This is a genomic window from Curvibacter microcysteis, from assembly GCF_028649455.1.
GTDB classification, from domain to species: Bacteria; Pseudomonadota; Gammaproteobacteria; order Burkholderiales; family Burkholderiaceae_C; genus Curvibacter; species Curvibacter microcysteis.
Genome location: NZ_JAQSIO010000004.1, coordinates 1 through 115,106 on the forward strand (window position 1 = coordinate 1; position 115,106 = coordinate 115,106).

Consider the following 115,106-nt stretch of genomic DNA (forward strand, 5'->3'; position numbering starts at 1 on the left):
CGCGGTGTCGGCATTGGTCTTGACGGTGCTGGTCAACTCCTCCATCGAGGCGGCCGTCTCTTCGAGGTTGCTGGCTTGGGACTCGGTGCGCTGGCTCAGGTCGGCGTTGCCGGTGGCGATTTCGGCCGAGCCCGTGGCGATGCTGTCGCTGCTGTGGCGAACCTGGCTGACCACGTCGACCAGGCGGTCGTTCATGTGCTGCAGGGCCAGCAGCAGCGCCGCGGCTTCGTCACGGCCTTCAATGTGGATGGTGGAGGTCAGGTCGCCTCCCGCCACGGTTTCAGCCACGTTGACGGCCTCCTGGATGGGCACCAGGATGGAACGGGTCAGCAGCACGGCAAACAGCAGCCCCAAGCCCATTGCCACCACCATCAGGCTGGAAGTCAGGGTCAGTGCCATGCGGTAGTCATGATCAGCTTGGGTGGTGGCCTGCAGGGCCCCTTTTTCATTCAACTCGATCAGCTTGGTGAGCGAAGCCAGCACCTGCGCAAACACCTGCCCTGTTTCGCCGGTGGCCAAGCTGCGGGCCTGGCGCTCCTCGGCAGCCCCCACCTCGGACAACTGGATTTGCCGGGCGTCCAAGGCAGAAAACTGGCTCCAGAGGGCCTTGGTGTCGTCCCACAGCTTGCGCTCCTCGGGGGAGGAGATCAGCTTTTCATAACTTTCAAACGCCTTGACCGTGCGGACCTTGAGCGCTTGCTCATGCAGGGCCGTCTGCTGCTTCTTGTTGTCTGGCAGCTCTTCGAGCACATGGCGCAAACCAATGCGGCGGACCTCGTTCATGGAGGCGCGCACCTCGCCCAAACTCTTGATGCTGGGCATCCAGTTGGAGCCCAACTCTTGGGCGTTGGCGTTGACGCGCTTGATTTCATAAAGCCCCACACCGCCGACCGTGCAAAGGAACAACAGCAGAAGGCCCAGGCACAAGCCCAAGCGGGCGCCAATTTTGAGTTGTCGAAGAAAGGACATGGGGGTTTTGACGTGGGTTGGGGAGAACACAAGAGACTCAGGGCTCAAGAGAGCCGGGGCCAGACAAGAACTTCAGCCCCCACAAAAAGCCCGGCCTCCCTAAGAAGACCTCGAGCCGGATCAACACACGAATTCAATCGTTTGATGGCCAAAGTGGCTTTTTTCTCGATTGTTTATTTTTGTAGATGATTGTGAAGATTCAGAAAAAATGACACAAGTGGAATCAACGGATTGACCTTTCGCAACCCGGGTCTTTTGAACCCCACCGACCACGAACTCGCCCCCATCAAGCTGGGCATCCCATGGGCCAAAGCATTGCGCAAGCCCATCGCCAAGCGGTGTCGCGCGGCTGCCACAGCCGGTGTGCGCGGCTGAGCTGTCCTAAAATCGGCACCCTGAGCCCAGGCAATGCCCTGCCATGGGTCTCTGGTCCTGGCCCTGACGCAGTTGCCTGGCACAGCCTCCAGGCCCTGCAGCAGGAGGTCTTCAGCGATGGACCTGCCACACCCCCTACTTTGAAAGCCCCCATGTTGCTGGACCCCTTGTTGATCATCGAATTGGCCTTGCTGGGCCTGGGCTCTGGGTTTTTAGCGGGTCTGCTGGGCATTGGTGGCGGCATGCTGATGGTGCCCTTCATCACCTTCATCCTGAGCAAGCAAGGGGTGGCGGCCGACCTGAGCGTGAAGATGGCCATTGCCACTTCGATGGCGACCATCATGTTCACCTCGATCTCCAGCGTGCGTGCCCACCACCGGCGTGGTGCCGTGCGCTGGGACCTGGTCAAAGGCCTGGCCCCCGGCATTGTGCTGGGTGGCGCGGTGGCCAGCCTGGGGGTGTTTGCGCTGCTCAAGGGCAGCTACCTGGCGATCTTTTTTGGTCTGTTTGTGGGCTTCTCGGCCACGCAAATGTTCCTCGACAAGAAGCCGGCTCCGACACGGCAAATGCCCGGGGCTGGAGGCCAACTGGCCGCAGGTGGCGTGATTGGTTTTCTGTCCGGTCTGGTGGGCGCGGGCGGTGGCTTCATCAGCGTGCCCTTCATGACCTGGTGCAACGTGGCCATCCACAACGCCGTGGCGACCTCGGCGGCACTCGGCTTTCCCATCGCCGTGGCCAATGTGGTCGGCTATGCCCTGGCGGGACAATCGGTGGCCGACCTGCCCTCCGCTTCGCTGGGCTACATCTGGTTGCCCGCGCTGGGCGTGATTGCTGCTTGCAGCGTGTTGACCGCGCCACTGGGAGCCAAAGCGGCCCACCAGTTGCCAGTGAAAAAACTCAAGCGGGTGTTTGCCTGCACGCTGTACCTGCTGGCCAGCTACATGCTCTGGAAGGGCTTGAGCAGCTGAGGCCCGGGCGAGCCATCGCCCTGGGCGGCCCAACCGGGTGCGGCGGACTCAGGCCGAGGGCTGCAGAAATGCAGCGAACTTGTCTGGCGACACGCCCGGCGAGCACAGAAAGCCTTGGTACTCATCGCAGCCCAGGCGCTGCAAGGTCGCGCGCTGGGACTCGGTTTCCACGCCTTCGGCAATCACCGACAGCTTGAGCGCACGCGCCATGCTGATCATGGCCACCACGATGGCCGTATCGCTCTCATCCTCGGGCAGGCCGCGCACAAAGGACTGATCAATCTTGAGCTTGTCGATGGGAAACTTCTTCAGGTAGGCCAGGCTGGAGTAGCCCGTGCCGAAGTCATCAATCGCCAAGCGGACCCCCAGGTTGGAGAGGGCTTGCAGGCGCTGCAAAACCTCGTCAGCGTCCTGCACCAGGATGGATTCTGTCAGCTCCAGCTCCAGCATGTCTGCGGGCAAACCAGCCTCGACCAGGGTCTGTGCCACCTTCTGTACAAAGTCAGGCTGGCGGAACTGCAGCGCCGACACGTTGACGGACACCAGCACGGGCGTGCCCGCCTGCTGCCAACAGACGGCTTGCCGCACCGCTTCACGCAGCACCCAGGCGCCGATGTGAACGATGAAGCCGGACTCCTCGGCCAGCGGGATGAACTGGCCTGGCGGCACCGGTCCCCGCTCCTCGTCAGTCCAACGGATCAAGGCCTCGGCGCCCACCAACTGCCCAGTCAACAAGTTGAGCTGGGGTTGGTAGTGCAGCCGGAACTTGCCTTGGTCCAGCGCCTGGCGCATGGCGGTCTCGAGCTTCATGCGCGAGAGCACGTCCACATTCATCTGGGGACGGTAAAACCGGAAGTGCCCGCGTCCCGTGGCCTTGACCTCGTACATGGCGGTGTCGGCCTGCTTGATCAGGTCATCCAAGGTGCTGCCGTCTTGCGGGTACATGGCCACGCCGATGCTGCAACCAATGCTGAAGTTCATGTCGTCCTGCAAGAAGGGACGGGTCAGCTCCTGCAGGATGCGCCCCACGACCAGCTCGGCGCCCTCGGCCTCAACACCATGCAGGTAGACCACAAATTCATCCCCGCCCAGGCGGCACAGGGTGTCCACATCCCGCAAACACGACCGAATGCGGCCCGCGACCTGCACCAGCACCCGGTCGCCAAACTGGTGGCCCAGGGAGTCATTGATGTTCTTGAAACGGTCCAGGTCCAGGAACAGGATGGCAAAGCTGGTGGATTGCCGGCGTGCCATTTGCAAGGCAAAGTCCACCCGCTGCGACAAAAGCAAGCGGTTGGGCAAACCCGTCAGCACGTCGCTGTAAGCCAGTTGCTCGATGCGGTGGCGAGCCGCCCGCTGCTCGGTGAGGTCACGGAAGAACCCGATGCTTTGGCGAACCTGATCCTGCTCATCTCTGAGCACCACCCAGGACAGCTGGACCGGACAGGTGCTGCCATCGTCACGACGCAGCCACACCTCGCCTTCCCAGAAGCCGTGGCGTCGCCAATGGGAACGGATGGTGTCCAACAACTGGTCGTTGTGCGGATCGCTGAACAAGGAACCCGCCACGCGCCCCAACAAGCGGGCAGCCGCCTGGTAGCTCAAGCGCTCACAGGCTGGGTTGACGGCCACCAGAAGCTCGTCGGCCGAGGCGATGAAGGCCGCATCCAGGCTGCACTCAAACACCTTGGCGGCCAGTTTCAGGCCCGCCTCCGCCGCCATTTGATCGGTCACGTCACGGAAGGAAAAGACCCGCCCCACTGGCCGGCCTCGGCTCAGTTGGGGAATGCTGACGCGCTCCAGGACCCGGCCGTTGCGCAATAACAAGGTGTCCGTGCCCTGCATTTCGGGCATGTTGGACAAGACCTCAAGCCGCGCCTCGTAAGCCGCACCATCGACCACGCTGTGCACCAGATGGGCGTGCAACATCGCGTCATCACGGCGGGTTTGCAGACTCTCGGGCAGCCCCCAAACTTGCACAAAACGGCGGTTGAAAGCGCGCACGTCGCCGCGCAGGCTGCAGACCAGAATGCCATCGGCGGTGGAGTCCAGCGTGGCGCGCAACTCGGCGACCAGTTGCTCGAGCTCATTGGCAGCCTGTTGCTCACGGCTGCGGTCCAGCAAGGCAACCAGGTAGGCCGGTCGGCCGTCGGCCAGCACAGCGGGGGTGACGCGCCGCTCCACGGACAGCACTTGGCCGTCGGGTCGGCGAATCAGACTTTGCGACCACAGCTCATCGCTGTGGCCGCTGGCCACTCCGGACCAGAACACCATGTCTTCGGGAGAAACGGCCCACTCAGTGACCTCGCGCCCCAACATCACTTCAGGGGCTATGTCACCCATCAAATGACGGGCTGCTGCGTTCAGTGCGCAGATGGTCAAGCCCTCCGCCTCCACCAGCCAGACTGCCTCCAGCAGCCCATCCAGAGATGGGACTGGGGGCATGGCCGTCACGGCGCGACCCCCGTCTCGACGGGCGCCTCCACAGCGCGCTCAAAAAAGTAACAGATGCGTTGCCGCGGCGAGAGGTAGTCCAGGGCTGCTTTGGGCAATTGGGCGGCTTTCAGACTGCGCTTGATGCCCAGGTCGGGCGTATGCTCCAGATCCAGGATCAAGGCCTCCGAGCGGGGCACTTGAGGGTCGTGCACCAAAATCCGGGGGCGCAGCGGCCGCGAAGAATTGACCGACACCACCAAGGCAAAGCGGTCATTGACCAGTTGCACCACCGAACCGGGTGGATACACCCCCATCATCCGAATGAAAGCGCCCAGCACCGCCGGGTCAAAACGCGCCTTCATCTGCGCAAAGATGACCGACAAGGCCTCGTGCGGCGTCAGGGCAATCGCCATGCGAGCGGGGTTGCAGAGGTTGTCGTAGCGGTTCACCAGGGACACGATCTTGCCGTAGGTCTCCAACCGATCCACTTTGTGGCGCATCGGGAAGCCACTGCCGTCGGCCATCTCATGGTGCTGGGCAATGCCTTTTTGCACCGACGCCGACAGGCCCATGCGCTGGGCAACTTGCACGCTTTGTTCGACGTGCTCCTGGTACATGCGGTATTCGGCGGTGGAGAACTGGTCATCAAAAGCCCGCACGCGCTCGGGCAATTCCTGCTTGCCCAGATCGTGCAGCATGGCCACCAGGCCCAATTCTTTGAGCTCTTGCTCGCCCAGGCCCAAGGACCGGCCCAGCAACAAGGAGATGATCATCACATTGATCGGGTGCGTGGCACTGCGATCGCCGGAGACTTCGGTCAGCAGCCGAATGACCGACTCACCGTTGTCCAACAGCTCGGCAACGCAACCGTTGACCAGGTCCTCGCTTTGTTCGCGGGCCTGGACGGGGCTGGTTCGCACCTGCTCGCCCACCTTGCGGTACTGGCGCGTCGCCTCAAAGAAGCGCCGCTCGCACAGCTCCAGGCTGCGTTCCTGTGAAGCGCGATCAGCCAGACGCTTGCGTCGGGCCAGCTCCAGAGGGCTCAGGGTGATGGTGGGAGGGACTGCAGGGTCCGGGGAAGCCGGTGGCACCACCGTGGTGTCTGCCACAGCCAGGTCTTCAACCTGCACATCGCTGCGTGATGGCACGTAGCGAATTTGGCTCAAGCCCAGCGAACGAACGGTCTGCAACTGCTCATCTGAGCTGATCTTGAAACTGCCCACCGGAAAGGGGTGGTCCATCCAGCCGAGCTCAAGCTGCACAAACATGCCTTTGCGCAGCTGGTGAATATCGATGAGCTTGGTTTGACTTGCTTCCATGGGAGAACCTGACCAAATCTACATGGTCAAATCTCATTATGGCGGTAATTAGCTACAACTTTTACGTATAGAGGATGCACGGCATGGGCATCCTTTAAAAAGCACGGCCCTCTCCGCCCACTTGGGTTCATCGGCACCAGTCGGCCACGCGCTGGGCCATGTCCATCCACAAAGCCCATGCCCCCATCGCGCACAGCAGGAGGCCCGAAGCTCGGGTGCCCCAGTCCTGGCGCCAGGCCTTCACATGCCGCTGCAGCCCACGCCAGGCCCAGGGCCCCAGCAACAAGGAGGCACTGCTGCCCAAGGCAAACAAGGCCATGACCCCCGCACCATCGACCACGCTGCCAGACAAACCAGCCACCAACAGCGCGGAGTAAAGCAGCCCACAGGGCAGCAAGGTCCAAAGCACACCTGTTGCAAAAACACCACTCTGGCGCGTTGCCAAGGGCCCCACCCGTTGCCAGACCGAACGCGCAGCGCCTTGAACCCAAAGCGGTTGCTGCGCATTCAAGAGCAGCATTCCGCCCCACACCAGCACCAGCACATGGAACAAGGTCCAGACCGGGCGCAAGACGGCGGTCTGCGCGCTGAGCCAAGCCAGGCTGTCGACCGCCATGGCCGCCGCTGCGCCAGCCAGTGAGTAACCCACCAAGCGCCCCAACTGAAAAAGCAACTCACGCCCCGTGGGCCAGACCTGCTGTGAAGCCTTGGGCAGATGGTCCACACGGGCTTCAGGGCTGGCTCCGGTGTCTGACACGATGGGAATGAAGGACTTGGCTGGCTTGGGGCTGGCACGCCCCAAAGCCGCACAGGCAGCGCCGCACATGGCCACGCAATGGGGGCCACCCGCCAAGCCCATCAACAAGCCTGTCCATGCCAATGTACTCACCCAGGTCTCCTAGCCAACGCGCATGCCCCAGAGCGCGGGGTCAAGCACCCGCCCGATCGGACCGAGGGGCGTTCGCGCCACCCGCCCCAGCCAGCGCCTGCAAAACAAGCACTGCAAGCCTCAGATGATGCGCGAAAAGCGGGCCCGGGTGCGGTCAGCTTGCAAATAGCGGTCGAACACCATGGCCACCGCACGAATGAAGTACCACCCATTGGCTGTGACTTCGATGCCGGTCTCGTCCAAGGTCAAAAGACCATCGCGGGCCAGGTCGGCCAACAGCGACATCTCATTGGCAAAGTAAGTGCGGAAGTCGATCAACCAAGCCAGGTCAATGGACTCATACACCACACGGCCCTGGCACATCAAGGCCATGATCACCGACCGGCGCACCAGGTCGTCGCGCGACAGCGCCAAGCCCCGCACCACCGGCAGACGCCCCTGATTGAGGTAGTCGTAGTAGTCGTCCAGCGTTTTGGCGTTCTGGCTGTAGGTGGAGCCCACGCGGCCAATGGCCGATACGCCCAAACCAATCAGATCGCAATCGGGCTGGGTGCTGTAGCCCTGGAAGTTGCGGTGCAAACGCCCTTGGCGCTTGGCCACTGCCAGCGAGTCGTTGGGCAAGGCGAAATGGTCCATGCCCACGTACACATAGCCCGCGCTGATGAAGGCCGACAGCGAGCGCGACAACATCGACACCTTGGCGGCGGCCCCCGGCAACTCGGCCGAGACAATGCGACGCTGAGGCTTGAAGCGCTCAGGCAGGTGCGCGTAGGCGTAAAGCGCGATGCGGTCGGGGCGCAATTGGGCCACTTGGGCCAAGGTCCGGTCGAAGGATTCGGGGGTTTGGCGCGGCAGGCCGTAGATCAGGTCCACATTGATGGACTCAAAGCCCAGGCGACGCGCCTCGGCCACCAGATCAAACACCTGCTCCGCAGGCTGCACACGGTGCACCGCTTTTTGCACGGCGGGGTCAAAGTCCTGCACACCAAAGCTCAAACGATTGAAGCCCAGTTGCGCCAGAAACGCCAGACGCTCCGAGGTGACCGTGCGCGGATCGACCTCAATCGAGTACTCCCCCCCTGGCGCCAAGGCAAAGTTGCGGCGCAAAATGCCCATGAGCTCACTCAGGCGCTCATCGGACAAGAAGGTGGGGCTGCCGCCGCCCAAGTGCAGCTGACTGACGGCTTGACCGGCCCCGATCTGCTGCACGTGCAGGTCGATTTCGCGGCTCAGATATCGCAGGTACTCGTCGGCGCGCTCAGGGTGCTTGGTGATGATCTTGTTGCAGGCACAGTAGTAGCAAAGCGATTCGCAGAAGGGAATGTGCACATACAAAGACAAAGGCAAGACCAAAGCCGCAGCGCCTCCGCCTCGGCGCTGGTTCAGGGCCTGACGGTAATCTGCTTCGGTGTAAGCCTCAACAAAGCGGTCGGCCGTAGGATACGAGGTGTAACGTGGTCCAGGCACATCAAATCGACGAAGCAGGTCTGGCGAAACGACATTCATCTGGCATTTTTCCTTCTAGTGCCTCCACTGTGCCTTGACCACAAAAACAGGGCTTGATCTGGATCAAGCTCCCAAGCGAACCCTCGCCTCACAATTTGAGACACATCAGGAGGCGCCATGTTTGACACAGCTGTAACGTCTGAAGCTGCAAAACCGCTAAGCTCTGACCTTGACTTTTCCACTCGGCGAATGAACCCACAAACTATCAAAGTTGCCTGCTCGAACTGCAATCTGCGCGAGCTGTGCATGCCCATGGGCCTCAAGCCCGAAGAACTCGAACGCATTGATGAGGTGGTGGCCGTGCGCCGCAAGGTCAAGCGTGGAGCGACCTTGTTCCGCAATGGTGAAAAATTCACCTCGCTCTACGCGATTCGCACAGGTTTCTTCAAGACCTGTGTTGCCACCGAAGACGGCCGCGACCAAGTCACGGGCTTCCAAATGGCCGGCGAAATCATCGGCTTGGACGGCATTGTTCAAGACCACCACACCTGCGATGCGGTCGCTCTGGAGGATGCGGAAGTGTGTGTCATGCCCTTCGATCGCATCGAAGAGCTGTCACGCGAAGTGACCGCCCTGCAGCACCATGTGCACAAAATCATGAGCCGTGAAATCGTGCGCGAACACGGTGTGATGCTGTTGCTGGGCAGCATGCGGGCCGAGGAGCGCTTGGCCGCCTTCTTGCTGAACCTGGTGCAGCGACTGCACGCACGCGGCTTCTCGCAGTCGGAGCTGGTGCTGCGCATGACGCGCGAGGAAATCGGCAGCTACCTGGGCCTGAAGCTGGAGACGGTGAGCCGGACCTTCTCGAAATTTGTCGACGAGAACATCGTCGAAGTGAAGCAGCGCCACGTGCGTATCCTCGACACCGACGCACTCAAGCGCATCGTGAACTCGCAGACCTGTCAGTGATCTGCTCAGTCAGGGCCTAGGACCTGCACTGCAGGCCCCGCAAAAAAGGGCAGTCGACGCCAAGTCGCTGCCCTTTGCTCATTCATGGGCCCCTCAGGCCTGGGTGTCTGAAGGACGGAAACCTGGCCCCTGCGCCATGCAAGGACCCCACCCCGCCGATGTGGCCAGCCAAAGACTCACTTGGGGCAGGCTTCAGGGCGGCCCGCCAGCGGCAGCGGGCATTGATTGACGTCCACAGGGGAGCGTGCAAGCACCGTGGTCAAGCCACTGGACACCATCGCGCAAAGCCAAAAGGCAAAGAAAGACAGGGTGTAGACGCCTTGACGCGACAAGCTCAAGGGGTGCCCCAGCCAGGTCAGATCGCTGGGATCGACCACGGCGAACACCAGCATTTCAAGCACACCGGCCACCAAAAAGGCGGGCCAAACAATCCACATGAGGCGTTGACTCAGCATGGCGTATCTCCTTGTTGTGTCAGCCCATCCTAGTCGCCCAGGGCAGGAAAGTTAAGCGTTCAACGCTTGGGTTCGGGAATGTCCTGAGCCGGGGTGGCGGCGTGGTTGCGCCCCTGCAAGGCAGGCAGCATGGCTTTGGGCGCCACATCGGGCAGGCTGCGGTTGATTTCGATGCCGCGCTTGTAATAGTCGTCGGCCACCACCGGGTCGGGCATGCGAATCGCCAGCCACAGGGTGACGAAGCCCGCCACCACGACCACCGCAGGGCCTGAGATGAGCAACCAGACATGGCCGAAACGCCACCAGGGGCGCGGGGACGTGGCCGCTTTCGCAGCCGGGTGTTGCGGGGTGTTCATTGTTCTATCCTTCAACGGGGAACCAGAAATACAGACTTCTCAGATACATGGGCCTGGCCTTGCAGGTCAGCCACACCAAAGTACACCGGATGAGAGCCTTCGGACGCAGATCCGTAAGCAATTTGCAGGCGCACCGGCACCCAACGCGATTCGGCCGGCCCCACATCGAACTGCTGCTCGGACACCACCTCCAAGCCCTCCAGCCCAGAGGCTGTGATGCGGTAGGACTGGGTCTTTTCGGTGGCGTTCATGACCTGCAGTCGGTAAACGTTCTCCAGCTTGCCACCGGCCACGATGCGCGACAAAGCGGCGCGGTCACGCACCACATCCACCTTGAGCGGGGTGCGCAACACCAGGCTGACCAGCATGCCCACGGTCAGCAACAGCAACACCGTGCCATACAGCAGGGTGCGCGGGCGGAACACGCGCTTGATGATTTCAGGGCGCCCCCACTTCTGGGTCACCGCGTTCTGGGTGGAATAACGAATCAAACCCCGGGGGTAGTTCATTTTGTCCATCACCGTGTCGCACACGTCGACACAGGCGCCGCAACCGATGCATTCGTACTGCAGTCCCTCTCGGATATCAATGCCGGTGGGGCACACCTGCACACACAGACTGCAATCCACACAGGACCCCAAGCCCAGTTGGGCGGGATCGGCCTTGCGTGAGCGCGAGCCACGCGGGTCGCCTCGCGCCTCGTCGTAGGTGACGATCAAGGTGTCCTTGTCGAACATGGCGCTTTGGAAACGCGCATAGGGGCACATGTACTTGCAGACCTGCTCACGCATGAAGCCGGCGTTGCCATAGGTGGCGAAACCATAGAACAAGACCCAGAACAGCTCCCAGCCACCCATGTGGGTTTGCAAAAAGGCCATGCCCAAGTCCCGAACCGGCGAGAAGTAGCCCACAAAGGTGAAGCCGGTCCAAACTGACAAGGTCAGCCACACAATGTGCTTGAAGCTGCGTTTGACCAGCTTTTCCAGCGACATGGGCGCCCCGTCCAAACGCAAACGCGCTTGCCGGTCGCCTTCTATGTGGTGTTCGATCCAGAGAAAAATCTCGGTGTAGACGGTTTGCGGACAGGCATAACCGCACCACAAACGCCCAGCCACCGCGGTGAACAAAAACAGCGCCAAAGCCGAAATGACCAGCAAGCCCGTCAGGTAGATGAAGTCCTGCGGGTAGAGCACCAGGCCAAAGATGTAGAAGCGCCGCGCCTCCAGGTCAAACAGCACGGCTTGACGCTGCCCCCACTCCAGCCAGGGCAGGCCATAAAAAATCAGTTGGGTGAAGATCACCAGCGCCCAGCGCCATTTGGAGAAAAAGCCGCTGACCGAACGGGGGTGGATCTTCTGCTGCGCTGCGTAGAGCGACACCATGTCCGGCTCATCGTCGGCCACAGGCACGATGGGAATGACTTTCCGGCTGTCAGTCGATGTGGGTTCCAAGCTGCTGTCCCCGCTGAATATCTGGCACTGCGAACACGATTGAAAAAGAAAAAGCCGTCCGGACGTCAATCAGCGCCCGGACGGATTCAGGCGCAAGCCTTACTGGGCACGCTTGGCGGGTGCCTGGTTGTTGGACAAGCCCCACACATAGGATGCCAGCACATGGATTTGTGCAGCCGTCAGCTTTTCAGCCTGGGCCGGCATCTGGTTGGTCTTGCCGTTGTTGATGATGTTGATGATCGCCGCCTCACCCCAACCATGCAGCCAGATGTCGTCGGTCAGGTTGGCCGAGCCCAAGGCCTGGTTGCCCTTGCCGTCCGCACCGTGGCAGGCAGCGCAAGCACCAAACTTGGCCTTGCCCAAGGAAGCGCGCAGCGAGTCGTGCGGGCTGCCCGACAGGCTCAGCACGTAGTTGGCGACGTTCTTCACATCGTCAGCCGTGCCCACCGCTGCGGCCATTGGAGGCATGTTGCCCATGCGGCCTGCCGTCAAGGTCTCAGTGATCTTCTCGGGCGTACCGCCATGCAGCCAATCGCCATCGGTCAGGTTCGGGAAGCCCTTGCTGCCGCGTGCGTCAGAGCCGTGGCATTGAGCGCAGTTGTTCATGAACAGGCGCTCACCAATGGCGGTGGCTTGCGGGTCCTTGGAGACCTCTTCCACCTTCATGCCCGTGAAACGCGCATAGAGGGGCTCGAGCTCTTGGTTGGCCTTGGCGATTTCCTTGTCGTACTCGCCGCTGGTCGACCAGCCCAGCTTGCCGGCAAAGTTGCCCAGGCCTGGGTAGAAGGCCAGGTAGCTCAGACCAAAAATCACCGTGATGATGAACAGCCCCACCCACCACAGGGGCAGTGGGTTGTTCATTTCGGTAAGGTCGCCGTCCCAGACGTGGCCCGTGGTGTTGTCGCTTGTGGCGACGACCTTCTTGCGGGACGCGATCCACAACAGCAGCAAGCAGGCAATGATGCCCCCGAGCGTGATGGCGGTGACGTATACCGACCAGAAGTTGCTTGTGAAGTCACTCATGGTGCTCTCTCGTTCTGTGTTCAGTCTTGTTCAAAAGGAAGCTGGGCAGCCTCCTGGAAACCAGCCGCATTGCGACGCGAGAATGCCCAAGCGATGATGCCGATGAAGGTCACAAAGCAGGCCAACGTCGCCACGACGCGAAGGGTGGTGATGTCCATGGCAGCTCCTTACTTGAGCGCACGGCCCAGGGATTGCAGGTAGGCGACCAGAGCGTCTTGCTCGGTCTTGCCCTTGACCTCATCAGCACCTTGAGCAATTTGCTCGTCGGTGTAAGGCACGCCCACAGTGCGCAGGGCCTTCATGCGAGGCGCCACCACGGAGGGATCCACCACCGCCTTGTCCAGCCAGGAATAGGCCGGCATGTTGGACTCGGGCACCACGTCACGCGGGTTGTTCAAGTGGATGCGATGCCATTCATCGCTGTACTTGCCACCTACACGGTGCAGGTCAGGACCGGTGCGCTTGCTGCCCCATTGGAAGGGGTGGTCGTACACGAACTCACCCGCCACCGAGTAATGGCCATAGCGCAGGGTTTCAGCGCGGAAGGGACGAATCATCTGCGAATGGCAGTTGTAGCAACCCTCGCGGATATAGACGTCGCGGCCCACCAATTGCAGCGCGGTGTAGGGCTGCACGCCCTTGACGGGCTCGGTGGTGGACTTTTGAAAGAACAGCGGCACGATTTCCACCATGCCACCCACCGCGATCACCAGCAAGATCAAAACGATCATCAGGAAGTTGCTGGTTTCAATCTTCTCGTGAGAGAAGGTGCTGGGCGTGTTGTTGTGTTGACTCATGGTTTCTCTCCTCAAGCGTGGGCCGTCACTGCGGGCACAGCCGTGTCCACCGAGCGACCCGAGATGGCCGTCATCCAGACGTTCCAGGCCATGACGATCATGCCGCCGAGGTACAGCAAGCCACCCGCCACACGGATCACATAGAACGGGAAGGTCGCCTTCACGCTTTCGACAAAGGTGTAGGTCAGGGTGCCGTCGGGGTTGATGGCACGCCACATCAGACCTTGCATCACACCGGCAATCCACATCGCAGCGATGTACAGCACGATGCCGATGGTGGCCGTCCAGAAGTGGACTTCAATGGCCTTGACCGAGTACATGGACTTCTGACCGAACAGGCGCGGCACCAGGTAGTACAGCGAACCCATGGAGATCAGACCCACCCAGCCCAGGGCGCCCGAGTGCACGTGGCCCACGGTCCAGTCGGTGTAATGGCTCAGGGCGTTGACGGTCTTGATGGACATCATCGGGCCCTCGAAGGTGCTCATGCCGTAGAAGGACAGGGACACGATCAGGAAACGCAGCACGGGGTCGTCACGCAGCTTGTGCCAGGCGCCCGACAGGGTCATGATGCCGTTGATCATGCCGCCCCAGCTGGGGGCCAGGAGGATCAGCGAGAAGACCATGCCCACGGACTGGGTCCAGTCCGGCAACGCGGTGTAGTGCAGGTGGTGAGGACCCGCCCACATGTAGGTGAAGATCAGCGCCCAGAAGTGGACGATGGACAGGCGGTATGAGTACACCGGACGGCCTGCCTGCTTGGGGATGAAGTAGTACATCATGCCCAGGAAGCCTGCGGTCAAGAAGAAGCCCACCGCGTTGTGGCCGTACCACCACTGCACCATGGCGTCCTGCACACCGGCGTAAGCCGAGTAGGACTTCATGAAGCCGGCCGGCACTTCAGCGCTGTTGACCAGGTGAAGAATTGCCACCGCCAGGATGAAGGCGCCGTAGAACCAGTTGGCCACATAGATGTGCTTGACCTTGCGCGTGCCGACCGTGCCAAAGAACACGATGGTATACGAGACCCAGACCAGGGTGATCAGGATGTCGATGGGCCATTCGAGCTCAGCGTATTCCTTGCCCGTGGTGTAACCCAGCGGCAGGCTGATCGCCGCTGCCAAAATCACCAGCTGCCAACCCCAGAAGGTGAAGGCCGCCAGGGGCGCTGCGAACAGCCGGGTCTGGCATGTGCGCTGCACCACGTAATAGCTGGTCGCGAACAGCGCACAGCCACCAAAGGCAAAGATCACGGCATTCGTGTGCAGCGGACGCAAGCGCCCGTAGCTGAGCCATGGAATGCCAAAGTTGAGTTCGGGCCAAGCCAGTTGGGACGCGATGACCACGCCGACCAACATACCGACCACCCCCCACACCACCGCCATGATTGAGAACTGCCTGACGACGGTGTCGTTGTACAGGGCAGCTTGTGTATTGGATGATTTCATCGATTACCTCTAAGTTGCTATCCGAGTGTCAGAGTGAAAGCGCACAGACGCATTGACGCACGTCAATCGTTCCTGAGAATGCGCTCGCCCTCTTGCTCCACCCCCTCAAATTGCCCGTGGTAAATGGACCACCACAAGCCCCCCAAAATCAACAACACGAGAGCGACCGAGAGGGGAATCAGCAGAAAAAGAATGTCCATCAGGTGCTCCGCAAAGACGGAAAAGCCAGCGACAGGCGGGCTGCATTGAGCACCACCCACAAAGAACTCATGGCCATGCCCAAACCAGCCAACCAAGCAGGCAACAGGCCCATGACGGCCAGCGGCACACACACCGCGTTGTAGGCCGCAGCCCAGCACAGGTTTTGCCGCACCACCGACAGGGTGCGGCGCGCCAGGGCGATGGTCTCGGGGATGCGCGTCAGCTGCCCCCCCATGACCACAAAATCAGAACGCGAGCGGGCCAGCGGCACCGCCTGGCCAAAGGCAAAGGAGACATGGGCGCCCGCCAGCACAGGCCCGTCATTGAGGCCATCCCCCACCATGGCTACCTGGTGCCCGGATTGCTGGGCCATGCGCAAGCGGTCCAACTTGTCGGCGGGGGTGCAGCCCCCCGACACCTGTTCGATGCCCAAGGCCGTCCCAACACGCTGCGCGGCGGCTTGGCGGTCTCCGGAAAGCAAGGCCACCGACACCCCCAGGTCCTTCAGCCCCTGAATCGCCGCCAAGGCATCAGCGCGCACGTCTTCTTGCAAATCGAAGCTGGCCAACCAGCCTTCGTCATCCGCCAGATGAACCTGGGCCGAGGCCTGCGACTGAGCCCCACCCGCCACATCCTCCGGCAGGTGACACCAGCGCGCCGACCCCAGACGCAAGCGGTGGACCTGGGCGTCAGGCCCCTGCCAGTCGCCCTCCAGCCCTTGGCCGGGGACTTCATGCACAGCGCGCAACCCGACCCCAGACGCTGTGGCTTGACGCTGCAAGGCACGCGACACCGGGTGCAAGGAGTGAGACGCCAGGGCGCTGGCCAGGGAGCGCGCACGATCAACATCGAATCCCTCACGAACGCGCCAGCCGGTCACTGCCATGCCGTCCTGGGTGAGCGTCCCGGTCTTGTCAAAGACCACCTGGTCCACCGCGGCCAAAGCCTCCAGGCCCTGCAGGTTGCGCACCAGCACACCGCGGCGCGCCAGCGCACCCGCCGCCGCCAACATGGCCGCAGGCGTGGCCAGCGACAAGGCACAAGGGCAGGTCACAATCAGCACCGCCACCGCCACCATCAGGGCCCGCCCCGGGTCCACGGACCACCAATAGGCAGCGGCCAAACCGGCTGCCACCAGAACCGACAGCAAAAAAGGACGCGCCCAGCGATCGGCCAAGACCGCCAGGCGCGGCTTGTCCATCGAGGCCCGCTCCATCAACGCGACGATCTCAGCAAAGCGGGTTGACGCGCCCAGTCGCTGCACCAGGACCAGCACGGGGGCGGTCAAGTTGTGGCTGCCGGCCGTGACCACGCTGCCCAGACCATGCCAAACTGGGCTGGATTCACCGGTCAGCAAGGCCTCATCGACCTGGGTCTGCCCCTCAATGACCTCGCCGTCCGCAGGGAAGCCCTCGCCCGGCAGCACCCGGACCACATCCCCCAAGACAAGACGACGCACCGCCACGCGCTCAAAGGAGCCGTCGGCCTGCCGCCGCTCGACGCTGTCGGGCATGCGGTTCATCAAGGCCTCCAGCGCGCCAGCCGTGCGGTCACGCAGGCGCAACTCAAACCAGCGCCCCGTCAGCAGGAAAAACACAAACATGGTCAACGAGTCGTAGTAGACCTCGTGACCCAAGATGCCCGCCGGGTCGAAGGTGGCGCCTGAGCTGACCACAAAAGTCACCGCCATGCCCAAGGCCACAGGCAGATCCATGCTGATGCGGCGCTGGCGCACGTCCCGCCAGGCGCTGGCGAAGAAGGGGCTGCAGGCAAAGATCATGACAGGCAGTGTCAAAACCCAGGAGGCCCAGCGCAGCAACTGCGCCATGTCCTCGGTCATGTCCCCCGGGGTGGAGACATAGGCCGGCCACGCGTACATCATGACCTGCATCATGCAAAAGCCTGCGACGCCCATGCGCCACAAAGCGCGGCGTTGCTCGCGCTGGCGCAGCTCGGCATGGAAGGCATCCCGTGCAGGCAACGCCTGGTAACCAGCCGCCTCCACGGCGCGGACCCAGGCCGACGGCAAGACATGGTCGGGGTGCCACACCACGCGGGCCCGCCGCGTGGCCGCGTTGACCTGGGCATCCGTGACGCCTGGCACCTCCAGCAAAGCCTGCTCGATGGTCAAGGCACAAGCGGCACAGTGCATGCCTTCCAGCACCACCTGCGATTCCCAAGGCCCAGCCCGCAAAGCCGAGTCGGCAGACACGGCATCCAGGGGGCCATCGGCTGACACGGGATGACCAAAAAAAGTCCACTCCTGCGGATCGTCCAGCAGGCTCAAACGCTCTGCGGCCTTGCTCACGGCGGGATCCGACGCAGCCGACGGCGCCAGCAAATCCGCATGACCGATGGACAAAGAAGGTGCAGGGTTCATGGTCGTGAGCCTAACCTTCATTCTGCGCTTGCTGCTTGATGCAGATCAAGGCTCTCAGGCCAGCGATCGCTAACCTGAAGGCTTAACAGTTCAAGGAGATCTTCATGTACAAACGCATTCTCGTGGCCACCGACGGTTCCAAGTTGTCGCAAAAGGCCGTTAAGTCTGGCATTGAACTGGCAAGTCTTGTTGGCGCCGAGTTGGTCGCGGTGAAGGTGGTCCCGCGTTACCCGCAAAGCTACTTTGAAGGCTCGGTCCCGTTGAGCGTGGACGAGGTGGGCCGCATTGAAAAAGAATGGTCCGACCACGGGCAGGCCGTGGTGGATGCAGTCAAGGCCGCCGCTGTCGAACAAGGTCTCAAAGCCAAGGCCGTGGTGGTCAAGTCTGACCTGATCGCCGAGGCGGTGCTGGCGGCCGCCAAGAAGCACAAATGCGACTTGATCATCATGGCCTCACACGGCCGCCGTGGCCTCAAGCGCCTGCTGCTGGGCAGCGAAACCCAGCAGGTGCTGACGCACTCCACCATCCCGGTCCTGGTGCTGCGCTAAGCCGGCCCGCCCTGCCACGCCGGCCCCTCATCAGGGGTAGCTGCCATGGCAGGTGGCGGGCAGGTAGCGCCTTTCCATCGTGGTCCCGCCTGCAATCGGCAGGCCGGCCCGTGAACCGCAGGCCCAACCATCCAGGGACTGCCCGCCACCGGTGGCACCAACAAAGGCTTTGTAGACCATGGCGTCGCTGCTGCCGGAGCTGACCACTGGGGTGAAGGTCAGCACATTGTTGGTCCCCAGCGACGACAAGGTGGCAGGGTTGGCCGTGACTTGAACCATCCCATTGCCATCCACACTGACCTTGGCGACGTACTTGGACAACTGATCAGTGCAAGCCTGCTTCAGCGCGTCCTCCACATTGGCGCTGGAGGCGGTCTGTATGACCTCGCTGACCGAGGTTCGACACGCTGTGGCGGCCATGATCACCTCGGACACCTTGGCCCGCACGGTGTAGTCGCGGTAGGCTGGCAGCGCGACTGCCGCCAGGATGCCGATGACGGCGACAACGATCATCAGTTCGATCAGGGTGAAGCCGCTTTGCGCGGTGCGTTTTGACATGGTGACCTCCTTTGAATTGACTTGAACAGGCCCGGCGGAACGACTCCCCCGGACAGCTCAAGCTAAAGGTGGCCACCGAAAAAAACCAGCAGGCTTTGTAAGCACGTCACGCCAACCGCCCAGCCACCCCAAAGGCCGATCAAGGGATGCAAGCGCAGCGATCACCTCAGGGCAGGCCTCCTCCACCCCATGTCTGTTCAGCGAACATTTCTGATCGAAACAACACTCAATCTATAACAGCGCTCAAGAGACGCGCACTTGCGACTGTTACGAACACCAGCGCCAGCCCCTCCGCCAACGCATTCAAAACGAACGAAATTGGGACGAAAAAAAACCTGCCGAAGCAGGTTTTTCGCCAGCGGGTCTGGGCGCCCAATGCCCGCCCCTGACGGGGCGGTACAGCACCCCAAGCCCTGAGGCCGGCCTCCCGATCAGTAGGTTTGATCCAGCTGGGTCAGGATGGCGGGGTTCTCCAGCGTGCTGGTGTCCTGGGTGATCGCCTCGCCCTTGGCCAAGCTGCGCAGCAGGCGGCGCATGATCTTGCCCGAACGGGTCTTGGGCAGGTTCTCGCCAAAGCGGATGTCCTTGGGCTTGGCGATCGGGCCGATCTCCTTGGCCACATGGTCACGCAGTTGCTTGGCAATCGCCTTGGCCTCGTCGCCTTCGGGGCGCGAGCGCTTGAGCACCACGAAGGCGCAGATGGCTTCGCCGGTGGTGTCGTCTGGACGGCCCACCACGGCCGCTTCAGCGACCAGTTCGGTGCAGCTGACCAGGGCCGACTCGATTTCCATCGTCCCCATGCGGTGACCCGAGACGTTGAGCACGTCGTCGATGCGACCGGTGATGGTGAAGTAACCCGTCTTCTCGTCGCGGATGGCGCCGTCGCCGGCCAGGTAGTACTTGCCCTGGAAGTCAGCCGGGTAGTAGCTCTTCACGAAACGGTCCGGATCGCCCCAGATGGTGCGGATCATCGACGGCCAAGGCTTCTTGACCACCAGGATGCCGCCCTGACCATTGGGCACGTCCTTGCCGGTCTCGTCGACGATGGCCGCCTGGATGCCCGGGAAGGGCAGCGTGCAGGAGCCCGGCACCATGGGCGTGACACCTGGCAGCGGGGTGATCATGTGACCGCCAGTTTCGGTTTGCCAGAAGGTGTCGACGATGGGGCAGCGGTTGCCGCCCACTTCACGGTAGTACCACTCCCAGGCGGCGGGGTTGATGGGTTCACCCACCGACCCCAGCAAGCGCAGGCTGCTGAGGTCATAGCTCTTGGGGTGCACGGCCGCATTGGCTTCAGCGGCCTTGATCAGCGAGCGGATGGCGGTGGGCGCGGTGTAGAAGATGCTGACCTTGTGGTCTTGGATCATCTTCCAGAAGCGGCCAGCGTCCGGGAAGGTGGGCACGCCCTCAAACACGATCTCGGTGCCGCCCAGGGCCAGCGGGCCGTAGGTGATGTAGCTGTGGCCGGTGACCCAGCCGATGTCGGCCGTGCACCAGAACACGTCATCGGCCTTCAGGTCGAAAGTCCACTTGGTGGTCAGCGCCGCATGCAGCAAGTAACCGCCGGTGGAATGCTGCACGCCCTTGGGCTTGCCAGTGGAGCCCGAGGTGTAAAGCAGGAACAGCGGGTGCTCAGCTTCCACCCACTCCGGCTCGCACACCGTGGGCTGGTGGGCGATGACGTCGCTCATCCACAGGTCACGGCCTGCGGTCATGGGCAGCTCGGCGCCGGTGCGCTTCACCACCAGCACATGCTGGACGGATTCGCAGCCGCCCAAGCTCAGGGCCTCGTCCACGATGGCCTTCAGCGGCAGGTGCTTGCCGCCACGCACTTGCTGGTCGGCGGTGATGATGGCCTTGGCGCCGGTGTCTTGCACGCGGTCGCGCACCGACTGGGCCGAGAAGCCACCGAACACCACCGAGTGGATGGCACCGATGCGGGCGCAAGCCTGCATGGCGGCCACGCCGTCGATGGACATGGAGATGTAGATGATGACGCGGTCGCCCTTGCCCACCCCGATGGACTTCAGCCCGTTGGCGATCTGGCAGGTCTTGGCCAGCAGCTCGCTGTAGCTGATCTTGGTGACTTCGCCGCCGTCGGCTTCAAAGATCAGGGCGGTCTTGTCGCCCAGGCCACGCTCGATGTTGCGATCCAGGCAGTTGTAGGACGCGTTCAAGGTGCCGTCGGCAAACCACTTGAAGAAGGGGGCATTGCTCTCGTCGAGCACCTGGGTGAAGGGCGTCTTCCAGGTGATCAACTCGCGGGCCAGCCGACCCCAGTAGCCTTGGTAGTCCGTGGCGGCTTCTTGGCACAGGGCGTCGTAAGCCGCCATGCCCGAGATGTGGGCGTTCTTGACGAAGGCGTCGCTGGGCAAGTACACGGCGGTTTCGCCGGCGTTCGGGGTGGCACTCATGTTTGTCTCCTGGTAGTAGGACGGGATATTTGCGCATAAATGTGGGGCTTGGCGCTTACATCGCTCTGACTGAAACACGTCAGTGGGCGGCCAGGTCCACCGACCAAGCCCTTGTGACGCCAACGGTCACAGAGCTTGCCTAGAATCCAGGGCTGTTTTTATACCTGATCACAACCCAGCCCCCACCATGACCGTCCCCCGCAATAAACAGCCTGCTGCCCTGCGCCCCTTGCCCGCGCTGATTTTTGCCAGCCGTTGGTTGCAGCTGCCGCTGTACCTGGGCCTGATCGCAGCCCAAGCCATTTATGTCTTCCACTTCTGGGTGGAGCTGGTGCACCTGGTGGAAGCGGCCTTCGGCAGCACCAGCGCCCTGGATGCCCTGATCACCAGCATTGGCTACAAATCGAATGTGGCCATCACCTCGCTGAACGAGACCATCATCATGCTGGTGGTGCTGGCGCTGATTGACGTGGTGATGATCTCCAACCTGCTGATCATGGTGATCGTGGGGGGCTACGAGACCTTTGTCAGCCGCATGAACCTAGAAGGCCACCCCGACCAGCCCGAGTGGCTCAGCCATGTGAATGCTTCGGTGCTCAAGGTCAAGCTCAGCACCGCCATCATCGGCATCAGCTCGATCCACCTGCTCAAGACCTTCATCAACGCCGACAACTACGCCGACCGGGTGCTGATCGCGCAAACCGCCATCCACATCACCTTCTTGCTGTCGGCCTTGGCCATCGCCCTGACCGACCGTCTGATGTCGCACGGCAGCGACGACAAGCATTGAACCACGGGCCGGCGGCCCTGCCGCCGGCGCCAGCAGCGTCGGGCTTCAGCCGCCGTGGGTCATCTCGGCAGGCACCACCCAGGCGTCAAACTGCTCGGCCGTGACAAAGCCCAGGGCCAAAGCAGCCTCCCGCAGGCTGCTGCCTTCCTGGTGCGCTTTCTTGGCGATCTGCGCCGATTTGTCATAGCCAATGTGGGGATTGAGCGCAGTCACCAGCATCAGGGAGCGCTCCAGCAAGTCCGCGATGCGGGCCCGGTTGGGCTCAATGCCCAGCACGCAATGCTGGCGAAAGCTCAGCATGCCGTCGCCGAGCAAACGCACGCTCTGCATGAAGTTGTAGGCCGCCATCGGCCGGAACACATTCAACTCAAAATTGCCGCTGGCCCCCCCCACGCCAATGGCCACGTCATTGCCCAGCACCTGGGCTGCTGCCATGGTCAGGGCCTCGCACTGCGTGGGGTTGACCTTGCCCGGCATGATGGACGAGCCCGGTTCGTTTTCGGGGATCGAGAGTTCGCCCAGGCCGCTGCGCGGCCCGCTGGCCAGCCAGCGCACGTCATTGGCGATCTTCATCAAGCTGACGGCCAGGGTTTTCAGCGCCCCGTGAGCCTGGACCAAACCATCCATGCTGGCCAAGGCCTCGAACTTGTTGGGCGCCGTCACCAGGGGCAGGCCAGTCAGCGCGGCCAACTCCTGCGCCACCGCTTCGGCATAGCCTGCGGGGGCGTTCAAGCCCGTGCCCACGGCCGTGCCGCCCAGGGCCAATTCGCTCACATGGGGCAAGGCCGCGCGCAGGTGGCGCTCGGCATGGGCCAGCTGCGCGGCGTAGCCTGAGAACTCCTGCCCCAGGGTCAGCGGCGTGGCGTCCTGCAAGTGGGTGCGGCCAATCTTCACGATGTCGGCAAAGGCATGGGCCTTGTCGCTCAGCGTGGCCTGCAGCGCCTGCAGCGCGGGCAGCAAGCGGTGCGTGATGGCGTCGAGGGCCGCCACATGCATGGCGCTGGGATAGACGTCATTGGAGGACTGGCTGCGGTTCACATCATCATTGGGGTGCACCAGGCGCCCCGCCCCGCGCGGCCCGCCCAGCAGCTCGCTGGCCCGGTTGGCAATCACCTCGTTGACGTTCATGTTGGTCTGGGTGCCCGAGCCGGTTTGCCACACCACCAGCGGAAACTCCGCCTCGTGCTGCCCGTCGATCACCTCGTCGGCGGCCGCAATGATGGCCATGGCACGCGGCGCCGGCAGCAAGCCCAGGCGGTGGTTGACATAGGCACTGGCGCGCTTGATCTGGGCCAGGGCCCGAATGATCTCGCGCGGCTGGCGCTCCCCTGAAATATCAAAGAACTGCAAGGAGCGCTGGGTCTGGGCCCCCCACAGCCGCTGGGCCGGCACCTCGATGGGACCAAAGCTGTCTTGTTCAGTGCGACTTGACATGGAGCGACCTTTGCTTGTTTCAACCTGTCAAAATAACGGGTGCCCGGGATTCGGGCAAGCCCTGACAGGCCAGCCTCCGGCTCGCCAACCCAGGACACCCTCGACCGGATCCAGCATTGTTCCTTCCAGCCCACGAAGCACCATGACCACCATCAAACAAAGCGACCTCATCGACTCCATCGCCGGGGCCCTGCAGTACATCAGCTACTACCACCCGACCGACTACATTGCCCACCTGGCGCGCGCTTATGAGCGTGAACAAAGCCCGGCGGCCAAGGACGCGATCGCTCAGATTCTGACCAACAGCAAGCTCAGCGCCACCGGTCAGCGTCCGATCTGCCAGGACACCGGCATCGTCAACGTGTTCCTGAAAGTGGGCATGGACGTGCGCTGGGAAGGTTTCACCGGCAGCCTGGACGACGCCATCAACGAAGGCGTGCGCCGTGGCTACAACCACCCTGACAACACGCTGCGCGCCTCGGTCGTGGCCGACCCGCAGTTCGCCCGCAAGAACACCAAGGACAACACCCCGGCCGTGATCTTCAGCGAGATCGTTCCCGGCAACACCGTTGAAGTGACCGTGGCCGCCAAGGGCGGCGGCAGCGAAAACAAGAGCAAGATGGTCATGCTCAACCCCGGCGACAGCGTGGTCGACTGGGTGCTCAAGACCGTGCCCACCATGGGCGCTGGCTGGTGCCCGCCGGGCATGCTGGGCATCGGCATTGGCGGTACCGCTGAAAAAGCCGTGCTGATGGCCAAGGAAAGCCTGATGGACGACCTCGACATGTACGAGCTGCAAGCCAAGGCCGCCAAGGGCGACGCACTGACCCAGACCGAAGAACTGCGCCTGGAACTGTTCGAGAAGGTCAACGCCCTGGGCATTGGCGCCCAAGGCCTGGGCGGCTTGACCACCGTGCTGGACGTCAAGATCAAGATGTACCCCACCCACGCGGCCAGCAAGCCCGTGGCCATGATCCCCAACTGCGCGGCCACCCGCCACGCCCACTTCGTCATGGACGGCTCGGGCCCGGTCTACCTGGACCCGCCGAGCCTGGACCTGTGGCCCAACGTGGACTGGACGCCCGACTACAACAAGAGCAAGAAGGTCAACCTCGACACGCTGACCCAGGCCGAAGTGGCCAGCTGGAAGCCGGGCGACACCTTGTTGCTCAACGGCAAGATGCTGACTGGCCGCGATGCCGCCCACAAGCGCATCCAGGACATGCTGGCCAAGGGTGAGAAGCTGCCCGTGGACTTCACCAACCGCGTGATCTACTACGTCGGCCCGGTGGACCCAGTCAAGGACGAGGCCGTGGGCCCTGCCGGCCCGACCACCGCCACCCGCATGGACGGCTTCACGGACATGATGCTGGCCCAGACCGGCCTGATCGCCATGGTGGGCAAGGCCGAGCGCGGTCCGGTCGCCATCGAAGCCATCAAGAAGCACAAGTCGGCTTACCTGATGGCCGTGGGCGGCGCCGCCTACCTGGTGTCCAAGGCCATCAAGGCCGCCAAGGTGGTGGGCTTTGCCGACCTGGGCATGGAAGCCATTTACGAATTTGACGTGGTCGACATGCCCGTGACCGTGGCCGTGGACGCCGGCGGCACCAGCGCCCACATCACCGGTCCGGCCGAATGGCAAAAGCGCATCGCCACCGGCGAATTCAAGGGCATCACCGTCGGCGCCGCCTGAATGAGCGCTCACTGAGCCTGCCCGCGCTGCCCCGTCGGCGCTGAGGCAGGGCTGCATCGGCCCCCGAGCTGCTTCGGCAGGTCGGGGGCTTTGCTTTTGGCGGGTGGCAAAATCGACGCTCGCCTGGGTTCCCGCTGCGCATGCCTCACCAAGATCCATCCCTCACCCTGAATCCCGCCCCTGCACCCGCCCTGCCCTCGCACCGAGCCGAAGCACCGATTGGTGTGTTCGACAGCGGCATTGGCGGCCTGAGCGTGTTGCGCGCGCTGCGCCAGGCCCTGCCGGGCGAAGACTTCATTTACCTGGCCGACAGCGGCTTTGCCCCCTATGGCGAGCGCAGCGACGCATTTGTGCGTGAACGCTCCGAACGCATCACCCGCGAGTTGGTGGCCCAGGGCGCCAAGGCGGTGGTGGTGGCCTGCAACACGGCCACCGCTGCGGCGATTGCGGCCCTGCGCCGCCAGTGGCCTGAGCTGCCCCTGGTGGGCCTGGAGCCGGCCTTGAAGCCTGCCGTGCAGGCCAGCCTCAGCGGTCAGGTGGCCGTTCTGGCCACGCAGGGCACGCTGCAAAGCCCCAAATTTGCCCAGTTGCTGGCACAGTGCCAGGCCCCCGGCCGCCACATCCATTGCCAACCCTGCGATGGCCTGGCCGATGCAATTGAACAAGGCGATGAAGCCCGCGTGGCGGACTTGTGCCAGCAGTACCTGGGGGCGCTGGACTTGGCGGCCCACTCAGGCAACGCCGCCATCGACACCGTGGTGTTGGGCTGCACCCACTACCCCTTGGTACTGGCTGAAATTCAAAAAGGATTGAAGCCCGGTGTCGCCGTGCTGGACACCGGAGCGCCAGTGGCCCGGCAGACGCGCCGCTTGCTGGAGGCGGCAGGTCTGTTGCGACACGCGCCGGAGAGCCCCGGCCGCGTGACGTGGCAAACCACGGGCCAGCCCAGCCAACTCAGCGCCGCTGTTCAGCGCTGGTGGCCCGGGGGCCAGGGCCTGCACGACCGCGGCCCGACCCTGGTGAGTCCCGGCGCAAGCCGGTGAACCCACCGTCACAGCAACACTCAGGCCTTCTTGGCCCAGGCGCTGCACCAGCCCTTGCCGGCGACTTGCTTGCCGGCGAACAGCGGGCAACCGCCGGCGGCGTCCGACGCCTTGCCTTGGTACAGCGCGCAGCCCGCGCAGTTTTGGCCGGCGGCGTACTTGGGGAACTTGGTCTTGTCGACCTTGCTGGCGTCAGCCTTGTAACCCAGCGCACCGGCTTGGGCATCGGACTCGGCGACCATCGGGCCGTTGGCCATGGCGCCAGCGCTGGCAAACACAACACCAGCGCCCACGCTCAGTTGGACAAAGAATTCACGGCGATTGGACATGGAAAAACCTCAGGTGGGGGAGAACTCGAATAGGTATGGCGCCAACCATTTCAGGCTGATGCGCAACCATTGTCCGGCGCCCCACCAGAACGCACCTTGAGGCAAAGCAAGGCCGACTCAATCAGTCCAGCAAACAGCCCTGGCGGGCACTGCGCCGACGCACACAGCCAAGCCCTTGGGGTCTGTGGCGGGCCCCATCGGTCGCGCGGTGCCGGTTCAGGGGCTCGCTGCTGGCGCCCACAACCGCTCGCCACCGGCCTCCAGATGAGTCAGGTACAGGCGCACATCCAGCTCGAGCCGGTGGTAATCGGGCTCCAGGTGCTCGCACAAACGGTAGAAGGCGCGGTCGTGATCGCGCTCTTTGAGGTGGGCCAGTTCGTGCACCACGATCATGCTCAGGAACGGGGGCGGCGCATCGCGGAACAGGGCGCCGATGCGGATCTCGTGCTGCGCTTTCAGGCGACCGCCTTGCACGCGCGACACCATGGTGTGCAGGCCCAGCGCATGGCGCACCACATGGATCTTGCTGTCAAACAGCACCCGATCCAGACGGGGCGTCTGCCGCATGTGCTCCTGGCGCAAAGCCTCCACATGGCGGTACAGCGCGCCATCGGTGCGCAGACCATGGGCCTGGGGGTATTTGTCCAGCAACCAGCTGGCCAGGCGTCCTGAGTCAAGCAGGCGCTGGGCTTGCTGCTGCAGTGTCTCCGGGTAAGCCGCCAGGTATTTGAGGGCCTTGGGCGGGCTGTTCGTCATGCCGAAGCTCCCCACGCCGGGAGCACGCAGGGCACGAGTGCCCCGCGCGGCACCCGAGGGCTCAATGCAGGTGGCGCGGCCGACGACCGCCACCGTGGCCCGAGCCCCCCGAACCGCGAGGCGGCCGGCCGATCTCCAGCGAGTTGACCAGGTCATCGAAACGCTGCGAGAACAGCTTGTCGATCTCGGCCACCACACCGCCCAGTTCGGAGCCGTCAAAGTGGCGCTCCATCATGTTGACCACGTCCTGCACGAGCAGGTCACGCTGCACCTGCATGATGGCCGCCGGGTTGGGGCCCACGAAGAGCATCACGAAGTCGTCGCGCGACTCGGCCCCCCGGTCTTCCTCTTCCTCATCGAACTCGGCGTCGTAGAAGGTGACCTCAATGGCCGCCCCCAGCTCGGAGAGTTCGTTGAGGTTCATGCACATCTCGTCGAGCACCTGGCGAAAATCCTCATCGCCGCGCACCGTCCAGCACATCTGAAGCAGGTGCTCTTTGGGCTCGAACTTGATGCCGGGCTCTTCTTCGTAGACGCTGGTGGCGCCATCTGCCAGGGAACGGGCGCCCGCGTAACGCCAAAGGGGTTTGAGCGCTTCTTGCAGCTGTTCAAACAGAACGTCGCTGCGCAGCACCACCTGTCCGTGGACATGGATTTCAAAAGGGGCGTTGTAACTTGACATGATCCGATGGTAATTGAGCCCCAGGGCCATCCGTTCAGCCCGCACCGCAGCGGCAGCCAGCTGACGGAATAACGGCGTCCTGGCCAGGCCGAAGCCCGACAGCAGCACGCCGTGGCCGCTTGTGAAGACCGCATTTTCGCATGTTCACCACGCAGCGCCGATCTGGCGTGCGAGCTAATCGCCTTCCCGCCAGTCAGGCCCCTCCCGCAAAGCCTGCCGAGACCACAGGTTCTTTGGGCTTGGTGCATCATGCGCAGCCCCGTGGGCGCTTTGTGTCCCCCTTCTTTCTTCCCATGCAACTCCCCCGTCGACGCCGCGCCGACTTTGCCCCTGCCGAAGCCTTTCAATACCCCGCCCACCTGAAGGCGGCGGTGGCGGACCTGCCGGCGGCGCCCGGGGTGTATGTCTTTCATGGGGACCAAGAGAACCTGCCGCTGTACATCGGCAAAAGTGTGAACCTGCGTCAGCGCGTCTTGTCCCACCTGCGCAACCCCGACGAAGACCGCCTGCTGCGGCAAACCCGGCGCATCAGCCACATCCGCACCGCGGGCGACATCGGGGCCCAGTTGCTGGAAGCGCAGATGATCAAGACCCAGCAGCCCCTGTTCAACCAAAAGCTGCGGCGCAACCGGCAACTGTGCGCCTGGCAACGCCAGGGGGATGGGCTGGTGCTGGTGTATTCCAAAGACCTGAACTTTGCGACCGCGCCCGAGTTGTACGGCCTGTACGCCAGCCGGCACGCCGCGATCGAGCGCCTGCGTGAAGTGGCCGACCAACACCGCCTGTGCTGTGGGCACCTGGGGCTGGAAAAGCTTCCGCCGGGCAAAGCCTGCTTTCGCGCCGCGCTGCGGCAATGCGCCGGGGTCTGCCGCGGCGACGAAAGCGTGGCCGAGCACGACGCGCGCCTGCTGTCAGCGCTGCGCCAGGTGCAAGTGCAGTGCTGGCCGCACCCGGGGGCGGTGGGCCTGGTCGAGCGCGATGGCGACTTCACGCAAATCCATGTGCTCAACCATTGGTGCTACCTGGGCAGCGTCGGCACGCTGGCCGAGGCCGCCGCCCTCAGCCACCAGGCCGTGGGCTTTGATGCCGACGGCTACCAGATCCTGGTGCGCCCGCTGATGGAAGGCCGGGCTGAGTTGTTGCCCCTGCTGTCCCCTGGCGCCGCGTCGGCCCCCAAGCCCCGCCGCCGCCCCCGAGCCAGCCTCTGAGCCCACGCACAGACGTGGTGATGTAGGCCAGGGGCCGATCCAAGCACGGCCCGACATGGCCGTCCAAAGGACCGATTTTTACGGTTTTTATACGGGCTCAGGCCGCAATTCAACCCGCTTTTTACGCCTGAAAACCTACGCTTCAAGCATCGTTTTTTGCGAAATGGAGCGTGAACATGGACATCGCTTGGCTCGCCCTGGCGGCCCTGCTGGCCGGCCTGATGGCCGCCCTGACCCGGGGGTTGCAGGCCCTGGAAACCCCCCACGGGGGCCAATCATGATGGCGGCTCAATGGCTCTACAGCCTGGGCGGCTTGATCGCTTGCGGCCTGCTCGCCTACCTGGTTTACGCGCTGATTCGCGCCGAGGAGTTCTGAATGCCCATGAGCTCTTCTGCCTGGGGCCTGCTGGCCCTGTTCCTGGTCTTGGTGCTGGCCCTGGCCTGGCCGTTGGGGACCTACCTGGCCGCCCTGTGCGCAGGTCGCCTGCCGCGCTGGATGCTGCAAACCGAGGCTGCCTGGTTCCGGCTCGCCGGAGCGGGCAGCGCCGCCCCCATGCGCTGGACCCAATACACCTACGCCCTGCTGGCGTTCAACCTCCTGGGGGTGTTGGCGGTGTACGCACTGCAACGCAGCCAGGCCTGGCTGCCGCTGAACCCCCAGGGTTTGGGCGCGGTCACTCCGGACTCGGCCTTCAACACGGCGGTGTCCTTTGTCACCAACACCAACTGGCAGGGCTATTCGGGCGAGTCCACGATGAGCTACCTGACCCAGATGCTGGCTCTGACGGTGCAAAACTTTGTCTCGGCGGCCACCGGCATCGCCGTGGTGTTCGCGCTGATCCGGGGCTTTGCCGCGCGCTCGGTGGCGTCGATTGGCAATTTTTGGCTGGACCTGACCCGCGCCACGGTCTGGCTGCTGCTGCCGCTGTCGCTGCTGCTGGCCCTGGCACTGGTCGGCCAAGGGGTGATCCAGAACTTCAGCCCCTACCAGACCGTGCCAACCGTGGAGCCACAAAGCTACACCCAGCCCCAACTGAATGCCGAAGGCCAGGCGGTGCTCGACGCCCAAGGCCAGCCGGTGCAAGAGTCGCTCAGCACGGCCACCCAGGTGCTGCCCATGGGCCCGGTGGCCTCGCAGGAGGCCATCAAGATGCTGGGCACCAATGGGGGCGGCTTTTTCAACGCCAACTCGGCCCACCCGTTTGAAAACCCGACGGCCTTGAGCAACCTGCTGCAAATGCTCGCCATCTTCCTGATCCCTGCGGCGCTGTGCTTTGCCTTCGGGCAAGCGGTGGGCGACCGCCGCCAAGGCTGGGCCGTGCTGGCCGCCATGACCGTGATGTTTGTCGCGGCGGTGCTGGTGATCACCCCAGCCGAGCAGGCCGGCAACCCGCAGCTCAGCGCCCTGGGAGCCGATCAGCTGGCCAGCGCCCAGCAAGCCGGCGGCAACATGGAGGGCAAGGAGACCCGCTTTGGCATCAACGCCAGCAGCTTGTTCACCGTGATCACCACCGCCGCCTCCTGCGGCGCGGTGAACACCATGCACGACTCGCTGACCCCGCTGGGCGGGCTGGTCCCCCTGGTCATGATGCAACTGGGTGAGGTGGTGTTTGGCGGCGTGGGCACAGGCTTGTACGGCATGCTGGTGTTTGCCGTGCTGGCGGTGTTCATCGCGGGCTTGATGATCGGTCGCACCCCCGAGTACCTGGGCAAGAAAATCGAAGCCTATGAGATGAAGATGGGCTCCATCGCCATCCTGGTCACCCCGCTGCTGGTGCTGGCGGGCACCGCGGTGGCGGTGCTGACCGAGGCCGGTCGGGCTGGGGTGGCCAACCCGGGCGCCCATGGCTTCAGCGAAATCCTGTATGCCTTCAGCTCGGCGGCCAACAACAACGGCAGCGCCTTCGCGGGCCTGTCGGCCAACACCCCGTTCTACAACCTGAGCCTGGGTTGGGTGATGTGGCTGGGCCGCTTTGGCGTGATCGTGCCCGTGCTGGCCCTGGCCGGCGCCCTGGCCCGCAAGCAGCGCCTGCCAGTCAGCGCCGGCACCCTGCCCACCCATGGCCCCCTGTTCGTCGTGCTCCTGATCGGCACCGTGCTGCTGGTGGGCTTGCTCAACTACGTCCCCGTGCTGGCCCTGGGCCCGGTGGTCGAGCATTTCATGCTCTTCCCCACGCATTGATCCAGCCCCCACAAGAAAGTCACCATCATGAGTCAATCCACTGGTTTTGCACTCTTCGACCCCACCCTGGTCAAGCCCGCCATCGGCCAGGCTTTCGCCAAACTCAACCCGCGCGTGCAATGGCGCAACCCGGTGATGTTTGTCGTGTATGTGGGCAGCATCTTCACCACACTGCTGGGCCTGCATGCGCTGCACGGCCATGGCGAGGCCCCGCCCCTGTTCATCTTCAGCGTGGCCGTGTGGCTGTGGTTCACCGTGCTGTTTGCCAACTTCGCGGAAGCCCTGGCCGAGGGCCGCAGCAAAGCCCAGGCGGCCTCCCTGCGCAGCATCCAAAAAGCGGGCTGGGCCAAGAAGCTGCAACAACCCCACCACGGCAGCCCCTGGTTGCCACAGGAGTCCTCCCGGCTGCGCCGGGGCGATGTGGTGCTGGTCGAGGCCGGTGACATGGTGCCCCTGGATGGCGAGGTCATCGAAGGGGTGGCCTCGGTGGACGAGTCCGCCATCACCGGCGAGTCGGCACCGGTGATCCGCGAGTCAGGGGGCGACTTCTCCGCCGTCACTGGCGGCACGCGGGTGCTGTCGGACTGGTTGGTGCTGCGCATCGGGGTCAATCCCGGCGAGAGCTTCATCGACCGCATGATCCGCATGGTCGAAGGCGCCAAGCGCCAGAAGACGCCCAATGAGATCGCGCTCAACATCCTGCTGGCCGCCCTGACCATCGTGTTCCTGGTGGTCACGGTCACCCTGCTGCCCTACTCGCTGTTCAGCGTCCAGGCCGCCCAAAGCGGCAGCCCCGTGACCATGACGGCCCTGGTGGCGCTGCTGGTGTGCCTGATCCCCACCACCATCGGTGGCCTGCTCAGCGCCATCGGCGTGGCCGGCATGAGCCGCATGATGCAAGCCAATGTGATTGCGACCTCAGGCCGCGCCGTGGAGGCCGCCGGTGATGTCGACGTGCTGATGCTCGACAAAACCGGCACCATCACCCACGGCAACCGCCAGGCCACCACCTTGCTGCCGGCCCATGGTCAGACCGAGGCGCAGCTCGCGCAGGTCGCCTGGCTGGCGTCCCAGGCCGATGAAACCCCCGAGGGCCGCAGCATCGTTGCCCTGGCGGGTCTGCGCCTGACCCCGGTGGCGCGCGAGCGCCTGGCCGACAGCATGGCCCAAGCCGTGACCGTCCCCTTCACCGCCCAGACCCGCATGAGTGGTGTGGACCTCAGCGAAGCCGGCCAGGTGCGGCGGCTGCGCAAGGGCGCCGTGGACGCGGTGCACCGCCATGTCGAGGCCTTGGGGGGGCACATGCCTGCCGAGCTGCTGCGCGCGGCCGACGATGTTGCACGCCGTGGCAGCACCCCCCTGGTGGTGGCCGACGGGCCCCTGGCCCTGGGCGTGGTGGAACTCAAGGACATCGTCAAAACAGGCATCAAGGAGCGTTTTGGCGCCCTGCGCCGCATGGGCATCAAGACCGTGATGATCACCGGCGACAACCCGCTGACGGCCGCCGCCATCGCCGCCGAAGCCGGGGTGGACGACTTTCTGGCCGAGGCCACGCCGGAGGCCAAGCTGGCCCTGATTCGCCAGTACCAGCAAGAAGGCCGGCTGGTGGCCATGACGGGCGACGGCACCAACGACGCGCCCGCCCTGGCCCAGGCCGACGTGGCCGTCGCCATGAACTCCGGCACCCAAGCGGCCAAGGAAGCCGCCAACATGGTGGACCTGGACTCCAACCCCACCAAGCTGCTGGAGGTGGTGGAAACCGGCAAAGCCTTGCTGATGACCCGGGGCTCGCTGACCACCTTCTCGATCGCCAATGACGTGGCCAAGTTCTTCGCCATCATCCCGGCCATCTTCGTGGTGACTTACCCGCAGCTGGAGGCGCTGAACATCATGGCGCTGGCCAGCCCCAGCTCGGCGATTTTGTCGGCCGTGATCTTCAACGCCCTGGTCATCGTGTTCCTGATTCCCCTGGCGCTCAAGGGCGTGCGCTACCGCGCGATTGGCGCCGCGGCCCTGCTGCGCCGCAACCTGCTGATTTACGGCCTGGGCGGGCTGATCGTGCCCTTTGCCGGCATCAAGCTGATTGACCTGCTGTTGGTGGCCCTGCACCTGGCCTGAGCCCGCCCCTGATTTGCACTGCACAAGGAACAATGTCATGTCCATCCCCCACCTCCCCCTCGTGCGCCCGGCGCTGGTGTTTTTTGTCGGTCTGAGCGTGATCACCGGCCTGCTCTACCCGCTGGCCGTCACCGGCCTGGGGCAAGCCCTGTTCCCAACACAGGCCCATGGCAGCCTGATCCAGCGCGAGGGGCAAACCGTCGGCTCACGCCTGATCGGCCAGAGCTTCTCAGACCCCGCTCACTTCTGGGGCCGCCCCTCGGCCACCGGTCCGATGGCCTACAACGCCGCGGCCTCCAGCGGTGCCAACCAAGGCCCACTGAACCCTGCCCTGAGCGATGCGGTGCAAGCCCGCATCGCCGCCCTGCGCGCCGCCGACCCCGGCCAAACCGCCCCCGTCCCGGTGGACCTGGTGACCGCCTCGGCCAGTGGCCTGGACCCACACATCAGCCCTGCTGCCGCCGCCTACCAACGGCCCCGCGTGGCCCGTCTGCGCCAGCTGGACCCGGCCCGCGTGCAACAGCTGATCGAACAACACACCGAGCGCCCCCTGGGTGGCCTGCTGGGGGAATCCCAAGTCAATGTGCTGACCCTGAACCTGGCCTTGGATGCCCTTCGCTGACCCCAGACAAGAGAGGAGGAGCCGATGGCCATGTGGACTGAATTGGGCCTGGCCCTGTGCGCGCTGGCTGTGCTGGCCCTGCCCCTGGCTTGGGCCTGGTTTCTGAGCGAGCGGGCACCATAATTCCCCACCGATCCGAAAGCCATCTTGTGCCGCCCCCCCACGACGGTCGACCCGACCCAGACCACCTGCTGAATCAGCTGCGCGACGATCAAGCGCGCGCCAAGCGGGGGCGACTGCGCCTGTACTTTGGCGCCAGCGCGGGCGTCGGCAAGACCTGCGCCATGCTCAGCGCGGCCCAGCGCGAACTCGCGGCCGGGCGGGAACTGCTGCTGGGCGTGATCGAGACCCACGGCCGCCCCGACACCGCCGCGCTGCAAGCCGGCCTGCCCCAGCTGCCGCTCAAGGCGCTGCCGTACCGGGGTCGCACGCTGCACGAGTTGGACCTGGACGCGGCCCTGGCACGCCAGCCTGAGGTGTTGCTGGTGGATGAACTGGCCCACAGCAATGTGGAAGGCAGCCGCCACCCCAAGCGCTGGCAGGACGTGGTCGAGTTGCTGGAGGCAGGCATCGAGGTCTGGACTGCGCTCAACGTCCAGCACCTCGAAAGCCTCAACGGCACGGTGGGCGCCATCACCGGGGTGCGGGTGCATGAAACCGTGCCCGACACCTTGCTGGACCGGGCCGATGAAATCATCCTGATCGACGTCAGCCCCGACGAGCTGCTGGCCCGCCTGAAGGCCGGCAAGGTCTACCGCCCCCAGCAAGCCGAGCGGGCGGCACAGCACTTTTTCCGCAAAGGCAACCTGGTGGCGCTGCGCGAAATCGCCCTGCGGCGCACCGCCGAACGGGTCGAGGACGATGTGCACCTGTACCGCGTGGCGCAGGCCCAGGGCCCGGCGCCGGTGTGGAACACCTCGGGCGCCCTGCTGGTCGGGGTGGGCGAGCATGAAGGCGCGGAGCACACCGTGCGCGCCGCCGCGCGCCTGGCCGGTCAACTCAATGCGCGCTGGCGGGTGGCCTACGTCGAGACTCCGCGCCTGCAACGCCTGCCCTCGAGCAAGCGCGACCGCATCCTGGCGGTGCTCCAACTGGCCGAGGAAATGGGCGCCGTCCCATCCGTCTTGACCGGTGACGACATCGCCACCGAACTGCTGCGCCTGGCCCGCCAGCACAACTGCGCCACCCTGGTACTGGGGCGGGCCCGCCCCAGCGCGGTGTTTTTTGGCCGCCGCTGGTGGCGGCCTCGGCTGGCCCAGCAGCTGGCTCACGCCGCGCCGGCGCTGGACTTGGTGGAAGTGGGCCAGCCGCCCGCCTCACGCCGCCTGCCCCCGGCCCTGGGCCCCACGTTGGAAGACGAAGCGCCGCACAGGCCACGCAAGCGTTGGCTGCGTTACGGCATCGCCACCGCCGTGTCGGTGCTGACCGCGGTGCTGGCCACGCCCTTGCTGGGCTGGTTCGACCTGGCCAACATCGTGATGCTGTTCCTGCTGGGGGTGGTGATCGTCGCGGTCAAGCTGGGGCGCGGCCCCGCAGCGCTGTCGGCCGTGCTGAACGTGGCCGCCTTCGACTACTTTTTTGTGCCGCCGCGCTTTTCGTTTGCGGTCAGCGATGTGCAGTACCTGCTGACCTTTGCCGTGATGCTGGCGGTGGGCCTGCTCACCGGACAACTGACGGCCGGCTTGCGGTTCCAGGCCCGCATCATGGCCGGGCGCGAACGCCGGGCGCGCTCGCTGTTCGAGCTGACCCGGGACCTGTCTTCGGCGCTGCAGAGCCAACAAGTGGCCGAGATGGGCGAAGCCGCGGTGCGCGCCAGCTTTGGTGGCGAAGTGCGAATCCTGCTCAGCGATGCCGAAGACCGCCTGCACGCCCCGGTCCCCACGCCACCGGACTTCGACCTCACCGTGGCCGACTGGGCCTTTCGCAACGGCCAAGCGGCGGGTCTGGCCACCCACACCCTGTCGGCCAACCCTTGGCACTACCTGCCGCTGAAGGCGCCCATGCGGGTGCGTGGCGTGCTGGCCCTGCGGCCGGCCCAGGCCCGCGGCTTGCTGATCCCGGAGCAGGTCCAGCAGCTCGACACCCTGGCGCGCCAGATCGCCATCGCTCAGGAGCGGGTTCACTACGTGGAGGTGGCCCAGCAGGCGGTGGTGCAAATGGAGTCGGAGAGCCTGCGCGCGGCGCTGCTGGCCGCCATTTCCCACGATGTGCGAACGCCGCTGACGGCCTTGATCGGGCTGGCCGACGCCTTGCGCAACACCCGCCCGGCACTGTCGCCAGAGCAAGACCGGCTGGCCCAGGCGATGACCGAAGAGGCCCGCCAACTGCACACCCTGGTCAGCAACCTGCTGGACATGGCGCGCCTGCAAAGCGGCGCGGTGAACCTGCGCAGCGACTGGCAGTCGGTGGAAGAGGTGGTGGGCGGCGCCATCCGCCAGGCCCGACCCGCCCTCGGGATGCGCCCCGTTCTGGTGCGGCTCGAGCCCGCATTGCCTCTGGTTGAGTTCGACGCGACCTTGATCGAGCGCGTGCTGGTGAACCTGCTGGAGAACGCCGCCAAGTATGGGCAACCCCCCATCGAGATCGACTCGGGCGTCACCGAAGCCGAATGGTGGCTCCGGGTGCGTGACCAGGGCCCAGGCTTGCCAGCCGCGCTGCGCGGGCGCGAGCACGAACTGTTTGACACCTTCACCCGAGGCGAGCGCGAGTCCGCCACGCCCGGCATGGGGCTGGGCCTGGCGATTGCGCGCGCGATTGTCGAAGCACACCGGGGGCAAATCAGCGCCCAGAACGTGCCCCCGCCCGCACAGGGTGCAGAATTCACCTTGCGTCTCCCGCGCCGCGCTCCACCCACCCTGGACCTGGGCGAATGAGGCCCGGCAATCCCCCTCAGCTTGCGCCCTGCCATGTCCGCCCCCGTTGCCATCCTCATTGAAGACGAACCCCAAATCCGCCGCTTTGTGCGCGTCGCCCTGGAAGCCGAGGGCTGGCTGGTCCATGAAGCCGAAGGCGTGAAACGGGGGTTGACCGAGGCCGGCACCCGCAAGCCCGACCTGATCGTGCTGGACCTGGGCTTGCCCGACGGTGATGGGCTGGACTTGATCCGCGATGTGCGCACCTGGAGCCAAGTGCCCATCGTGGTGCTGTCCGCGCGCAGCGATGAAGCCGACAAGATCGCCGCGCTGGACGCCGGGGCCGACGATTACCTGGGCAAGCCCTTCGGCGTGGGCGAACTGATGGCCCGGGTGCGAGCCAACCTGCGGCGTCCGCGCACCGCGGTGGCCGAGGGCGGCCCCAGCGGTGAAGGGCAAGACCCCGTGTTTCGCTTTGGCCCGGTGGAGGTCGACCGGGTGGCGCGCCTGGTGCGCCGCGAAGGGCAAAGAGTGCACCTGACGCCCATCGAATACCGCTTGCTGACCGTGCTGATCGGCCACGCCGGGCGCGTGCTGACGCACCGCCAACTGCTGCGCGAAGTCTGGGGTGCCAGCCATGCAGAGCAAAACCACTACCTGCGCATCTACATGGGCCACCTGCGTCAGAAGCTCGAACAGGACCCCGCCCAACCGCGCCACCTGCTCACCGAAACCGCCGTGGGCTACCGGCTTCAGGTCGAGGCCTGAAGGGCTGGCACGGCCCCGGAGCGCGCGCCACGCGCAGGTGGGAAGGCACAGGACTTGCGTTGAGGTCGCCCATGCCCGGCGGAATCAAATGAAATTTTTGATATAAATGCCAATATCGACACAGGCTGGGCGTTTTTAACTCCGCCCATCATCACCATGTTCCGACTCTCCCTGCCCGGTCTGGGCGCTGCTTTGTTGTTGGCCTGCAGCGCACTCTCTGTCCAAGCGCAAGGTGTGCTGGACCGCATCAAGTCGGGAGGGCACCTGGTGCTGGCCCACCGCGAATCTTCAATCCCCTTCTCTTACCTGGATGCCCAGGGGCGGCCGGTGGGCTACGCCATGGACCTGTGCCTGCGCCTGGCCGAGGTGATCCGCAAAAAGACCGGTGCGCGTGACATGGTGATTGACTACCTGCCGGTCAAAGCCAGCGACCGCCTGGCGGTCATCGAACAAGGTCGCGCCGATCTGGAGTGCGGCTCCACCACCAACAACGCCGAGCGTCGCGAGAAAGTGGCCTTCACGGTGCCCCACTTCATCACCGGTGCGCGCATGCTGGTGCGTGCCAACAGCCAGGTCACCCGCTTGGAGGAATTGGCAGGCAAAAACGTGGTGTCGACCCGGGGCACCACGCCGCTCAAGGTGATCGACCAACTCAACCGCCAGCATTTGGTGAACCTGAAAATCATCGAGGCCAACGACCACCAGCAGGCCTTGAAGCAAGTGGCAGAGGGCACGGCAGAGGCCTTTGTGATGGACGATGTGCTGTTGTACGGCCTGATTGCCAGCAGCCCCTCCCCGGCGGACTTCAAGGTGGTGGGCCGCTACCTGACCACCGAACCCTTGGCCATCATGCTGCCCAAGGGCGACACCGCGCTGAAGCAACTGGTGGACGAGGAAATGAAGCGCCTGATCACCAGCCGCGACATCTACCCCCTTTACGAGCGCTGGTTCCTGCGCCCCATCCCTCCAGCCAATGTGGCGCTGAGCCTGCCCATGAGTTACCTGCTGCGCGATTTCTGGAAGTACCCCACGGACCAGGTGCCGTTTTAAAGTCGGGCGTCAGTCCCGCTCCGAGGCGGGCCATCACCGCGCCCTTCAAGCCACGGGACACCGGCTCGTTGCCACCAAGGCCTCAATGGGTTCGGGCCGGTGCAGCAAGTAGCCTTGGGCATAGTCCACCCCAATCACACGCAGGCGCTCCAGCACGTCGGCGTTGTCCACAAACTCGGCCACCACTTTCAAGCCCAGCAAACGGGCCACGTCGGCAAAACAGCGCACGGCGGCATCGTCCAACGCATCGCTGACCAGGTTGCGGATGAACTGACCATCGATCTTCAGGCAATCCACCGGCAGGGCCTTGAGGTAGCCAAACGATGAGGCCCCAGCCCCAAAGTCATCCAGCGCCACCTGCACCCCGGTTTTGCGCACCTGCTCAATGAACACCGCCGCGTCAGCCAGGTTGGTGACGGCGGCCGTCTCGGTGATCTCGAGGCACAACTGCCTGCGGATCCGCTCGCCTGCAGAGGCCAGCAAGTCGCCAGCCCAGGCGTGAAAAGCTCGGTCCCCCACGGATTGCCCCGACAGGTTCACGCTCAAGCTCTCGATCAGGCTCGGGTCTGGCAAGCCTCGCAGCCAGTCGATCGCATGGCGCAAGACCCAGCGGTCCACCCTCGAGGCCAGGTGAAAGCGCTCGGCAGCCGGCAAAAAAGCCCCCGGCTGGACCAAGGAGCCGTCGTCATTGCGCAGCCGCAGCAAGACCTCAGCATGGATGCCCCTGGAATTGGACTTCAGCGCCTGGATGCGCTGGGCAAACAACTCAAAGCCCTGGTGGTCCAAGGCCCGTTCGATGCGCGACGTCCACTGGATTTCATGGTGGCGCGCCCGCATGGCCGCGTCCGTGTCAAACCAGACATGCACCCGGTTGCGCCCGGCCTCTTTGGCGGCATAGCAAGAGGTGTCCGCCGCTTGCTGCAAGCCAGCGCTGCTGACCCAGCGCTTGTCCACGGGCACCAAGCCAATGCTGGTGCCAATGCGAAAACGCTGCTCCTCATGCACGAAGCGAAAGTCCTCCATGCGGTCGCAGATCTTCTGGGCGATGCGCTGGGCCTGCTCCACGGAGCAATGTTCCAAGATGATGGCGAACTCGTCGCCGCCCAGGCGTGCCAGGGTGTCCCGCGTCCGGATGGAGTCACCCAGCAACTTGCCCACCTGCATCAGCAACTGATCGCCAATGGCGTGGCCGCAGGCGTCATTGACGAGCTTGAACTGGTCCAGGTCGATGTAAAGCAGTGCGTGCTGACTGTCGTTCTCTTGAGCGTTGCGCAGGGTGCGCGACAAACGCAACTCAAACTCGCCGCGGTTGATCAGGCCAGTGAGCGGATCGTGGGTGGCCCGGTAAGTCATTTCGCCACTGAGGCGGCGCTGCTCGCTCACGTCATGGAACACCAACACCACGCCCAGCATCTGCCCCTGCGGGCTGAGGATGGGCGCAGCCGAGTCTTGGATGCCGTATTCCGAACCGTCGCGCGCAATCAACACGGTCTGATCGGCCAAACCCACCATCTTGCCCATGGCAATGCAGGCGGCGACCGGGTCAGGCGCCAGTTCCCGGGTTTCGTCGTTGACGATGTGGAACACCTGAGGCAAAGGCCGGCCCAGCGCGTCGGCGGACAACCACCCCGTCATGCGCTCGGCCACGGGGTTGAGCCAACTGATCAAACCCTGCGCATCGGTGGTGATCACTGCGTCACCAATGGACTGCAGGGTCACGCGCATCAACTCATGCTGTTGTGCCAGCTCGCTGCTCAGGCGCAGCAGGGCCTCGTCTCGCTGCTTGCGTTCAGTGATATCGATGTGGATCCCATAGACCCATTCAGGTCGACCTTCAGGGGTGCGGGTGATGAGTCGACCACGGTCTTCAACCCAGACCCAGTGGCCATCGCGGTGACGCAGACGAAGCTCGGCCACATAGGCCTCCGTGCGGCCAGCAAAGTGCTCGCGCAGCAGTTCTTGGGTGTGCTGTAACTCCTCTGGGTGGGCAATGTCCACCCGGAACTGATTGGTCACCTGCCCCAGATCGGCCAGCGTCCAGCCCAGGATGGCGGCCCAACGCGGGTTCACGATCACCTCGCCGGTCTGGACGTTCCACTCCCAGGTGCCGGCATTCGTGCCGTCGATGAGGTTGCGCATGCGCGCGTGCTCGCGGGCCAATTCCCGTTCGGCCTGGCGGCGCAGGGTGACATCCTCGGTCACCGACAAGCTGCGTATCGGTTGGCCTTGCGCATCACGCTCCAGGATGGCGGAGAGCAGCACGTCGATCACCTGCCCTTGGCGGGTGATCATCTGGTAGGGCACCGCTTCGCAGTGCCCACTGGCAAAGAAATTCGGAAGCACCTCTTCCCGAGCGCGTCGACGGGACTCTTCCGTCAGGAAATCAGAGGACAGGCGTCCAATCACCTCATGGCGCTCGTAGCCCAGTCCAGCCAGCCAGGCATCACTGACGTGCAACAGGCGGCCCTGCACGTCGATTGAATGCATCATCGCGGGCGTGGTTTCGTACATCGTGCGCAGCCGCTCCTGGGCCAGTTCGAGGGCCTGCTTCTGCTCCCGTTGCTGCGTGATGTCCTGAATCGTGCCGCGCAAACCACTGACCGCCCCCGACGCATCGTGCAGGGCTTCACCCCGGGCCTCCAGCCAACCTGGCTGGCCATCAGGGCGCCGGTAGCGCAACTCGATCGCATAAGGAGTGCCGCTGCCAAGCGCGAGGTCAACCCGTGCACGCAGCTGGGTGTAATCAGCCGCCTCCAGGAACCTGGCCTGCTCGGCGAAGGTGGGTGGGGGCAGGTCAGGATCACAGCCCAGCATCCTGTACATCTGGTCCGACCAGAAGGTGTGGTTGCCCTCGGCCTGCCAACTCCAGCTGCCAATCTGCCCCAATCGCTGGGCTTGAGCCAACGCCAGTTGAGTGGACTTGAGCGCGGTGACGTCGGTGATGTTGACAAAAAATCCACGCACCTGGCCGTCGGTGGTGTCGGGCACATAGTGGGCCCAGGTGTGACCTTGGCTGCCGTCAGCCTTGGTCAGCTCGCGCTCAAATTGCTGCTCCCGCCCCGCCATCACGCCCTGGATGTAAGGCAGGTTCAGAGCGAACACCCGCTCGCCCAGCAAGTCCTGAAGGGTGGTGCCGATGAGGGCCTCGGGCGTTCGGTTGAACCACTGCAGATAAGCCTGGTTGGCAAAACGACAGCGCAGATCCTGGTCCCAATACGCCACCATGCCCGGGATGGCATCGGTGATCCCTTTGATGAAACGCTGACTCTCCCTCAGGGCCTGGTTGGCGGTTTCAGCCAGGTTGCGCTGCTCCACCAACTCGGCTTCAAAACGATGCCGGTGGTGCACCCCGAAAAAGCACCAGCAGTAAGCCTTCTGCCCCTCGTGCTCGGTCCACCGGCTGTTGAGCAGCACCGGCACTCGTTTTCCATCGAGGCCCAGAAGCTGCAGATGGACTTCATCAATGCGCCCCTTGCGCAGCAGGGTGGGCCACACATGGGTCTGCAAAAAAATGCGACTGGGCGACGGCAACAGGGCCTCCAGCGATCGGCCCACCCAATCTGCCGCGGAGCCCCCCACCTGCGCCCCCAACTCTGCATTGGCCGCCAGAATGTGGCCAAAGGCGTCGGTGAAAAGCACCGAGCACGGTAAATGGTCCACCGAGTCCAGCCAGTTCATGCGATGGCTGGAGCGCCAAGGCCCGAAGACTCAAGCCGGAAATAGTCCCGCATAGCCTCGACCACCAAGGCCGGATCGCTGAGATGAGCGCAATGCCCGGCCACGTCCAACACCTGAAGCTTGCTGAGCGGCAGCGCGGCATGCAGGTACTCCCCCACCGCCAGCGGCGCCAGGTTGTCCTGACGATGCTGCAGCAGCAAGCTGGGTCGCGTCACCTTGGGCAGGTCAGCCCGGTTGTCAGCAAAAAAAGTGGCTCGGGCAAAGACCCGCGCCACCGCCGGATCGGTGGAGCAGAAACTGTCGGTCAGTTGGTTCGCGACCTCGCCTTCCCCCGAGGGGCCGGCCGCCACGGGCGCAAGGTACTGTGCCCAGCCCATGTAGTTCTGGTCCATCAGGGTCAGCAAACCCTCCAGGTCTTCGCGTTCAAAGCCGCCGTGGTAGGCCGGCGGATCGTTCAAAAAGCAAGGTGAGGGCCCCAGCAACACCAGGCGGTCAAACAAGCTTGGACGCGCAATGGAGGCCAACAACCCAATGCTGCAACTGACCGAGTGACCGACGAAGGTCACGCCAGAGCTCAGGCCCAGCGCGTCACACACCTCCAGAACATCTTGGGCGTAGCCCTTCAAGTCGGCATAGCGTTGGGGGTCAAATGCAGCCAAGTCCGATCGACCGCTGCCCACATAGTCAAAAAGCACCTGGCGGTGGCTTGCGGCAAAGGCCGGCGTGACCTGAGCCCACATGTCCTGGTGACAACCAAAGCCGTGTGCGTAAAGCAAGACCGGCCCTGTTTCACCCAGGACCTTGACGTTATTGCGCTTCAAAATGCTCATCGTTGTTCTGCGGTGAAGGGGTGACCCAAACGACCCTGCCGCTCACAAACGGCGGCCAAGTAGTTTCTTGACATTGATCATAATGGCGAATCTGATGCCCCTCCGTCAGGGATAGTCATCAGACTTCGAGGCGCACTCAAGTCACAGCGTGAGCTTGATCGAGCCGCAAAGGCTGCACAGCGCAGGGTCAACCGGAGGGTGCTGGAGTGCCGGATTTCCGCACAACAAGCGCCCAAGAAAAAAACCCGCAGAGCCAACAGCCATGCGGGTTTTGAGGGGTTTGGCGACCGCCTGAGGCGATCAAATGGTGCCGGAACCGGAATCGTAAATAGACCGGAAAGCCTCATGAAATATAGGTTCCTGATTTTTATGAAAGAAAAGTGCCGTAAAAAGTACCGTAAAAATAGGAAATGCGTCTGTTGCACCCGCACATCACTGAGCAGCGTCGATAGCGAGTGTCGATGGTCCCCCATCACGCGAATTTGCCAGGTAGACCTGACAGCCCCAAGTCGGTAGGCCGCGAGCGCCAGAACTGCCCAGCCCCTTCCCTGGCGCACGCACGGCCAGCCCAGGAGTCAGCGTTAGACCCAGATCACGTGAGCACACAGCCAGGGCGATCCGATCCATGTACTCGGGCACCACGCGCGCAGGGGCACTTCGAGCAAAGCCAGGGGCGCTACCTTCGGCTCGGCGCAGGGTTCGCCACCACGTCGCGAGGGCATGCGGCCTAGCGAGATGGCTAGAGCCTCCAGCTACTTGCGCACACCCAGCATCAGAACTGCCGTCAGGGCCACCCGGGCGGCACAGCATCCGTCTGTCAAACACCTCGGACCGGTATTGGGGACAGGACAGACCCTCCTCACGAAGCGGCGTGCAGCCCTGGCATGGGGCAAGGCCCAAAACATGCTCCATAGTCTGGCAGCCAAGATACCGTAGCGCAGCACCCATACACCAGCCTTAGCCTGGGGAGAGGACAGCCGGCACTTGCCGGGCACGCAGTGACCCCGGACAGGCCTGGGCCTGGGCCTGGGGCTCGGGCTCGGGCTGGGGCTGGGGCTGGGGCTGGGGCTGGGGCTGGGGCTGGGGCTGGGGCTGATGTTCTACCGAAATGTTGCCCGACGACCTGAATGCTCTGTACGTGTGGCTGCTCCAGAAGTGGCACGACGGAAGCAGGGTTCAAGCAAGACCAACCTAGAGCAAGAGCCTCGGCGGTTTCTGTCAGCTCATCTCACGGCATTACCCATAATGAAGGTATCAACAACAGGGAGGAATGCCATGAAAAAGGCGTTGGTATGCATGCTGTCGGTCGTCATGCTTGCAGGGTGCGCGATCACGAATGAAACATCCGTTGTCGTTGGCCAGGTACGGCCTGCAACAACTCCAGAACGGGTGAAGCTCTACACCAAACCGCCAGCCAAGTATGAAGATGTTGCCCTGGTCTCCGCCGACGCTGCGCACGACTTCATGGCCAAGCAGGAACTGATGAACATCTCCATCGCCAAGCTCAAGACAGAGGCTGCCAAGGTGGGCGCCAACGGGATCTTGCTGGACAACGTGGGTGATCTAGCCCTGGGATCGTCAGGCATTGCCGTCGCCCAGCCATTGGGGCGCAAAGGCGCAGCCATGGCCTGGGGGAGTTCGTCCCACAGAACCGGCAAACAAGCCAGTGGCATGGCGATCTACGTAATCGAGGAGTGACCTAAGCTGGTCGATTGACCGGTTTAGGGTATTTGATCGCGGGTGGTGCCTGGTTAGTTGCTTCCAGGCAGATAAACCTGCTCCAACCAATGTACTCCCACCTTTGCCACGTCCAAGCTTCGCAGTAGCACCTCGATGTCGCCCGCCACGTTGTACCTGGCCAGGTCACTCAGGCGGAGGAACATGCTTTCGCGCACCCGCACCAGAACATGGTCCTCTGTCTCCCAGGCTGCAAAAACCCGCTCGCCGCTTGCCATGCAAAAGGGGGTGAAGATAAATCCATGAATTGGCGGCACTTTAAAGGCCGTCGGCGATGCCATGCGGAGGCGCTTCATTAAAGCAAGCTTCTCGCCGTAATCAATCGGCGCCGTCAGTATCCGGTACAGCGCAACTGCTCCAAACAGTGCGGCCTCCGTCGCAGTAAAGCCACCTGGTCGCCAGTTGGCCTGAAGCACACTTGGAAGCTCGTCGACAGCACTGTCAAAAAGCAACTTGGGGAATGGACGCAGTGGCAGCGGTATGTAACCCGGGGTGGGGAAGAATGTCGTTTTCATGCCGCAGATTCTCTGCAGGTGGCATGAATTCGACACAAAAAAAGCCCGTCGCCGGGCTTGCTGGGAGCGAAGGGTGGCGTTCAACCTGAATACCGCACCTACCGAGCCGAGGTCACAGCTGTTTTGTCTTAAAGCTTACCCTGTATCAGGGCAGGCCAGCGCCCGACCAAAAGCTTGTGGGTAAGTTAGAGTTAGCCGATGTCTTACCTCGACTATTTGCTGCAGCCCCAGGACTACACAGGGGCGGATTTGGCCAGAATTGAGGCCCTCCGCCAGGAGGCCTACGACGACTATCGCAGCAGGCCAATTGAAGAGGTTTGGGAGATGGCGGACTTCTCCCTCTGCTTCATGGATGACACTCCAGTCGAGATCATGGAGCGCTTTACGATCCGTAAGGACGTAGCGCGCGAGCTGACGCGTTACCACGAGTGGCGTTACCAGCGCCCCGCGCCCACCTTGCCGATCCCAAAGGACGCAGACTGGGTGTGGGGCGGTGTTGATCTAGAAACCTACACCGAGGTCAAGGCACGCTACCCCGGCATCCTGACATACTTTGCCAGCAGCAACTCTGCGCCGAGACACACCCTTTGGTTCTGGATTTCACGATTCGACCAGTGGGCAGCCTTGGAGCGCGACTTGATGCATCTCCTGGCCTGTGGTGAGCAAGTCGAGGATTGGAACGACTATGAGGCTAACGTGCGAAAGCATCTGGAGCGCGTGCACCTCGGCGTGGCACAGGGCGACTTTGCTTAATCATTTGATAACCCACAACCAACTGTGGGACGCGCCGATCATGTCGGAGGCACCTGCCGGCACACACACCGGATGCTGTTATGAGGGCGGCCCGGGTGCTTCGATGAGCGGCCAGCTATGCAGCATCGGCAGGGCTTAGCGGCCAATCCCAGACCCGACCGAAGACGGCATGCCACCTCGATGGACGACATTCGCACCAAAGGCGCGGATCAGCGACAGCACCCATCCTTGGACACCGAAAAATACCCTCGATGCCCACGTCCTAAAATTTAGCTACTGGCGAGTTCAAGTCACGCACTTTCGCAGTGAAGATCAATGAACGTCAAGTTAGAAGTCCATGAACCACCAAGCCCTCTCGTCTTTCATCTGGTCCGTCGCCGATTTGCTGCGCGGCGACTTCAAACAGTCCGAATACGGGCGCGTCATCCTCCCCTTCACCGTGCTCCGGCGCCTGGACTGCGTTCTGGAGGCCACCAAGCCGGCCGTCCTGGCCGAGTTCGAGGCCAAGACCAAACTGGGCCTGAACCCTGACCCATTTTTGGAGCGCAAGGCCGGCCAAACCTTCTTCAACACCTCGCCGCTCGACCTGGCGAAGCTGTTGGGCGACCAAGACCACATCCGGCAGAACCTCTACGCCTACGTCCAAGGCTTCTCTCCGGCCGCCCGAGACATCTTTGAGCGCTTCGATTTCTACACCCAGGTGGAACGCCTCGCCAAGGCCAATTTGCTCTACCTGGTGACCGAGAAGTTCGCGAACATCGACCTGCACCCTGATGTGGTGGACAACGCCCAGATGGGCGGGGTGTTCGAGGAGCTCATTCGCAAGTTCGCCGAAATCAGCAACGAGACCGCCGGGGAGCACTTCACCCCACGCGAGGTGATTCGACTGATGGTGAACCTGCTGTTCATCGAGGATGACGATGTGCTCACCGCCGGTAACGCCGTGGTGCGCACCATCTACGACCCGACAGCGGGCACGGGCGGGATGCTCTCTGTGGCCGGTGAGTACCTGCTGGAGCACAACCCCCAGGCCCGTCTGACCATGTTCGGCCAGGAGCTCAACGACGAGTCGTACGCGATTTGCAAGGCCGACATGCTCATCAAGGGCCAGGACGTCGGCAACATCGTCGTGGGCAACACCTTGAGCGACGACGGCCACGGCCTCCGCAAGTTCGACTACATGCTCTCCAACCCGCCCTTCGGCGTGGAGTGGAAGAAGGTGGAGAAGGCCGTGCGGCAGGAGCATGAGCAAAAGGGCTTTGACGGCCGATTTGGCCCGGGCCTGCCCCGGGTCTCGGATGGCTCGATGCTGTTCCTGCTGCACCTCTTGTCCAAGATGCGCCCGGCCCAGGAGGGCGGCAGCCGCTTTGGCATCGTCTTGAACGGCTCACCCTTGTTCACCGGGGGCGCCGGCAGCGGCGAGAGCGAAATCCGGCGCTACGTGCTGGAGAACGACCTGGTCGAGGCCATCATCGGCCTGCCGACCGACATGTTCTACAACACCGGCATCGCCACCTACGTCTGGGTCTTGTCGAACAAGAAGCCCGAGGACCGACGTGGCTTCGTTCAGCTCATCGACGCTTCGGCCTTCTGGCAAAAGATGCGCAAAAGCCTCGGCAGCAAACGCAAGGAGATGAGCGAGGAGCACATCGCCACCGTCACCCGCCTGTTCGGTGATTTCACCGAGGCGGAGCAGTTCACCGTGTTCGACGCCCAGGGCAAGGAGGTCGAGACCCGCCTGGTCACCGCGACCGATGCCCCGCCCGTGCACCCCGAAGGCGGCAAGCTCAAGAAGGTGCCGATTTCGCGCATCTTCGCCAATGAGGATTTTGGCTACACCACCATCACCGTCGAGCGCCCCCTGCGCGATGAGGCGGGTAACGTGGTTTTGGGCCTCAAGGGCAAGCAAAAGGGCAAGCCCCAGGCCGACAGCGCCCTTCGCGATACCGAGAACATTCCGCTTAGCGAAGACGTCACAACCTACTTCGCGCGCGAGGTGCTACCTCATGCACCCGATGCCTGGATTGAGCCGGAGAAGACGAAGGTGGGCTACGAAATTCCGTTCAACCGGCATTTCTACGTCTTTGAGCCGCTGCGCAGCCTTCACGAAATCGACGAAGAGCTGAAGGCCGTCACGAGCAGCATCATGAAGATGCTGGGGGAGTTGGCGGAATGAGTGTGTCGCAATACGCAGACTATGAGGACAGTGGATTTGATTGGCTAGGGAAAGTGCCGGCGCACTGGGAAGTGGCGCCTTTGAAGCGATACGCCGCTGTTCAAACGGGCATTGCCAAGGGCAAGGACAACGAGGGCAAGAACACGGTAGCCGTACCCTATTTGCGTGTGGCTAACGTTCAGGACGGTCACTTGGTGCTTCATGACATGGCCACCATCGACGTGACGGCTGACGCGATGTCTCGCTATCGTTTGAGGCCCGGCGACGTGCTGATGAACGAAGGTGGCGACGCGGACAAACTGGGCCGAGGTTGCATCTGGCAAGGCGAGATTGCGGATTGCATCCACCAGAACCATGTGTTCGCGGTTAGGCCGCAAGGGGTCTCATCCGAGTGGCTCAACTGGGTAACCAGTTCAGCAGGGGCGCAGTTCTATTTCCTCACGCGTTCCAAGCAAAGCACCAACCTTGCGTCCATCTCTTCGACCAACATCATGGAGTTGCCGCTAGTCGTGCCACCTATTGATGAGCAAGCATCCATCACCGCCTTCCTCGACCGCGAAACCGCCAAAATCGACACACTGATTGCCGAGCAAGAAAAGCTCCTGACCCTGCTCGCCGAGAAGCGCCAAGCCACCATCTCCCACGCCGTCACAAAGGGCCTTAATCCCGATGTGTCGATGAAGGACTCGGGGGTGGAGTGGTTGGGGGAGGTGCCGGAGCATTGGGATGTAAATAGACTCAAATTCATCGCATCCGTGCAAACCGGCATTGCCAAAGGCAAAGACACTGCGGACAAAGAAACCATCGCAATCCCTTACCTCCGGGTAGCGAATGTTCAGGATGGCTATCTCGCTCTTGACGATGTGGCCATCATCGAAATCGAGGTAGAACAGTTAGAGCGGTATCGCTTAGCGCCTGGCGACGTTCTGATGAACGAGGGCGGCGACTTCGACAAACTTGGGCGTGGTGCCGTCTGGCGTGGTGAGATTGCTGACTGTATTCACCAAAACCACGTCTTTGCGGTGCGGCCGCATGGTGTTAGCTCGGAGTGGCTCAACCTGATCACAAGTTCCCGATACGCTCAGTTTTACTTCATGAGTCGCTCGAAGCAAAGCACAAATCTGGCTTCTATCTCCTCGACGAACATCATGGAGCTACCAGTGGTCCTCCCGCCGCAAAGCGAGCAACGGACTATCTTGGCATTTCTCAAATCAGAAATTGGCAAGCTTGATAGTCTGACAAACCGTGCGAAGCGGGCTATCGGCCTGTTCAACGAGCGCCGCTCCGCCCTCATTTCCGCCGCCGTAACCGGCAAAATTGATGTCCGAAATATCTGAAAAATTATTAGGGAGAAAAAATGAGTCATACGCTGACCGCCAAAGAGCAGTCGCTTTCTAAAATTTTCAGTGACGACTACGCCTTCACTATTCCGGGCTACCAGCGCCCCTATGCTTGGGGCCGAGACCAAGCGCAGGAGTTGCTGGACGACTTGCTGGGCGCCCTGGCTGCTGCGCCAAATCAACTCAACGACGCTGCGCCGTATTTCCTCGGTAGCATCGTACTCATCAAGACCGAGGCCGTACCCGACGCCACCGTTGTAGACGGCCAGCAAAGACTGACGACGCTCACGCTACTTTTGTCAGCTATCCGCGCGTCAGTTAATGACGCCGAACTTCAGAAGGACATCACAGGCTGCATCTATGAAAGAGGCAGCTTAGTTAAAGGGACTCAACCGCGATACCGGCTGCTCCTGCGAGAGCGCGACCGTGATTTCTTCCGCGATTACGTCCAACACGAGAACGGTCTACAAGAGCTTGCACAGCTTAATACGGTGTTGCCTGACGCCCAGAGCCGCCTCCGCGCGAATGCACTGGTATTCATGGAGGGCCTCGCGAAAATGCCGCAGGCGGAGCTGGTGCGGCTTGTGCAGTTTGTCATCACGCGCTGTTACCTCGTCACTGTGGCAACGCCAGACCTTGATTCGGCTTATCGAATTTTCGGTGTACTCAACAGTCGCGGCCTGGACCTGAGTGCGACAGATATCCTCAAAGCGGAAATCATCGGCGGCATTGCGCCAGCGTTACGCGACGCGTACACAAAGAAATGGGAAGACGAAGAAGAGGACTTGGGGCGAGATGAGTTTGGCGAACTGTTCAGCCACATTCGCATGGTCTACCGTAAAGCCAAGTCCCAGGGGACATTGCTCAAGGAGTTTAAAGAGCATGTTGCACCGGCCAAACAATCACAGAGCTTTATTGACAACGTGCTGCTTCCGATGGCCCAAGCCTTCGGCGAACTACGAGATGCCGATTACGCAAGTACTCACCACGCCGAAGAGGTGAACGAGCACCTTCGATGGCTGAACCGTCTGGAGTTCAAGGACTGGGTGCCTCCAGCCTTAACCTTCTTCGTCTCGCATCGGCAGCAACCTGACGCGGTGCTGGCCTTTTTTCGAGACTTGGAGCGGCTGGGGTATTCGATGTTGGCTCGCAAAACAGGAGTCAATGACCGCATCGAACGCTTTTCGGCACTGACCAATGCCGTCGAAGCAGGCGCCGACCTGTCACTCACCACATCCCCTCTCCAACTCTCGTCAGACGAGCAGTACCAAACCTACGCCGCGCTAAGTGGACCTTTGTACGAGACCCATTCGCCCCGTGCATTGGCACTCCTGCTTTTGCGACTTGACCGCCTGATGTCGGACGGCAGTGCCAGCTACCAACATCAAGTTGTCTCGGTTGAGCACGTCATGCCTCAGCAACCGGCTCCAAACAGCCAATGGGCAACCTGGGTACCCGACAAGGCAGAGCACCAGCTCTGGGTCCACAGACTCGGCAATCTAACCTTGCTGAGCCGCAAAAAGAATAGCTCCGCAAGTAACCGAGATTTTGACTGGAAGAAATCAGCCTACTTCAGCAAGGGAGGCGTCTGCGCATTTGCTCTGACGACTCAGGTTCTCCAATACGCGGAATGGCACACCGAAGCGATGCAACAACGCCAGGAGTCCTTGCTCGCGAAACTGGAGGCGCATTGGCGCCTTGAGGACCGCAAGAGCAAGGCAGAGCTGGCCGAGGCGCTGTTGGCTGACCTGACAGCAGCAGGTGATGCCGTCATCTTCGAGCTTGAGAGCTCGCGCCACGGTCTCGTCGCCACAGCGAAGGAAAGTGGCAAGGCATTTACTGTGCTTGCAGGCTCACAGGTCAAGCTCGATTGGTCTGGCCAGCCCCACTCCTATTCGCAACTGCGAGAAGACCTGCGGGAATCGGGGGCGCTGAAACTATCCGAGACCGGTACCCATCTTGTCTTCGCTTGTGACACGGACTTCAAGAGCCCTAGCGCCGCCTCAGCCACGGTCCTGGGTCGTACCGACAATGGCCGGAACACCTGGCGACTTAAAGGGACTGCCATCACCTATGCAGCATGGCAAGACAACCTGCCGGGCAACCAGCCAGCGACAGGCCGCTCGGAGGTCTGAGCATGGCGCTACACAAGGAAGTCCACTTCGAGTCAGAAATCTGCGCCCACCTCGCGGCCCACGGTTGGCTCTACGCCGAGGGCGATGCCGAGCACCACGACCGCGCCAGCGGCCTCTTCCTGCCCGACCTGCTGGCCTGGGTGGAGGCCACCCAAGCCGAGACCTGGCAGCGCCTCACCAAGACCCACGGCCCGGCACTGGCCGAGCGCCTGGCCGAGCGGGTGCGCAAGAACCTCAACGAGCGCGGCACCCTCGATGTGCTGCGCCGTGGCGTGGAGATGATTGGGCTCAAAGAGCCCTTGATCCTGGCGCAGTTCAAGCCCTCGCTCGCCATCAACCCGGCTACCCTGGAGCGTTACGCGGCCAATCGGCTGCGGGTGGTGCGGCAGGTTCGGCACTCGCCCAACAACACCAAAGATGCGCTCGACCTGGTGCTGTACCTGAACGGCCTCCCAGTGGCCACTGCCGAACTGAAGTCCGACTTCACCCAAAGCGTTCAGGACGCCGTGGACCAATACCGCTTCGACAGGCTACCCCAGCCCAAAGGCGGGGTGCTGGAGCCGGTTCTGGGCTTTCCTGGGGGCGCCCTGGTGCACTTCGCGGTGAGTCAGAGCGAGGTAATGATGACCACCAAGCTCGCGGGCCCGGCCACGTACTTCCTGCCTTTCAACAAGGGCAACGAAGGCGCAGCGGGCAATGCGCCCAACCCCGAGGGCTTTGCCACGTCCTACCTGTGGGAAGAGGTCTGGGCCCGTGATAGCTGGCTCGACGTCCTGCATCGCTACCTCATCGGAAAACGCGACGACAAGAAGCAGCCGAAGAACGTCATCTTCCCTCGTTACCACCAACTCGACGCCACTCGGCGGCTGGTGGCCGATGTGCTGGCGAATGGTGCCGGTCAGCGCTACCTGATTCAGCACTCGGCGGGCTCGGGCAAGACCAATTCGATTGCCTGGACAGCGCACTTCCTGGCCGACCTGCACAACGCCGAGCATCAAAAGATGTTCGACAGCGTCCTGGTGGTGAGCGACCGCAATGTGCTGGACGCTCAGCTCAAGGAGGCCATCTTCGACTTCGAGCGCACCCACGGCGTGGTGGAGAGCATCACCAACGAGCACGGCAGCAAAAGCGCCCAGCTCAGCCAGGCGCTCAAAGATGGCAAGAAAATCATCATCTGCACCATCCAGACCTTCCCCTTCGCCCTTCAGGCGGTGCAAGACCTGGCGGCCACCGAGGGCAAGCGCTTCGCGGTGATTGCCGACGAGGCCCACAGCTCGCAAAGCGGTGAGGCGGCGGCCAAGCTCAAGCAGCTTCTATCGGCCGAAGAATGGGAGGCGCTGCAAGATGGTGGCGAAGTCGATACCGAGGCCTTGCTGGCCGCGCAGATGGCCGCGCGCAGCGCCGACAGCGCCGGGGCCAAGAGCCTGACCTACATCGCCTTCACGGCCACCCCGAAGCAGAAGACCCTGGAGCTGTTCGGCCGCCCCGGCCCGGACGGCTTCCCCCTGCCCTTCCACGTCTACTCGATGCGTCAGGCGATTGAAGAGGGCTTCATCCTGGACGTGCTGAAGAACTACACCAGCTACAAGCTCGCCTTCAAGCTCGCCCATGACGGGCAGGAATACGACGAGACCCAGGTCGAGCGCAGCGCGGCCATGAAGGGCATCATGAGCTGGGTGCGCCTGCACCCCTACAACATCGCGCAAAAGGTACAGGTGGTGGTCGAGCACTTCCGCGAGAACGTGCAACCCCTTCTCGCGGGCAAGGCGAAGGCGATGGTGGTGGTGGGCAGCCGCAAGGAGGCGGTGCGCTGGCAAAAGGCCATCCGGGCCTACATCGAGCGCCAGGGCTACCCCTTGGGCGTGATGGTGGCCTTCTCGGGCGAGGTAGACGACCCCGAGAGCTACCCGGCCCCGGTCACCGAATCCAGCAAGGACCTGAACCCGGGCCTGAAGGGGCGCGACATCCGCGATGCCTTTGCCGAGCCCGATTACCACCTGCTCCTGGTGGCGAACAAGTTCCAGACCGGGTTTGACCAACCTCTGCTTTGCGGGATGTACGTGGACAAGATGCTCGGCGGCATCCAGGCCGTGCAAACCTTGTCGCGCCTGAACCGCGCCCACCCGGGCAAGGACACAACCTACATCCTCGACTTCGTCAACGAGCCCGCCGACATCCTCAAGGCCTTCAAGACCTATTACGAGACGGCCGAGTTGGAGGCCAGCACCGACCCGCACCTGGTCTATGACCTGCGGGCCAAGCTCGACGCCAGCGGCCACTACGACGACTTTGAGGTGGAGCGCGTCGCCAAGGTGGACGTGGACCCCAACGGCACGCAAAAGCAGCTCGACGCCGCGATTGCCCCGGTGGCCGACCGCCTTCTGAAGCGCTACAAGGCCGCCAAGGCCGATAAAACCTGGGCTGATGAACAAGGGGACGAGAAAGCGAGCCAGGCCGCCAAGGACGCGCTCGACGTCCTGGTGCTTTTCAAGAACGACATGGGCAGCTTCGTGCGCCTCTACTCATTCCTCTCGCAAATCTTCGACTACGGCAACACCGACATCGAGAAGCGCTTCCTGTTCTTCAAGCGCCTGATCCCCCTGCTGGAGTTCGGCCGGGAGCGCGACACGGTGGACCTCTCGAAGGTGGTGTTGACCCACCACACCCTGAAGAACCATGGCAAGCAGTCCCTGAACCTGAACGCCGACGGCACCTACAAGCTGCCCCCGATGGATGCGGTGGGAACGGGCTCGGTGCAGGAGAAGCAGCAGGCCTACCTCAACGAAATCATCCAGAAGGTGAACGGGTTGTTTGAGGGTGAGCTCAGCGACGATGACCAGCTCATCTACGTGAACGGCGTTCTGAAGGGCAAGCTCCTCGAAAACGAGTTGCTGGTCCAACAGGCCGGCAGCAACTCGAAGGAGCAGTTCGCCAACTCGCCGGACCTGAAGGCGGCCGTGCTGAACGCGATCATGGATGCTCTGGACGCGCACACGACGATGAGTACCCAGGCTTTGGGTTCGGAGAAGATTAGGGATGGTCTGACCGATACCTTGCTCGGGCCGGCGATGCTTTATGAGGCACTCAGAGCGAGGGCTCAGGGCAGGGACTCCACGTCGCCTTAAAAGACCTTTTCAGCCTTGGCCGTCCATTCCTCAATCAAGCCTGTAGCTAGGCTGGAAACCTCCAGCAACTCCGCGGTCAACGCAGCAAAGGTCGACCACCGCATGTACCGGGGTTTGCCCAGGCTCATGTCAAACACCCCCACCGGCCAACCCAGGCGACGGCGGATGTCCGCCTCACGCCTGAACAGGCGAGTGCGCCGGTTTTCGCGCTGGGTGGCCGCTACCACCCCGTGGCATTGCCGGCACCCGAACCGGCCATGGTGAAGGTAGATCACACCGCACCGCCGGTCGCAGATCGGGCACAAAACCCAGCGCATGGCCCCTCCAAAATGCCGCGGCTGGTGTACCAGGCCGACGGGCTGGACCAGGCGCCCAGCAGAAAGCACCACCAGGTCAGGCGATTCCAGCCGGGCTGTGATGGCTTGGCGGCCATCGCTGACCCCGTACAGCGCCTTGTTGGTCAGGCGCCAGGAGGGGATCTGCTCATTGGTTGGCCGGGCTGCCCTGAGGCCGTGACGGCCTGAAAGTATTGAACCCATTGTGTCGAGAAGAGTAGGGTTGTTAGAGCTGAAAAGTTGGATTTGTTGTATGCGCGTACGAGTGAAAAAATTAAAGAGAGAGCTTTTCAAATTTTTCTTCTCATACGCGCATACAACTTTTCCAACTATTGCCAGGGCACTTTCGATCTCCGGGATTCAGCGACCGCCTGGATTGCCTCGGACATCTTTTTTCTCCTGTCTGCAATCCGCACCCCCTCTGCTTGGAACTTGCGATGGACTTCGGGGTTAACCAGGTACAACCCAGCAGATCGCCGACCTGGCTTCCCAACCTTGCGGCTTGGCGTGATGTCTTGTACCCAACCGAACTCGATCAAGAGGTCAATTGCCCAGCTTGTGCTTTGATCGTTAGCGCTCCGCCAACCTGTAGCGTCCCGCGTCAGATCACCTCGACTAACCGCTTCCCACCCCTTGGTCAAAATTGCTTCGCACGCAGCTTTGACCAGCCCGGAGCCGACCCCCCCTTGCTGGTCAATGTCCTTGTAAGTCTCTTGGCTGTGCCGAAAGAGGCACATCAAAATGGCCTTGGCGTTGTTCATCGTCGCCTCGGAGACGGCCTCGCGAAACTGGCCAGTGGCGGCACACTCCAACCAATGCAGCGTTGATGCGACCCTAGCTAGGAACCCTGGGAACTTGTTGTAATGCTCAGCCAAACGGACATCGGCCACACCTTGGGCGACTGTTTGCATGTGGTTGTGGAATGCCTCCGCCACGGCACGTGCCCCGGGTGTTGCATCAAGATTCCGGGGCTCGCCGCTCCGGGCCATGCGGGCAAGGGTCAAAAACACAGAGCGACACTGATCCTCGACTTGGGGTGACCGCTTGTGCGAGTAGTCAACTGGGCGCTGCTGCGCCATCAAGAGGGGGAGAAAGCGCTGAAAGAGGCCGTCCGATGTGCCCGTCCTTTGTAGCATTTGTGCCAACTTCTCGGGCTGAACGGCGGTCAAAACGCCGACGCTAAAGTTATCCAAGACCATCGGCATCGGGTCAGATTTGCGGTTGACAGTCTGCCTCCCCCCGTCAAAAGACTTGAGGTAGATCGGTCGGTCTTTGCCCGCTGTGCCACTGTAGGCATCCATTCGCCCGCAGAACTCCGAAAACTCGTCCAAGTGGATCACCACACCACCAGGGTTGTCCACCAGGAGCTTGGCCAAACCCTCCGTGGTGGTATCACCAGCAATCAATTGACGCCACGGGGGGGGTGAGGTCACTTTGCGATCCTTCGGGGGCAGCGTCAAATAGTCCGATTCGTGTCGTTCCTTCGATTCATTGACCATTTCCCTGTCGATCTCGGCGAGGAATTTCATGGCCGCCTTGATCACGGGGGACTTTCCGTCACCGGCCTTGCCGAGGACTATCCCCCAAAGAAAGGACGGCACAGAGAGCGGCCCAACATTGAACCTGTTCCGATGGTCAATTAATCCGGAAGCTGCGACCAACAATGAAAAGCCCACGGCCCCCTCGTCGAACCCTGAGCCTGCGCTGAAGTCGCGGCAATACTCGGCAAGCGGCCTTGGCAGGTGGTCCAGTGGGAAGCGCGGTGCGGGTTGATCTACAAAAGGATCAATGGGTTGAGGCCAGGGTAATAGTTCGAGCTTTTCTTCAAGGCTTGCCGGTGCTGGCGCAGCACACCCCGCGTCAAAAACCGCCTGCAAACCGGCAATGCAATCGCCGTCATTCGGCCCTGCTGCCCCTGTACGCTGGCCACCCGCCCCCTGCTGCAGGATCGCCCTGAAGTCAGCGATAGAGGCTGCGCCCCCCGGCTTCAAATCGGACCCGATAGGAACACCGTTGACGGTCATCGTGATGGGTTCGGGCTCCATGCTCGGCAGGCACAAGCGCAGCGACTCGGTGGCCTTGGCGAACGTGGTCCCGTTGGCGTCCATCACCAGGTCAATGGGGGTCATGCCATAGTTGCCACCGAAGTCCATGATGCCGTGGGGGTGGATGCCGACGTTGGGGTTCTCGCAGGCCCGCCAGGTGGCGATGGCCCGGAACCCGTCTGCGTGCGCCCTTGCCGTGGGCACCAGCTTGGTGACCCAGGCCCCAAGGTTGGCCAGGGCGTGCTGGTTCAGGTCGTGGAAATACTGGGCGTGGATCGAGCGCTCGCCCGGAATCACGTCCGGGCTGTCCTTGGGCGCTCGCGCAGGCTTCTGGTAATGTCGGTCTTCCTCGGTCTGGTACGGGGCAAGCACGCGCTCGACCTGGGCCATGAAGTCGTCGGGCAGCTGGGGCAGCTCATCAATGGGCCATAGGTTGTCCAGCGTTTCCTCCGTCAGCCACACGTAGTTGCAGCCGCTGGGGTGGGCCGTAGGCGGCACCACGGTTTGCCGACCGTCGGACAGGATGTCCAGCACCCGGTTGCCGCCCACGTCGAAGGACTTGGAGGGCTCGCCGTTGTAGCGGTAGAACTTGGTCCAGCCCTTGGCGCCCTTCTTGGCCACCGGGGTGTAGGGGATGATGGCGTCAAGGGCATCATTGCCCCCGGCCGGAAGGTCGTAGTCCTTGTCCAGGGCAACGATGCGCGACAGCTTGCCGCACACAACGCCGATACCGGCCCCTGGCCAGCGCTCCCAGTGCTCCAGCTCGATGCTGGTGGGCAACCGTTCGGCGAAGCGTGTCCATTTGGACATTCCTCGCCAACCATCAACCTCTGACCATTCGCCGGGTTTCTTGCTGCCCGGGGCGATTGGAACGATGCTAATTTTTCGCTCAAGGTACTTCCAGGCGAACTCAGAAAAGACCGAATTGGCGGGGTAGGAAGCTTGCCCACTCACGCCACTTGCGAGAAAATCTTGGTGTTCCTGCTGTTTTTCCTGAGAGGCCTCGCTGGTTGCCGCCAGCGGGGCTTCATTCATTTGGGCGTTCATTTGGGCGCCCCCTTTCTGGCGGCCGCGCGCTGCTCAATCCACTGTTCGACCTCAACGCGGATCCATCGCTTGGACCTACCGACGATGATGGGCACCGGGAAGCCTACCTGGCGAGACAACTCATGCACGGCAGTCCGTCGCAGTCGTAACAGCTCCTGTAGGTCAGAAAACGTGATCAGGACAGGCCGATAGGACTGTCGTCGGGGCTCGGGGTCGGGATCAGGCTGGGGATCGTCAGAAGAGGCCGCTACGGGCGCTTCTGGGGCTGCCGACGCGCCACTACCACCTGACTCGGGTAGGTCGTTGGTGATGGTCGGTATCGTGGCCTCGGGGGCTTTGCGGGAGTCGCCGCCGCGAGCTCGGTGGAGGGCATCTGCGAAGTCACGCAGGCTGCCCGTGACGGACATGGAGAAAGGGCGAATGGTCATTGCAGGAACCTGATCGGAGTCGAATAGAAGCGGCCAATATCGGGGGTAAATGGCAATTCGACGTCACGCAGCCAAGAAGGCGCGCAATTCGCCCACGTGCCAGCGCGTTGCGCGAAGGGAAATTTTCCGGGGGGCGGGCAAGGCGCCGCGCTGGACCATGCGCCAGACAGTCGCTTTGGAAACGCCAGTGACGGTGGTCACGACGTCGAGTGCGACAAACGCACTGTCGGGGAGGTCGTCGAAGTTGACGGCGGATGAGGGAATAGCGGCCATGTGGATCTCTATTGAGGTGACGGACACACCGGGGTGATGTGTCTTGCGTGTTCAATAGTGTTCCTGAGGCACTATGCGCCGTCGAGGCCAACAGGTCTGGGGCTTTTGACCTTGACTTATTCCTGGTCGCTACGCATTGCTTCCTGATATTCCCGAACCCTGCGCCTCACCGTTGCCTCCGACAGCTCAAGCTTAGACAGATCAGGCTTAGCCGGATCACGCTTGTACGACTCGGCCAAGCTAGCGTATGCACCCTCAACGGTTAGCCCACGTCTTCTCAGAGCGTCAAATTCCTGCCCAATCTTGTAGTAGTCACCCTTGGGGCGCGCATTAAGCACTGTGAGGTGTAGCTCTCTTGCCAACTCCTTGGCCCTGGCTGCGGGTGGCTTCGCCATCGCAGCCTCAATGGCGCCGGCCAAATGTCCAGCCAGAGGGGTTGGCAAGGGCTTTCCCTCACGGATGTACCGAGCCGCTAACTGCAGGGCCTTGGCTGCTGCATCAGCGTCACCTGGCGCGCATGAGACGTACTCAGCAGCATCTGCGTCAAAGTTGATCCAAACCATCAGCTCACCCGTTCGCACGCAGTTGGATCACGTCAGCCCCCTGGCGCAGCTTGTCCAGGTAGTCCGCCCACCGCTGCATCATTTCGCGCCGGGCTGGCAGGTGAGCCGTACGGTTGTAGGCGCGGCCATTGGGGTCTTTGACGGCATGAGCAAGCTGGTGCTCGATCAAGTCCACGCGCTCGCCCAGCACCTCATCCATGATCGTTCGGGCCGTTGCACGGAAGCCATGGGCGGTCTGTACCTCGTTGCTGTACCCCATGCCCCGCAAGGCTGCATTGACGGTGTTTTCGGACATGCAGCGTTCGCCAGTGCGCATGCTGGGAAAAACATACCGGCCGTGCCCGGTGATTGGTTGCAGCTCCTGCAGAATCGCTACTGCCTGGCGACTCAGGGGAACGAGGTGATCGTTCTTCATCTTCATCTTGGCACCAGGGATGCGCCATTCGGCGGCCTCCAGATCAAACTCAGTCCACTCCGCTGAGCGCAGCTCGCCCGGCCGGACAAACACCAGCGGCGTCAGCTTGAGTGCAGCACTGGCGACGGGGTAGCCCGTGTACGCATGAATAGCCCGCAGCAGGGGCCCCAGCTGCGAGGGATCCGTGACAGCAGCGTAATGCGTCTTTTCAGCACGCTGCAGGGCTCCACGCAGATCCGTGGTCACATCGCGCTCAGCAGAGCCCTCGGCGACGGCAAAGCGGAACACCTGACCGCAGATCTGGTTCACCCGGTGCGCAGTGTCAAACGCCTTACGGGCCTCGATCTTGCGCACCACGGCCAAAACATCACGCGGGCCAATTGAGGTGATGGGGCTAGCACCGATGGAGGGAAAAACATCCTTCACCAGCCAGGTTTGGACTTTTCCCTGGGTGGACTCAGCACGACTGGCTGCCGTCGCCGTCAACCACAAGCGCGCGATTGCCTCGAAGGTGTTGGAGGCAGTTGCAGCGCGGTGTAACTTTTCCTCCCGCTTGGCCTGGCCGGGGTCGAGCCCATCAGCCAACAGCTTCTTGGCATCTTCGCGCCTTTGGCGAGCCTTGGCCAGAGACACCTCAGGGTAGACACCCAAGGCCAACGTCTTGCGCTTGCCGTGGATCGCATAGTCCATCCGCCAATACTTGCCTGCCGCCTTGACGAGAAGGAACATGCCAGCGCCGTCGGCGTACTTGTCCCCCGCTGGCTTGCCTGAGGGTTTGACTTGCTTGATGAAAGTATCGGTGAGGGGCATGGAGGGGGCTTCTTACGGTATCTGGACCTACGGCATCTACCAAGTACCGTTCGAAGTACCGTAAAAATACCGAGATGAGATGCTACCCCTTGAGCCTACCTGCGACAAGAAAAAACCCGCAGAGCCAGAAGCCATGCGGGTTTTGAGGGGTTTGGCGACCGCCTGAGGCGATCAAATGGTGCCCGGAACCGGAATCGAACCGGTACGACTTGCGTCGAGGGATTTTAAGCATGCTCTGTCTGCCGGTTTCCCCGCAGCATGGACTATCTCTTTGCCCTCAGCTTGACCTGGTGGGGCAGTGGGCGCTCTTGCTGGTCATTAAGAGGGCTTGACCTCTCCAGTAGTCTCTGCACCTTCCAGAACTGCAGTTCTGGCTTGGCTCACGATCGGCATGGCTTGCGCTTTAGCCTCTCCTGAATTCACCCACAGCTTGCTTCGCCGTTACTGGCGAAGGGGGACTCGTTGTCTGACGATCCCTTGTGTCTACCAATTTCACCATCCGGGCACGGCGCGCAGTCTAGCACGAGCCGACCGGGTCACCGCCTTGGCGGCCCGGCGCGCAATCCCTCGGCTTGGGTCGGGCTCCTCAGGAGCCTGTCAGCGTTCACGGAGTGACCCCAGTGACAGGCGAAAAAAAAGGAAGCCGAAGCTTCCTTTTTTTGTTTGGAGCGGGAAAAGAGGCTCGAACTCTCGACCTCAACCTTGGCAAGGTTGCGCTCTACCAACTGAGCTATTCCCGCGTGACCGTTTTTGCAGACCCTTTTTCAAGCGCCTACCGGATGCGGCCATTGCTGACCTCACCCTGCCCTCTGCGAGCCAAACCGCAGCGGCTTTATTTGGAGCGGGAAAAGAGGCTCGAACTCTCGACCTCAACCTTGGCAAGGTTGCGCTCTACCAACTGAGCTATTCCCGCGTAACCGTTTTCGCAGGCCCTCTTTCAAGTGCCTGCCGGATGCCGCCATTGCTGACTTCACCCTACCCTCTGCGAGCCAAACCGCAGCGGCTTTGTTTGGAGCGGGAAAAGAGGCTCGAACTCTCGACCTCAACCTTGGCAAGGTTGCGCTCTACCAACTGAGCTATTCCCGCGTAACCGTTTTCGCAAGCTCTCTTTCGAGGGCCTGCCGGATGCGGCCATTGCTGACCTCACCCTGCCTTCTGCGAGCCAAACCGCAGCGGCTTTGTCTGGAGCGGGAAAAGAGGCTCGAACTCTCGACCTCAACCTTGGCAAGGTTGCGCTCTACCAACTGAGCTATTCCCGCAGGGCTTCTTTCGAAGCATTTTCGCTGTGCAGTTGGGGCATACACCGCAGCTTGTTCAGCGAAGCCTCAGATTATACATATTTTTTCCTACATGCCAAAATTTTTTAAAAATTCATCGAACCGTGGCCCTGCCCCACAGGCGGAGGCGCCGGGCACCAAGGGCCGAACTGCGCCATGGCGTGAGGCGCTTGTTCGAGGGCAAGCGCAGCACCGGACAAGGGCAAACCACCTGCCTTGCCCATGAGGGCTGACGTATGCTCGGTCCAAACAAGGCCACTGGCTGCCCTGCTCAGGCCGCCCATCGTTACCAGGAGACACTGCCCATGAACCGATCCAACACCTATTTGCCCCTCACACGCCGCGCCCTGGCGGGTTGGCTGGGCGCCAGCGCGCTGGGCTTGCAGGCGCAGGAGCGCTTCCCCAGCAAACCCATCACTGTGGTCGTCCCCCAGGCTGCCGGCGGCGCCAACGATGCGATCGCCCGGGTGGTGGCACAAAAGCTCAGCGAGCAACTGGGCCAGACCGTGTTGGTGGACAATCGCCCTGGAGCTGGCGGCAATGTGGGCACAGCCGCCACCGCGCGGGCCAAACCCGACGGCTACACCTTGCTGCTGACAGCCGACAGTGCCCAGGTGATCAACCCCTGGCTTTACAAAAACACGGGCTTTGACCCCGTCAAGGACTTCGAGCCCATCGCCCCCGTGGCCACCGCCGGCTACGTGCTGGTGGCCAACCCCAGCTTCCCGGCGCGCAATCTGGCCGAACTGATCGCCCTGGCCAAGGCCAGCCCCGGCAAGTACGCGATTGCCTCAGCGGGCAATGGCACGCTCAACCACCTGATTGGTGAAATGCTGCAAAAGGCGGCAGGCATCGACCTGCAGCACATCCCTTACAAGGGCTCCGCTGCGGCCGCTACCGACGTGGTGGGCGGGCAGGTGCCACTGTCGGTCCAGAGCTTGCCGTCCTCCATTGCGTTCATCAAAACCGGCAAGCTCAAGGTGATCGGCGTGGTCAACCCCAAACGCATCGCTGCCCTGCCCGACAGCCCCACCATGGGCGAAACCCTGAAGGGCTTTGGCCAGACCCCTTGGTATGGGCTGTTCGCGCCTGCGGGCACACCGGCCGCCATCGTCAACCAGCTGCAGCAAGAGGTGAGCAAGGCCCTGGAGCAAAAAGAAGTCATTGAGCGCCTGGCCGCAGTGGGCTGCGAGCCCTTCAAAGGCAGCGCCACTCAACTGGCCGAGCTGGTGCGCGATGACCTGCAACGCTGGCAGAAGGTGGTCAAGGACACGGGCGCCACCCTGGACTGAACGCCCTCCCGCGCGGCGCCCGCTCACCCGATCGCCCGCCCCCACATCCCCGGCGGATAAAGCACGGTTCGCCGCCCGGATCGTCACGCTCGGGAGACAATGGCGGCCTTCGGCGGGCACGGGCCCGCTGTGCCCAGCTGCGGCAGCCCACCTCTGCGGTGGACGGCTCCAGCCCCAGAGATTGAGAAAGCCCATGAAAGTCGCCACCTGGAACGTCAACTCCCTGTCCGTTCGCCTGCCCCAAGTGCTGGACTGGCTGGCCGCCAACCCCGTTGATGCGCTGTGCCTGCAAGAGCTCAAGCTCAGCGACGACAAGTTCCCGGTCGCAGCACTGCAAGAGGCCGGCTACCACAGCGCCTTCTTTGGCCAAAAGACGTACAACGGCGTCGCCATCCTGAGCCGCAGCCCGCTGAGCGAGACGGTACGCAACATCCCGGGCTTTGAGGACGAACAGGCCCGCATCATCGCTGGCACCTTGCAGGGCGAAGATGGCCCGGTGCGCATCGTCAATGGCTACTTCGTCAACGGTCAAGCCCCCGACTCGGACAAGTTCGTCTACAAGATGCGCTGGCTGCAGGCGCTGCGCGACTGGCTGCACAGCCAGCTCGAAGCGCACCCGCGTCTGGTGCTGCTGGGCGACTTCAACATCACGGCCGATGACCGCGACACCTGGGACCCCGAAGGCCTGCGCGAAACCATCCACCACACCACGGCCGAGCGCGATGAGCTCAAGGCCCTGCTGGCCCTGGGCCTGCACGACGCCTTCCGCCTGTTCGAGCAGGCAGAGAAAAGCTACTCCTGGTGGGACTACCGCGAGTTCGCCTTCCGGCGCAACCGAGGCCTGCGCATCGACTACGCCCTGGTCAGCGAAGCCCTCAAACCCCAGGTCAGCGCCTGCGTGATCGACCGGGCCCCCCGCAAAAATGAACGCCCCAGCGACCACACCCCCGTGGTGGTGACGTTCTGAGCGTGTCGCCCGCGCGGTCCCATCCATCGCAGAAACGCGCCCCACCCTCCACCCCGCTCACCGAGCGCTCCAAGAGATACACCGCAGCAAACCAGCGCTTGCAGCGGTGTGGATGAGCCTGGCGTGCCGCTTGCGACCGCGCCCAAGCAGGCTTACTCCAGCCCCAGCTCCTGGATCTTGCGTGTGATGGTGTTGCGCCCAATGCCCAGCTTTTGTGCCGCTTCGATGCGGCGGCCTCGGGTGTTGGCCAGGGCGGTCAAGATCAGCTTGGATTCAAAGCGGCGCGTCAACTCGTCCCACACATCGTGGCGGCCGGTGGCCAGCAACTCCAAGGCTTCGGTTTCCAGGCCCAACTCCCAACCCGAGGCCCGCTTGGCCAGGGCGGCGGCCGGCAGGGGCATGGCCTCATCGCCCGCGGCTTCCAGCGCCAGGCCATCAGCCCCCATCACGGGCAGGCCTGACACCGGCGCCAGGGATGCACCAGGCAGCTCCACGCGCACCGGCGTCGGCTCCAGGGCAACAGCCGCCGGGTGATAAGACGCCGAATTGATGGCGCCCCCCACCCCGGAGCCGCCCAAGACCTCGGGCGGCAAATCCTTGGCCTCGATGACTTGGGCCGGTGCCATGACCGTCAACCAGTGGCAGATGTTCTCCAACTGACGCACGTTGCCCGGGAAGTTGAAGCCCCCCAGTTGGGCCAGGGCGGTGTCAGCGATTCGCTTGGGCTCCACGCCCAACTGCTTGGCGCTTTGCTGCAGGAAATGACGCGTCAGCATGGGCACGTCTTCCTTGCGCTCACGCAGCGCTGGCAGGCGCAGGCGGATCACGTTGAGGCGGTGGAACAAGTCCTCGCGGAACACGCCGTCCTTGACGCGCTGCTCCAGGTCCTGATGGGTGGCCGCAATGACGCGCACATTGGCTTTGACGGCGTTGTGCCCCCCCACGCGGTAGAAGTGGCCATCTGACAACACACGCAGCAAACGGGTTTGCAGGTCGAAGGGCATGTCGCCGATTTCGTCCAAAAACAGCGTGCCGCCCTCGGCTTGTTCAAAACGGCCACGGCGCATGGTCTGGGCGCCCGTGAAGGCGCCACGCTCATGGCCAAACAGCTCGGACTCCAGCAGGTCCTTGGGGATGGCGGCGGTGTTGATGGCCACAAAGGGGCCGTTGGCGCGCGGCGAATGCTTGTGCAGGGCGCGCGCCACCAGCTCTTTACCCGAGCCGGATTCGCCGGTGATCATCACCGTCACATTGCTTTGACTCAAGCGGCCGATGGCGCGGAACACGTCCTGCATGGCTGGCGCTTGGCCCAGCATCTCAGGCGTGGCGGCCATGCGTTCTTCGGCCACTTCTTCGCGCTGGCTTTCTTCGACCGCGCGGCGGATCAACTCCACCGCCTTGGGCAGGTCAAAGGGTTTGGGCAGGTATTCGAAGGCGCCGCCCTGGAAGGCCGAGACCGCACTGTCCAGGTCCGAGAAGGCCGTCATGATGATGACGGGCAAGCCGGGGTGGCGCTCCTTGACCTTGCTCAGCAGGTCCAGGCCCGAACCGCCTGGCATGCGGATGTCGCTGACCAGCACCTGCGGGCCCTGGTTGTCCACATCGTCTTCGCCGATGTCGTCCAGCGCCGCCAGCACCTCGCGCGGGTTGGTGAAGCTGCGCGTGGGCAGCTCTTCCCGCAACAGCGCTTTTTCGAGCACGAAGCGGATCGATTGATCGTCATCTACTATCCAGATCGGCTTCATGAGCACTTACCACCTTAGGTCAATTTGTTGTCAATCAAAGTCAGGGCAAGGGAATCAATATCTTGAAATCCGTCCTCCCTGGCACGCTATCGCACTCGATCAAACCGTGGTGTTGCTGCACAAAAGTCTGTGCCAGCGTCAGCCCCAGGCCGGAACCACCATCACGCCCTGAAACAAGGGGGTAGAAGATGCGGTCCTTGATCGAGTCCGGCACGCCGGGCCCGTTGTCGATGACATGCAATTCCAGTGCCAGTCGGTAGCGCTGTTTGCCAAAAGTAACCTGCCGCGCAATGCGCGAGCGGAAGATGATCTGCCCGTCGCCTGCGGCCACTCGATCGGCCAAGGCCTGGGCGGCGTTGTGGGCGATGTTGAGCACCGCCTGGATGAGTTGCTCACGGTCGCCGCGGAACTCGGGGATCGAGGTGTCGTAGTCCCGCACCACGCGCAGACCACGCGGAAACTCGGCCAAGATCAGGGAGCGCACGCGCTCGCACACCTCGTGGATGTTGACGTCCCCGACCACATGCGGGCGCCGGTGCGGTGCCAGCAACCGGTCCACCAGGGTTTGCAGGCGATCGGCCTCGTGGATGATGACCTGGGTGTACTCGATCAGGTCGCGCGACTCGACCTCCATCTGCAGCAACTGGGCTGCGCCGCGGATGCCCCCCAGCGGATTCTTGATCTCGTGGGCCAGGTTGCGGATCAGCTCTTTGTTGGCCTGGGCCTGGTCAATCAGCCGCTCCTCGCGGTCCTGGCGGGCCTGCTGTTCCAAGGGCAACAGCTCGATGATCACCTCGCCGGGTCGATCCGTCTGGGCCACGATCACATGCACCAGCACCGGGTCGTGGTTGAAGCGCTTGAGCCAGGCGTCGTAACGCAGCGCGGCGAATTCATTGCTGCCGGCGCCTTCCAGCGCATTGCGCAGGATCTGCGGCTCGGAAAAGAAGTCGGCAAATTGGGAGCCTTCGATCGTGCGGCGCGAGGTGCCAATGGCATCTTCCAGCGCGGCATTGGCAAACACCACCGTGCCATCAATGCGCACCACAGCGACCAAGGTCGCCAGCAGGTCAAAGGGTTGAAAGGCCGCCAAAACGGGGGTCGGTACCGGGGGGGATTGGCGGCTCATTTGAGGCGCGCCATTTCACGCTTGATACCGGCCACGTCGGCCTCGGCACGGGTCAGCGACTCCTTGAGGGCCGCCACCCGGTCAAGATACTTCTGGTAATTCTTGGCTTCTCCGCCTTGTTTGTCAGGCTCGCCGTTGTTGTATTCCTTTTGCAGTTCAGCCAGGCGGGCCTCGGCTTTGCGCAATTCGGATTCAAGGATGGCCCGAGCATCAGCATCGCGGGCTTTTTGCTCACTGTTGTCGACCTTCGGCGCACCGGGTGGAGCGGTCACGACGCGACCGGGCTCAGCCGGATTGGTCGCCGGACGGGTCCCCGGAACCACCGTCACATTGCCACCTTCGACCAGCTTGCAGTCTTTGGACCGCGCAGCGGAGACCGTGTTGGTGTATTCATTGCCGCAACGGTAAATGCGGTCTTGCGCCAAGGCGGGGCCTGCCAAAAGGACCAGCAGGGGGATCAGTACAGCGTGTTTCATACGTCCAGTTCAACGCCCTTGCGGGCAGCTTGGCAAGTATCCCCCAATCGCTCTGCCCCGAGAAGGCAAAGCCCGATCAGCCAGCAGCCTATGCCTGGGATAGACACCATGAAAAAAGGGCAGCCGAAGCTGCCCTTTTTGCGCCATGCATGGCCCTGTGATTACAGGGAGTAGTACATGTCGTATTCGACGGGGTGAACCGACATGCGGAAGCGGTTGACTTCTTGCATCTTCAGATCGATGTAGGCATCGATCATGGAGTCGGTGAACACGCCACCCTTGGTCAGGAACGCGCGGTCCTTGTCCAGGGCTTCCAGGGCTTGATCCAGGCTGTGGCAGACGGTCGGCACCAGTGCGTCCTCTTCGGGCGGCAGGTGGTACAGGTCCTTGGTGGCCGCTTCGCCGGGGTGGATCTTGTTTTCCACGCCGTCCAGACCAGCCATCAACAGGGCAGCAAAGCCCAGGTACGGGTTCATCAGCGGATCGGGGAAGCGGGCTTCCACGCGACGGCCCTTCGGGTTCGACACGAATGGGATGCGGATCGAAGCGGACCGGTTCTTGGCCGAGTAGGCCAGCTTCACCGGGGCTTCGAAGTGAGGCACCAGGCGCTTGTAGCTGTTGGTACCCGGGTTGGTGATGGCGTTCAGGGCACGGGCGTGCTTGATGATGCCGCCGATGTAGTACAGGGCGAAATCAGACAGGCCAGCGTAGCCGTCACCGGCGAACAGGTTCTTGCCGTCCTTCCAGACCGACTGGTGAACGTGCATGCCGGAGCCGTTGTCACCGTGGTAGGGCTTGGGCATGAAGGTGGCCGTCTTGCCGTAAGCGTTGGCCACGTTGTGGATCACGTACTTTTGCAGGATGGTCCAGTCAGCGCGTTCCACCAGGGTGCTGAAACGGGTGCCGATTTCGTTTTGGCCAGCGCCAGCCACTTCGTGGTGGAACACTTCGACCGGGATGCCCAGGGATTCGAGGATCAGGGACATTTCAGCGCGCATGTCTTGCGTGCTGTCGACCGGGGGCACCGGGAAGTAACCGCCCTTGACGGTCGGACGGTGACCGCGGTTGCCGCCTTCGAGCTTGGAGCCGGTGTTCCACGGGGCTTCGTACTCTTCGATTTCGTAGAAGGTGTTTTGCGGCTCGGTGCTCCAACGGATGCCATCGAAGATGAAGAATTCGGGTTCCGGACCGAAGAAGGCGGTGTCGCCCATGCCCGAAGCCTTCAGGTAGGCTTCAGCGCGCTTGGCGATCGAACGCGGGTCGCGGTCGTAGGACTTGCCGTCAGCCGGTTCCACCACATCGCAGGTCAGGATGAGGGTGGTTTCTTCGAAGAAGGGGTCGATGTTGGCGGTGTTCGGATCCGGCACCAGCAGCATGTCAGAGGCTTCAATGCCTTTCCAACCAGCGATGGAAGAACCGTCAAAAGCGTGCCCCGACGTGAACTTGTCTTCGTCAAAGTGGGACACAGGAACCGTGGTGTGCTGCTGCTTGCCACGGGTATCGGTGAAGCGGAAGTCGATGAACTTGACTTCGTTTTCCTTCACCAACTTCATCACGTCTGCGACGGTCTTTGCCATCAGGATCTCCTGGGTTGAGGCTGGTTAAAAAATCAATGACTCAAAGGGGAATGCAGTTTTTGTGCCAAAGCTTGGTGCACGACACTCGCAGCCCACGGCCGTATTTTGCCTTGCCAGCAGGCCGTTGCCGGCATTTTGCCCCCTCAAGCCCACCTGCCGAGCTCGTTATTTTTACTCAAGCCCCGTGGAATGCATTGTTTTGGTGCAAAACAGAAATGCACCAACTTGGTTCAAAACATCAACGCACCATTTCAGGGCCCAGCTTGACCTCAAAGCGATGCAGGCCAGCCAGCAGGGCGGGGTAGGCTTGCAAAACCATCGTCGGGTCCCCTTTGACGCCCAACTCAATGTGCCGGCCGTACTGGGGGTGGTCCACGCTGGGCAGGCTGAACACCTTGACCCCGGCATGGGCTCGTTCGATGTCTTCCATCAGCGGTGTCAGGGCCGCCTCCATGGCGCCAAAAACGATCACCGACTTCTCGACGTGGGGCACCCGGTTGAACAAATGCGCATAGTGGGTGTCCAGCACCCATTCGATCATCGGCCAGGCCATGACCGGAAAGCCTGGCACAAAGTGCACTGCTCCCCCGCCCGAGCCCTGGCAGGAGAAGCCAGCAATCTTGTTGTAGGGGTTGGGGATGATGGTGGCCGAGGCTGGGAACACCCCCATGTTCAGGCGGTGCACGTTGTCGTCACGTTCGGGCTCGTAGGGAAGGCCTTGCTCGCGCGCCACGTCTTGCATGCGTTCGCGAATCAGATCCGCCGCCTGCGGGTGCAGCTGCAGGGGCTGGCCCAAGGCACGGCCCGCACATTGACGGGTGTGATCGTCTGGCGTGGCGCCAATGCCACCGCATGAAAACACGGCATCGCCCGAAGCAAAGGCCCGGGCCAAGGTGGCTTCCAGGCGTTGCGGCGAATCGCCAACGTAATCCGCCCAGGCCAATTGCAGACCACGCGCGCCCAGCAGTTCGATGACTTTGGGCATGTGCTTGTCAGCACGCTTGCCCGACATGATCTCGTCACCGACGATGATCAAGCCAAAAGGACGCAGCGCCTCAGGGAAGGCGGGGAGGCTCGGCGCCGCTGCCGATGGGGAGGGAGGGAGGTGGGTTGGGCTCATCCTTCCATCCTACCGTGATGGGGTCCAACACCTCGACCGGAGCCGCCGTACCCGACTCGGCCCGAAGCCTATCGAGCGCGGCCAGGCAGTAGTGGGCAAACCACAGCGAGGAAAACGCAAACACCAGGGTGTAAATCCAGATGGCCACCGGCACCAGCACCACGAAAGCCGCGGCAAACAAGGCGCCGGACGCCCAGACCAGGCTGGGCGCTGCGCCCAGGTACCCCGTCATCACGCCCATGCCCAGCAGCGTCAAGCGGTGGCGCCGAAACAGGGTTTGGCGTTCGGCCTTGCTGGCGTGCAAGGCCAAAGCGTCATAGGCCATGACACGGTACGTCAGCCAGCCCCAGATCAGGGGCGGCAAAATCAGAATCAGGGGCGGCACCAGCCACAGGGGCACTGAGGCGATCAGGGCCACCAAGGCCAACAAGACCGACCCCAAGGACCACAGCACGCTGCCCAGGGTGGAACCACCGCGCAGCCGGTCCATGCGGGGAAACCGCCGCTCGCTGACCATGGACACCAAAGCAGGTGCCATCAACACCGCCACCACCACCAGCGACACCACCACCAGCAAAGGGGTGACGACCGCGATGACGATCAGGGGCGCGAACACCGTTTTGAGCGCGCCCATGCCCACACTCTGCAGCCAGCCCAAAAAGGCATTCAACAGCTCCGACGCCTCCAGCATCTGGCGCACGCCATCCACGGCGGGTTCCCAGTAGAAGTAACCCAGTCCCAAGGCCAGACCGACCAGCAGCAGCAAGGGCAGAAAGGACAAGGCGATCACGCGCGGGTGCAGGCAATACACCACCGCGCGCCAGAAGGAGTCGAGCAGCAAAGTCATGGGCGCAGCATAACCGCAGGCCAAGGCAAAGGGTCAAGCCCGGGTCAGTGAGGCAAGCCGCCCTTCGATCGGGGGCTGGCGCTCAGGTGCCTCCGAAGAGGTGTTCAGCCCTGCCCAAACAAGCGCCTCAAGCCCAGCCACTGTTGAGCCCAAAAGCCCCGGCCGTAGTCACGCAGACCATGGGGGCCTGGCTCGACCTGATCCCGCACGCCGGTGGGCAAGTACGCGACTTCGAAATTGGCCGTGCCAAACAGCATGTCCCACCACGGCAAGAGCACACCGAAATTGCAGCCCCCCAACACCGGCGGGCCGCTGCGCCCCGGTACCGCCGGGAACTCATGGCCCACGCCGATGGCGTGGTGCATGCGGTGGAAACGCGGACTGACCCACAGGCGCTCGCCCACGCGGCCAAACCACCAGCGCAGATTGGCGTGTTGGAAGTTCTCGCTGAGCTGGGTGATGGCCACCACGGCAATGAACTGCCCCGGCGCAATGCCAATCAACTGCGCCACCAACACCATGATGCAGTCGCCGATCAGGTCGTCGAGCAGGTGGTTTCGGTTGTCGGACCACATCGTCATCTGACGCTGGGAATGGTGCAGCGAATGCAAAGCCCACCAGCGGTCGGATTGGTGCTGGGCGCGGTGCACCCAGTAGCCCACAAAGTCGAAGGCCACCAGGTACAGCACCAGACTGACCCAGGGCTGATCCGTCACGCCAGGCCACAGCTCGTCCAGGTGCCAGGTGGGCCAACCGGCCACCCGCAAGTGGCCAAACAGCTCATCGAACAAAGGATCAACGGCGAAGAACAAGACCACGCGCACCAGGCCCAGGCGGTGGATCAAGGTGTAGAGAATGTCCACCCGCACGGCACGGCGGTCGGTCAGGGGCTCTGCGGGCCACAGGCGCTGCAGGGGGGCAATCAAGGCCACCATGACGACCAACTGGATCAGGCCAACCAGAAACCAGCCCATGGCGTTGTAGCCATCTTCGAGGAAGTTGCCCCAACCCGCCTGGAACATCAAGGGCTGCAGAATCGCCTCGAACAGCCAGAGCTGGGCGGCCCCAAAAGCATCGATCAACGCATCCATGTCCGACCTCAAAAACCTTTTTGCGCCAGCCAGGCCTGGTAGTCAGGGTGCTCACGCAAGGTGGCGAAACAAAACCCACGGGCCTTGAGCCCCTCGATCAAGGGCTCCAGCACCGCCGGGGCCCAGGGGTCGCGACGCGACCAAATGCCCAGGTGCGCCATCAAGATGTCGCCGGGGCGGATGTTGCGCAAGGCTCTGTCCAGCAGCGCGGCATTGCTGAAACGCTCGCTGGGCAGCTCGTCCCCCAGAAAACCGGCCGGCGCCCAACCCACATGGGCATAGCCGCATTGACGGGCGGCCGCCAGCAAGGCCGGTGAAGTCTTGCCGCCCGGCGCACGGAACAGCGGCAACGGCTTTTGGCCCGTCAGTTGCTGTAGGCGGCGCGAGGCGCGGTCCAGGGTTTCGCAATAGGCGGCGGGTTCAATCACCGACTCGCGGCCGCTGTCAGGGCCAGCCGAGGGCTTGACGCGAAAACGCATCTGCCCATCCGCCCCGGGTACATCAGCGCGCCAGTAAACATGGTCCCAGGTGTGGCTGGCAAAGGCATGGCCCTCGGAAGCGCGTGCGCGCCACCAGGGAGCCCAGTGCTCCCCCAAAGTGCCGTCGCCTTGCTGGGTGGCTTCGTTGGCGGCAAAAAAGGTCACGCGCACCTGCTGGCGCTGCAGCACCTCGGCGATCAGGGGTGCCACGCCCATGTGGCCGGTGTCCAGCGTCAGGTAAACCGGCTTGGCACAGCGGGCCGGTGCCGCGGATGGCATGGGGGTTTGGGCTTGCACCCAGCCGACGGCCGCCCAGCCCCAACACGCAAGCAGAACGGAGCGTCGCAGCCGTGCCACAGGCTCAGCGCGGTGCGTGGTCAAGGGTCCAGACGCCATGGGGGGACTTGCCCACGTTCACCTGCCGCAGCACTTTGCGGGTTTCGGTATCAATGACGGTCATCTTCTTGGCCCAGCGCGAACTCAAGAGGATCAGCTTGCCGTCGGCCGACACGTCCATGCAGTCCGGCCCTGTGGGGCCAGGCAACTGGGCCACTGCGGTCAGGGTTTGCATGTCAATCTTACTGATGCTGTTGGCCACCCGGTTGCTGACGTAGATGTGGCGCTTGTCGCCAGCCCCCCGGAAGGCGTGGGCGCCCTTGCCGGTCGGAATGGTCTTGATCAGCTTGGCCTCTTTGCCGCCACTGACGTCATACACCTCGACGCCCTCACCCCCGGTCATGCCGATGAACAAGGTCTTGTCGTCAGGGCTGCCGTAGACGTCGGCCGGCAAGGAGCCGGTCTTGACGCGCCACTTGACGGTTTGGCTGGCCAGATCGATGGCCACCAGCTCGTCACTGTCTTGCATGGTGGAGTACACCGTGCTGCTGCTGCTGTCCACCCACAAGTGGCTGGGTGTCTTGCCGGTGGAGATGCGCTTGGACAGGGTCACGTCCTTGCCATCCCAGCGGTAGATGTCCACATGGTTCAGGCGGTTGGCGGCGGTGATCAGCCACTTCATGTCGGGCGAGAAGCGCAGCTGGTAGGGGTCCAGAATGCCACGCACGGTGCGCTGCACCTCGGCCGTCTTGGGGTCCAGGAAGGTCAGCGAATCCCCGAGGGCATTGGCCACGATGAGTGACTTCTCATCTGGCGTCAAGTACAGGTGGTGAGGCTCTTTGCCGGTGGGAATGCGCTTGGTTTCGGTCCAGGTGGCTGGATCAATGACGCTGACGCTGGCATCCAGGGAATTCAGCACAAAAATGGGATGAACCAGGCCGTTGTTGGGCAGGCTGGCCGGGGCCGCAGCCGCCGGCTTGGCCGCCGCGCCGGCAGGGGCTGCGGTCTGGGCCTGCAGCGGAGCGCTGAGGGCCAGCAACAAAGAGGCGCCGGCCAGAATGGGGGCGCTGGCGCACACGGCGGAGGAGATACGGCGACGGGCAAACGACTTCACAACAATCCACTTTCTGGGTCAAGCCGCCAGTGTAGCCGCCCGCCGCCAAGCCTTCGCCGCCGGGGGGCTCAGGGCTTGAGCAAGGTCAGATCGGCCTCACTGAGCCAACGCCATTGGCCGGGTGCCAGGTCCGCGGGGATGGTCAATCCGCCGATTTGGGCGCGGTGCAAGCCTTCGACCCGGTTGCTCACCGCCGCCACCATGCGTTTGACCTGGTGGTACTTGCCCTCCAACAAAGTCAGGCGCAGCAAATGCGGCCCGGCCGCCTCACAGGCCGCCGCCCGCACGGGCTTGGGGTCGTCGTCCAACACCACGCCAGCCAGCAGGCGCTGGATCTGACCGTCGTCCAGGGGGTGCTTGGTGACCACCTCGTAAATCTTGGGCACATGCTTTTTGGGCGAGCTCATGCGGTGGATGAACTGGCCGTCATCACTGAGCAACAAGAGCCCGGTGGTGTCCTGGTCGAGCCGGCCCACGGCCTGCACGCCTTGCACCGCACTCTTGCTGGGGCGTTGACGCAGCGGCGCGGGCAACAAGGTGTAGATGCTGGGCCAGGCCGAGGGCTTTTGTGAGCACTCGGTGCCAGCAGGCTTGTTCAGCATCAAATACGCCTTCTCGTGGTAAGCCCAGTCCACCCCCTGCACCCGAAAGCGCAGGCCCGTGGCCACGAAGTCGCGCGCCGACTCGGTGACGGGCACCGGGCTGTCGGCATCGACGGATTCATACACCTCAACCAGCCCCTGCTGAATGAGCCCTGCGCAGACGCGGCGGGTGCCGAAGCCTTGCGAATAAAGAATGTCCTGCAATTGCATGGGCCCGATTGTTCCAGATCGCTCAGCCCCCTTGGCCGGCTGCGGTTAGTATTTCGCCTCGGCCGCCGCGCCCCCCTCCCCCCCAACGCCTACCCCGAAGCCCATGCGCATCCTGCTGGTCGAAGACAACCGCACCCTGTCCGAGTGGCTGGCCCGCACCCTGCAGAAAGACCGTTATGTGGTGGAGTGCGCCTACGACGGCGAAGACGCCTACCTGCGCCTGCGCAGCGAAGCCTATGACCTGGTGATCCTTGACCTGGGCTTGCCAGGTCTCAGCGGCCAGGAGGTGTTGCGCCGCCTGCGTGCGCGTGACAACAACGTGCCGGTGCTGATCCTCAGCGCCAGCGACTCGCTGGCGGGGCGCATCGAGGGCCTGGACAGCGGTGCCGACGACTACATGTCCAAGCCCTTCGAGGTGGCCGAACTGGAGGCCCGCATCCGCGTGCTGCTGCGCCGCCACGCCAACCACAAAAACCCCATCCTGCGTTGCGGCCCGCTGCGCTACGACAGCAACAGCCGGCAATTCCACCTGGGCGAGGACGAGCAAGCCTTGGCCTTGACGCCGCGCGAACACGCCCTGCTGGAGACCTTGCTGATGAAGCTGGGCCAGACAGTGAGCAAGCAGGCCCTGGCCGAGGCTTTGTTCACGCTGGACGACAACGTGTCACCCGACGCCATCGAAATCTACGTGCACCGGGTGCGCAAAAAGCTGCAAGGCAGCGGCGTGGCCATCATCACCCTGCGCGGGCTGGGCTACCTGCTCAAGGCCAATGGCCCCTGACCCCACACCCGCCGCCAGCGGACCGGGGCGGGTGCGCCCGGGGCTGCGCCGCCTGAGCAGCAGCCTGCGCAGCCAATTGCTGCTGTGGCTGCTGGTGCCCCTGGCGGGCATGGCCGTGCTGGACACCTGGTCCAGCTACCGCGAGGCCGAGCACACCGCTACCCTGGTGCAGCAGCGCCTGCTGCTGGGCGCGGCGCGCATGATCGGCCAGCAAGCCCAGTACCAGGACGACAGCGTGCAGGTGGTGGTGCCGCCGGCGGCGCTGGAGCTGTTTGCCGGCCCACAAAGCGACCGGGTCTACTACCGCATCACGCGTGGCAATGGTGAGCTGTTGCTGGGCTACCCCGAGCTGCCAGACCCACCCCACGCGCCCGCCGCCGAAGAGGCGGTCTACTTTGACACCCAACAAAACGGCGTGCCGGTGCACGCGGTGGCCTTTGCCCAACCCTTGCTGGGCGCGCCCGAACAAGCGCCGCTGCACATCCTGGTGGCCCAGACCCTGAACAGCCGCAACGCGCTGACCAGCGAGGTGTGGCGCAGCCTGGTCTGGCGCCAAGGCGCGGTGCTGGGTTTGATGGCCTTGCTGCTGGGCCTGGGCCTGCGCCGCGGCTTGCAGCCCGTGCTGACCCTGCGCGACCAGATGTTGCAGCGCCGCCCCGGCAGCCTGGAGCCCCTGGCCCCCGGCCGCACGCCCACCGAGCTGGCCCCCTTGGTGGACGCCGTCAACGACTACGCCACCCGGCTGGACCACCACATGTCGGCCCACAGCCGCTTCATTGCCGACGCCGCCCATCAACTGCGCACCCCGCTGACCGTGCTCAACACCCAGGTGGTTTACGCCCTGCGCACCACCGAGCCTGCGGCCCGCCAAGAAGCCTTGCAGGCCACGCTGGGCACGGTGCAGCACGGCATGCGCCTGGTCAACCAGCTGCTGTCGTTTTCACTGGCCGAGGCCAGCCAAGGCCAAGCGCGCCAGCAAGAGCCGATGGACCTGGCACGCTGCGCCCAAGACGTGCTGGAGGCCCTGGCCACGCTGGCCGACCAGCGCGACATCGACCTGGGGTTTGAGACCGAAGGCGGCCCCTTCCACGTGCGGGCTTCACCCCGGCTGCTGCATGAACTGTGCGCCAACCTGTTGGACAACGCCTTGCGCTACACCCCCCCAGGCGGACGCGTCACGCTGCGCGTGATGGGCCATGCCGACTTGGTGGAATTGCAGGTGGAAGACAACGGCCCAGGCATCCCGGCGACCGAGCGGGAACAGGTGTTTGAACGTTTTTACCGCCTCAACAACCGGCAATCCGACGGCTGCGGTCTGGGCCTGGCCATCGTGAGAGAGATCGCCAACGCCAGCCAGGCCCAGATCACGCTGGACGACGCCCCGGGGGCGCACGGCCTGCTGGTGCGCTTGGTCTTCCCGGCCTGCGCGGCCTGACCCCGGTCACCCACGCCTGCCAGCCTTGCTCACTGAAGCGGGCCCAGCCGCGCATTGGCCACGCGCACAAATTCATGGGTGTAGGTGCGCGACAGGTCCACTGGGCGATCGCGCACGGTGCGGTTCACCGCCGCCACCACCTTCTGCACATGGGGCGGGCCCGCCGCGGGCATGAAGCCGTCAGGCGAGTACATGGCGCGGCTCTCCGTCAGCGCCTGCACGTACAAGTTGCGCTCCAGCCCATCGTCCATTCCCAAGGCCGTGGCAATCTCCGCGGGGCTGCGCTGCTGGATGAAGCGCAGCGCGCGCACCAAAGCTGTGACCAGTTGCTGGACCTGCTCGCGGTGGCTGTTGACCCAGGCGGTCTGCATATACAACGAGGCAAATGGAAAGGGCCCGCCCAGGGCTTTGAGCGTCGCTTCCGGCGTGCGCAGGTCGACCAACATGCGCGCCTGGCCGCTGTGGATCAAGCGCGTGGCCAGGGGCTCGGTGGTCATGCCGGCATCGATGCGCCCCTGCGCCAGCGCAGCCGCAAAAGAGGCGCCGCTGCCCACGGGCACCACTTTGTAGTCTTGCGGGCGCAGGCCATGGCGCAAGGCCAGCGTGCGGGTCAGCAGATTGGTGGAAGAGCCCAGGCCCGTCACCCCCAAGCGCCGGCCCTTGAAATCAGCCGGGCTGGTGAAGGTGTCCGCCAGTGGGTTGGCCACCAACTCCACCTCGCCCGGCGACAGGGTGAAGAGCACCACCGCCTGCACGGCTTTTCCGCGCGCCTGCAAGTCCAGCGTGTGGTCGTACGCGCCCACCACGCCTTGGGCGCCGCCGACCAGCAACACGTCTTCAGCGTTCACGCCCGAGCCCTCGGACTGCAGCTCCACGTCCAGACCCTGGTCGCGGAAATAGCCCAGGTGCGCCGCCAAGCGCACGGGCAGGTAAATCTGCTTGTCCAGCCCCGCCACCATCAACACCAGGCGCTCGGCGGCGCCGGCGGGCGCTTGCCCCAGGCCCAGCACCGCCAGCAGCAAGAGGGCACGCCAGAATGCAGGTTGCCACCATCGATTCAAAGTTGTCTCCTTCATCCAAGGGCTGCTAGGCCCTCCCCAATGCCGCGATTGTCGGTCATGCTGCATGGGCCTGCTGACCGCTGAAAGCCAGCTGAAAGCCTGGGGGGCCTAGAGTCGCGCCCCAGAAGCGCTGCCCGCCACAAGGGCTGCCCCTGGTCAGCGCCCGCCGACACCCCTCGACAACAAGGAAGACAAACATGAAACGCCGCACCCTGCTGCAAGCCGTTGGCAGCGCCGCCCTGGTTCCGGGCTTTGCGCTGGCCCAGGACAAATACCCCAGCAAAGCCATCACCTGGATCTGCCCTTACGCAGCGGGCGGCAATGCCGACATCCGTTCGCGCCAAGTGGCCAAGGTCATGAGCAGCCTGCTGGGCCAGCCCATCATCATCGACAACAAGGCAGGCGCCGGCGGCAACATCGGCACCGAAGCCATCGCCCGCGGCAAGCCTGACGGCTACACCCTGGGCATGGGCAACCTGGCCCCCTTGTCGGTCAACCATGCGCTGTTCAAGAAGCTCAACTTCGACCCCTTCAACGACCTGACGCCGATCATGCTGATCGAAAAAGGTCCGCTGATCCTGATGGTGCGCAACGACTCGCCCTACAAGACGCTGAAAGACCTGGTCGCCGCCGCCAAGGCCAACCCGGGCAAGATCATCTACGCCTCGGGCGGCATTGGGGGATCGCACCACCTGAGCGGCTCGCTGTTTGAGCACGCCGTGGGCGTCGACATGATCCACGCGCCCTACAAGAGCGGCTCGGCTGCTGCCACCGACCTCATGGGCGGCCAAGTGGACTTCATGTTCGAGCAGATGTATGCGGCCATGCCCTCGATCAAGGCTGGCAAGATGCGCGCCCTGGGCATCACCAGCAAGGCGCGCTCCCCCCTGCTGCCGGACCTGGCCACGATGGTCGAACAGGGCTTCCCCACCGTCGAAGTGCTGAACTGGCAAGGCCTGGTGGGCCCAAAGAACATGCCGGCCGACTTGGTCAAGCTGCTCAACACCGTGGGCAACAAGGCCCTGCAAGATGCCGACCTGCGCCAGAAGATCATCAGCCAAGGCAACGACGTGGGAGGCGGTACGCCCGAAGCCTTTGCGGCCCTGATCAAGGCCGAAGCCCCGCGCTGGGGCAAGGTTGTGCGCGACGCCAAGATCGAACCGGAATAAGCCCTGGCGCGCGCCGTCGGCGCGCTGGCCTGCCCCCCGTTGCGCACGGGGGCTACACTCAGGTAAAACGGAAGGCCGCACTCAAGTCCCCGGGGGGTCGCTCGCCCCGGGCGCGGAAGGCCGCATCACGCTCGGCCAGCCCTTGCAGTGTGGGCAGGCCGTGCAAGCGCGTGATGAAGCGCAGGATCGAGGTCGTGTCATAGAAGGTGTGGTCCACATGCCCTTTCTTGACATGGGGCGAGATCAGCAACGCCGGCACGCGCGAGCCCGGCCCCCAGCGGTCGCCCTTCGGCGGGGCCACCGGGTCCCACCAGCCCCCGTTCTCATCAAAAGTCACCACCACCAGCATGTGGGGCCATTGCGGGCTCTTCTTCAGGTGCTCGATCACGTTGGCCACATGTTGGTCGCCCGAGGCCACGTCCGAATAACCCGCGTGCAAATTGAGGTTGCCCTGAGGCTTGTAAAAGGTCACGGCGGGCAGGCGACCGGCCACCACATCGGCCAGGAAGTGGTTGGACATGGGGCTGTCGCCAGTGCCACCATCGCGCAGGTGCTGAGCCCGCGCCGCCGTACCGGGCGCGAACTGGCTGAAGTAATTGAAGGGCTGGTGGTGGTACTGGAAATTGGGCCGATCGCCATCGGCGCGCCGGTCCAGGGCGGCCTGCCAGGCGCCGCCATACCAAGCCCAAGACACCTGTTTGCGCGACAACAGGTCACCAATGGTGTCGTAGCGCTGGGGCGGCAGCGTGCTGGCGTGGTCCGGGTCGGCCAGGCTGGGGTCACCGCCGGGGGCGGGGCGCACATAACTGGGCTGATAAGGCGGCGCCATGGTGTTGACGGCGTAACCATCGGGGGAAATGGCGCCGTCGTTGACGTACTTGGGCCGGCCGTCCAAGGCTGAAGCGGGGCTGTCGGGGGCCAAGGCCAGACGCGCCCCCTGTGGGCCGTCCTCGGTCACGGCGATGCGCGTGCGAGCCGCCGTGCGGCTGGCGTGGAAGTACTCAGGGGTACGCCCTGCAATCAAAAACTGGTGGTTCAGGTACGAGCCCCCAAAGGCCGCCATGAAAAAGCGGTCGCACAAGGTGTATTGCTGGGCCAGCTTCCACAGACCGAGCTGCTGACGCGACGCGCCGTAGTGGCCCATGACCAGGCCCCCCGCGTCGGACCAAGCGGCAAAGCCGTCGTTCAGTCCCCCGTTGATCTGCATTTGGTTCTGGTAGAACAAGTGGCACAGGTCGCGCGTGATGACCGACTCCGGCAAGGGCAGGCCTTCGGCGTCCTTGAGTGCAAAAGGGGCGTTGGGCAGGCCGCTGATCTTGCTCTCGTCGATCAGGTAGGTCTTGCCTTCCACGCTTTGACTGCGTGGGACCAGGCCCCCCCAGACCTTGGGCAAGGCGGGCAGGGGTTGGCCATTGCGGTCGCGCTGAACGAAGCGCTCGGGCGGCAGGCCAGACAGCGGATCCAACGCGCCGGGGAAGTCAGCGAACAAATTGACGAAGCTGCGGTTTTCCAGGTAGATCACCACCACATGGCGGATGTGCCGCTGCAGTTGCGCTTGAAGCGAGCGCGCCGGTGACTGTTGCCGGTTGGCAGGGGTCTCGGCCGCAGCGCCCGCGGCGCTCAGGCCCGTGGCGGCTGCGGCGGTGACGCCGGCTTGCAACCAGCGCCGACGTGAGGGGCTGAGTGGTGTGTCCAGGTTCGACGCAACCTGTGACGGGAGGGCGGGTGAAGTGGGGTCCTGGCTCATGGGCGTCCTGACGCAGCGGGTGCCCGCTGACCGCAGCGGACTGACGCGCATTTTGACGCAGCAGGGGCCGATCAGTCGTCACGCCGGCGCCGGGCCCACCAGCCTGCGAGCACGGTGAAAGTCACCACCACCGCCGCGATCACCCAAAACCCATGCGGGTGCTCAGCCAGGGGGATGCCCCCCACGTTCATGCCCAAGAGACCGGCCACGATGTTGATGGGCAGGGCCAGCACGGTGACCACGGTCAGGGTGTAGACGCTTTTGTTGGTCTGCTCACCCACCTGGGCCGCGATTTCTTCTTGCAGCAGGCGGATGCGCTCCTGCAGTTCAGCCGCATCACGGATCACCAAAGAGAACTCCTCTGTGGCTTGGCGCAGATCGTCCAGATCCTCGTCCCCGACCCAGGCAGGCGGGCGGCGCAGCAGGCGAAACAAGGCGCCAGGCTCGGGCGCCAGCAAGCGCTGAAGGCGCACCAGCACCCGGCGCAACGCGCCCAGCTCGGCACGCTGGCGCTGCAGCCGTCCCTGCAACAGGCGGTCTTCCACGCTGTCGACCTGCACCGTGGCCTGACGCACGATGCGCACCAGCACATCGCCCTGGTCATGCAACAAGCGGTTCAAAAAAGCCAGTGAAGACGCAAAGCGCAAGCCGTCGCGCACGGCCTGGCGCAGCACGTCGATGGTGCGCAGCGGGTGCAGGCGCGCCGTCAGGGCCAGGTGCGGGCTGACGTTGACCCACAGGGTTTCGATCTCAGCGGGGTCAAAGGAAAACTCATAGGCCACGTCGTTGACCACCGCCACCAGGGTGCCGTCGGCGTCTTCGATGCGGGTCGAGCGCGAGCCCTCGTGCAGGGCCTCAAAAAACTCTGGCGCCACCGGCAGGTGCTTGCGAATCCAGGTCTCGGCCGCGGCATCGCTGAGGTTGAAATGCAGCCAGACAAAGTCGCCTGGCGCACGCGGCGCCTGCAGCCAGGCGAGGGCCTGCTCCAGGTCCAGCGCCCGCCCCGAAGCGCCCGCCTCGAAGGCGTAGCCACAAATCAAGCCGTGGCGCGTGGCGCCATAGGAAGGGGTCATCGCTGCATCACACGCGCACCGCCTCGTGTGGCCCGTTCAGGCCACCCAAGCTGCGCATCAATAGACCTGCGGGACAAACATGTCCTGCGGCACGGGGTTGCGCAGGTAGTCTTCGTGGCGCTCGCGCTGCGGCAGCTCGATGCGCGGGTGCGGCACCTCTTCGTAAGGCATTTGCTGCAGCAAGTGCTGGATGCAATTCAGGCGGGCCTTCTTCTTGTCGTCGGCCGCCACCACCCACCAGGGCGCTTCGGCGATGTGGGTGCGCTCCAGCATGATCTCTTTGGCCTTGGTGTAGTCCTCCCAGCGACGGCGCGACTCCAGGTCCATGGGGCTGAGCTTCCACTGCTTGAGCGGGTCGTGGATGCGGCCCAGAAAGCGCAGGCGTTGCTCGTCGTCCGAGATGGAAAACCAGTACTTGATCAACTGAATGCCCGAGCGCACCAGCATGCGCTCAAACTCGGGCGCCGAGCGGAAAAACTCTTCGTACTGATCGTCATTGCAAAAGCCCATGACGCGCTCGACGCCTGCGCGGTTGTACCAACTGCGGTCGAACAGCACCATCTCACCCGCCGCGGGCAAGTGGGCGGCATAGCGTTGGAAGTACCACTGCGTGCGTTCCCGGTCGTTGGGCGCTGGCAAGGCCGCCACACGGCACACGCGCGGGTTCAGGCGCTGGGTGATGCGCTTGATCACGCCCCCCTTGCCGGCAGCGTCGCGCCCCTCAAAAAGGATCACCACTTTGTGGCCGCTGGCAACCACCCAGTCCTGCAGTTTGACCAGTTCGCCTTGCAGGCGGAACAGCTCCCGGAAGTAGCGACGGCGGTTTTCACGGTAGCTCGCATCGCGCAAGGCGTCGGTGCCTCCAGCGAGTTCGTCAATGTGGCGGTCCTCCAGCTCCAGTTCCAGCTCTTCGTCATAGCTGTCGTGGGCTTCTTGGTGGATGCGGCGGATGAGTTCGTCTTCGTCGGAGATCAAAAGCAGACCTTTGGCGGCTAAATAGGCAACGGGGGCCCCACAGGGGCCGGCGCCCGCAGCCTAAAGGGCCACTGTGTCAGGGCCATGACAAGACTTTCCCCTTCAATCTGCGCAAAGCTTGATCTCGCTGGGTGTGGCGCCGCCCCAGGCCGGTTAAGTTGGAGCTTCACGCCACCCTGGCACGCCCCTCATCACCACCCAGCCCGCTCAACATGCCCCTGCAACACCGCCCCAACCCCCTCGACACGCGCAGCGAGCGCATCGTGGACGCCCTCAAGCAACTGCGCCAATTCCGCCCGGCACAGGAGCGGGAGCGGGCCATCCATGTGCTCAGCGGCGTGACGGTCAGCCCCCTGCCCGACCCGGGCCGCGAAGGCCATGGCCTGCTGCAATTGCACTTTGCCGGGGGACTGACGGAGGCCGTGATCGGCGAGGACTATCTGCAGCTGCAGATGATCGAGCACTGCCGCTTGGAGCAAGACGGCCCCGAGGGCGACGGTCCGGTGGCACAGCGGGTGCGGTCGCTCTCGAAAAAATGGGCGCAACTGAACGAAGTCGGTTAAAAATAATCACTAGCGCCGCAACGCCGCATGAATTGACCTTCTACTCTTCAGAAAGACACCCATGCCAAGACCTTTGACCAGCGACGAAATGCTCAGCCTGCCCAACACCGTGCTGTACGACCCAGTGGCCAAACGGGGCGCAGCCTACAACGGGCTGCACAAGCTGATCACGGAAAGCGCCAGCAGCAAATTGCTGGAATTCGCCTTGAAAAAGGCCTACCAGGACGCCCCCTGGGACCCGACCACCCACGACCCCGAAGGCGATTGGACGCCGCTGCCGTCCTGGATGGTGGGCGAAGTGCAGCACCGCTGCGTGCTGTACTGGCTCAAAAGCGGTGATGAATCCGACGAAGACCTGCTGAAGATCCCTGCGGCTTGACCCGCACGGCGCTTCGCCGGGCCAAAAGCCTCCCGGGGTCAGCCGTCCGTTGGTACCGCCGAGGGAGCCAGCTCAGGGATTGCGCGCAGACCGCTCCACTGGCAAGGCCGGGGGCACGCTGTTGACCAGGGGCATGGGCTTGAAATCGTCCAGCACCGTGGCCGTGAACAACACCCGCCCGCCTTCCCAGGGTCTGTAGGGCTCAAACACCACCTTGGTGGCACGCCCACCGGGGCCGATCACACGCGGCGGCACATCGACCAGGCGGCCGTAGTCGGCAAAAGCAAAACCACGCCAGCTGGCACCGGCCTTGGGCAAGGGGTCGTTTTCGGGGTTGTCTGCCACCCAGGCCAGAATCACCCGGCACTCGGGGCCTGGACGCAGCGGCTCAATGATCTCGGTGACCACCTGCATTTCCTGGCGGTCCTTGTCGGTGGGCTTGTCAGACATGCCCGTGCTTCTGGGGGTGTGAAAGCGAATCAAGCCGTCCAACACCAGCAGGGTCTTGCTGGCATCCACCCCGACCGGGACCGTCCCTTCACGGCACAGGCGCACCCGGCCAGACTCGCCCCGGGCATGGGCCACCGAGGCCAGCAACAGCATGGCGTAAATCAAAAACTTCATGAAACCCCTCCTCTGCCCTGCGGGCGGTACTGGCATCGCGCGCTGGCTCTGCAAGCACTGGGCGACCCGACGGCCCCCAATTTAACCGAGGCGGCCGTTACAACTCGTGCATTTCATCACAAATACGCGGTGTAACCACCTCCGCAGACTGGCACCCGCGCGCCCTCCTGCGCCACTGGATTCAGGGCTGGCAAGCCCCCTTGCGACCGGGAAAGGATGGCCCCCGATCAGGGGCTTCCTCGAAGGCTTCGCTACCATTGGCACATGACACAGAACAAGATCATCGCCACCCACAGTGGCAGCTTCCATGCCGACGACGTTTTTGGCGTGGGCATCCTGATGGGCGTCTTCCCCGAGCACACCCTGCTGCGCACCCGCCACAACGACAAAATCGAGGCCGCTGATTTCGCCGTCGACGTGGGTGGGATATGGGACGCCGCCAAAGGCCGTTTTGACCACCACCAGCGCGGATTTGACGGCGCCCGCCCGGCGCGCCAAAACGCAGACGGCCAAACCGTGCCGGGCGTGGGCTACGCCAGCGCCGGCCTGGTGTGGTCGGCCTACGGAGCGCAATACGTCCAAGCCTGGGCGCAGCGCCACCAACAAGCGCTGGACCAGGCCGCCGTGGCCGACATCGTGAGCAGCATCGACCACTCGCTGGTGCAGTACCTGGACATCGTGGACACCGGCCAGGGCGACGTGGCCGCAGGCATTTTTGGCCTGTCGGCCCTGGTCGCCCAGCTCAACACCCACTGGATGGAAGAACAAGGCCTGGACCAGAGCACCAAAGCGCAGTTGCAGGAGACGCGATTCAGAGAAGCCATCGCCATCGTGCGCAAGTTCCTGGACCACGCGATTGGCAAGAAGGTCTCGCAAATCCGCTCCGCCGACATCGTGCGCCAGTCGCCGCGCCTGCTGGGCGGCCGGGTGCTGCACCTGAACCAGGGTGGCATGCCCTGGACCCGCGTGGTGCTGGACGAAATGCCCGAGGTGCTGCTGGTGATCTACCCCGACTCGGACGGCAACCAGTACCAGCTCAAGACCGTGCCGGTGGAAGTGGGCTCTTTCCAGTCGCGACTGGACCTGCCCGCCGCCTGGTCCGGCCTGCGCGAACACGAACTGGCCGCGGTCACGGGCGTGGCCGACAGCGTGTTCTGCCACCTGAACCTGTTCATCGCCGGCGCACGCAGCCTGGAGGGCATCACGCAAATGGCGGCCCTGGCACTGCCCAAGGCCACCGCCTGAACGAAGTTCACCCCCGAGGCGGCGCTGCCGCCCTCACTCAGCCCAAGACCTGCTGGGCCACCCAGGCATAGACGGGAATGCCCAGCAGCAGGTTGAGTGGGAAGGTCACCCCCAGCGACAGGCCAAAGTACAGCGAGGGGTTGGCCTCGGGAATGGCGTAGCGAAGCACGGCTGGCACCACGATGTAGGACGCGCTGGCCGACAGCACCATCAACAAAGCCGCGTCCCCGGCCGGCAAACCCAGCAAAGCCGACAAAGCCAGGGCCAGGCTGGCGTGCACCACCGGCCCCAGGCAAGCATAGGCCAGCAACACGGGCGACTGCCCCCGCACCGAGCCCATGTTCTTGCCCACCATCAGCCCCATGTCGAGCAGGAAGAAGGCCAGCATGCCCTTGAACAGGTCACTGGAGAAGGGTGCCATCAACTCATGCCCCCGGTCACCGCTGAGGTAGCCGACCGCCATGGCACCCAGCAGCATCAGCTGCGCCCCGTCGGTGAAGGACTCATGCAGGATGCGCCCCAGCGAGGGGCCATTTCCCCCACCTGCGCCGCCCCCCAACGTCGCCACGGCCGCGCCGCCGCCTGTGGATGAGTAAGCCACAGCGCCCTTGGCGGCATGGCGCAGCCGGTTGGCCAACAGCACGGCCATCAGCACCGCAGGCGACTCCATGATGACCAAGGCCACCGCCATGTGACCGCCCGGGGCCATGCCGTGGGCGTCGAGGTACTGGGAGGCGGTCACAAAAGTCACGGCACTGACCGAACCATAAGAGGCGGCGATGGCGACCGCATCCAACGGCGAGACCCGCCGCTTGAGCACCTGGTAGCCCAGGGCCGGCACCAAAAAGGCCATGGTCAAGGCTGCCAGCAAGCCCAGCACCACGGTGCCACTGATGTCCGAGTGCGCCAGCGCCAGGCCGCCCTTGAGGCCCAGGGCCATCAGCAGGTAAAGCGACAAGAACTTGGCGATCGCGGGGGGGATCTCCAAGTTGGAACGCAGCGCCCCCGCGGACAGGCCCAAAACAAAAAACAGAATCGCTGGGTCCAATAGGTTCTGCATGAACAACTCCTTCTGGATGCCATGCTAAAGAGCGAAGTCCATTAGGTAAAATCGATTCTTAACCATTGATCCATAGAGATAAATCTATGAACATCACTTTTCGGCAGTTGAAGCTCTTTCTGGCCTTGGCTGACACCGGCAGCGTCAGCCGCGCCGCCCAGGCCTGCCATGTGACGCAACCCACCGCATCGATGCAACTGAAAGAGGTGTCTGACTCGGTAGGTTTGCCGCTGTATGAAGTGATTGCCAAGCGCGTGCACCTGACCGACGCGGGTCGGGATCTGGCGCGCACAGCGCGCGCCATCCAGGACGAATGGGCCGCGTTCGAGCAACGCATCGACGCCACCCAGGGACTGACGCGCGGCCAGCTTCGGGTGGCCGTGGTCAGCACCGCCAAGTACTTTGTGCCCCGGCTGTTGGGCAGTTTTTGCGCGCAGTACCCGGAGATCGACATCGCCCTCGAAGTGCTGAACCGCGATGGCGTGGTGCAGCGCCTGCGCGACAACCGAGACGACCTCTACATCATGTCCATGCCGCCGGCTGACATGGACTTGGAGGACCAGGTGTTTCTGCCCAATCCACTGGTGGTGATTGCCGCGCAAAGCCATCCCCTGGCCTCGCAGGGTCCGTTGACGCTGCAGGACCTGAGTGCCCAGCGCTTCATCCTGCGCGAGCGCGGTTCGGGTACACGCATGGCGGTGGATGCGCACTTCAAGCGCCAGCGCTTCAAGCCCCAGCTTCGCCTGGAATTGGGCAGCAACGAAGCCGTCAAAGAAGCCGTGGCAGGCGACCTGGGCTTGTCGGTGCTGTCACGTCACGCCTTGGCAGGCCAGCCGGCAGCCCACGGCGTGGCGGTGTTGGACGTGCAGGGCTTTCCACTGGCGTCCAGCTGGCACCTGGTGCGGCAAAAGGGCAAACAGTGGACCCCCATCGCCCGGGTGTTTCAGGCCCATTTGCTCGCCAGGTCGGCGGGCTGGGCGCCCCCTCTTGGGACAGAAAGCCAGGACTGAACCAGCACAGCGCTGTCGCGCAATCGCTCGCGGCGACAGGCCCCAAGCCCCTGCGCCAGCGCGGGTCGGGAGGCCTGATTAGACTTTGCGCCTCACCACCAGAAAGCAGGCCCCCATGCTCATCCGTTTGACCTATGCGAGCCGCGTCAAAGGCAGCCTGGGGCCCGCCGATGTCAAGGACATCCTGCGCGCCTCCAAACGCAACAACGCTCAGTTGGGCATCACCGGCACGCTGCTGCTGGTGGATGGCCTCTTTCTGCAGTGCCTGGAGGGGGGCCTGGTGCCCGTCAACACCCTGTACCACCGCATCCTGTTGGACCCACGGCACCACCAACCCGCGCTGTTGAACTTTGCCGAAATCGAGCGCCGGCTCTTTGGCGGCTGGCACATGGGACTGGTGCCGGCCACCGCCGACAACCTGGCCGTGCTCCTGTCTTACTCTCCGTCGGCGCAGTTTGACCCCTATGCGATGCGCCCCAAGGCACTGGATGCCTTGTTTGAAGAATTGGTCGCCCGCGCCCGGGTGTTGGGCGACTGAGCCCAAGTCACGGCCCGTGGCATGAAGGCCGAACCGGCCCACCGACCGGAGTGACGGAAGTTCAGAGCCAAAGCGGCGCTGGCGTGGTCGGGTCTTGCCAAGACTCGGTCACGGGGGCGTCCAGCAGCTGATTCCCGTCGTCCTCCAGCAAGGCCCTCGCGGGGCCCTTGGCGCGACGTGCACCTGGCAAGGCGCTGCGCCGGGTCGGCCGGTGCAAGACAGCATGTTTGCTGCTGCGCCCAGTGACCCGCTGACGCCACAGCCGAAACGAAGAAGGCCGCAGGCTGCGGCGCATCAGGGCAATGACCGCCGCCTCAGACAGGCCATATTGCAACTCAATGGCCTCAAAAGAGACCTCGTCCTGCCAGGCCATCTCAATCACGCGGGAGTGTGCACCCGGGTCCAGCACGGGTGGGGTCAAAGCGGTGTCGGAGGGCATGAACTGTGGGTCTGTCAGTGAGGGTGAATGAAAAAGTCCGGCCAGAGCCTGCGGGGCGGGGCCCCGTGAGAGCCAAATCAGGCGAACGCCACCCAGGCCGCCGGCTTCGCCCGCGCCAAGGGCTCGGCCCGACCTACCCACCGGCATTGAAGCAGACTCCTGCCAGAGCCCGGGATCAAGCTCGGAATGGCCCTGCACGGTCCCCAGGTTCAGGAACCTCGCAGGTGGATGCGATGCCCCTCAGGGGCGTCGCCACCGGGTTGTGGCAGGCTGGTTCGGCGACAGAGAAGCTGGGTGACCCCAGGCACGCGCCACACGCGAAGAGACATCGCGCCCCAGGGCAGCACTGATGTAGGCACCGGCTTGGATCAACTGGGACAAATCGATGCCGGTCTCGTACCCGAGACTGTGCAGGAGGTAGACCACCTCTTCGGTGGCGACGTTGCCCGACGCGCCGACGGCATAAGGACAGCCCCCCAGCCCGGCGACGGAGCTGTCAAAAACACGGATGCCCAAGTCCAGCGAAGCCACCGTGTTGGCAATGGCCATGCCATAGGTGTCGTGGTAATGGCCCGCCAACTGAGATGCCGGCAGCACCGACAGACAGGCCTCCAGCATGCGCCGCGTGGTGTTCGGGTTGCCACGTCCAATGGTGTCGCCCAGCGAGATTTCGTCACAGCCCATCTCACGCAAAATGAGAGCCACTTCGGCCACTTTGGCCGGCGCGATATCCCCTTCATAGGGACAGCCCAGCACGCAAGAAACATAAGCTCGGACCCGCACCCGATGGGCACGCGCGCCGTCGATGACGGCACGAAAACGCGCCAGACTCTCTCGAATGGAGCAGTTGATGTTGCGCTGCGAGAACGACTCTGAAGCCGAACCAAAGACCGCCACTTCCTCGCAACCGACAGCCAGGGCAGCCTCCAGCCCTTGAAGGTTGGGCGTGAGCGCGCTGTAGTGCACCCCAGGCACACGTGGCACGCGCCGCAGCACCTCCGCGCTGCCCGCCATTTGCGGTACCCACCGGGGCGACACAAAGGACGCCGCCTCGATGTAGCGCACGCCGGCATCCACCAGCCGCTGGACCAGTCCGACCTTGATGTCCACGTCGATGGGCTGCTTCTCGTTTTGCAGCCCGTCACGGGGGCCGACTTCCACAATTTTGATGAATTCGCTCATGGGACCTCATGGGACTGGCCTGCGCCACCCAAGGCGCAGGCCAGTCGGAACGCGGCAAGCCAGGTGGCCCGCCAACTGGCCTAGGCCAAGGTTCCTGTGTTCACTCGATGGTGATCTTGGCGGTTTTGATGTACTGGCCCCAGCGGTCAATCTCGCTGAGGTAGAAGTTTTGGTAAGCACGCTGGTCCATGTGCTCGACCACAAAGAACATCTTCTTGGTCTGCTCGACGATGGCCGGTTCTTTGAGGGTGGCATCGACCGCTTCGTGCACACGGGCGAGCACGTCTGCGGGCATGCCAGCCGGGCCAAAGATACCGACCCATGGGCCGCGCTCGACGTTGAGCCCGATTTCCTTCAGGGTGGGCACATCCGCAAACTCCGGCAGGCGTTGGGGCATGGAGATCGCCAGCAAGCGCAGGGCACCGTTGCGCAGGTGAGGCTCGACCGTGGACAGCACGTTGATCGAGCAGTCGACTTGTTGGGACAACTGGGCCTGCAGCAGGGGGGCGGTGCCGTTGTAAGGCACATGCAGCAAGTCCACCCCCTTGGCCTCTTTGAGGGCTTCCATCATCAGATGCCCAGAGGTCGCGGTGCTCCACGAGCCGAAACTCATGGGGGTTTTGGCCTCTTTCGCCATTTGCAAGAACTGATTCAGGTTCTTGGCGGGGTGAGCAGCACTCACGACCAGCGCGGCAGGGAAAAAGCCCAAGGGTGCGATGGCGACAAACTCCTTGCGGGGGTCGTAAGGCGCCTTCTTCATGGCCTGGGGCGCGATGGTGTGGGACTCCATGCCACCGTACACCAAGGTGTAGCCATCGGCCGGGCTGCGCGCAGCCACCACGCTGCCGATGGTGCCGACGGCACCAGGGCGGTTATCGACCACGATGGCCTGGCCCAGGCGCTTTTGAAGGCTGGTGCCCATGAGGCGGACAATCACATCGCCGCCCCCACCGGCCGCCCAGGGCACGATGATCTTGATGGGCCGATTGGGAAATGCACTGCCCTGGGCGAACGCAGGGGGTGCCAAGGTCGACAGCATCGTGGCGCCGAGGGAGCCGAGCACCGAGCGGCGCTTGAACTGAGCTTGTGTCATGTCGATAGTCTCCGAATGATGGAATGGGTGAAAAGTCTCGCGGGCTTCGAGTTCTGGTTATCCAGCCGCCCCACTGGTAACAACTGCGGTGGGCGGAATCACTGGCGGCGCAGTTCTTCCAACAGGGCCAACGCTCGGTCTGTGCGCACATCGTGCTCCGCAGCCATGCGCTTGGCGACAGCGTCGATTTCGTCGCCGGTGGCCCCCGCCACCAGCGCAATGTTGCGGGCGTGCAAGGCCATGTGGCCGCGCTGAATCCCCTCGGTGGCCAAGGCACGCAATGCCCCCAGGTTCTGCGCCAAGCCGACGGCAACCGCCACTTCACCCAGCTCTTGTGCAGACTGGACGCCCATGATCTTGAGCGACAACTGGGCCAGCGGATGGGTCTTGGTCGCCCCCCCCACCAGGCCCACGGGCATGGGCATCTCGATCGTGCCCACCAACGCGCCCTGGGTGTCTTTCTCCCAGGTCGTCAGCGAGGTGTAGCGCCCCGAGCGGCAGGCATAGGCATGGGCGCCCGCCTCCACCGCACGCCAATCGTTGCCGGTGGCGACGATGACGGGGTCGATGCCATTCATGATGCCCTTGTTGTGTGTGGCCGCACGGTAGGGGTCGATGGCCGCAAAGGTGTAGGCATCCAGCACGCCTTCAATGATCTCCTCGCCACTGCGTTCAGGGGTCCGCAACACGGCTGGTGTGAGCCGCACGCGGGCTCGGGACAGGCGCAGGTCCGCCAGGTTCGACAGGATGCGCAGCCGCACCGTGCCAGCCGTGAGCTTCTCGACCAGAGGCGACACCGACTCCGCCATGGTGTTGACGGTGTTGGCACCCATCGCATCGCGCACATCAACGATCAAGTGCATGACGATCATGGGCCCGCGAGCGGTGTCGGGAAACACATGGACCTCGATGTCGCGGCAGCCACCGCCCAGGCCGATGAGGACCTTGTCGCGGCTGTTGGCAAGCGCCAGGATCTCATCACGGTGCTTCAGGAGCGCAAGCCGGGCGCCATAGGGGTCGGTGATGCCGAGGACCTGGACCTGGGCGCGCATCAGCGGCCCCGTGCTGGAGGTCTGGAAGCCGCCGCAGTCGCGGGCCAGCTTGGCCATGTAGGAGGCTGCAGCCACCACCGAGGGCTCTTCAACCACCATGGGCACCAGGACGTCGCGTCCATTGACTTGGAAGTTGCCGCCAACCCCCAAGGGCAGTTCAAAGGTGCCGATGACGTTTTCCACCATGCCGTTGGCACGCTCGACGCTGAGCGCACCGGGCTGGGTGATCAGGGCAACTTCGTCCTCCGACAGGTCAGTGATGCGCGCAAGATGTTCAACGCGCTGGGCAGGGGTGAGGGAACGAAAGTTAGGGAGGCGGGAGTCGACCATGGGATATCGCAGGAGTGAGTGATACGGCATGGGCAAACTGTACTTTTTCTGTACCAAATTAAAAAGGTACAGTTTGACCAAACAGATCCTCCTCAGGGCTCTGATCGACGATGTGTCATAGTTTGACCATGACAGTCGAAGGAACACCTCAGACACGCCGCGCTCGCAAAGGCACCCTGCCCGTTTCAGTGGCCGACGACATCGAGCGACAGATTCGCGATGGCGCCTACCAGGTCGGTGACAAACTGCCCTCGCTGCGCGAGATGGCCGCGCTGCACAAATACGCCAAGAACACGGTGGTCACGGCCTTTGAATTGCTGGTGTCGCGCGGGTTGATCGAGCCTCGTCGTGGTGCCGGTTATTTCGTGGTCGACAAGCCACCCTCCAAGGCGGCCGATGACGAGGCCGGGAGCCTGGGACGCGCGATCGACATCGTCTGGTTGATGCGCGAGCAGCTCAAGACCGAGCCAGGCGCCGTGGCCGTGGCCGATGGCTTTCCACCCGTCGAATGGTTGGCAGATGTGCGGCTGGACAAGTACCACCAGAAAGTGGTGCGCACCGGCCTGGGCTCGCTGTTCCGCTATGGCAGCCGCTTTGGCTATGCCCCACTGCGGGAACACCTGGTGCGCAAGCTGGCCGACTTTGGCATCGGTGTGGCGCCACGACAAATTGTGCTGACGCACGGCGCCAACGAAGCCATGGACATCGTGATTCGCTACTTCGTGCCCCCCGGCGGGAAGGTGTTGGTCGATGACCCTGGCTACTACCCCCTGTTTGGCAAATTGAAAATGGCCAGCGCTGAGGTGCTGGGGGTGCCGCGCCTGCACGACGGGCCGGACTTGGATGCGCTGGAGCAACTGCTGATCACCCACCGGCCTCGGCTGTTCTTCACCCAATCGCTCGCCCACAACCCCACGGGGTCGGACCTGTCCGCCGCCAAGGCTTTTCGCGTGCTGCAACTGGCTCAAAAGTACGATCTGCTGATGGTGGAGAACGACCCCTTGGCCGACTTCAAGCCCACCTCGTCTCCGCGCCTGGCATCGCTGGACCAATTGGAACGAACGATCTACATCGGCAGCTTTTCGAAATCGTTCTCGGCCGCCCTGCGGGTGGGCTTCATCGCCTGCGGCGCGGATCTGGCCAGTGACTTGGCCGACCTGAAGGCCTTGATCCATGTGAGCAGTTCCGAGTACTGCGAGCGCACCGTGGACGTGATGCTCAGCGAGGGCCATTACCAGCGGCACCTGACACGCTTGCGCAGCCGGCTGGGCGCCGCAACCGAGGGTGCGCGAGCCCTGTTCGATTCAGTGGGGGCGACCCTGTTCGCACCGAATGCCCAATCGCTTTACCTGTGGGCCTCGCTGCCTGGGGTCGAGGATTCGATGGCCCTGGCCACCGCACTGCTGCCTCAAAACATCCGATTGGCCCCCGGCAGGATATTCAACGTCGATACCGCCGTGGTCTCGCCCTGGTCACGCTACAACGTGGGGGCGGTGATGGATCCGCGGTTCAGCCAGGCCCTGCACGCCGCTTTGAAGCAATTGGATTCAGGGCGTTGAAACCTGCCGTGGCAGGTGATGCATGTCGGTGCATCGACTGCCTGGCCCCCATCGCACGAGCATGGCTGCCACCGGGCATGGCCCCCCAATGAAAAAGGGCGTTCACCGGATGTTGGTGAACGCCCTTGGACGTTATGTTGGTGGAGCTGGGGGGATTTGAACCCCCGTCCGCAAGCCTTCTTCGAACAGTTCTACATGTTTAGCGATCTGATTTGAGTCTCACACCCTGAACCGCGCAGTCGCACGCTGATCAAGACGCCAGCACCCTATTTTCTCGCTCCATACCAAGGTACCCGGCACAGAACCAGCCAATGAAAATTACCCCACAGCCTGGACGTCTTGCGACACCCTTGCCCAGCCCATTGGCCGACTGTTGTGAGGCTCACCGGTGTTTAAGCGGCGAGTGCGAAACGTTCGTCGTTTGCAGTTAGTTTTTTTTCAGCTGTTTAACGAGGTGACTGAACCTCGACATGCCCTGCTGCGCGTCCGAACCCACGTCGAAACCAATGCAGCCCCAGACCCTCTATTTTAGGCCTCGGGCAACCATTGCAAGAGCTGCAGCGGAGATTTAATTTCCGCATGCGCCCCCCAGGCCTGGGTATCGGTTTTCTGGCCCAAATAGCCATAGCAAGCCGCCACGGTGCGCATGCCAGCGGCGAGGCCGGCGACGATGTCTCGCTCGTCATCTCCGACATAAAGGCAATGCTCAGGCGCCAATCCCAGGCGACGGGCGGCCTCATACAAGGGCTCGGGGTGCGGCTTGGCGAAGGGGGTGGTGTCACCACTGACCACGGCTGCCGCGCTGCTGAACAAGGGCATGGCCTGCGTCAGAGGCACGGTAAATCGCGCCGACTTATTGGTGACCACCCCCCAGGGCAGCTTGCGGCTGACCAGCGTCGCCACCAGTTCAGGCACGCCGTCAAACACGGTGGTCAACTCGGTCAGCCGCGCCTCGTAGTTTTGAAAAAACTCTTCGCGCAAGGCCGCAAAGGTCTCGTGCTCGGGGGTGATGCCAAAGGCTTCACCCAGCATGCCCCGAGCGCCGGCGCCTGCCATGGGGCGGTAGCGCTCATAGGGCAGCGATGGCAGACCACGATCCAGCCGCATTTTGTCAGCGGCAGCCCCCAGGTCGGGGGCGCTGTCCACCAAGGTGCCGTCCAGGTCAAACAGCACGGCACGAATGTCTTTGAACATGGAATGAACCTCTCAGACCGGGCTGCGGCGGGTGGACACCATGTAGTTCACGCTGGTGTCAGCATTCAGCGCATAGCGGCGGGTCAGGGGGTTGTAGCCCAAGCCCCGGGTTTGCTGCCAATCCAAGCCGGCATCACGGCAAAACGAGGCCAGTTCGGCCGGTCGAATGAGCTTGGCAAATTCATGCGTGCCACGGGGCAGCATGTTCAAGATGTACTCCGCCCCCACGATGGCGAGCAAAAATGCCTTGGCGTTGCGGTTGATGGTCGAGAAAAACACATGGCCACCAGGCTTCACCAAGGTGGCACAGGCGCGCACCACGGAGGCAGGGTCAGGCACATGCTCCAGCATTTCCATGCAGGTGACCACATCAAATTGGCCGGGCTGCTCTTGCGCCAAGGCTTCGGCACTGATTTCCCGGTACCGCACGTTGGGTGTTTGAGCCTCCAGCGCATGCAATTGCGCCACTTTCAGGGCTTTGGAAGCCAGATCGATGCCCAATACGTCGGCACCGGCTCGAGCCATGGAGTCCGACAAAATGCCTCCGCCACAACCGATGTCCAGCACGCGCTGACCTGCCAAAGGGGCCTGGGCATTGATCCAAGCCAGGCGCAGCGGGTTGATTTGGTGCAGGGGCCGGAATTCGCTCTCGGGGTCCCACCAACGGTGGGCCAGGTCGGAGAACTTGGCCAGTTCGGCCGGATCAGCATTGAGCGCAGGAGCGGGGGTCAGAGCTTGGGTCATCCTTGGATTGTGAACGAAACAGGCATAAAAAAAGCCCCGTTGCCGGGGCTTCTTGATGTAACCCGAAGGGGATTACTTGTTGGCGCGGGTGCCAACGACTTCGATTTCCACGCGACGGTTCTTGGCGCGGCCTTCGGCAGTCTTGTTGTCAGCAACGGGTTGCTTCTCGCCCTTGCCTTCGGTGTAAACGCGGTTCTTTTCGATGCCCTTGGACACCAGGTAAGCCTTCACAGACTCAGCGCGCTTGACCGACAGCTTTTGGTTGTAGGCGTCAGAACCAACGGAGTCGGTGTGACCGACAGCGATGATGACTTCCAGGTTGATGTCCTTGACCTTGCCGACCAGGTCGTCGAGCTTGGCCTTGCCTTCGGGCTTCAGAACAGCCTTGTCGAAGTCAAAGAAAGCGTCAGCAGCGTAGGTCACCTTGCTGGCAGCCACTGCGGGAGCAGCGGCGGCGGGAGCAGCAGCGGCCGGGGCAGCAGGAGCAGCAGCAGCAGCCGGAGCAGCAGGAGCGGCAGCCGGAGCAGCCTTAGGAGCGATAGCGCCATCGCAACCAGCCACGGCAGTTGCCGGGGTCCAGTTGGCATCACGCCAGCACAGTTCGTTGGTGCCGTTCTTCCAGACCAGTTCGCCGGTGCCGTTCTTCCAGTTGTCGACGGTTTGAGCGCCAGCAGCGGTTGCAAGGGCAGCGGAGGCAAACAACATCGCCACTTTGTTCAGTTTCTTCATGGTTCTCCTCTTGGGGAAAAAGCCGCAGCCGCGCTGCGAATACGTACGTTTCCAGTGACCACCACCAAAAACGTTACTTAAATTGTGCCACACCCGCCCGCCCCACCCTCGGCTCGGTGTCACCAAGCGTGCAGGACAAGGCCTCAACCGGGGAATATTGTTGCTAGATAGCGACAAGGCGTTGCCCGTAAAATGGCAGCTTCTTGCCGTCAACACCACCTTCCATGACTCAGTTCGCTAAAGAAACTCTGCCCATCAGTCTTGAAGAGGAAATGCGGCGCAGCTACCTCGACTACGCGATGAGCGTGATCGTGGGGCGAGCGCTGCCTGATGCGCGTGACGGCCTGAAACCCGTGCACCGCCGCGTTTTGTTCGCCATGCACGAGCTGAACAACGACTGGAATCGGCCCTACAAAAAGTCCGCCCGTATTGTGGGTGACGTGATTGGTAAATACCACCCGCACGGTGACAGCGCGGTGTATGACACGATCGTTCGCATGGCGCAAGATTTTTCCTTGCGCCACATGCTGGTTGATGGCCAGGGTAATTTCGGCTCGGTCGACGGCGATAACGCCGCGGCCATGCGATACACCGAAATCCGTTTGGCCAAAATCGCCCATGAAATGCTGGGAGACATCGACAAAGAAACCGTCGATTTCGGCCCCAACTACGACGGCAGCGAAAAAGAGCCCCTGGTTCTGCCCAGCCGCCTGCCCAATTTGCTGGTCAATGGTTCCGCTGGCATCGCAGTCGGCATGGCCACCAACATCCCACCGCACAACCTCAATGAAGTCGTGGACGCGTGCCTGCACCTGCTGCGCCAGCCTGAGGCCACGATTGATGAGTTGATGGAAATCATCCCGGCGCCGGACTTCCCGACGGCCGGCATTATTTACGGCATTAACGGCGTCAAGGACGGCTACCGCACGGGTCGCGGCAAGGTCGTGATGCGCGCCAAGTGCCACTTCGAGGACATCGACAAGGGCCAGCGCCAGGCCATCATCGTTGATGAGCTGCCCTACCAGGTCAACAAAAAGACCTTGCAAGAGCGCATGGCCGAACTGGTGCACGAAAAGAAGATCGAAGGCATCAGCCACATCCAGGACGAGTCCGACAAGTCCGGCATGCGCCTGGTGATCGAGCTCAAGCGCGGTGAAGTGCCCGAAGTGGTGCTGAACAACCTGTACAAGCAGACCCAGCTGCAAGACACCTTCGGCATGAACATGGTGGCCTTGATCGATGGCCAACCCAAGCTGTGCAACCTCAAAGACCTGATCGTGGTCTTCTTGCAGCACCGCCGCGAAGTGGTGACGCGCCGCACCATCTTCAACCTGCGCAAGGCCCGCGAACGCGGTCACGTACTGGAAGGCCTGGCCGTTGCCCTGGCCAACATCGACGATTTCATTGCCATCATCCGCAACGCCCCCACCCCACCGGTGGCCAAGGCCGAGTTGATGCTCAAGAGCTGGGACAGCAAGCTGGTGCGCGAGATGCTCACCCGCACCCGCGCCGACGGTGGCGTGGTGAATGCCGACGACTACCGGCCTGACGGTCTGGAAGTTGAATTCGGCATGCAAAACGATGGCCTGTACCGCCTCTCTGAGACGCAGGCCCAGGAAATTCTGCAGATGCGCCTGCAACGCCTGACCGGCCTGGAGCAGGACAAGATCGTGGCCGAGTACAAAGAGGTGATGGCCGAGATCGACGACTTCCTCGACATCCTGTCCAAGCCCGAGCGCGTCTCCACCATCATCGGTGACGAACTCACCGTGGTGAAAACCGAATTCGGTCAGACCAAGCTCGGCGCTCGCCGCAGCGAGATCGAACACAGCGCCCAGGACCTCAGCACCGAAGACCTGATCACCCCCACCGACATGGTGGTGACGCTCAGCCACAGTGGCTACATCAAGAGCCAGCCGCTGTCCGAATACCGGGCGCAAAAGCGCGGCGGCCGCGGCAAGCAAGCCACGGCCACCAAGGAAGACGACTGGATCGATCAGCTCTTCATCGCCAACACGCACGACTACATCCTGTGCTTCTCCAACCGGGGCCGCCTGTACTGGCTCAAAGTCTGGGAAGTCCCGGCCGGTTCGCGTGGCTCACGCGGTCGCCCCATCGTCAACATGTTCCCGCTGCAAGAGGGCGAAAAGATCAACGTGGTGCTGCCGCTGACCGGTGAAAAGCGCAGCTTCCCAGCCGATCAATACGTGTTCATGGCCACCTCCATGGGCACGGTCAAGAAGACCCCGCTGGACGACTTCAGCAACCCGCGCAAGGCCGGCATCATTGCCGTCGACCTGGACGAGGGCGACTTCTTGATCGGCGCCGCACTGACCGACGGCCAGCATGATGTGATGCTGTTCAGCGACGGCGGCAAAGCCGTGCGCTTTGACGAAAACGACGTGCGCCCCATGGGCCGCAATGCGCGCGGCGTGCGCGGCATGATGCTGGACGAAACCCAGCATGTGATCGCCATGCTGGTGGCCGAGGACGAGCAGCAAAGCGTGCTCACCGCCACCGAGAACGGCTACGGCAAGCGCACCTCGATCACCGAGTACACCCGCCATGGTCGTGGCACCAAGGGCATGATCGCCATCCAGCAAAGCGAGCGCAACGGCAAGGTCGTCGCCGCCACCCTGGTGCATGCCGATGACGAGATCATGCTGATCACCGACAAGGGTGTGCTGGTGCGCACCCGTGTCAGCGAGATCCGCGAACTCGGCCGCGCCACCCAGGGCGTGACCCTGATGGCGCTGGACGAAGGCTCGCGCCTGTCCGGCCTGCAACGCATCGTGGAAAACGACGCCAACATGCCCAGCGCCGACGGCGAAGAGGGTGGCGACGCCGCCCCCGAGGCCGACAGCCAGGCCTGAGCCCCCCACCCCACACCGGCCCCCAGCCGGTGTGGCTGAAACGCCCCGTGCCTGAGGCCCTTGCGCCCCAGGCCCTCTGACCCCGAACCAGCCCTGCCCCATGACGCGTCCCTACAACTTCTCCGCCGGCCCCGCCGCGATCCCTGAAGAAGTGCTGCAAACCGCCGCCAGCGAAATGCTCGACTGGCACGGCAGCGGCATGAGCGTGATGGAAATGAGCCACCGCGGCAAAGAGTTCATCAGCATCTACGAACAAGCCGAAGCCGACCTGCGCGAACTGCTGGCCGTGCCCTCGAACTTCAAGATTTTGTTCATGCAGGGCGGTGGCCTGGCCGAGAACGCCATCGTGCCGCTGAACCTGTCGCGCGGCGCCTCGGCCGACTTTGTAGTCACCGGCAGCTGGAGCCAAAAGAGCCAAAAAGAAGCCCGCAAGTACTGTGAAGTTCACATTGCCGCCAGCAACGAAGCCGACGGCCACACCAGCCTGCCTGCGCCCAGCAGCTGGCAGCTCAGCGCCAAGCCCAGCTATGTGCACCTGTGCAGCAACGAGACCATTCACGGCGTTGAATTCCACGAGCTGCCCGACCTCAAGGCCCTGGGCTGCGACGCCCCGCTGGTGATCGATTTCTCCTCCCACGTCGCCTCGCGCAGCGTGGACTGGAGCCGCGTCGGCGTGGCCTTTGGCGGCGCGCAAAAGAACCTGGGCCCAGCCGGCCTGACCCTGGTGGTGATCCGCGAAGACCTGCTCGGCCAGGCCCTCAAGGCCTGCCCCAGCGCTTTCGACTACCAACTGGTGGCCAACAACCAGTCCATGTACAACACGCCACCCACCTACGGCATCTACATGGCGGGTTTGACCTTCCAGTGGCTCAAGCGCCAGACCGAAGGAGGCCTGACCGGCCTCGCGGCCATGGAGGCGCGCAACATCGCCAAGGCCCGTCTGCTGTACGAATTCCTGGACCAGTCTCAGCTCTACAGCAACCCGGTGGCGCTCGATGGCCGCTCGCGCATGAACATCCCCTTCCGCCTGCGCGACGAGTCGCTCAACGACGCCTTCCTGGCTGGCGCCAAAGCGCGCGGCCTGCTGCAACTCAAGGGCCACAAGTCGGTGGGCGGCATGCGCGCCAGCATTTACAACGCCATGCCCCTGGCCGGCGTGCAAGCCCTGGTCGACTACCTGCGCGACTTCGAACAAACCCAGGCCTGAACCCACCGTGTTCTGCCCCTCCGGCCCGAGACCTCACACATGACCCAGCCCTCCAACGCCCCCCTGCCCAGCCTGGGCGAGTTGCGTGTCCAAATCGACTCGCTTGACCAGCAACTGCTGAGCCTGCTGAACCAGCGAGCCCACGTGGCCGAGCAGGTCGGTGAGGTCAAAAAGCGCGAAGGCACCCCCTTCTTCCGCCCGGACCGCGTGGCCCAGGTGATCGAAAAGATCAAGGCAGCCAACCCCGGCCCGCTGCGCGACGAGCACGTGGCCGCCGTCTGGCGCGAAATCATGTCGGCCTGTCTGGCCTTGGAATCCCCGCAACGCGTGGCCGTGCTCGGCCCGGCCGGCACCTTCTGCGAACAAGCCGCCATCGAGTTCTTTGGCGGTGCCGCCGACCTGATGTACTGCGCCAACTTTGACGAGGTGTTCCACGCCACCGCCGCGGGCAGCGCGCAGTACGGTGTGGTCGGCGTCGAGAACTCGGTCGAAGGCGTGGTCACGCGCTCGCTGGACCTGTTCCTGCACACGCCCACCCATGTGATTGGCGAAGTCAGCCTGCTGGTGCGCCACAACCTGCTGCGCCAAACCCAGTCGCTGGATGGCATCGAAGCCGTGCTGGCCCACCCACAGGCCCTGGCCCAATGCCAGGCCTGGCTGTCCAAGCACCTGCCGCATGCCGAGCGCCGCCCGGTTTCCAGCAATGCCGAAGGCGCGCGCCTGGCGGCCACCAACCCCGCCTGGGCTGGCCTGGCCAGCGAACGCGCCGCCACCCTGTTTGGCCTGCACATCGTGGCCCACGCCATCCAGGACGACGCCTACAACCGCACCCGTTTCGCCATCATCTCGCTGCCACAAACCCAGGCCATGCCACCCGCCTCGGGCAAGGACTGCACCAGCCTGGTGGTGTCCGTGCCCAACCGCCCGGGCGCCGTGCACGACCTGCTGGTGCCGCTGAAGAAGCATGGCGTGTCCATGACCCGCTTCGAGTCGCGCCCCGCCCGCACCGGCCACTGGGAGTACTACTTCTACATCGACCTCGACGGCCACCCTTCGCAGCCCCATGTGGCCGCGGCGCTGGACGAACTCAGCAGCCTGTGCGCCTTCTACAAGGTATTGGGCTCCTACCCCGTCGGAGCTTTGTGATCATGGGCTGCAGCGTCACCAAGGGTCGCCATGTTTGAACAACTCGGTCTGATCGGCTGCGGCCTGATGGGCGGCTCGTTCGCGCTGGCGCTCAAGCGCGCCGGCCTGGTCAAGCGCGTGGTGGGCTACAGCAAGTCCCCCACCACCACCGAAAAAGCCCGCCAGATGGGCGTCATCGACCTGGCCGCGCCCTCGGCGTTGCTGGCCGTGGCTGGCGCGGACATCGTGATCGTCGCCGTGCCCGTGTCGGCCACGGAGGCCACGCTCAAGGCCATCAAGCACCTGGTCACGCCCGAGATGCTGATCATGGACGTCGGCTCGACCAAGACCGATGTGGTGGCCGCAGCCCGCACCGCGCTGCGCGACCAGATCGGCTCGTTTGTCCCCGCCCACCCGATCGCGGGCAAAGAAGTGGCCGGCATCGAACACGCCGATGCCGACCTGTACCGGGGCAAGCAGGTCATCCTCACACCGCTCGAAAAAACCCTCACCGTGCACCTGCAAAAGGCGGCGGCTGTGTGGGGCGCACTCGGCGCCCAGGTGCTGCACATGTCGCCCGAGCGGCACGATGCCGCCTTTGCCGCCGTCAGCCACCTGCCCCATCTGCTGGCTTTTGCGTTCATCAACGGCATCGCGGCCCAGGCCGATGGTGCCGACTACCTGGCGCTGGGTGGCCCGGGTTTCCGTGACTTCAGCCGCATCGCGGCCAGCGATCCCAAAGTCTGGCGCGACATCTTGCTGACCAACCGCGACGAGTTGCTGGCGCAGACCCGCCACTTCAAGGCCGCCTTGAGCGAGTTCGAAGCGCAGCTGGAGGCCGGCCAGGGCGAAGCCCTGGAAAGCCTGATTGACCGCGCCAACCAAGTCCGGGCGCCTTGGCGCCTGGCGGGCCCCCGCCCCACCAAATAAGCCATGTTCCAAACTGAATTCCTCGACCTGCCGGCCCTGGCCAGCGCTGGCGGCAGCGTCACGCTGCCGGGCTCCAAAAGCATCTCCAACCGCGTGCTGCTGCTGGCGGCCCTGAGCGCGGGCAGCACCCGCATCCACGACCTGCTCGACTCCGACGACACCCGCGTCATGCTGCAGGCCCTGCGCCAGCTCGGCTGCGGCGTGCACGAACAAGGCTCGGTGCTGGTGATCGATGGCCTGGGCGGGCAACTCAAGACCGACACGGCCCAGTTCTTCATGGGCAATGCCGGCACCGCCATGCGCCCCCTGACCGCGGCCCTGGCCGTGCTGGGTGGCGACTTCAGCCTGAGCGGCGTGCCGCGCATGCACGAGCGCCCGATTGGTGACCTGGTCGACGCCTTGCGCGAACTTGGCTGCAGCATCGACTACCTGGGCAACGAGGGCTACCCGCCACTGCACATTGGCCGGGCCCAGCTGCGCCTGGACCAAGCCATCCCCGTGCGCGGCGATGTGTCGAGCCAATTCCTCACCGCGCTGCTGATGGCCTTGCCGCTGGCCGCCACGCAAGACATCGTGATCGAGGTGGTGGGCGAACTGATCAGCAAGCCCTACATCGACATCACCCTCAACCTGTTGCAGCGCTTTGGCATTGCCGTGCGCCGTGAGGGCTGGGCGCGCTTCACCATCCCCGCCGGCAGCCGCTACCAGTCGCCGGGCGACATCCACGTCGAGGCGGACGCCTCCTCGGCCAGCTACTTCATCGCCCTGGGTGCGCTGGCCACACCGTCCGAGCCGGGCGCCAAAGTACGCATCCAGGGCGTGGGCCTGGATTCGATCCAGGGCGACATCCGCTTTGTCGAGGCCGCCCAGGCCATGGGCGCCCAAATCACCGGCGGCCCCAACTGGTTGGAAATCGCGCGCGGCCACTGGCCGCTGAAGGCGATTGACCTGGACTGCAACCACATCCCAGACGCCGCCATGACCCTGGCCGTCATGGCCTTGTACGCCGACGGCCCCTGCACCCTGCGCAACATCGCCAGCTGGCGCGTCAAAGAAACCGACCGCATCGCCGCCATGGTGGCCGAATGCGCCAAGCTCGGCGCCCAGGTCGAAGAAGGCCCGGACTGGCTGCGCGTGCACCCCTTGCCCGCTGGGGCCTGGCGCAGCGCCAGCATCCACACCTATGACGACCACCGCGTGGCCATGTGCTTTTCGCTGGCGGCCTTCAACCCCGATCAGGTCACCGTGCGCATCGAAGACCCCAAATGCGTCGCCAAGACCTTCCCGGACTACTTCGAGACCTTGTTCGGCCTGGTCCAGGCGCAGCCCGGCCGTGTGCCAGTGATCTGCATCGACGGCCCCACCGCGTCCGGCAAGGGCACCGTGGCCGCCGAGGTGGCCAAACGCCTGGGCTACCACTTCCTGGATTCGGGCGCCATGTACCGCGTCACGGCCTTGGCCGCCACGCGCGCCGGCCTGGCCATCGAACCGAGCCAGGAAGCCGCCATAGCCGCCCTGGCGCGTGCCCTGCCCGTTCGCTTTGAAGACGGCAAGGTCCTGCTGGGTGCAGACGATGTGACCGAAGCCATCCGCACCGAAGAGGCCGGCATGAACGCCTCGCGCGTCTCCGCCCTGCCCTCGGTGCGCCTCGCTCTGGTGGACCTGCAACACGGTTTTCAGGCCCTGCCAGGCCTGGTGGCCGATGGCCGCGACATGGGCACGGTGATCTTCCCGAACGCCCCTTACAAGGTCTACATGACCGCCAGCGCCGCCTGCCGCGCAGAGCGCCGCTATAAGCAATTGATATCAAAAGGAATTTCGGCTAACATCAGCGAGTTACGCGCGGACCTCGAAGCCCGCGACGCCCGGGACCAATCCCGGGCTGTTGCGCCGCTCAAGCCCGCCGCCGACGCGCAGTGGTTGGACAACTCCGAACTCAGCATCGATCAATCGGTGCAGCAGGTGTTGGCTGGCTGGCTGCAACGCCAGGCCATCGGAAGTCATTCCGCCACCTGACGACAAGCCCCCGGCAGCCTTTGTTGTCGGGGCATGGGGTCCACTGCACCCCCGCCGCGCGCCAGCGCACAGGTTCAGTGGTTCATCAACGCAACCGCGGGCTCTCCCGCAACCCAAACCGCCGCAAGCAGCCCTTTTCATCGATGGCAATGGTGCCTTCGACCTTCCTGTTTGCGGATGAGGAAAATTCATGTCCGAATCTTTTGCCGCCCTTTTTGAAGAATCCCTGCAACGCTCTGAAATGCGTGCGGGCGAAGTCATCACCGCTGAAGTCGTGCGCATCGAGCACAGCTTCGTGGTGGTGAACGCAGGCCTCAAGTCTGAAGCCTACGTTCCGCTCGAGGAATTCAAGAACGACAAGGGCGAAGTCGAAGTCCAAGTGGGTGACTTCGTCTCGGTGGCCATCGACGCCATCGAAAACGGCTACGGCGACACCATCCTGTCGCGCGACAAGGCCAAGCGTCTGGCTTCCTGGCTGGCCCTGGAAAAGGCCCTGGAATCCGGCGAATTCGTCACCGGCACCACCAGCGGCAAGGTCAAGGGCGGTCTGACCGTTCTGGTCAACGGCATCCGTGCTTTCCTGCCGGGCTCGCTGATCGACACCCGTCCGATCAAGGACCTGACCCCGTTCGAAAACAAGACCCTGGAATTCAAGGTCATCAAGCTGGACCGCAAGCGCAACAACGTGGTGCTGAGCCGCCGTGCCGTGGTCGAAGCCTCGATGGGCGAAGAGCGCGCCAAGCTGATGGAAACCCTGAAGGAAGGCTCCATCGTCAACGGCGTGGTCAAGAACATCACCGAATACGGTGCGTTCGTTGACCTGGGCGGCATCGACGGCCTGCTGCACATCACCGACATGGCATGGCGCCGTGTCCGCCACCCGAGCGAAGTGGTGCAAGCAGGTCAAGAAATCACCGCCAAGATCCTCAAGTTCGACACCGAAAAGAACCGCGTGTCCCTGGGTCTCAAGCAAATGGGCGACGATCCTTGGATGGGCGTCAACCGTCGCTACCCGCAATCGACCCGCCTGTTCGGCAAGATCACCAACATCGCCGACTACGGCGCGTTTGTGGAACTCGAACCCGGTATCGAAGGCCTGGTGCACGTGTCTGAAATGGACTGGACCAACAAGAACATCGCCCCCAGCAAGCTGGTCACGCTGGGCGACGAAGTCGAAGTCATGGTTCTGGAAATCGACGAAGACAAGCGCCGCATCAGCCTGGGCATGAAGCAATGCAAGGCCAACCCGTGGCAAGAGTTCGCGCAAAACACCAAGCGCGGCGACCGCGTCAAGGGCCCGATCAAGTCGATCACCGACTTCGGCGTGTTCGTGGGTCTGGCTGCCGGCATCGACGGCCTGGTTCACCTGTCCGACCTGTCGTGGAACGAAGCTGGCGAAGCCGCTGTGCGCAACTACAAGAAGGGCCAAGAAGTCGAAGCCATCGTGTTGGCTGTGGACGTGGACCGCGAGCGCATCTCCCTGGGCATCAAGCAACTCGACTCCGACCCGTTCACGACCTTCGTGACCGTGAACGACAAGGGTCAAACCGTGACCGGCAAGGTCAAGACGGTGGATGCCCGTGGCGCTGAAATCGACCTCGGCGAAGACATCATCGGCTACCTGCGCGTCAGCGAAATCTCCCGCGACCGCGTGGAAGATGCCCGCAACGTGCTGAAGGAAGGCGACGAAGTGACCGCAGTGGTGGTGAACGTGGATCGCAAGACCCGCAACATCCAACTGTCGATCAAGGCCAAGGACGCTGCTGACCAGCAAGAAGCCATGGCTTCGCTGAGCCAACAGTCGGCCCGCGAAAGCGCCGGCACCACCAGCCTGGGCGCTCTGCTGCGCGCCAAGCTGGATGGCGGCAACAACTGATCCTGACGGATCAACCGGCCAAAGGGCCGGTTTTGCACGCGTTGCAAAACCGGCCCTTTGCCATTTCTGAACCGAATCCATGACCCGATCTGACCTTGTTGAAGAACTGGCCACCCGGTTCAGCCAACTGACCCACCGCGACGCCGAACAGGCCGTCAAGACCATTCTGGATGCGCTGGGCGACGCCCTGGTGCGTGGACACCGAATTGAAATCCGAGGCTTTGGTAGCTTCTCGATCAACCACCGCCCCCCGCGCATGGGCCGCAACCCGCGCAGTGGTGAAAGCGTGGCCATCCCGAGCAAGCGCGTGCCGCACTTCAAGCCAGGCAAGGCCTTGCGCGAAGCGGTCGACAAACGCACCGAAGAGCTCGAATCGCCCCCGACCCCTTGATCCTGGCCACCTGCCAGACACCGCAGGCCATCGGCTGGGCCGAGAGCCCACGATCCCTCGGTAGAATCGCCTCGTCACTGAGGAGATGAATGAAATACCTCATGTGGCTGCTCAAGGCAGCCATTTTTTTTACCCTGTTTGCGTTTGCGCTGAACAACCAGCAAGACGCCACCGTCCATTTCTTCTTTGGCACGCAATGGCGCGCGCCTTTGGTGCTGGTGGTCTTGGCGGCGTTTTCCATGGGGGTGGTCGCCGGCGTGCTCGGCATGGTGCCGCGCTGGTGGAAGCACCGCAGCGCGGCGCGCAAGCACCAGGCCCCTGCCGTCACCAGCACCGCCGCTGCAACGCCGACCCCGCCGCCCCCAAGCCCCTCACTGGACGCCAACGAACCGCCTCATGGAATTTGATCTCAGTTGGCTCCTGCTGGGCCTGCCCCTGGCTTTTTTCCTGGGCTGGGCCGCCTCGCGTTTCGACCTGCGCCAATGGCGCATGGAAAACCGCCAAGCCCCCAAGGCCTACTTCAAGGGCTTGAACTTCCTGCTCAACGAGCAGCAAGACCAGGCGATTGACGCCTTCATCGAGGCCGTGCAAAACGACCCCGACACCTCCGAACTGCACTTTGCGCTGGGCAACCTGTTCCGACGCCGGGGCGAGTACGAACGCGCTGTGCGCGTGCACGAGCACCTGCTCTCGCGCGCCGACCTGAGCCGCACCGACCGGGAACGCGCCCAGCACGCGCTGGCACTGGACTTCCTCAAGGCGGGTCTGCTGGACCGCGCCGAAGCTGCGCTGCAAAAGCTCGAAGGCACGCCCTTTGAAAACCAAGCCCGCCTGGCCTTGCTGGCCATCTATGAACGCTCACGCGACTGGCCCCAGGCCGCCGCCATCGCCCAGCGCATGGACCAGGCCGGCCAAGGCCGCTTCAACACGCGCCAAGCCCATTACCTGTGCGAAGACGCGCTGAGCCTGGCCGCCAAGAAAGCCGTGCCGGAAGCGCTGGAACTGCTGGCTCAGGCCCGCCGCATCGCGCCCGAAGCGCCACGCGCCTACATCGAGGCCGCCCGACTGTTGGCCCAGCAAGGGCAGCACGACCTGGCCTGCGACACCCTGGCGCAGTTGGCCGACATCGCCCCCAGCCACCTCGCCTTGGCCGCCCTGCCCTGGGCCGAATCCGCGCGCGCCAGCCAGCGCGTGGCCGAGACGCTGCAGCGCCTGGAGGCCAGCTACCAGATCGTGCCCTCTCTGGATGTGCTGGAGGCCTTGGTGATGCTCAGCGAAGCCCAAGGCGCCTCTGAGGCCACGGCCCGCGAGCGCTATGTGCAGCACCTGGAGCGGGAACCCTCGCTGGTGGCCGCCGCGCGTTGGATCGCTGGCGAGCAACTGGCCCATGACCAGTTCCACCCCCAGGTGCAACGCGCTCTGGACCACGCGGCCAAACCCCTGACCCGCTACCGCTGTGCGGCCTGCGGTTTTGAGGCCAAGCAGTACTTTTGGCAATGTCCAGGCTGCCAATCCTGGGACAGCTACCCGGCCAAACGCGTCGAAGAGCTCTGAAGCCCGCTGGGCCCAGACCCCGAGTCACAGACCTCACACCTGCTTTCAATTGAGGGGGCGGTCGCCGTCAACGCGCCAGCACCCGTCCCGTTGCAAGGGCTTGCGCCGCTCAGTCCGAGCGGCCACCTCAGCCCAAGGAGCGGTGTCGTGTCCATCTCCCCCCCTTTCTCCGAGCCACGCGCGTGCAGCGAAGCGCCCGTGTCGCCACGACCTGGCCTCGTGACCTGGCTGCTGGGCCTGGGCCTCAGCGCCAGCCTGTTCCTGCAAGCCCAGGCGCTGGAGCTCAACCAAGCCAGCGAAGCCGAACTCGACAGCCTGCTGGGCGTGGGCCCAGCCCTCAGCGGTCGCATTCTGCAGGCGCGGCGCACGGGGCCGTTCACGGACTGGGCCGACCTGATTCAACGCGTGCCAGGCATTGGCACGCGCAGTGCTCGCAAGCTCTCGGCACAGGGCGCAACCATCCAGGGACAGGGGTTTGAAGGCAGCCAGCCCTCAGAGAAAGCGGTTCAAAAAGCCGAATGAGGGGGCACCGCAGAACACGGCGGAATCAGGCGCCAGCCCGCCTTGAAGCAGCCAGGTCGGTGAGCCTTGGCCAAGGCGTGCGGCTCAGGCCTCAGTCCAGCGTCCCGCCGGCCTGGGCCAGATCGGGGGCGCCGTCCCAAGCCACCTCCAAGGCGGCCCGAACTGCCGCGACTTGCTGATCCAGTGCCACCCCGCCCGGCGCGGGCGCCAGTGGCGGCACATGGACAAAGCCCCCCTGCCAAGGCAAAGGCTGCCCCGCCAGCTGCGCTGCCTCCAGCGTGTGGGTGATCCAAAAAAGCAACTGATTGCAAACAAAGGTGCCCGCCGTGTAGGACACGCTGGCCGGTGCGCCCGCCTCGCGCATGGCCTGCACCATGGCCTTGACCGGCAAGCGCGTGCGCCAGGCCAGGGGCGCATCGGCGACGATGGCCTGGTCCAGTGGCTGAGCGCCCGCGTTGTCGGGGATGCGCGCGTCCACCCAGTTCAGGGCCACGCGCTCCACGCACAGCTCACTGCGCGTGCCCGCCAAGCCCAAAGCCAGCACCAGCTGCGGTGCCTGGGCAGCGATCGCGGCCTGCAGCACCGGCCAGGCCTGGCTGAACACGCAAGGCAGTTGCAGCGCCTGAACCTGGGCGCCCTGGCTCAAGCGACTGCCGTGCAACGCCTGCGCCACTGTCCAGGACGGGTTGCTGGACTCGCCCCCAAAGGGCTCAAAGCCCGTCAGCAAGACCGTGCCGGCCATGGCGCTCAAGCACCTTCGCCAGCAGGGCCGTAGCCACCGCCACCCGGGGTCTGCACCTCGAAGATGTCGCCCGGCTGCATGTCGGCCTGACCGATGTGGGCCAGTTCCTCCACGCGGCCATCCAGGCGCAGCACGCGGTTGTGCCCCACCTCGCCCGGCTGGCCACCGGCCATGCCGAAGGCGCCGCGCAGGCGGCCGTTGGACAAAATGCTGGCCGTCATCGGCTCCAGGAAGCGGATGCGGCGCACACCACCGTGGCCCCCTTGCCATTGACCCTGGCCGCCCGAACCCTGGCGGATCTCGTAGCTCTCCAGGCGCACGGGGTAGCGGAACTCCAGCACCTCGGGGTCGGTCATGCGGGAGTTGGTCATGTGGGTTTGCACCACACTGGTGCCTGCAAAGCCGCCCGTGACCTGACCCTGGGCGTCAAACACGGCGCCTGCACCACTGCCGCCACTGATGGTTTCGTAGTACTGGTAGCGCACATTGCCGAAGGTGAAGTTGTTCACCGTGCACTGGCTGGCCGCCATCAGGCCCAAGGCACCGATCAGCGCGTTGGTGATGCAGGTGGAGGTTTCCACGTTGCCCGCCACCACCGAGGCCGGTGGGCGCGGGGCCAGCATCGAGCCTTCAGGGATGATGACCTTCAGCGGCTTCAGGCAGCCTGCGTTGAGCGGGATGTCGTCATCGACCAAGGTGCGGAACACGTACAGCACCGCGGCCATGCACACCGCCGTGGGCGCATTGAAGTTGTTGAGCTGCTGCTCGCTGGTGCCGCTGAAGTCGATCTCGGCACTGCGCTCGGCGGCGTTGACGCGGATGGCCACTTGGATCTGGGCCCCGTTGTCCAGCGGCAGGGTGAACTGGCCGTCCTTCAGGCGGGTGATGGCGCGGCGCACCGACTCTTCGGCGTTGTCCTGCACGTGGCCCATGTAGGCCTGCACCACGTCCAGACCGAACTGGGCCACCATCTTGCGCAGTTCCTGCACGCCTTTTTCGTTGGCGGCGATCTGCGCCTTCAGGTCGGCCAGGTTCTGCGCCGGGTTGCGGCTGGGGAACTCGCCACTCTCCAGCAAAGCCACCATCTCGGCCTCGCGCAGCACACCCTGGTCGACCAGCTTGAAGTTGTTGATCTGCACGCCCTCTTCTTCGATGCGGGTCGAGAAGGGTGGCATGGAGCCCGGGGTGATGCCGCCAATGTCGGCATGGTGGCCGCGCGAGCCCACGTAAAACAGCGGTTGCTCGTCTGCCGCCTGGCCCAGGTAGACCGGGGTGATCACCGTCACGTCCGGCAGGTGGGTGCCGCCGTGATACGGGTCGTTCAGGGCGTAGACATTGCCGGGCTTCATCTGGCCGGCGTTCTCGCGGATTACGGTCTTGATGCTCTCGCCCATGGAGCCCAGGTGCACCGGCATGTGCGGGGCATTGGCGATCAGGTTGCCTGCGGCGTCGAACAGCGCGCAGCTGAAGTCCAGGCGCTCCTTGATGTTCACCGAGTAGGCGGTGTTCTGCAGTTGCAGGCCCATTTGCTCGGCGATGTTCATGAACAGGTTGTTGAAGACTTCCAGCAGCACCGGATCGGCCGTCGTGCCGGCGGCAAAGGTCACGGCACGCGCCACGCGGCGGTCCAGCACCAGGTGGTCCAGCGCGGTCAACGCGGCCTCCCAGCCAGGTTCGACGATGGTGGTGGCGTTCTTCTCGGCAATGATGGCCGGGCCGGTGATCACGTCACCGGGGCGCAGGTCCTCGCGCACCACCAGGGCCGCTTCGTGCCAGGCGCCGCCCGAGTACAGGCGCACCGTTTCGCGGCGCGGCACCTCGCGCACCGGGTTCAGGGCGTGGCGCGGCTCGGCGGGCGCGTCGCCCGCCACCACGGCCTCGACCGACACGGCTTCGACCATCAGGCCCTTGCCCTGCATCAGGAAGGCGAAGCGCTGGCGGTAGGCCTGCTCAAAGCCGGCTTGCACAGCGGCCAGGGTGGCCTCGGCGTCCAGGCCTGCGGGGTAAGTCACGACCAGGGCCGAATCACTGCCCTCGTAGCGCACATGCACGCGGCGCTGGGTGCTGATCTGGCCGGCGCTCACCTCTTGGCGGGTCAGCTCGCCTTCAGCGGCCGTGGCCAGGGTGTTCAGGCTTTGTTCGATGTCGACCAGGGCCGAGGTCTGGAGCTTGAGCTCGACGGCCTGCTCGCGGATCACGCTCTGGTCGGCCAGGCCCATGCCGTAGGCCGACAGCACACCGGCCAGTGGGTGCACAAACACCCGGGTCATGCCCAGGGCGTCGGCCACCAGACAGGCGTGCTGGCCGCCCGCGCCACCAAAGCATTGCAGGGTGTAGCGGGTGACGTCGTAGCCACGCGCCACCGAAATCTTCTTGATCGCGTTGGCCATTTGCTGCACAGCGATCTGGATGAAGCCCTCGGCCACGTCCTCGGCCGAACGGCCGCTTTGCTGCGCCAGCGCTGCAAACTTTTGCTGCACCACCTCGGCGTCCAAGGGCTCATTGGCCTGCGGGCCAAACACCTTGGGGAAGTAGCGCGGCTGCACCTTGCCGACCATGACGTTGGCGTCGGTCACGGCCAAGGGGCCGCCGCGCCGGTAGCTGGCCGGCCCGGGGTTGGCTCCCGCGCTTTGCGGGCCCACGCGGAAGCGTGCTCCGTCAAACTGCAGCAGCGAGCCGCCGCCAGCGGCCACGGTGTGGATGCTCATCATGGGCGCGCGCATGCGCACGCCAGCCACCTGGGTTTCAAACTCGCGCTCGAACTCGCCTTGCAGGCCACCACGGAAATGGCTCACGTCGGTGGAGGTGCCGCCCATGTCGAAGCCGATCACATCGTCATGCCCGGCCAGGCCGGCGGTGCGCGCCATGCCGACGATGCCGCCCGCCGGACCGCTCAAGATGGCGTCCTTGCCCTGGAACACATGGGCATCGGTCAAACCGCCCGAAGACTGCATGAAGAACAAGCGCACGCCCGGCATCTCGCCAGCCACCTGGTCCACATAGCGGCGCAGGATGGGCGACAGGTAAGCGTCGACCACCGTCGTGTCGCCCCGGCTGACGAACTTCATCAGCGGGCTGGTCTCATGCGAGGTGCTGATCTGCGTGAAGCCAATCTCGGCGGCGATCTGCCGCGCTGCCTTTTCGTGGGCGCTGTACCGGTAGCCGTGCATGAAGACCACGGCCACGCTGCGCAGGCCCCGGTCAAAAGCGGCTTGCAGGTCGGCGCGCAGGCGGGGCTCATCCAGGGCCTGGACCAACTCCCCCGTGGCGCCCACGCGCTCGTCGGCTTCGATGACCTCGCGGTACAGCAGCTCGGGCAGCACGATGCGGCGGTCAAACAAGCGCGGGCGGTTTTGGTAAGCAATGCGCAGCGCGTCGCGGAAGCCGCGCGTGGTGACCAGCAGCGTGGGCTCGCCCTTGCGCTCCAGCAGGGCGTTGGTGGCCACGGTGGTGCCCATCTTCACGCACTCCACCTGCTCGGGGGTGATCGGCTCGCCCGGCTTCAGGCCCAGCAGGTGGCGGATGCCCGCCACGGCCGCGTCGCGGTACTGCTCGGGGTTCTCGGACAGCAGCTTGTGGGTCAGCAGCGTGAAGCTGCCGTCGGCATTGGGCTTTTTGGCGACGATGTCGGTGAAGGTACCGCCCCGGTCGATCCAGAACTGCCAGCGGGTGGGCTTCGGGGCAACAGAAACTTGCATGGTCAGAACTCAGCGTGTGAAGGGTGAATGAAAAAGGAGCCGGCCACGGCCCGCTCGCCCAAGAGGCGGCGCGACTGCAGCAGCGTCAACAAGGTCCAGCCCGTGGCGTCGGCCACGGCCTGGGCATAGGGGGGCAGGTTGGTGCACTCCAGCACCAGTTCGCCCAAGTGAGGTGCACGCGCCTGCAACTGGAGTGCGGCCGCGACCACGTCGCGCTCCGCCTGGGCGACGTCCAGGGTGCTGCGGTTGCCCACGATGGACTGCACAAAATGGCTGTCCGGTGGCAGGCCTTGCACCCACACATCGCGCAGGCGCTCCGCGGGCACCCCGGCGGCCAACAGGTGGGCGGGGCCCAAGCCCTCGGCCCGGATGGTCAGCACGCCGACTTGCGGGCGGCGCCGCAACAAAGCAGGCAACCCCAGCAAGCTGGAGCTGACCACCGGCACCGGGACGGCCGCCTGCAACTGCGCCTGCAAGAGCACCAAGAAGCCACAACTGGTGGTGAGGGCCTGGGCGCCCTGCGCCACCAGGCGCTGAGCGGCCTGCTCAAACCATGGCAGCAGGCCAGAAGCCAGCAAGGCCTCGGCAGAGCCCACCACCCGGCGCGGCACGGCGCCGGTGACCACCTCGGTCAAGACCTCGGTGGGAAAACTGTCCGCCCGCCCCAGATCACCCGGGGGACGCGGGAACTGCGTGTCCAGGCGGATCAAGCCCAGGCGGGCGGGCTGCGGCAAGTGGCTCACAGCCAGGGACTCACAACGAAGCCGCCGCGCGGGCGGCCTGGTCGTACATGCCGGAGAGCACGCGCAGCAAGCGGGCCAGTTCGCCAATGTCCCGATTGAGTGCATCGTCGGCCTTCATCGCACCAATCAGGCACGACTCGCGGATGGCCCGGTAGCGCGCCACGCTCTCGCGACCGGCGTCCGTGCAGGCATAGGTGACTTCCTTGCCGTTCTTGCTGGCCTGCACCACGCCCAGGTTGACCAACTTCTTGAGCGAGTAGTTGATCAGATGGGTGTCTTCCACATTCATGATGAAGCAGATGTCAGCCAGGCGTTTGTTGCGCGCCCGGTGCGTGACGTGGTGCAACACCAGCACGTCCAGCGGGGTCAGGTCTTTCAGGCCGGCCGCGCTCATGCAATGCACGATCCAGCGGTGGAAGGCATTGCCCGCCACCACCAGGCCAAACTCAAACTC

Annotated in this window: 95 protein-coding genes, 4 tRNA genes and 1 other RNA gene (1 of these 100 running past the window's edge); 41 read left to right on the forward strand and 59 right to left on the reverse strand. The window is 63.7% G+C overall.

Translation table 11 applies throughout. The features are described 5' to 3' along the window. On the reverse strand, window positions 1-969 hold a 969-nt coding region (locus PSQ39_RS11620), incomplete at its 3' end, for an MCP four helix bundle domain-containing protein (protein WP_273926959.1). A gap of 527 nt (window positions 970-1,496) precedes the next feature. Here PSQ39_RS11620 and PSQ39_RS11625 point away from each other — a divergent pair. Further along, on the forward strand, window positions 1,497-2,312 hold the full coding sequence (locus PSQ39_RS11625) for a sulfite exporter TauE/SafE family protein (RefSeq protein ID WP_273926960.1): 816 nt from the start codon (window positions 1,497-1,499) through the stop codon (window positions 2,310-2,312). Between the two features lie 48 nt (window positions 2,313-2,360). On the opposite strand, the gene PSQ39_RS11630 is transcribed toward PSQ39_RS11625, so the two are convergent. The 4 genes from PSQ39_RS11630 to hemN form a co-directional block, all read right to left on the reverse strand. Further along, a complete protein-coding gene (locus PSQ39_RS11630; protein WP_273926961.1) occupies window positions 2,361-4,655 on the reverse strand; it encodes a putative bifunctional diguanylate cyclase/phosphodiesterase in 2,295 nt (764 codons plus the stop codon). Between the two features lie 107 nt (window positions 4,656-4,762). Further along, complete coding sequence (locus PSQ39_RS11635) at window positions 4,763-6,067, reverse strand: HD-GYP domain-containing protein (protein ID WP_273926962.1); 1,305 nt, start codon at window positions 6,065-6,067, stop codon at window positions 4,763-4,765. Between the two features lie 127 nt (window positions 6,068-6,194). Continuing rightward, on the reverse strand, window positions 6,195-6,956 hold the full coding sequence (locus PSQ39_RS11640) for a sulfite exporter TauE/SafE family protein (RefSeq protein WP_273926963.1): 762 nt from the start codon (window positions 6,954-6,956) through the stop codon (window positions 6,195-6,197). A 120-nt stretch (window positions 6,957-7,076) separates the two neighbouring features. Beyond that, window positions 7,077-8,462 carry an oxygen-independent coproporphyrinogen III oxidase gene (gene hemN / locus PSQ39_RS11645; protein WP_273926964.1) on the reverse strand — a complete coding sequence of 462 codons (1,386 nt, stop codon included), beginning with the start codon at window positions 8,460-8,462 and terminating at the stop codon, window positions 7,077-7,079. Between the two features lie 189 nt (window positions 8,463-8,651). Here hemN and fnr point away from each other — a divergent pair, with 189 nt between their 5' ends. Further along, window positions 8,652-9,371, forward strand: coding sequence for a fumarate/nitrate reduction transcriptional regulator Fnr (gene fnr, locus PSQ39_RS11650; RefSeq protein WP_273926965.1), 720 nt, complete (start codon window positions 8,652-8,654; stop codon window positions 9,369-9,371). 176 nt (window positions 9,372-9,547) lie between these two features. Here fnr and PSQ39_RS11655 read toward each other — a convergent pair whose 3' ends face one another. From PSQ39_RS11655 to PSQ39_RS11695, 9 genes are all read right to left on the reverse strand, one after another. After that, complete coding sequence (locus PSQ39_RS11655) at window positions 9,548-9,826, reverse strand: hypothetical protein (protein ID WP_273926966.1); 279 nt, start codon at window positions 9,824-9,826, stop codon at window positions 9,548-9,550. A 59-nt stretch (window positions 9,827-9,885) separates the two neighbouring features. After that, window positions 9,886-10,182, reverse strand: a complete 297-nt coding sequence (locus PSQ39_RS11660) for a FixH family protein (protein WP_273926967.1) — start codon at window positions 10,180-10,182, stop codon at window positions 9,886-9,888. Window positions 10,183-10,193: 11 nt separating this feature from the next. After that, window positions 10,194-11,633, reverse strand: a complete 1,440-nt coding sequence (gene ccoG / locus PSQ39_RS11665) for a cytochrome c oxidase accessory protein CcoG (RefSeq protein ID WP_273926969.1) — start codon at window positions 11,631-11,633, stop codon at window positions 10,194-10,196. Window positions 11,634-11,732: 99 nt separating this feature from the next. Beyond that, window positions 11,733-12,656 carry a cytochrome-c oxidase, cbb3-type subunit III gene (ccoP, locus tag PSQ39_RS11670; protein ID WP_273926970.1) on the reverse strand — a complete coding sequence of 308 codons (924 nt, stop codon included), beginning with the start codon at window positions 12,654-12,656 and terminating at the stop codon, window positions 11,733-11,735. A 20-nt stretch (window positions 12,657-12,676) separates the two neighbouring features. After that, window positions 12,677-12,814 carry a cbb3-type cytochrome oxidase subunit 3 gene (locus tag PSQ39_RS11675; protein WP_273926971.1) on the reverse strand — a complete coding sequence of 46 codons (138 nt, stop codon included), beginning with the start codon at window positions 12,812-12,814 and terminating at the stop codon, window positions 12,677-12,679. 9 nt (window positions 12,815-12,823) lie between these two features. Beyond that, a complete protein-coding gene (ccoO, locus tag PSQ39_RS11680) occupies window positions 12,824-13,453 on the reverse strand; it encodes a cytochrome-c oxidase, cbb3-type subunit II (RefSeq protein WP_273926972.1) in 630 nt (209 codons plus the stop codon). An 11-nt stretch (window positions 13,454-13,464) separates the two neighbouring features. Next, window positions 13,465-14,901: a cytochrome-c oxidase, cbb3-type subunit I gene (gene ccoN, locus PSQ39_RS11685; protein ID WP_273926973.1), complete on the reverse strand. Its 1,437-nt coding sequence runs from the start codon at window positions 14,899-14,901 to the stop codon at window positions 13,465-13,467. 62 nt (window positions 14,902-14,963) lie between these two features. Beyond that, entirely contained in the window at window positions 14,964-15,101 is a 138-nt protein-coding gene (ccoS, locus tag PSQ39_RS11690; RefSeq protein WP_273926974.1) for a cbb3-type cytochrome oxidase assembly protein CcoS, read from the reverse strand. After that, window positions 15,101-17,482: a heavy metal translocating P-type ATPase gene (locus tag PSQ39_RS11695; protein ID WP_273926975.1), complete on the reverse strand. Its 2,382-nt coding sequence runs from the start codon at window positions 17,480-17,482 to the stop codon at window positions 15,101-15,103. Before PSQ39_RS11695 ends, ccoS begins: the two co-directional genes overlap by 1 nt. A gap of 104 nt (window positions 17,483-17,586) precedes the next feature. Here PSQ39_RS11695 and PSQ39_RS11700 point away from each other — a divergent pair, with 104 nt between their 5' ends. After that, window positions 17,587-18,030 (forward strand): universal stress protein, encoded by a 444-nt coding sequence (locus PSQ39_RS11700; protein WP_273926976.1) that lies wholly within the window; start codon window positions 17,587-17,589, stop codon window positions 18,028-18,030. Window positions 18,031-18,060: 30 nt separating this feature from the next. Here PSQ39_RS11700 and PSQ39_RS11705 read toward each other — a convergent pair whose 3' ends face one another. Both PSQ39_RS11705 and acs read right to left on the reverse strand, forming a co-directional pair. Then, the gene (locus PSQ39_RS11705; protein WP_273926977.1) at window positions 18,061-18,588 is read right to left on the reverse strand and encodes a pilin; all 528 of its coding nucleotides are present in this window, start codon (window positions 18,586-18,588) and stop codon (window positions 18,061-18,063) included. 431 nt (window positions 18,589-19,019) lie between these two features. Then, window positions 19,020-21,002: an acetate--CoA ligase gene (acs, locus tag PSQ39_RS11710; protein ID WP_273926979.1), complete on the reverse strand. Its 1,983-nt coding sequence runs from the start codon at window positions 21,000-21,002 to the stop codon at window positions 19,020-19,022. 187 nt (window positions 21,003-21,189) lie between these two features. On the opposite strand from acs, the gene PSQ39_RS11715 reads away from it, so the two are divergent. Then, window positions 21,190-21,792: a YqhA family protein gene (locus tag PSQ39_RS11715; RefSeq protein WP_273926980.1), complete on the forward strand. Its 603-nt coding sequence runs from the start codon at window positions 21,190-21,192 to the stop codon at window positions 21,790-21,792. A 45-nt stretch (window positions 21,793-21,837) separates the two neighbouring features. Here the strand turns inward: PSQ39_RS11715 and fumC are convergent, their stop codons facing one another. Continuing rightward, entirely contained in the window at window positions 21,838-23,226 is a 1,389-nt protein-coding gene (gene fumC, locus PSQ39_RS11720) for a class II fumarate hydratase (protein ID WP_273926981.1), read from the reverse strand. Window positions 23,227-23,368: 142 nt separating this feature from the next. Between fumC and PSQ39_RS11725 the strand changes: the two genes are divergently transcribed. Both PSQ39_RS11725 and murI read left to right on the forward strand, forming a co-directional pair. Next, complete coding sequence (locus PSQ39_RS11725; RefSeq protein ID WP_273926982.1) at window positions 23,369-24,919, forward strand: fumarate hydratase; 1,551 nt, start codon at window positions 23,369-23,371, stop codon at window positions 24,917-24,919. Window positions 24,920-25,059: 140 nt separating this feature from the next. After that, window positions 25,060-25,962: a glutamate racemase gene (murI, locus tag PSQ39_RS11730; protein ID WP_273926983.1), complete on the forward strand. Its 903-nt coding sequence runs from the start codon at window positions 25,060-25,062 to the stop codon at window positions 25,960-25,962. Window positions 25,963-25,982: 20 nt separating this feature from the next. Here murI and PSQ39_RS11735 read toward each other — a convergent pair whose 3' ends face one another. The 3 genes from PSQ39_RS11735 to PSQ39_RS11745 all read right to left on the reverse strand — a co-directional run bounded on the left by PSQ39_RS11735 (window position 25,983) and on the right by PSQ39_RS11745 (window position 27,729). Further along, a complete protein-coding gene (locus PSQ39_RS11735) occupies window positions 25,983-26,291 on the reverse strand; it encodes a high-potential iron-sulfur protein (protein WP_273926984.1) in 309 nt (102 codons plus the stop codon). Window positions 26,292-26,507: 216 nt separating this feature from the next. Further along, window positions 26,508-27,047, reverse strand: coding sequence for a YgjP-like metallopeptidase domain-containing protein (locus PSQ39_RS11740; protein WP_273926985.1), 540 nt, complete (start codon window positions 27,045-27,047; stop codon window positions 26,508-26,510). A 61-nt stretch (window positions 27,048-27,108) separates the two neighbouring features. Next, a complete protein-coding gene (locus PSQ39_RS11745; RefSeq protein WP_273926986.1) occupies window positions 27,109-27,729 on the reverse strand; it encodes a DUF6806 family protein in 621 nt (206 codons plus the stop codon). A 293-nt stretch (window positions 27,730-28,022) separates the two neighbouring features. Here PSQ39_RS11745 and cho point away from each other — a divergent pair, with 293 nt between their 5' ends. From cho to PSQ39_RS11785, 8 genes are all read left to right on the forward strand, one after another. Further along, on the forward strand, window positions 28,023-28,937 hold the full coding sequence (gene cho / locus PSQ39_RS11750; protein WP_273926987.1) for an excinuclease Cho: 915 nt from the start codon (window positions 28,023-28,025) through the stop codon (window positions 28,935-28,937). Window positions 28,938-29,214: 277 nt separating this feature from the next. Further along, window positions 29,215-29,313 (forward strand): K(+)-transporting ATPase subunit F, encoded by a 99-nt coding sequence (kdpF, locus tag PSQ39_RS11755; RefSeq protein ID WP_273926988.1) that lies wholly within the window; start codon window positions 29,215-29,217, stop codon window positions 29,311-29,313. Window positions 29,314-29,319: 6 nt separating this feature from the next. After that, entirely contained in the window at window positions 29,320-31,119 is a 1,800-nt protein-coding gene (kdpA, locus tag PSQ39_RS11760) for a potassium-transporting ATPase subunit KdpA (RefSeq protein WP_273926990.1), read from the forward strand. A gap of 27 nt (window positions 31,120-31,146) precedes the next feature. Next, entirely contained in the window at window positions 31,147-33,237 is a 2,091-nt protein-coding gene (kdpB, locus tag PSQ39_RS11765) for a potassium-transporting ATPase subunit KdpB (protein ID WP_273926991.1), read from the forward strand. A 37-nt stretch (window positions 33,238-33,274) separates the two neighbouring features. Beyond that, complete coding sequence (gene kdpC / locus PSQ39_RS11770; RefSeq protein ID WP_273926992.1) at window positions 33,275-33,859, forward strand: potassium-transporting ATPase subunit KdpC; 585 nt, start codon at window positions 33,275-33,277, stop codon at window positions 33,857-33,859. Between the two features lie 149 nt (window positions 33,860-34,008). Then, window positions 34,009-36,732 (forward strand): DUF4118 domain-containing protein, encoded by a 2,724-nt coding sequence (locus PSQ39_RS11775; RefSeq protein ID WP_273926993.1) that lies wholly within the window; start codon window positions 34,009-34,011, stop codon window positions 36,730-36,732. Between the two features lie 33 nt (window positions 36,733-36,765). Beyond that, entirely contained in the window at window positions 36,766-37,479 is a 714-nt protein-coding gene (kdpE, locus tag PSQ39_RS11780) for a two-component system response regulator KdpE (RefSeq protein ID WP_273926994.1), read from the forward strand. 156 nt (window positions 37,480-37,635) lie between these two features. After that, complete coding sequence (locus PSQ39_RS11785; protein ID WP_273926995.1) at window positions 37,636-38,529, forward strand: amino acid ABC transporter substrate-binding protein; 894 nt, start codon at window positions 37,636-37,638, stop codon at window positions 38,527-38,529. Window positions 38,530-38,574: 45 nt separating this feature from the next. Here PSQ39_RS11785 and PSQ39_RS11790 read toward each other — a convergent pair whose 3' ends face one another. Together PSQ39_RS11790 and PSQ39_RS11795 are read right to left on the reverse strand one after the other, a co-directional pair. After that, window positions 38,575-42,207, reverse strand: coding sequence for a PAS domain S-box protein (locus PSQ39_RS11790; protein WP_273926996.1), 3,633 nt, complete (start codon window positions 42,205-42,207; stop codon window positions 38,575-38,577). Continuing rightward, on the reverse strand, window positions 42,204-43,037 hold the full coding sequence (locus PSQ39_RS11795) for an alpha/beta fold hydrolase (protein WP_273926997.1): 834 nt from the start codon (window positions 43,035-43,037) through the stop codon (window positions 42,204-42,206). The genes PSQ39_RS11790 and PSQ39_RS11795 overlap by 4 nt, the downstream gene beginning before the upstream one ends. 1,275 nt (window positions 43,038-44,312) lie before the next feature. Here PSQ39_RS11795 and PSQ39_RS11800 point away from each other — a divergent pair. After that, window positions 44,313-44,735: a hypothetical protein gene (locus tag PSQ39_RS11800; protein ID WP_273926998.1), complete on the forward strand. Its 423-nt coding sequence runs from the start codon at window positions 44,313-44,315 to the stop codon at window positions 44,733-44,735. A gap of 53 nt (window positions 44,736-44,788) precedes the next feature. On the opposite strand, the gene PSQ39_RS11805 is transcribed toward PSQ39_RS11800, so the two are convergent. Next, entirely contained in the window at window positions 44,789-45,289 is a 501-nt protein-coding gene (locus PSQ39_RS11805; protein ID WP_273926999.1) for a hypothetical protein, read from the reverse strand. A gap of 198 nt (window positions 45,290-45,487) precedes the next feature. On the opposite strand from PSQ39_RS11805, the gene PSQ39_RS11810 reads away from it, so the two are divergent. The 5 genes from PSQ39_RS11810 to PSQ39_RS11830 all read left to right on the forward strand — a co-directional run bounded on the left by PSQ39_RS11810 (window position 45,488) and on the right by PSQ39_RS11830 (window position 54,818). Then, a complete protein-coding gene (locus PSQ39_RS11810; RefSeq protein ID WP_273927000.1) occupies window positions 45,488-46,042 on the forward strand; it encodes a hypothetical protein in 555 nt (184 codons plus the stop codon). A 337-nt stretch (window positions 46,043-46,379) separates the two neighbouring features. Further along, on the forward strand, window positions 46,380-48,218 hold the full coding sequence (locus tag PSQ39_RS11815) for a type I restriction-modification system subunit M (protein WP_273927001.1): 1,839 nt from the start codon (window positions 46,380-46,382) through the stop codon (window positions 48,216-48,218). Then, the gene (locus PSQ39_RS11820; RefSeq protein WP_273927003.1) at window positions 48,215-49,555 is read left to right on the forward strand and encodes a restriction endonuclease subunit S; all 1,341 of its coding nucleotides are present in this window, start codon (window positions 48,215-48,217) and stop codon (window positions 49,553-49,555) included. The genes PSQ39_RS11815 and PSQ39_RS11820 overlap by 4 nt, the downstream gene beginning before the upstream one ends. Window positions 49,556-49,575: 20 nt before the next feature. Next, window positions 49,576-51,693 carry a DUF4357 domain-containing protein gene (locus PSQ39_RS11825; RefSeq protein WP_273927004.1) on the forward strand — a complete coding sequence of 706 codons (2,118 nt, stop codon included), beginning with the start codon at window positions 49,576-49,578 and terminating at the stop codon, window positions 51,691-51,693. 2 nt (window positions 51,694-51,695) lie between these two features. Continuing rightward, window positions 51,696-54,818 carry a type I restriction endonuclease subunit R gene (locus PSQ39_RS11830; RefSeq protein WP_273927005.1) on the forward strand — a complete coding sequence of 1,041 codons (3,123 nt, stop codon included), beginning with the start codon at window positions 51,696-51,698 and terminating at the stop codon, window positions 54,816-54,818. On the opposite strand, the gene PSQ39_RS11835 is transcribed toward PSQ39_RS11830, so the two are convergent. The 8 genes from PSQ39_RS11835 to PSQ39_RS11870 form a co-directional block, all read right to left on the reverse strand. After that, complete coding sequence (locus tag PSQ39_RS11835; protein ID WP_273927007.1) at window positions 54,815-55,447, reverse strand: hypothetical protein; 633 nt, start codon at window positions 55,445-55,447, stop codon at window positions 54,815-54,817. The genes PSQ39_RS11830 and PSQ39_RS11835 overlap by 4 nt on opposite strands. A gap of 35 nt (window positions 55,448-55,482) precedes the next feature. Next, a complete protein-coding gene (locus PSQ39_RS11840) occupies window positions 55,483-58,233 on the reverse strand; it encodes a DUF3987 domain-containing protein (RefSeq protein WP_273927008.1) in 2,751 nt (916 codons plus the stop codon). A gap of 503 nt (window positions 58,234-58,736) precedes the next feature. After that, a complete protein-coding gene (locus PSQ39_RS11845) occupies window positions 58,737-58,946 on the reverse strand; it encodes a helix-turn-helix transcriptional regulator (protein ID WP_273927009.1) in 210 nt (69 codons plus the stop codon). A 567-nt stretch (window positions 58,947-59,513) separates the two neighbouring features. Continuing rightward, window positions 59,514-60,734 carry a tyrosine-type recombinase/integrase gene (locus PSQ39_RS11850; protein ID WP_273927010.1) on the reverse strand — a complete coding sequence of 407 codons (1,221 nt, stop codon included), beginning with the start codon at window positions 60,732-60,734 and terminating at the stop codon, window positions 59,514-59,516. A 664-nt stretch (window positions 60,735-61,398) separates the two neighbouring features. Beyond that, window positions 61,399-61,474 (reverse strand) — tRNA-Gly (locus PSQ39_RS11855). Window positions 61,475-61,571: 97 nt separating this feature from the next. Then, a tRNA-Gly gene (locus PSQ39_RS11860) sits at window positions 61,572-61,647 on the reverse strand. 97 nt (window positions 61,648-61,744) lie between these two features. Continuing rightward, a tRNA-Gly gene (locus PSQ39_RS11865) sits at window positions 61,745-61,820 on the reverse strand. Between the two features lie 97 nt (window positions 61,821-61,917). Next, window positions 61,918-61,993 (reverse strand) — tRNA-Gly (locus tag PSQ39_RS11870). 323 nt (window positions 61,994-62,316) lie between these two features. Here PSQ39_RS11870 and PSQ39_RS11875 point away from each other — a divergent pair. Both PSQ39_RS11875 and xth read left to right on the forward strand, forming a co-directional pair. Next, a complete protein-coding gene (locus tag PSQ39_RS11875) occupies window positions 62,317-63,303 on the forward strand; it encodes a Bug family tripartite tricarboxylate transporter substrate binding protein (protein ID WP_273927012.1) in 987 nt (328 codons plus the stop codon). A gap of 193 nt (window positions 63,304-63,496) precedes the next feature. Then, window positions 63,497-64,270: an exodeoxyribonuclease III gene (gene xth, locus PSQ39_RS11880; protein WP_273927013.1), complete on the forward strand. Its 774-nt coding sequence runs from the start codon at window positions 63,497-63,499 to the stop codon at window positions 64,268-64,270. Between the two features lie 152 nt (window positions 64,271-64,422). Here the strand turns inward: xth and ntrC are convergent, their stop codons facing one another. The 10 genes from ntrC to PSQ39_RS11930 form a co-directional block, all read right to left on the reverse strand. Further along, window positions 64,423-66,015 carry a nitrogen regulation protein NR(I) gene (gene ntrC / locus PSQ39_RS11885; protein ID WP_273927015.1) on the reverse strand — a complete coding sequence of 531 codons (1,593 nt, stop codon included), beginning with the start codon at window positions 66,013-66,015 and terminating at the stop codon, window positions 64,423-64,425. 40 nt (window positions 66,016-66,055) lie between these two features. Beyond that, window positions 66,056-67,141: a nitrogen regulation protein NR(II) gene (gene glnL, locus PSQ39_RS11890; RefSeq protein WP_273927017.1), complete on the reverse strand. Its 1,086-nt coding sequence runs from the start codon at window positions 67,139-67,141 to the stop codon at window positions 66,056-66,058. Beyond that, window positions 67,138-67,617, reverse strand: coding sequence for a hypothetical protein (locus PSQ39_RS11895; RefSeq protein WP_273927018.1), 480 nt, complete (start codon window positions 67,615-67,617; stop codon window positions 67,138-67,140). Before PSQ39_RS11895 ends, glnL begins: the two co-directional genes overlap by 4 nt. A gap of 161 nt (window positions 67,618-67,778) precedes the next feature. Beyond that, window positions 67,779-69,194 (reverse strand): type I glutamate--ammonia ligase, encoded by a 1,416-nt coding sequence (gene glnA / locus PSQ39_RS11900; RefSeq protein WP_273927019.1) that lies wholly within the window; start codon window positions 69,192-69,194, stop codon window positions 67,779-67,781. A gap of 238 nt (window positions 69,195-69,432) precedes the next feature. Further along, entirely contained in the window at window positions 69,433-70,314 is an 882-nt protein-coding gene (locus tag PSQ39_RS11905) for a competence/damage-inducible protein A (RefSeq protein ID WP_409242025.1), read from the reverse strand. Then, the gene (locus PSQ39_RS11910; RefSeq protein ID WP_273927020.1) at window positions 70,250-71,161 is read right to left on the reverse strand and encodes an EI24 domain-containing protein; all 912 of its coding nucleotides are present in this window, start codon (window positions 71,159-71,161) and stop codon (window positions 70,250-70,252) included. The genes PSQ39_RS11905 and PSQ39_RS11910 overlap by 65 nt, the downstream gene beginning before the upstream one ends. A 104-nt stretch (window positions 71,162-71,265) precedes the next feature. Next, window positions 71,266-72,252, reverse strand: a complete 987-nt coding sequence (locus PSQ39_RS11915; RefSeq protein WP_273927021.1) for a sterol desaturase family protein — start codon at window positions 72,250-72,252, stop codon at window positions 71,266-71,268. Window positions 72,253-72,260: 8 nt separating this feature from the next. After that, window positions 72,261-73,010: a polysaccharide deacetylase family protein gene (locus tag PSQ39_RS11920; protein ID WP_273927022.1), complete on the reverse strand. Its 750-nt coding sequence runs from the start codon at window positions 73,008-73,010 to the stop codon at window positions 72,261-72,263. An 82-nt stretch (window positions 73,011-73,092) separates the two neighbouring features. Then, window positions 73,093-74,181, reverse strand: a complete 1,089-nt coding sequence (locus PSQ39_RS11925) for a YVTN family beta-propeller repeat protein (RefSeq protein ID WP_409242026.1) — start codon at window positions 74,179-74,181, stop codon at window positions 73,093-73,095. Window positions 74,182-74,249: 68 nt separating this feature from the next. Continuing rightward, entirely contained in the window at window positions 74,250-74,993 is a 744-nt protein-coding gene (locus tag PSQ39_RS11930; protein WP_273927023.1) for a 16S rRNA pseudouridine(516) synthase, read from the reverse strand. A gap of 103 nt (window positions 74,994-75,096) precedes the next feature. Between PSQ39_RS11930 and PSQ39_RS11935 the strand changes: the two genes are divergently transcribed. After that, a complete protein-coding gene (locus PSQ39_RS11935) occupies window positions 75,097-75,774 on the forward strand; it encodes a response regulator (RefSeq protein ID WP_273927024.1) in 678 nt (225 codons plus the stop codon). Then, complete coding sequence (locus tag PSQ39_RS11940) at window positions 75,764-77,209, forward strand: sensor histidine kinase (protein ID WP_273927025.1); 1,446 nt, start codon at window positions 75,764-75,766, stop codon at window positions 77,207-77,209. The genes PSQ39_RS11935 and PSQ39_RS11940 overlap by 11 nt, the downstream gene beginning before the upstream one ends. Window positions 77,210-77,238: 29 nt before the next feature. Here the strand turns inward: PSQ39_RS11940 and PSQ39_RS11945 are convergent, their stop codons facing one another. Next, entirely contained in the window at window positions 77,239-78,270 is a 1,032-nt protein-coding gene (locus tag PSQ39_RS11945; RefSeq protein WP_273927027.1) for an ABC transporter substrate-binding protein, read from the reverse strand. A gap of 197 nt (window positions 78,271-78,467) precedes the next feature. Here PSQ39_RS11945 and PSQ39_RS11950 point away from each other — a divergent pair, with 197 nt between their 5' ends. Then, window positions 78,468-79,439, forward strand: coding sequence for a Bug family tripartite tricarboxylate transporter substrate binding protein (locus tag PSQ39_RS11950; RefSeq protein WP_273927028.1), 972 nt, complete (start codon window positions 78,468-78,470; stop codon window positions 79,437-79,439). 58 nt (window positions 79,440-79,497) lie between these two features. Here PSQ39_RS11950 and PSQ39_RS11955 read toward each other — a convergent pair whose 3' ends face one another. The 3 genes from PSQ39_RS11955 to ppk2 all read right to left on the reverse strand — a co-directional run bounded on the left by PSQ39_RS11955 (window position 79,498) and on the right by ppk2 (window position 83,234). Then, window positions 79,498-81,186 carry an acid phosphatase gene (locus PSQ39_RS11955; protein ID WP_273927029.1) on the reverse strand — a complete coding sequence of 563 codons (1,689 nt, stop codon included), beginning with the start codon at window positions 81,184-81,186 and terminating at the stop codon, window positions 79,498-79,500. 71 nt (window positions 81,187-81,257) lie between these two features. Next, window positions 81,258-82,259 carry a transporter gene (locus PSQ39_RS11960; protein WP_273927031.1) on the reverse strand — a complete coding sequence of 334 codons (1,002 nt, stop codon included), beginning with the start codon at window positions 82,257-82,259 and terminating at the stop codon, window positions 81,258-81,260. A gap of 57 nt (window positions 82,260-82,316) precedes the next feature. Continuing rightward, window positions 82,317-83,234: a polyphosphate kinase 2 gene (gene ppk2 / locus PSQ39_RS11965; protein WP_273927033.1), complete on the reverse strand. Its 918-nt coding sequence runs from the start codon at window positions 83,232-83,234 to the stop codon at window positions 82,317-82,319. Window positions 83,235-83,446: 212 nt separating this feature from the next. On the opposite strand from ppk2, the gene PSQ39_RS11970 reads away from it, so the two are divergent. Both PSQ39_RS11970 and PSQ39_RS11975 read left to right on the forward strand, forming a co-directional pair. Next, entirely contained in the window at window positions 83,447-83,797 is a 351-nt protein-coding gene (locus PSQ39_RS11970; protein ID WP_273927034.1) for a hypothetical protein, read from the forward strand. A 61-nt stretch (window positions 83,798-83,858) separates the two neighbouring features. Beyond that, window positions 83,859-84,176: a hypothetical protein gene (locus tag PSQ39_RS11975; RefSeq protein ID WP_273927035.1), complete on the forward strand. Its 318-nt coding sequence runs from the start codon at window positions 83,859-83,861 to the stop codon at window positions 84,174-84,176. A gap of 72 nt (window positions 84,177-84,248) precedes the next feature. Here the strand turns inward: PSQ39_RS11975 and PSQ39_RS11980 are convergent, their stop codons facing one another. Continuing rightward, complete coding sequence (locus PSQ39_RS11980) at window positions 84,249-84,800, reverse strand: hypothetical protein (RefSeq protein WP_273927037.1); 552 nt, start codon at window positions 84,798-84,800, stop codon at window positions 84,249-84,251. 264 nt (window positions 84,801-85,064) lie between these two features. Here PSQ39_RS11980 and PSQ39_RS11985 point away from each other — a divergent pair, with 264 nt between their 5' ends. Beyond that, window positions 85,065-86,045 (forward strand): MYG1 family protein, encoded by a 981-nt coding sequence (locus tag PSQ39_RS11985; RefSeq protein ID WP_273927039.1) that lies wholly within the window; start codon window positions 85,065-85,067, stop codon window positions 86,043-86,045. Window positions 86,046-86,082: 37 nt separating this feature from the next. On the opposite strand, the gene PSQ39_RS11990 is transcribed toward PSQ39_RS11985, so the two are convergent. Then, on the reverse strand, window positions 86,083-87,105 hold the full coding sequence (locus PSQ39_RS11990) for a sodium-dependent bicarbonate transport family permease (protein WP_273927041.1): 1,023 nt from the start codon (window positions 87,103-87,105) through the stop codon (window positions 86,083-86,085). A gap of 86 nt (window positions 87,106-87,191) precedes the next feature. Here PSQ39_RS11990 and PSQ39_RS11995 point away from each other — a divergent pair, with 86 nt between their 5' ends. Beyond that, window positions 87,192-88,115, forward strand: a complete 924-nt coding sequence (locus PSQ39_RS11995; RefSeq protein WP_273927042.1) for a LysR family transcriptional regulator — start codon at window positions 87,192-87,194, stop codon at window positions 88,113-88,115. Between the two features lie 115 nt (window positions 88,116-88,230). After that, window positions 88,231-88,653 (forward strand): BLUF domain-containing protein, encoded by a 423-nt coding sequence (locus PSQ39_RS12000; RefSeq protein ID WP_273927043.1) that lies wholly within the window; start codon window positions 88,231-88,233, stop codon window positions 88,651-88,653. 61 nt (window positions 88,654-88,714) lie between these two features. Here the strand turns inward: PSQ39_RS12000 and PSQ39_RS12005 are convergent, their stop codons facing one another. From PSQ39_RS12005 to PSQ39_RS12020, 4 genes are all read right to left on the reverse strand, one after another. Next, window positions 88,715-89,092, reverse strand: coding sequence for a TIGR03643 family protein (locus PSQ39_RS12005; protein ID WP_273927045.1), 378 nt, complete (start codon window positions 89,090-89,092; stop codon window positions 88,715-88,717). A gap of 240 nt (window positions 89,093-89,332) precedes the next feature. Next, window positions 89,333-90,274: a hydroxymethylglutaryl-CoA lyase gene (locus PSQ39_RS12010; RefSeq protein ID WP_273927047.1), complete on the reverse strand. Its 942-nt coding sequence runs from the start codon at window positions 90,272-90,274 to the stop codon at window positions 89,333-89,335. A gap of 100 nt (window positions 90,275-90,374) precedes the next feature. After that, window positions 90,375-91,367: a Bug family tripartite tricarboxylate transporter substrate binding protein gene (locus tag PSQ39_RS12015; protein WP_273927048.1), complete on the reverse strand. Its 993-nt coding sequence runs from the start codon at window positions 91,365-91,367 to the stop codon at window positions 90,375-90,377. A 98-nt stretch (window positions 91,368-91,465) separates the two neighbouring features. Then, a complete protein-coding gene (locus PSQ39_RS12020) occupies window positions 91,466-92,749 on the reverse strand; it encodes a hydroxymethylglutaryl-CoA reductase, degradative (protein WP_273927050.1) in 1,284 nt (427 codons plus the stop codon). 128 nt (window positions 92,750-92,877) lie between these two features. On the opposite strand from PSQ39_RS12020, the gene PSQ39_RS12025 reads away from it, so the two are divergent. After that, on the forward strand, window positions 92,878-94,308 hold the full coding sequence (locus tag PSQ39_RS12025) for an aminotransferase-like domain-containing protein (RefSeq protein WP_273927052.1): 1,431 nt from the start codon (window positions 92,878-92,880) through the stop codon (window positions 94,306-94,308). 138 nt (window positions 94,309-94,446) lie between these two features. On the opposite strand, the gene ssrA is transcribed toward PSQ39_RS12025, so the two are convergent. The 4 genes from ssrA to ompA all read right to left on the reverse strand — a co-directional run bounded on the left by ssrA (window position 94,447) and on the right by ompA (window position 96,975). Next, window positions 94,447-94,824: a transfer-messenger RNA gene (gene ssrA, locus PSQ39_RS12030) on the reverse strand. A 12-nt stretch (window positions 94,825-94,836) separates the two neighbouring features. Then, complete coding sequence (locus tag PSQ39_RS12035) at window positions 94,837-95,502, reverse strand: HAD family hydrolase (protein ID WP_273927054.1); 666 nt, start codon at window positions 95,500-95,502, stop codon at window positions 94,837-94,839. A 12-nt stretch (window positions 95,503-95,514) separates the two neighbouring features. Beyond that, a complete protein-coding gene (gene ubiG / locus PSQ39_RS12040; RefSeq protein ID WP_273927055.1) occupies window positions 95,515-96,246 on the reverse strand; it encodes a bifunctional 2-polyprenyl-6-hydroxyphenol methylase/3-demethylubiquinol 3-O-methyltransferase UbiG in 732 nt (243 codons plus the stop codon). Between the two features lie 72 nt (window positions 96,247-96,318). After that, window positions 96,319-96,975 (reverse strand): outer membrane protein OmpA, encoded by a 657-nt coding sequence (gene ompA / locus PSQ39_RS12045; RefSeq protein ID WP_273927058.1) that lies wholly within the window; start codon window positions 96,973-96,975, stop codon window positions 96,319-96,321. Between the two features lie 224 nt (window positions 96,976-97,199). Here ompA and gyrA point away from each other — a divergent pair, with 224 nt between their 5' ends. From gyrA to PSQ39_RS12095, 10 genes are all read left to right on the forward strand, one after another. Beyond that, the gene (gene gyrA / locus PSQ39_RS12050) at window positions 97,200-99,848 is read left to right on the forward strand and encodes a DNA gyrase subunit A (RefSeq protein WP_273927059.1); all 2,649 of its coding nucleotides are present in this window, start codon (window positions 97,200-97,202) and stop codon (window positions 99,846-99,848) included. Window positions 99,849-99,948: 100 nt separating this feature from the next. Beyond that, complete coding sequence (gene serC / locus PSQ39_RS12055; protein WP_273927060.1) at window positions 99,949-101,055, forward strand: 3-phosphoserine/phosphohydroxythreonine transaminase; 1,107 nt, start codon at window positions 99,949-99,951, stop codon at window positions 101,053-101,055. A 39-nt stretch (window positions 101,056-101,094) separates the two neighbouring features. After that, window positions 101,095-102,201 (forward strand): prephenate dehydratase, encoded by a 1,107-nt coding sequence (gene pheA, locus PSQ39_RS12060; protein WP_273927061.1) that lies wholly within the window; start codon window positions 101,095-101,097, stop codon window positions 102,199-102,201. Window positions 102,202-102,231: 30 nt separating this feature from the next. After that, window positions 102,232-103,110 (forward strand): prephenate dehydrogenase, encoded by an 879-nt coding sequence (locus tag PSQ39_RS12065; RefSeq protein WP_273927062.1) that lies wholly within the window; start codon window positions 102,232-102,234, stop codon window positions 103,108-103,110. Between the two features lie 3 nt (window positions 103,111-103,113). Beyond that, window positions 103,114-105,126: a bifunctional 3-phosphoshikimate 1-carboxyvinyltransferase/cytidylate kinase gene (locus PSQ39_RS12070; RefSeq protein ID WP_273927063.1), complete on the forward strand. Its 2,013-nt coding sequence runs from the start codon at window positions 103,114-103,116 to the stop codon at window positions 105,124-105,126. 190 nt (window positions 105,127-105,316) lie between these two features. After that, window positions 105,317-107,002: a 30S ribosomal protein S1 gene (gene rpsA / locus PSQ39_RS12075; protein WP_273927064.1), complete on the forward strand. Its 1,686-nt coding sequence runs from the start codon at window positions 105,317-105,319 to the stop codon at window positions 107,000-107,002. Window positions 107,003-107,081: 79 nt separating this feature from the next. Continuing rightward, entirely contained in the window at window positions 107,082-107,393 is a 312-nt protein-coding gene (locus tag PSQ39_RS12080) for an integration host factor subunit beta (RefSeq protein WP_273927065.1), read from the forward strand. An 89-nt stretch (window positions 107,394-107,482) separates the two neighbouring features. Continuing rightward, complete coding sequence (locus PSQ39_RS12085; RefSeq protein WP_273927066.1) at window positions 107,483-107,800, forward strand: LapA family protein; 318 nt, start codon at window positions 107,483-107,485, stop codon at window positions 107,798-107,800. Continuing rightward, entirely contained in the window at window positions 107,790-108,947 is a 1,158-nt protein-coding gene (lapB, locus tag PSQ39_RS12090; protein WP_273927067.1) for a lipopolysaccharide assembly protein LapB, read from the forward strand. Before PSQ39_RS12085 ends, lapB begins: the two co-directional genes overlap by 11 nt. A 147-nt stretch (window positions 108,948-109,094) precedes the next feature. Beyond that, complete coding sequence (locus tag PSQ39_RS12095; RefSeq protein WP_273927068.1) at window positions 109,095-109,469, forward strand: ComEA family DNA-binding protein; 375 nt, start codon at window positions 109,095-109,097, stop codon at window positions 109,467-109,469. A gap of 91 nt (window positions 109,470-109,560) precedes the next feature. Here the strand turns inward: PSQ39_RS12095 and pcp are convergent, their stop codons facing one another. The 4 genes in view from pcp to PSQ39_RS12115 are tightly spaced (at most 10 nt apart) and all read right to left on the reverse strand, a layout consistent with a single transcriptional unit that may run on beyond the window. Then, window positions 109,561-110,211 (reverse strand): pyroglutamyl-peptidase I, encoded by a 651-nt coding sequence (gene pcp, locus PSQ39_RS12100; RefSeq protein WP_273927477.1) that lies wholly within the window; start codon window positions 110,209-110,211, stop codon window positions 109,561-109,563. 5 nt (window positions 110,212-110,216) lie between these two features. Further along, the gene (locus PSQ39_RS12105; RefSeq protein WP_273927069.1) at window positions 110,217-113,909 is read right to left on the reverse strand and encodes a hydantoinase B/oxoprolinase family protein; all 3,693 of its coding nucleotides are present in this window, start codon (window positions 113,907-113,909) and stop codon (window positions 110,217-110,219) included. Window positions 113,910-113,911: 2 nt separating this feature from the next. Next, window positions 113,912-114,652 (reverse strand): aspartate/glutamate racemase family protein, encoded by a 741-nt coding sequence (locus tag PSQ39_RS12110; protein ID WP_273927070.1) that lies wholly within the window; start codon window positions 114,650-114,652, stop codon window positions 113,912-113,914. Between the two features lie 10 nt (window positions 114,653-114,662). Further along, window positions 114,663-115,106 carry the 3' portion of a winged helix DNA-binding protein gene (locus PSQ39_RS12115; protein ID WP_273927071.1) on the reverse strand. Its footprint extends 99 nt past the window's final position, so only the last 444 of its 543 coding nucleotides appear in the window; its start codon lies off the right edge, out of view; the stop codon is at window positions 114,663-114,665.

Excerpts from the sequence above, each read along its gene's own strand:
- PSQ39_RS12065 (WP_273927062.1), top strand. The coding sequence starts at position 102,232 with ATGTTTGAACAACTCGGTCTGATCGGCTGCGGCCTGATGGGCGGCTCG.
- PSQ39_RS11960 (WP_273927031.1), bottom strand. The coding sequence starts at position 82,259 with ATGACCCCTTCCTATGGCGCCACGCGCCACGGCTTGATTTGTGGCTAC.
- PSQ39_RS11795 (WP_273926997.1), bottom strand. The coding sequence starts at position 43,037 with ATGAGCATTTTGAAGCGCAATAACGTCAAGGTCCTGGGTGAAACAGGG.
- PSQ39_RS11920 (WP_273927022.1), bottom strand. The coding sequence starts at position 73,010 with ATGCCATCCGCGGCACCGGCCCGCTGTGCCAAGCCGGTTTACCTGACG.
- fnr (WP_273926965.1), top strand. The coding sequence starts at position 8,652 with ATGAACCCACAAACTATCAAAGTTGCCTGCTCGAACTGCAATCTGCGC.
- pheA (WP_273927061.1), top strand. The coding sequence starts at position 101,095 with ATGACCCAGCCCTCCAACGCCCCCCTGCCCAGCCTGGGCGAGTTGCGT.
- PSQ39_RS11675 (WP_273926971.1), bottom strand. The coding sequence starts at position 12,814 with ATGGACATCACCACCCTTCGCGTCGTGGCGACGTTGGCCTGCTTTGTG.
- PSQ39_RS12010 (WP_273927047.1), bottom strand. The coding sequence starts at position 90,274 with ATGAGCGAATTCATCAAAATTGTGGAAGTCGGCCCCCGTGACGGGCTG.
- PSQ39_RS11785 (WP_273926995.1), top strand. The coding sequence starts at position 37,636 with ATGTTCCGACTCTCCCTGCCCGGTCTGGGCGCTGCTTTGTTGTTGGCC.
- kdpB (WP_273926991.1), top strand. The coding sequence starts at position 31,147 with ATGAGTCAATCCACTGGTTTTGCACTCTTCGACCCCACCCTGGTCAAG.
- PSQ39_RS12105 (WP_273927069.1), bottom strand. The coding sequence starts at position 113,909 with ATGCAAGTTTCTGTTGCCCCGAAGCCCACCCGCTGGCAGTTCTGGATC.
- PSQ39_RS11695 (WP_273926975.1), bottom strand. The coding sequence starts at position 17,482 with ATGAACCCTGCACCTTCTTTGTCCATCGGTCATGCGGATTTGCTGGCG.
- PSQ39_RS11660 (WP_273926967.1), bottom strand. The coding sequence starts at position 10,182 with ATGAACACCCCGCAACACCCGGCTGCGAAAGCGGCCACGTCCCCGCGC.
- PSQ39_RS12020 (WP_273927050.1), bottom strand. The coding sequence starts at position 92,749 with ATGGTCGACTCCCGCCTCCCTAACTTTCGTTCCCTCACCCCTGCCCAG.
- glnA (WP_273927019.1), bottom strand. The coding sequence starts at position 69,194 with ATGGCAAAGACCGTCGCAGACGTGATGAAGTTGGTGAAGGAAAACGAA.
- kdpC (WP_273926992.1), top strand. The coding sequence starts at position 33,275 with ATGTCCATCCCCCACCTCCCCCTCGTGCGCCCGGCGCTGGTGTTTTTT.
- ccoP (WP_273926970.1), bottom strand. The coding sequence starts at position 12,656 with ATGAGTGACTTCACAAGCAACTTCTGGTCGGTATACGTCACCGCCATC.
- ccoN (WP_273926973.1), bottom strand. The coding sequence starts at position 14,901 with ATGAAATCATCCAATACACAAGCTGCCCTGTACAACGACACCGTCGTC.
- PSQ39_RS11830 (WP_273927005.1), top strand. The coding sequence starts at position 51,696 with ATGGCGCTACACAAGGAAGTCCACTTCGAGTCAGAAATCTGCGCCCAC.
- PSQ39_RS11990 (WP_273927041.1), bottom strand. The coding sequence starts at position 87,105 with ATGCAGAACCTATTGGACCCAGCGATTCTGTTTTTTGTTTTGGGCCTG.
- serC (WP_273927060.1), top strand. The coding sequence starts at position 99,949 with ATGACGCGTCCCTACAACTTCTCCGCCGGCCCCGCCGCGATCCCTGAA.
- kdpE (WP_273926994.1), top strand. The coding sequence starts at position 36,766 with ATGTCCGCCCCCGTTGCCATCCTCATTGAAGACGAACCCCAAATCCGC.
- PSQ39_RS11625 (WP_273926960.1), top strand. The coding sequence starts at position 1,497 with ATGTTGCTGGACCCCTTGTTGATCATCGAATTGGCCTTGCTGGGCCTG.
- PSQ39_RS11740 (WP_273926985.1), bottom strand. The coding sequence starts at position 27,047 with ATGACGAACAGCCCGCCCAAGGCCCTCAAATACCTGGCGGCTTACCCG.
- PSQ39_RS11895 (WP_273927018.1), bottom strand. The coding sequence starts at position 67,617 with ATGAAACACGCTGTACTGATCCCCCTGCTGGTCCTTTTGGCAGGCCCC.
- PSQ39_RS11790 (WP_273926996.1), bottom strand. The coding sequence starts at position 42,207 with ATGAACTGGCTGGACTCGGTGGACCATTTACCGTGCTCGGTGCTTTTC.
- glnL (WP_273927017.1), bottom strand. The coding sequence starts at position 67,141 with ATGAGCCGCCAATCCCCCCCGGTACCGACCCCCGTTTTGGCGGCCTTT.
- PSQ39_RS11810 (WP_273927000.1), top strand. The coding sequence starts at position 45,488 with ATGTCTTACCTCGACTATTTGCTGCAGCCCCAGGACTACACAGGGGCG.
- PSQ39_RS11805 (WP_273926999.1), bottom strand. The coding sequence starts at position 45,289 with ATGAAAACGACATTCTTCCCCACCCCGGGTTACATACCGCTGCCACTG.
- PSQ39_RS11850 (WP_273927010.1), bottom strand. The coding sequence starts at position 60,734 with ATGCCCCTCACCGATACTTTCATCAAGCAAGTCAAACCCTCAGGCAAG.
- PSQ39_RS11655 (WP_273926966.1), bottom strand. The coding sequence starts at position 9,826 with ATGCTGAGTCAACGCCTCATGTGGATTGTTTGGCCCGCCTTTTTGGTG.
- PSQ39_RS11705 (WP_273926977.1), bottom strand. The coding sequence starts at position 18,588 with ATGTCAAAACGCACCGCGCAAAGCGGCTTCACCCTGATCGAACTGATG.
- PSQ39_RS11950 (WP_273927028.1), top strand. The coding sequence starts at position 78,468 with ATGAAACGCCGCACCCTGCTGCAAGCCGTTGGCAGCGCCGCCCTGGTT.
- hemN (WP_273926964.1), bottom strand. The coding sequence starts at position 8,462 with ATGAATGTCGTTTCGCCAGACCTGCTTCGTCGATTTGATGTGCCTGGA.
- PSQ39_RS11700 (WP_273926976.1), top strand. The coding sequence starts at position 17,587 with ATGTACAAACGCATTCTCGTGGCCACCGACGGTTCCAAGTTGTCGCAA.
- PSQ39_RS11630 (WP_273926961.1), bottom strand. The coding sequence starts at position 4,655 with ATGGGTGACATAGCCCCTGAAGTGATGTTGGGGCGCGAGGTCACTGAG.
- lapB (WP_273927067.1), top strand. The coding sequence starts at position 107,790 with ATGGAATTTGATCTCAGTTGGCTCCTGCTGGGCCTGCCCCTGGCTTTT.
- ccoS (WP_273926974.1), bottom strand. The coding sequence starts at position 15,101 with ATGGACATTCTTTTTCTGCTGATTCCCCTCTCGGTCGCTCTCGTGTTG.
- pcp (WP_273927477.1), bottom strand. The coding sequence starts at position 110,211 with ATGGCCGGCACGGTCTTGCTGACGGGCTTTGAGCCCTTTGGGGGCGAG.
- PSQ39_RS12070 (WP_273927063.1), top strand. The coding sequence starts at position 103,114 with ATGTTCCAAACTGAATTCCTCGACCTGCCGGCCCTGGCCAGCGCTGGC.
- PSQ39_RS11955 (WP_273927029.1), bottom strand. The coding sequence starts at position 81,186 with ATGAGCCAGGACCCCACTTCACCCGCCCTCCCGTCACAGGTTGCGTCG.
- kdpA (WP_273926990.1), top strand. The coding sequence starts at position 29,320 with ATGAGCTCTTCTGCCTGGGGCCTGCTGGCCCTGTTCCTGGTCTTGGTG.
- PSQ39_RS11985 (WP_273927039.1), top strand. The coding sequence starts at position 85,065 with ATGACACAGAACAAGATCATCGCCACCCACAGTGGCAGCTTCCATGCC.
- PSQ39_RS11970 (WP_273927034.1), top strand. The coding sequence starts at position 83,447 with ATGCCCCTGCAACACCGCCCCAACCCCCTCGACACGCGCAGCGAGCGC.
- kdpF (WP_273926988.1), top strand. The coding sequence starts at position 29,215 with ATGATGGCGGCTCAATGGCTCTACAGCCTGGGCGGCTTGATCGCTTGC.
- PSQ39_RS12035 (WP_273927054.1), bottom strand. The coding sequence starts at position 95,502 with ATGTTCAAAGACATTCGTGCCGTGCTGTTTGACCTGGACGGCACCTTG.
- rpsA (WP_273927064.1), top strand. The coding sequence starts at position 105,317 with ATGTCCGAATCTTTTGCCGCCCTTTTTGAAGAATCCCTGCAACGCTCT.
- PSQ39_RS11975 (WP_273927035.1), top strand. The coding sequence starts at position 83,859 with ATGCCAAGACCTTTGACCAGCGACGAAATGCTCAGCCTGCCCAACACC.
- PSQ39_RS11915 (WP_273927021.1), bottom strand. The coding sequence starts at position 72,252 with ATGGATGCGTTGATCGATGCTTTTGGGGCCGCCCAGCTCTGGCTGTTC.
- PSQ39_RS11715 (WP_273926980.1), top strand. The coding sequence starts at position 21,190 with ATGACCGTCCCCCGCAATAAACAGCCTGCTGCCCTGCGCCCCTTGCCC.
- PSQ39_RS11735 (WP_273926984.1), bottom strand. The coding sequence starts at position 26,291 with ATGTCCAATCGCCGTGAATTCTTTGTCCAACTGAGCGTGGGCGCTGGT.
- ntrC (WP_273927015.1), bottom strand. The coding sequence starts at position 66,015 with ATGAAGCCGATCTGGATAGTAGATGACGATCAATCGATCCGCTTCGTG.
- PSQ39_RS12000 (WP_273927043.1), top strand. The coding sequence starts at position 88,231 with ATGCTCATCCGTTTGACCTATGCGAGCCGCGTCAAAGGCAGCCTGGGG.
- fumC (WP_273926981.1), bottom strand. The coding sequence starts at position 23,226 with ATGTCAAGTCGCACTGAACAAGACAGCTTTGGTCCCATCGAGGTGCCG.
- PSQ39_RS12015 (WP_273927048.1), bottom strand. The coding sequence starts at position 91,367 with ATGACACAAGCTCAGTTCAAGCGCCGCTCGGTGCTCGGCTCCCTCGGC.
- PSQ39_RS11995 (WP_273927042.1), top strand. The coding sequence starts at position 87,192 with ATGAACATCACTTTTCGGCAGTTGAAGCTCTTTCTGGCCTTGGCTGAC.
- PSQ39_RS12025 (WP_273927052.1), top strand. The coding sequence starts at position 92,878 with ATGACAGTCGAAGGAACACCTCAGACACGCCGCGCTCGCAAAGGCACC.
- PSQ39_RS11725 (WP_273926982.1), top strand. The coding sequence starts at position 23,369 with ATGACCACCATCAAACAAAGCGACCTCATCGACTCCATCGCCGGGGCC.
- PSQ39_RS11910 (WP_273927020.1), bottom strand. The coding sequence starts at position 71,161 with ATGACTTTGCTGCTCGACTCCTTCTGGCGCGCGGTGGTGTATTGCCTG.
- PSQ39_RS11940 (WP_273927025.1), top strand. The coding sequence starts at position 75,764 with ATGGCCCCTGACCCCACACCCGCCGCCAGCGGACCGGGGCGGGTGCGC.
- PSQ39_RS11825 (WP_273927004.1), top strand. The coding sequence starts at position 49,576 with ATGAGTCATACGCTGACCGCCAAAGAGCAGTCGCTTTCTAAAATTTTC.
- ompA (WP_273927058.1), bottom strand. The coding sequence starts at position 96,975 with ATGAAGAAACTGAACAAAGTGGCGATGTTGTTTGCCTCCGCTGCCCTT.
- ubiG (WP_273927055.1), bottom strand. The coding sequence starts at position 96,246 with ATGACCCAAGCTCTGACCCCCGCTCCTGCGCTCAATGCTGATCCGGCC.
- PSQ39_RS11980 (WP_273927037.1), bottom strand. The coding sequence starts at position 84,800 with ATGAAGTTTTTGATTTACGCCATGCTGTTGCTGGCCTCGGTGGCCCAT.
- PSQ39_RS12085 (WP_273927066.1), top strand. The coding sequence starts at position 107,483 with ATGAAATACCTCATGTGGCTGCTCAAGGCAGCCATTTTTTTTACCCTG.
- PSQ39_RS11815 (WP_273927001.1), top strand. The coding sequence starts at position 46,380 with ATGAACCACCAAGCCCTCTCGTCTTTCATCTGGTCCGTCGCCGATTTG.
- gyrA (WP_273927059.1), top strand. The coding sequence starts at position 97,200 with ATGACTCAGTTCGCTAAAGAAACTCTGCCCATCAGTCTTGAAGAGGAA.
- PSQ39_RS11840 (WP_273927008.1), bottom strand. The coding sequence starts at position 58,233 with ATGAATGAAGCCCCGCTGGCGGCAACCAGCGAGGCCTCTCAGGAAAAA.
- PSQ39_RS12080 (WP_273927065.1), top strand. The coding sequence starts at position 107,082 with ATGACCCGATCTGACCTTGTTGAAGAACTGGCCACCCGGTTCAGCCAA.
- PSQ39_RS11875 (WP_273927012.1), top strand. The coding sequence starts at position 62,317 with ATGAACCGATCCAACACCTATTTGCCCCTCACACGCCGCGCCCTGGCG.
- PSQ39_RS11935 (WP_273927024.1), top strand. The coding sequence starts at position 75,097 with ATGCGCATCCTGCTGGTCGAAGACAACCGCACCCTGTCCGAGTGGCTG.
- cho (WP_273926987.1), top strand. The coding sequence starts at position 28,023 with ATGCAACTCCCCCGTCGACGCCGCGCCGACTTTGCCCCTGCCGAAGCC.
- acs (WP_273926979.1), bottom strand. The coding sequence starts at position 21,002 with ATGAGTGCCACCCCGAACGCCGGCGAAACCGCCGTGTACTTGCCCAGC.
- PSQ39_RS11820 (WP_273927003.1), top strand. The coding sequence starts at position 48,215 with ATGAGTGTGTCGCAATACGCAGACTATGAGGACAGTGGATTTGATTGG.
- PSQ39_RS11905 (WP_409242025.1), bottom strand. The coding sequence starts at position 70,314 with ATGAGCCCAACCCACCTCCCTCCCTCCCCATCGGCAGCGGCGCCGAGC.
- PSQ39_RS11745 (WP_273926986.1), bottom strand. The coding sequence starts at position 27,729 with ATGTCAAGTTACAACGCCCCTTTTGAAATCCATGTCCACGGACAGGTG.
- PSQ39_RS11930 (WP_273927023.1), bottom strand. The coding sequence starts at position 74,993 with ATGCAATTGCAGGACATTCTTTATTCGCAAGGCTTCGGCACCCGCCGC.
- xth (WP_273927013.1), top strand. The coding sequence starts at position 63,497 with ATGAAAGTCGCCACCTGGAACGTCAACTCCCTGTCCGTTCGCCTGCCC.
- PSQ39_RS11635 (WP_273926962.1), bottom strand. The coding sequence starts at position 6,067 with ATGGAAGCAAGTCAAACCAAGCTCATCGATATTCACCAGCTGCGCAAA.
- PSQ39_RS11800 (WP_273926998.1), top strand. The coding sequence starts at position 44,313 with ATGAAAAAGGCGTTGGTATGCATGCTGTCGGTCGTCATGCTTGCAGGG.
- ccoO (WP_273926972.1), bottom strand. The coding sequence starts at position 13,453 with ATGAGTCAACACAACAACACGCCCAGCACCTTCTCTCACGAGAAGATT.
- murI (WP_273926983.1), top strand. The coding sequence starts at position 25,060 with ATGCCTCACCAAGATCCATCCCTCACCCTGAATCCCGCCCCTGCACCC.
- PSQ39_RS11845 (WP_273927009.1), bottom strand. The coding sequence starts at position 58,946 with ATGGCCGCTATTCCCTCATCCGCCGTCAACTTCGACGACCTCCCCGAC.
- PSQ39_RS12005 (WP_273927045.1), bottom strand. The coding sequence starts at position 89,092 with ATGCCCTCCGACACCGCTTTGACCCCACCCGTGCTGGACCCGGGTGCA.